General features: G+C 41.4%; 99 protein-coding genes, 3 tRNA genes, 2 pseudogenes and 2 riboswitches (1 of these 106 running past the window's edge). Of the genes and pseudogenes, 15 read left to right on the forward strand and 89 right to left on the reverse strand.

Going from position 1 to position 115,343, the window contains the following annotated elements:
• The 13 genes from ACQRD1_RS06430 to nifJ form a co-directional block, all read right to left on the reverse strand.
• Positions 1–1,296: sensor histidine kinase (locus ACQRD1_RS06430; protein WP_427787186.1), on the reverse strand; the 1,296-nt coding region annotated here is incomplete at its 3' end.
• Positions 1,297–1,317: 21 nt separating this feature from the next.
• Positions 1,318–2,067, reverse strand: coding sequence for a LytR/AlgR family response regulator transcription factor (locus ACQRD1_RS06435; RefSeq protein ID WP_235232584.1), 750 nt, complete (start codon positions 2,065–2,067; stop codon positions 1,318–1,320).
• 337 nt (positions 2,068–2,404) lie between these two features.
• Positions 2,405–3,796, reverse strand: coding sequence for a glycine--tRNA ligase (locus ACQRD1_RS06440; RefSeq protein WP_235232583.1), 1,392 nt, complete (start codon positions 3,794–3,796; stop codon positions 2,405–2,407).
• Positions 3,797–3,924: 128 nt separating this feature from the next.
• Entirely contained in the window at positions 3,925–5,727 is a 1,803-nt protein-coding gene (locus tag ACQRD1_RS06445; RefSeq protein WP_235232582.1) for an ASKHA domain-containing protein, read from the reverse strand.
• Complete coding sequence (locus ACQRD1_RS06450) at positions 5,720–6,748, reverse strand: methylcobamide:CoM methyltransferase MtbA (RefSeq protein ID WP_235232581.1); 1,029 nt, start codon at positions 6,746–6,748, stop codon at positions 5,720–5,722. The genes ACQRD1_RS06445 and ACQRD1_RS06450 overlap by 8 nt, the downstream gene beginning before the upstream one ends.
• A gap of 14 nt (positions 6,749–6,762) precedes the next feature.
• Positions 6,763–7,419, reverse strand: coding sequence for a corrinoid protein (locus tag ACQRD1_RS06455; protein ID WP_235232580.1), 657 nt, complete (start codon positions 7,417–7,419; stop codon positions 6,763–6,765).
• 62 nt (positions 7,420–7,481) lie between these two features.
• Positions 7,482–8,600 (reverse strand): uroporphyrinogen decarboxylase family protein, encoded by a 1,119-nt coding sequence (locus ACQRD1_RS06460; protein WP_235232579.1) that lies wholly within the window; start codon positions 8,598–8,600, stop codon positions 7,482–7,484.
• A 65-nt stretch (positions 8,601–8,665) separates the two neighbouring features.
• A riboswitch (cobalamin riboswitch) is annotated at positions 8,666–8,852 on the reverse strand.
• A 247-nt stretch (positions 8,853–9,099) separates the two neighbouring features.
• Positions 9,100–9,849: a DNA repair protein RecO gene (gene recO, locus ACQRD1_RS06465; RefSeq protein WP_427787187.1), complete on the reverse strand. Its 750-nt coding sequence runs from the start codon at positions 9,847–9,849 to the stop codon at positions 9,100–9,102.
• On the reverse strand, positions 9,791–9,967 hold the full coding sequence (locus ACQRD1_RS06470; RefSeq protein WP_427787188.1) for a hypothetical protein: 177 nt from the start codon (positions 9,965–9,967) through the stop codon (positions 9,791–9,793). Before ACQRD1_RS06470 ends, recO begins: the two co-directional genes overlap by 59 nt.
• A gap of 54 nt (positions 9,968–10,021) precedes the next feature.
• Entirely contained in the window at positions 10,022–10,918 is an 897-nt protein-coding gene (gene era / locus ACQRD1_RS06475; RefSeq protein WP_235232577.1) for a GTPase Era, read from the reverse strand.
• 52 nt (positions 10,919–10,970) lie between these two features.
• On the reverse strand, positions 10,971–13,892 hold the full coding sequence (locus ACQRD1_RS06480) for an insulinase family protein (RefSeq protein WP_235232576.1): 2,922 nt from the start codon (positions 13,890–13,892) through the stop codon (positions 10,971–10,973).
• Positions 13,893–14,105: 213 nt separating this feature from the next.
• Positions 14,106–15,716 (reverse strand): Na+/H+ antiporter NhaC family protein, encoded by a 1,611-nt coding sequence (locus tag ACQRD1_RS06485; RefSeq protein WP_235232575.1) that lies wholly within the window; start codon positions 15,714–15,716, stop codon positions 14,106–14,108.
• Between the two features lie 102 nt (positions 15,717–15,818).
• A riboswitch (Lysine riboswitch) is annotated at positions 15,819–15,987 on the reverse strand.
• A gap of 143 nt (positions 15,988–16,130) precedes the next feature.
• Positions 16,131–19,670, reverse strand: a complete 3,540-nt coding sequence (gene nifJ, locus ACQRD1_RS06490; protein ID WP_235232574.1) for a pyruvate:ferredoxin (flavodoxin) oxidoreductase — start codon at positions 19,668–19,670, stop codon at positions 16,131–16,133.
• 343 nt (positions 19,671–20,013) lie between these two features.
• Between nifJ and ACQRD1_RS06495 the strand changes: the two genes are divergently transcribed.
• Both ACQRD1_RS06495 and ACQRD1_RS06500 read left to right on the forward strand, forming a co-directional pair.
• Entirely contained in the window at positions 20,014–21,393 is a 1,380-nt protein-coding gene (locus ACQRD1_RS06495) for a sodium-dependent transporter (RefSeq protein WP_235232573.1), read from the forward strand.
• A 156-nt stretch (positions 21,394–21,549) separates the two neighbouring features.
• Entirely contained in the window at positions 21,550–22,932 is a 1,383-nt protein-coding gene (locus ACQRD1_RS06500; protein ID WP_235232572.1) for a sodium-dependent transporter, read from the forward strand.
• 40 nt (positions 22,933–22,972) lie between these two features.
• Here the strand turns inward: ACQRD1_RS06500 and ACQRD1_RS06505 are convergent, their stop codons facing one another.
• From ACQRD1_RS06505 to proC, 15 genes are all read right to left on the reverse strand, one after another.
• Positions 22,973–23,917: a GTP-binding protein gene (locus ACQRD1_RS06505; RefSeq protein WP_235232571.1), complete on the reverse strand. Its 945-nt coding sequence runs from the start codon at positions 23,915–23,917 to the stop codon at positions 22,973–22,975.
• 22 nt (positions 23,918–23,939) lie between these two features.
• Positions 23,940–24,944 carry a CobW family GTP-binding protein gene (locus tag ACQRD1_RS06510; protein WP_235232570.1) on the reverse strand — a complete coding sequence of 335 codons (1,005 nt, stop codon included), beginning with the start codon at positions 24,942–24,944 and terminating at the stop codon, positions 23,940–23,942.
• A gap of 203 nt (positions 24,945–25,147) precedes the next feature.
• Positions 25,148–27,130 (reverse strand): sodium-translocating pyrophosphatase, encoded by a 1,983-nt coding sequence (locus tag ACQRD1_RS06515; RefSeq protein WP_235232569.1) that lies wholly within the window; start codon positions 27,128–27,130, stop codon positions 25,148–25,150.
• Positions 27,131–27,275: 145 nt separating this feature from the next.
• A complete protein-coding gene (locus ACQRD1_RS06520) occupies positions 27,276–28,037 on the reverse strand; it encodes an acyl-CoA dehydratase activase (RefSeq protein ID WP_347375955.1) in 762 nt (253 codons plus the stop codon).
• Positions 28,038–28,051: 14 nt separating this feature from the next.
• The gene (locus tag ACQRD1_RS06525) at positions 28,052–28,312 is read right to left on the reverse strand and encodes a DUF3343 domain-containing protein (protein ID WP_235232567.1); all 261 of its coding nucleotides are present in this window, start codon (positions 28,310–28,312) and stop codon (positions 28,052–28,054) included.
• 22 nt (positions 28,313–28,334) lie between these two features.
• The gene (locus ACQRD1_RS06530) at positions 28,335–29,609 is read right to left on the reverse strand and encodes a double-cubane-cluster-containing anaerobic reductase (protein WP_235232566.1); all 1,275 of its coding nucleotides are present in this window, start codon (positions 29,607–29,609) and stop codon (positions 28,335–28,337) included.
• Positions 29,610–29,749: 140 nt separating this feature from the next.
• Entirely contained in the window at positions 29,750–30,901 is a 1,152-nt protein-coding gene (locus tag ACQRD1_RS06535; RefSeq protein ID WP_235232565.1) for an aminotransferase class V-fold PLP-dependent enzyme, read from the reverse strand.
• Positions 30,882–31,634: a tRNA pseudouridine(38-40) synthase TruA gene (gene truA, locus ACQRD1_RS06540; protein WP_235232564.1), complete on the reverse strand. Its 753-nt coding sequence runs from the start codon at positions 31,632–31,634 to the stop codon at positions 30,882–30,884. The genes ACQRD1_RS06535 and truA (ACQRD1_RS06540) overlap by 20 nt, the downstream gene beginning before the upstream one ends.
• Before the next feature lie 77 nt (positions 31,635–31,711).
• The gene (locus ACQRD1_RS06545) at positions 31,712–32,506 is read right to left on the reverse strand and encodes an energy-coupling factor transporter transmembrane component T family protein (protein ID WP_235232563.1); all 795 of its coding nucleotides are present in this window, start codon (positions 32,504–32,506) and stop codon (positions 31,712–31,714) included.
• Positions 32,503–33,357, reverse strand: a complete 855-nt coding sequence (locus tag ACQRD1_RS06550) for an energy-coupling factor transporter ATPase (RefSeq protein WP_427743112.1) — start codon at positions 33,355–33,357, stop codon at positions 32,503–32,505. Before ACQRD1_RS06550 ends, ACQRD1_RS06545 begins: the two co-directional genes overlap by 4 nt.
• Complete coding sequence (locus ACQRD1_RS06555; protein WP_427787189.1) at positions 33,348–34,193, reverse strand: energy-coupling factor transporter ATPase; 846 nt, start codon at positions 34,191–34,193, stop codon at positions 33,348–33,350. The genes ACQRD1_RS06550 and ACQRD1_RS06555 overlap by 10 nt, the downstream gene beginning before the upstream one ends.
• A gap of 21 nt (positions 34,194–34,214) precedes the next feature.
• Complete coding sequence (locus tag ACQRD1_RS06560; protein ID WP_235232560.1) at positions 34,215–34,733, reverse strand: peptidylprolyl isomerase; 519 nt, start codon at positions 34,731–34,733, stop codon at positions 34,215–34,217.
• 88 nt (positions 34,734–34,821) lie between these two features.
• Positions 34,822–36,423: an aryl-sulfate sulfotransferase gene (locus ACQRD1_RS06565; protein WP_427787190.1), complete on the reverse strand. Its 1,602-nt coding sequence runs from the start codon at positions 36,421–36,423 to the stop codon at positions 34,822–34,824.
• A gap of 59 nt (positions 36,424–36,482) precedes the next feature.
• On the reverse strand, positions 36,483–37,124 hold the full coding sequence (locus tag ACQRD1_RS06570) for a BtrH N-terminal domain-containing protein (RefSeq protein WP_235232558.1): 642 nt from the start codon (positions 37,122–37,124) through the stop codon (positions 36,483–36,485).
• Positions 37,125–37,266: 142 nt separating this feature from the next.
• Positions 37,267–38,061 carry a pyrroline-5-carboxylate reductase gene (gene proC, locus ACQRD1_RS06575; protein ID WP_235232557.1) on the reverse strand — a complete coding sequence of 265 codons (795 nt, stop codon included), beginning with the start codon at positions 38,059–38,061 and terminating at the stop codon, positions 37,267–37,269.
• 230 nt (positions 38,062–38,291) lie between these two features.
• Between proC and ACQRD1_RS06580 the strand changes: the two genes are divergently transcribed.
• Positions 38,292–38,933: a GntR family transcriptional regulator gene (locus ACQRD1_RS06580; protein ID WP_235232556.1), complete on the forward strand. Its 642-nt coding sequence runs from the start codon at positions 38,292–38,294 to the stop codon at positions 38,931–38,933.
• A 15-nt stretch (positions 38,934–38,948) separates the two neighbouring features.
• Here ACQRD1_RS06580 and ACQRD1_RS06585 read toward each other — a convergent pair whose 3' ends face one another.
• The 5 genes from ACQRD1_RS06585 to ACQRD1_RS06605 all read right to left on the reverse strand — a co-directional run bounded on the left by ACQRD1_RS06585 (position 38,949) and on the right by ACQRD1_RS06605 (position 45,249).
• On the reverse strand, positions 38,949–39,536 hold the full coding sequence (locus ACQRD1_RS06585) for a TetR/AcrR family transcriptional regulator (protein WP_235232555.1): 588 nt from the start codon (positions 39,534–39,536) through the stop codon (positions 38,949–38,951).
• Positions 39,537–39,640: 104 nt separating this feature from the next.
• Positions 39,641–39,910 carry an acylphosphatase gene (locus ACQRD1_RS06590; RefSeq protein ID WP_235232554.1) on the reverse strand — a complete coding sequence of 90 codons (270 nt, stop codon included), beginning with the start codon at positions 39,908–39,910 and terminating at the stop codon, positions 39,641–39,643.
• 16 nt (positions 39,911–39,926) lie between these two features.
• Positions 39,927–40,871, reverse strand: a complete 945-nt coding sequence (locus ACQRD1_RS06595) for a DUF1848 domain-containing protein (protein ID WP_235232553.1) — start codon at positions 40,869–40,871, stop codon at positions 39,927–39,929.
• A gap of 27 nt (positions 40,872–40,898) precedes the next feature.
• A complete protein-coding gene (locus ACQRD1_RS06600; RefSeq protein WP_235232552.1) occupies positions 40,899–41,435 on the reverse strand; it encodes an HD domain-containing protein in 537 nt (178 codons plus the stop codon).
• Between the two features lie 16 nt (positions 41,436–41,451).
• Positions 41,452–45,249, reverse strand: coding sequence for an efflux RND transporter permease subunit (locus tag ACQRD1_RS06605; RefSeq protein ID WP_427787191.1), 3,798 nt, complete (start codon positions 45,247–45,249; stop codon positions 41,452–41,454).
• Positions 45,250–45,422: 173 nt separating this feature from the next.
• On the opposite strand from ACQRD1_RS06605, the gene ymfI reads away from it, so the two are divergent.
• A complete protein-coding gene (gene ymfI / locus ACQRD1_RS06610; protein WP_235232550.1) occupies positions 45,423–46,157 on the forward strand; it encodes an elongation factor P 5-aminopentanone reductase in 735 nt (244 codons plus the stop codon).
• A 37-nt stretch (positions 46,158–46,194) separates the two neighbouring features.
• Here ymfI and ACQRD1_RS06615 read toward each other — a convergent pair whose 3' ends face one another.
• From ACQRD1_RS06615 to ACQRD1_RS06725, 23 genes are all read right to left on the reverse strand, one after another.
• Positions 46,195–46,947, reverse strand: a complete 753-nt coding sequence (locus ACQRD1_RS06615; protein ID WP_235232549.1) for an exodeoxyribonuclease III — start codon at positions 46,945–46,947, stop codon at positions 46,195–46,197.
• 35 nt (positions 46,948–46,982) lie between these two features.
• Complete coding sequence (gene truA / locus ACQRD1_RS06620; protein ID WP_235232548.1) at positions 46,983–47,717, reverse strand: tRNA pseudouridine(38-40) synthase TruA; 735 nt, start codon at positions 47,715–47,717, stop codon at positions 46,983–46,985.
• 144 nt (positions 47,718–47,861) lie between these two features.
• Entirely contained in the window at positions 47,862–48,311 is a 450-nt protein-coding gene (gene nrdR / locus ACQRD1_RS06625; RefSeq protein WP_235232547.1) for a transcriptional regulator NrdR, read from the reverse strand.
• A gap of 64 nt (positions 48,312–48,375) precedes the next feature.
• Positions 48,376–49,626, reverse strand: coding sequence for a glycoside hydrolase family 3 protein (locus ACQRD1_RS06630; protein WP_235232546.1), 1,251 nt, complete (start codon positions 49,624–49,626; stop codon positions 48,376–48,378).
• A gap of 1 nt (position 49,627) precedes the next feature.
• Entirely contained in the window at positions 49,628–50,920 is a 1,293-nt protein-coding gene (locus ACQRD1_RS06635; RefSeq protein ID WP_347375943.1) for a lectin-like protein, read from the reverse strand.
• 21 nt (positions 50,921–50,941) lie between these two features.
• Entirely contained in the window at positions 50,942–51,664 is a 723-nt protein-coding gene (locus tag ACQRD1_RS06640) for a M15 family metallopeptidase (RefSeq protein ID WP_427787212.1), read from the reverse strand.
• Positions 51,665–51,666: 2 nt separating this feature from the next.
• On the reverse strand, positions 51,667–52,488 hold the full coding sequence (locus ACQRD1_RS06645; RefSeq protein WP_235232543.1) for a discoidin domain-containing protein: 822 nt from the start codon (positions 52,486–52,488) through the stop codon (positions 51,667–51,669).
• Between the two features lie 12 nt (positions 52,489–52,500).
• Positions 52,501–53,574 (reverse strand): YARHG domain-containing protein, encoded by a 1,074-nt coding sequence (locus ACQRD1_RS06650; RefSeq protein ID WP_427787192.1) that lies wholly within the window; start codon positions 53,572–53,574, stop codon positions 52,501–52,503.
• Positions 53,575–53,610: 36 nt separating this feature from the next.
• Positions 53,611–54,288: a hypothetical protein gene (locus ACQRD1_RS06655; RefSeq protein WP_427787193.1), complete on the reverse strand. Its 678-nt coding sequence runs from the start codon at positions 54,286–54,288 to the stop codon at positions 53,611–53,613.
• Positions 54,289–54,313: 25 nt separating this feature from the next.
• Positions 54,314–55,522 carry an SPFH domain-containing protein gene (locus ACQRD1_RS06660; RefSeq protein ID WP_427787194.1) on the reverse strand — a complete coding sequence of 403 codons (1,209 nt, stop codon included), beginning with the start codon at positions 55,520–55,522 and terminating at the stop codon, positions 54,314–54,316.
• The gene (locus ACQRD1_RS06665; RefSeq protein ID WP_235232539.1) at positions 55,523–55,708 is read right to left on the reverse strand and encodes a hypothetical protein; all 186 of its coding nucleotides are present in this window, start codon (positions 55,706–55,708) and stop codon (positions 55,523–55,525) included.
• The gene (locus ACQRD1_RS06670; RefSeq protein WP_427787195.1) at positions 55,693–59,106 is read right to left on the reverse strand and encodes a hypothetical protein; all 3,414 of its coding nucleotides are present in this window, start codon (positions 59,104–59,106) and stop codon (positions 55,693–55,695) included. Before ACQRD1_RS06670 ends, ACQRD1_RS06665 begins: the two co-directional genes overlap by 16 nt.
• A gap of 12 nt (positions 59,107–59,118) precedes the next feature.
• A complete protein-coding gene (locus ACQRD1_RS06675) occupies positions 59,119–59,415 on the reverse strand; it encodes a hypothetical protein (protein WP_235232537.1) in 297 nt (98 codons plus the stop codon).
• Positions 59,416–59,435: 20 nt separating this feature from the next.
• Positions 59,436–60,407, reverse strand: coding sequence for a hypothetical protein (locus ACQRD1_RS06680; RefSeq protein WP_235232536.1), 972 nt, complete (start codon positions 60,405–60,407; stop codon positions 59,436–59,438).
• Positions 60,408–60,415: 8 nt separating this feature from the next.
• Entirely contained in the window at positions 60,416–63,097 is a 2,682-nt protein-coding gene (locus ACQRD1_RS06685; protein ID WP_235232535.1) for an ATP-binding protein, read from the reverse strand.
• 29 nt (positions 63,098–63,126) lie between these two features.
• Entirely contained in the window at positions 63,127–63,576 is a 450-nt protein-coding gene (yidD, locus tag ACQRD1_RS06690) for a membrane protein insertion efficiency factor YidD (RefSeq protein WP_235232534.1), read from the reverse strand.
• Positions 63,577–63,636: 60 nt separating this feature from the next.
• Positions 63,637–64,353: a hypothetical protein gene (locus ACQRD1_RS06695; RefSeq protein ID WP_235232533.1), complete on the reverse strand. Its 717-nt coding sequence runs from the start codon at positions 64,351–64,353 to the stop codon at positions 63,637–63,639.
• A gap of 53 nt (positions 64,354–64,406) precedes the next feature.
• A complete protein-coding gene (locus tag ACQRD1_RS06700; protein ID WP_235232532.1) occupies positions 64,407–65,000 on the reverse strand; it encodes a tetratricopeptide repeat protein in 594 nt (197 codons plus the stop codon).
• Positions 65,001–65,109: 109 nt separating this feature from the next.
• Positions 65,110–65,355 carry a PRC-barrel domain-containing protein gene (locus tag ACQRD1_RS06705; protein WP_235232597.1) on the reverse strand — a complete coding sequence of 82 codons (246 nt, stop codon included), beginning with the start codon at positions 65,353–65,355 and terminating at the stop codon, positions 65,110–65,112.
• Positions 65,356–65,484: 129 nt separating this feature from the next.
• A complete protein-coding gene (locus ACQRD1_RS06710; protein WP_235232531.1) occupies positions 65,485–65,670 on the reverse strand; it encodes a ferredoxin in 186 nt (61 codons plus the stop codon).
• A 61-nt stretch (positions 65,671–65,731) separates the two neighbouring features.
• Entirely contained in the window at positions 65,732–66,661 is a 930-nt protein-coding gene (gene arcC, locus ACQRD1_RS06715; RefSeq protein ID WP_235232530.1) for a carbamate kinase, read from the reverse strand.
• Positions 66,662–66,779: 118 nt separating this feature from the next.
• On the reverse strand, positions 66,780–67,703 hold the full coding sequence (locus ACQRD1_RS06720) for an alpha/beta fold hydrolase (RefSeq protein WP_235232529.1): 924 nt from the start codon (positions 67,701–67,703) through the stop codon (positions 66,780–66,782).
• Positions 67,704–67,770: 67 nt separating this feature from the next.
• Positions 67,771–67,845 (reverse strand) — tRNA-Pro (locus ACQRD1_RS06725).
• A 206-nt stretch (positions 67,846–68,051) separates the two neighbouring features.
• On the opposite strand from ACQRD1_RS06725, the gene ACQRD1_RS06730 reads away from it, so the two are divergent.
• Entirely contained in the window at positions 68,052–68,753 is a 702-nt protein-coding gene (locus ACQRD1_RS06730) for a GntR family transcriptional regulator (protein WP_235232528.1), read from the forward strand.
• A gap of 102 nt (positions 68,754–68,855) precedes the next feature.
• Here the strand turns inward: ACQRD1_RS06730 and ACQRD1_RS06735 are convergent, their stop codons facing one another.
• Positions 68,856–70,643 carry an aminopeptidase P family N-terminal domain-containing protein gene (locus ACQRD1_RS06735; protein WP_235232527.1) on the reverse strand — a complete coding sequence of 596 codons (1,788 nt, stop codon included), beginning with the start codon at positions 70,641–70,643 and terminating at the stop codon, positions 68,856–68,858.
• A gap of 131 nt (positions 70,644–70,774) precedes the next feature.
• Positions 70,775–72,148 carry a peptide MFS transporter gene (locus ACQRD1_RS06740; RefSeq protein ID WP_235232526.1) on the reverse strand — a complete coding sequence of 458 codons (1,374 nt, stop codon included), beginning with the start codon at positions 72,146–72,148 and terminating at the stop codon, positions 70,775–70,777.
• A 234-nt stretch (positions 72,149–72,382) separates the two neighbouring features.
• On the opposite strand from ACQRD1_RS06740, the gene dapB reads away from it, so the two are divergent.
• Both dapB and ACQRD1_RS06750 read left to right on the forward strand, forming a co-directional pair.
• Positions 72,383–73,180 carry a 4-hydroxy-tetrahydrodipicolinate reductase gene (gene dapB / locus ACQRD1_RS06745; protein WP_235232525.1) on the forward strand — a complete coding sequence of 266 codons (798 nt, stop codon included), beginning with the start codon at positions 72,383–72,385 and terminating at the stop codon, positions 73,178–73,180.
• Between the two features lie 91 nt (positions 73,181–73,271).
• Complete coding sequence (locus ACQRD1_RS06750) at positions 73,272–73,586, forward strand: YbjQ family protein (RefSeq protein WP_235232524.1); 315 nt, start codon at positions 73,272–73,274, stop codon at positions 73,584–73,586.
• Between the two features lie 110 nt (positions 73,587–73,696).
• Here ACQRD1_RS06750 and ACQRD1_RS06755 read toward each other — a convergent pair whose 3' ends face one another.
• The 5 genes and pseudogenes from ACQRD1_RS06755 to ACQRD1_RS06775 all read right to left on the reverse strand — a co-directional run bounded on the left by ACQRD1_RS06755 (position 73,697) and on the right by ACQRD1_RS06775 (position 77,443).
• Positions 73,697–74,284, reverse strand: a complete 588-nt coding sequence (locus ACQRD1_RS06755; RefSeq protein ID WP_235232523.1) for a nicotinate-nucleotide adenylyltransferase — start codon at positions 74,282–74,284, stop codon at positions 73,697–73,699.
• Between the two features lie 178 nt (positions 74,285–74,462).
• On the reverse strand, positions 74,463–74,771 hold the full coding sequence (trxA, locus tag ACQRD1_RS06760) for a thioredoxin (protein ID WP_235232522.1): 309 nt from the start codon (positions 74,769–74,771) through the stop codon (positions 74,463–74,465).
• A 113-nt stretch (positions 74,772–74,884) separates the two neighbouring features.
• Positions 74,885–75,049: pseudogene (locus tag ACQRD1_RS06765) on the reverse strand (EcsC family protein); the annotation flags it as partial.
• A gap of 443 nt (positions 75,050–75,492) precedes the next feature.
• The gene (locus ACQRD1_RS06770) at positions 75,493–76,389 is read right to left on the reverse strand and encodes an aldose 1-epimerase family protein (RefSeq protein WP_427787196.1); all 897 of its coding nucleotides are present in this window, start codon (positions 76,387–76,389) and stop codon (positions 75,493–75,495) included.
• Positions 76,390–76,417: 28 nt separating this feature from the next.
• A complete protein-coding gene (locus ACQRD1_RS06775) occupies positions 76,418–77,443 on the reverse strand; it encodes an NUDIX domain-containing protein (RefSeq protein WP_427787197.1) in 1,026 nt (341 codons plus the stop codon).
• 93 nt (positions 77,444–77,536) lie between these two features.
• On the opposite strand from ACQRD1_RS06775, the gene ACQRD1_RS06780 reads away from it, so the two are divergent.
• Entirely contained in the window at positions 77,537–78,424 is an 888-nt protein-coding gene (locus ACQRD1_RS06780; RefSeq protein WP_427787198.1) for an RluA family pseudouridine synthase, read from the forward strand.
• Here ACQRD1_RS06780 and ACQRD1_RS06785 read toward each other — a convergent pair.
• From ACQRD1_RS06785 to ACQRD1_RS06845, 13 genes and pseudogenes are all read right to left on the reverse strand, one after another.
• The gene (locus ACQRD1_RS06785; protein WP_427787199.1) at positions 78,417–79,670 is read right to left on the reverse strand and encodes a saccharopine dehydrogenase family protein; all 1,254 of its coding nucleotides are present in this window, start codon (positions 79,668–79,670) and stop codon (positions 78,417–78,419) included. The genes ACQRD1_RS06780 and ACQRD1_RS06785 overlap by 8 nt on opposite strands.
• Positions 79,671–79,916: 246 nt before the next feature.
• On the reverse strand, positions 79,917–82,001 hold the full coding sequence (locus ACQRD1_RS06790; RefSeq protein ID WP_427787200.1) for a HelD family protein: 2,085 nt from the start codon (positions 81,999–82,001) through the stop codon (positions 79,917–79,919).
• A 189-nt stretch (positions 82,002–82,190) separates the two neighbouring features.
• On the reverse strand, positions 82,191–83,498 hold the full coding sequence (gene grdF, locus ACQRD1_RS06795; protein WP_427787201.1) for a sarcosine reductase complex component B subunit beta: 1,308 nt from the start codon (positions 83,496–83,498) through the stop codon (positions 82,191–82,193).
• Positions 83,499–83,516: 18 nt separating this feature from the next.
• Positions 83,517–84,803 (reverse strand): sarcosine reductase complex component B subunit alpha, encoded by a 1,287-nt coding sequence (gene grdG, locus ACQRD1_RS06800; protein ID WP_427787202.1) that lies wholly within the window; start codon positions 84,801–84,803, stop codon positions 83,517–83,519.
• Between the two features lie 297 nt (positions 84,804–85,100).
• Complete coding sequence (locus tag ACQRD1_RS06805; protein ID WP_427787203.1) at positions 85,101–85,490, reverse strand: GrdX family protein; 390 nt, start codon at positions 85,488–85,490, stop codon at positions 85,101–85,103.
• A gap of 39 nt (positions 85,491–85,529) precedes the next feature.
• Positions 85,530–86,276 (reverse strand): DUF1638 domain-containing protein, encoded by a 747-nt coding sequence (locus ACQRD1_RS06810; RefSeq protein WP_427787204.1) that lies wholly within the window; start codon positions 86,274–86,276, stop codon positions 85,530–85,532.
• Complete coding sequence (locus tag ACQRD1_RS06815; protein ID WP_347375922.1) at positions 86,276–86,878, reverse strand: HDIG domain-containing metalloprotein; 603 nt, start codon at positions 86,876–86,878, stop codon at positions 86,276–86,278. Before ACQRD1_RS06815 ends, ACQRD1_RS06810 begins: the two co-directional genes overlap by 1 nt.
• Before the next feature lie 283 nt (positions 86,879–87,161).
• Positions 87,162–88,889 (reverse strand): hypothetical protein, encoded by a 1,728-nt coding sequence (locus tag ACQRD1_RS06820; RefSeq protein ID WP_427787205.1) that lies wholly within the window; start codon positions 88,887–88,889, stop codon positions 87,162–87,164.
• A gap of 14 nt (positions 88,890–88,903) precedes the next feature.
• Positions 88,904–88,984 (reverse strand): annotated as a pseudogene (locus tag ACQRD1_RS06825) (SEC-C metal-binding domain-containing protein); the annotation flags it as partial.
• 1,145 nt (positions 88,985–90,129) lie between these two features.
• Positions 90,130–91,875: a S8 family peptidase gene (locus ACQRD1_RS06830; RefSeq protein WP_427787206.1), complete on the reverse strand. Its 1,746-nt coding sequence runs from the start codon at positions 91,873–91,875 to the stop codon at positions 90,130–90,132.
• 45 nt (positions 91,876–91,920) lie between these two features.
• Entirely contained in the window at positions 91,921–92,532 is a 612-nt protein-coding gene (gene rbr / locus ACQRD1_RS06835; RefSeq protein ID WP_235233003.1) for a rubrerythrin, read from the reverse strand.
• Positions 92,533–92,591: 59 nt separating this feature from the next.
• Entirely contained in the window at positions 92,592–93,608 is a 1,017-nt protein-coding gene (locus ACQRD1_RS06840) for a glycosyltransferase family 2 protein (RefSeq protein ID WP_427787207.1), read from the reverse strand.
• A gap of 355 nt (positions 93,609–93,963) precedes the next feature.
• On the reverse strand, positions 93,964–94,584 hold the full coding sequence (locus ACQRD1_RS06845; RefSeq protein ID WP_347375918.1) for a peptidase C39: 621 nt from the start codon (positions 94,582–94,584) through the stop codon (positions 93,964–93,966).
• Between the two features lie 323 nt (positions 94,585–94,907).
• Between ACQRD1_RS06845 and ACQRD1_RS06850 the strand changes: the two genes are divergently transcribed.
• Entirely contained in the window at positions 94,908–95,672 is a 765-nt protein-coding gene (locus ACQRD1_RS06850) for a sulfite exporter TauE/SafE family protein (RefSeq protein WP_235233006.1), read from the forward strand.
• A gap of 16 nt (positions 95,673–95,688) precedes the next feature.
• On the opposite strand, the gene glpK is transcribed toward ACQRD1_RS06850, so the two are convergent.
• The 6 genes from glpK to ACQRD1_RS06880 form a co-directional block, all read right to left on the reverse strand.
• Complete coding sequence (gene glpK / locus ACQRD1_RS06855) at positions 95,689–97,194, reverse strand: glycerol kinase GlpK (protein ID WP_347375917.1); 1,506 nt, start codon at positions 97,192–97,194, stop codon at positions 95,689–95,691.
• Between the two features lie 146 nt (positions 97,195–97,340).
• Positions 97,341–99,074: a hypothetical protein gene (locus tag ACQRD1_RS06860; protein WP_427787208.1), complete on the reverse strand. Its 1,734-nt coding sequence runs from the start codon at positions 99,072–99,074 to the stop codon at positions 97,341–97,343.
• Positions 99,050–100,540, reverse strand: coding sequence for a hypothetical protein (locus ACQRD1_RS06865; protein ID WP_235233009.1), 1,491 nt, complete (start codon positions 100,538–100,540; stop codon positions 99,050–99,052). Before ACQRD1_RS06865 ends, ACQRD1_RS06860 begins: the two co-directional genes overlap by 25 nt.
• A gap of 291 nt (positions 100,541–100,831) precedes the next feature.
• Positions 100,832–102,085: a 6-phosphofructokinase gene (locus ACQRD1_RS06870; protein ID WP_235233010.1), complete on the reverse strand. Its 1,254-nt coding sequence runs from the start codon at positions 102,083–102,085 to the stop codon at positions 100,832–100,834.
• An 84-nt stretch (positions 102,086–102,169) separates the two neighbouring features.
• The gene (locus tag ACQRD1_RS06875; protein ID WP_235233011.1) at positions 102,170–102,325 is read right to left on the reverse strand and encodes a hypothetical protein; all 156 of its coding nucleotides are present in this window, start codon (positions 102,323–102,325) and stop codon (positions 102,170–102,172) included.
• Positions 102,326–102,431: 106 nt separating this feature from the next.
• Positions 102,432–102,505 (reverse strand) — tRNA-Arg (locus ACQRD1_RS06880).
• 172 nt (positions 102,506–102,677) lie between these two features.
• On the opposite strand from ACQRD1_RS06880, the gene ACQRD1_RS06885 reads away from it, so the two are divergent.
• From ACQRD1_RS06885 to ACQRD1_RS06910, 6 genes are all read left to right on the forward strand, one after another.
• The gene (locus ACQRD1_RS06885) at positions 102,678–103,532 is read left to right on the forward strand and encodes a pyridoxamine kinase (protein ID WP_235233012.1); all 855 of its coding nucleotides are present in this window, start codon (positions 102,678–102,680) and stop codon (positions 103,530–103,532) included.
• Between the two features lie 398 nt (positions 103,533–103,930).
• Positions 103,931–104,016 (forward strand) — tRNA-Ser (locus ACQRD1_RS06890).
• A 245-nt stretch (positions 104,017–104,261) separates the two neighbouring features.
• Positions 104,262–105,590 carry a TrkH family potassium uptake protein gene (locus ACQRD1_RS06895; RefSeq protein WP_235233013.1) on the forward strand — a complete coding sequence of 443 codons (1,329 nt, stop codon included), beginning with the start codon at positions 104,262–104,264 and terminating at the stop codon, positions 105,588–105,590.
• A gap of 10 nt (positions 105,591–105,600) precedes the next feature.
• Positions 105,601–106,248 (forward strand): potassium channel family protein, encoded by a 648-nt coding sequence (locus ACQRD1_RS06900; protein ID WP_235233014.1) that lies wholly within the window; start codon positions 105,601–105,603, stop codon positions 106,246–106,248.
• Positions 106,249–106,473: 225 nt separating this feature from the next.
• Positions 106,474–108,063 carry an ATP-binding protein gene (locus ACQRD1_RS06905; RefSeq protein WP_235233015.1) on the forward strand — a complete coding sequence of 530 codons (1,590 nt, stop codon included), beginning with the start codon at positions 106,474–106,476 and terminating at the stop codon, positions 108,061–108,063.
• Positions 108,056–108,766, forward strand: a complete 711-nt coding sequence (locus ACQRD1_RS06910; protein WP_235233016.1) for a response regulator — start codon at positions 108,056–108,058, stop codon at positions 108,764–108,766. The genes ACQRD1_RS06905 and ACQRD1_RS06910 overlap by 8 nt, the downstream gene beginning before the upstream one ends.
• On the opposite strand, the gene thiM is transcribed toward ACQRD1_RS06910, so the two are convergent.
• The 7 genes from thiM to ACQRD1_RS06945 all read right to left on the reverse strand — a co-directional run.
• Complete coding sequence (gene thiM, locus ACQRD1_RS06915; protein ID WP_235233017.1) at positions 108,730–109,575, reverse strand: hydroxyethylthiazole kinase; 846 nt, start codon at positions 109,573–109,575, stop codon at positions 108,730–108,732. The two genes, ACQRD1_RS06910 and thiM, sit on opposite strands and share 37 nt — an antisense overlap.
• Complete coding sequence (gene thiW / locus ACQRD1_RS06920; protein ID WP_235233018.1) at positions 109,538–110,092, reverse strand: energy coupling factor transporter S component ThiW; 555 nt, start codon at positions 110,090–110,092, stop codon at positions 109,538–109,540. The genes thiM and thiW overlap by 38 nt, the downstream gene beginning before the upstream one ends.
• 440 nt (positions 110,093–110,532) lie before the next feature.
• Complete coding sequence (larE, locus tag ACQRD1_RS06925; RefSeq protein WP_235233019.1) at positions 110,533–111,381, reverse strand: ATP-dependent sacrificial sulfur transferase LarE; 849 nt, start codon at positions 111,379–111,381, stop codon at positions 110,533–110,535.
• Positions 111,378–112,739 (reverse strand): nickel pincer cofactor biosynthesis protein LarC, encoded by a 1,362-nt coding sequence (larC, locus tag ACQRD1_RS06930; RefSeq protein ID WP_235233020.1) that lies wholly within the window; start codon positions 112,737–112,739, stop codon positions 111,378–111,380. The genes larE and larC overlap by 4 nt, the downstream gene beginning before the upstream one ends.
• On the reverse strand, positions 112,739–113,482 hold the full coding sequence (larB, locus tag ACQRD1_RS06935) for a nickel pincer cofactor biosynthesis protein LarB (protein WP_235233021.1): 744 nt from the start codon (positions 113,480–113,482) through the stop codon (positions 112,739–112,741). The genes larC and larB overlap by 1 nt, the downstream gene beginning before the upstream one ends.
• A 161-nt stretch (positions 113,483–113,643) precedes the next feature.
• Entirely contained in the window at positions 113,644–114,774 is a 1,131-nt protein-coding gene (locus tag ACQRD1_RS06940) for a nitrogenase component 1 (RefSeq protein WP_235233022.1), read from the reverse strand.
• On the reverse strand, positions 114,771–115,343 hold the end of the coding sequence (locus ACQRD1_RS06945) for a nitrogenase component 1 (protein WP_235233023.1). Its footprint extends 756 nt past the window's final position; only the last 573 of its 1,329 coding nucleotides appear in the window; its start codon lies off the right edge, out of view — the gene reads right to left on this strand; its stop codon occupies positions 114,771–114,773. The genes ACQRD1_RS06940 and ACQRD1_RS06945 overlap by 4 nt, the downstream gene beginning before the upstream one ends.

Here is a 115,343-nt window from a genome sequence, read left to right on the forward strand (position 1 = left end):
TATTACCTCAAGTACTTGAACTACTTTTTCTTCCTCTACTGTCAATTCATGAAACATATCCGAATGCTTCTCTAAAAGCTGTTCTACCCAGTGTAAACCATTTCCTCTTCCTTCACCTTTTGTGGAATATCCTTTCTGTGTCAAAACAGAGATTTCTGGTAGACAATTACAATTATTCTCTATACGAAAAATAACCCCTTTGACAGTCTTTTTTATAACAATTTGTATTTTTCCATCTTCTATCGACTCTGTTTCTTCAATCGCATTATCAAGAAATATCCCCAATATTCGGACCAAATCCTCCATGTCCTTGTATTTTACATTCAGATTTTCAGCTATATTTACCTGCACTTCTATATTCTTCGCAAAAACCAACAACAATTTTTCATACAAAAATCCTTTTAATTCCATTGGTTTGATATTCTTCAAACTTTTCCATGCTATAGATTGACTCTCTTCCCTTCCTTCTTGCAAATATATCTTTTGATAAAAAAATTCACGCAAACCTTCCATCTCATTTTCTCTGATAAATCCTGACATAGTAGACAATATATTTTTATAGTCGTGACGAAATGCCCTTGTTTCTTCTAACATCTTTTCAAGGTTCTCTACATAGCTTTCTAATATTTTCTGTTGATGAATCATAGCTTTTTGCTTTTCTTCTTCCTCTATACTCTTCGCAACATTCAAAAGAACCCAAGATATTATTACCAAACTTATAAAAAACAAGAAGCTATTAAACATTAACATGTTTTTTGAATATCCAACCTTCTCTCCTAATGTTATATTCATCAGAAAGATAGAAAGAAATATTATTATATTTATAACAAGTGCCAACTGTACTTTCGAAGATATTTCGGTAAATATTCTCTGGACCATTTTGCGAGAATAGATAACCTTACGTAAAACACACAACCCAGTGTATGATAACAAAGCATATATCATCGAAAAAATAAATGTATATTTTTCGCTTATCACATCCCGCGGTATTCTCAAAAACACATCAATAAAAACTAGCATTACATTATTTCCTATAATCGCAATAACGTACCCCAAACAAGCCATAAATAAATTCAATAATTTTTTTTCTTTTTCCATGGCAACAATCATTCCTAGCAATCCTGCCAACATCAAAAGTCCTGTGTCTTGTTTTATAAAAAGATGTGCCAGTATTCCTACAACTGCCACATATCCAATAAGTATCAGATACTCTGTCCTTCGTAACGGTTTACTCAGTAAGCCAGTTGCCCCTATGACTACACAAAGTCCCGATAATACTCCATTTATTAAGATCATACAACTCACACCATTTCATTACTAATCTCTTAACAGGTTCCTCATTTCTCTATATGAGACCTCTACCTTTAATCCTCCTGGCATTAACGCGTAATGATTCTTCTTATCTATTTCTCGAATCTTTTTTTTCTGCACAATGCAAGATTTATTCACATAAATAAAATCTCCACCCAATATTTCAAACATTTTTTTCAATGTTTCTTTTATTTTTATTTTTTGACTCGTTGTATAGATATCAATCATATGAGTACTTTTAATTGCCTGTACCATTACAATATCTTCAATAGGAATCTCTATCATCCGGCTTCCCGATTCCAGCTTCACCGATGGGCGCACATCTACCTCTCTGGATTTCTCTATTTTCTGAAATATCCTATTCATCCTTCTCTCAATTCTTGCGCTCATTTTATCTGCAAGGAAATCCTGTGGCTGTTTCACAATATAATCTACAATTTCAAGTTCATACTCAAAAGCTTTGTATGCCAGTTCCTCACAAGATGTCAAAAATACAATGTAACTGTCTTTCATATTCTTTTTTATCTCTTTTGACAGCTGAAATCCATCCATAGCATATCCTTCCAACTGTATATCTAAAAAAAACAATGCCGGAGATTCCCCATATTTTTTTACATCAAATAAAGTGTATTGTGGATTTTTTCGAGCCGACACAACCTTGGCATCCTTATGTGTGTTTGTAATATATTTTTCTATAATTCGCTTGAAATATAAAAGCTGTTTTTCCTGATCTTCACATATATATATTTGAATCATAAATTCCTCTCACGTATTTTTATAAATAGACGATATACTAATACTACTATATATAATTCCAAAAACAAACGTATTATCTTATAACTTTTTCTTCCGCTTTCACATTTTTCCATAATTTTTACTTTGTCCAATCACAGCGGATACCCGTTCTCTTATGTCAGCTATGCTTTTTTGAATTACTGTTGTAAGACCATATCAAACCATTGTTTCCCTACAAATGTCCGCAAATAAAGAAATCTATGATTTATGAAAAGGAACATCGAGAGAATCCATTTGTAAAGAAAAGTGGTGCTGGAGTTCAACTCCAGCACCAACTTTATCTACATCCCTTTATTTCTTACCATGCAAACTTTTTCTCAAAGTAAGCATCCAAATCTTCTATTTTAACTCTTTCCTGTTCCATGGTGTCTCTGTCACGTACGGTTACTGCTCCGTCTTCTTCGGAATCGAAATCGTAAGTTACACAGAATGGTGTTCCGATCTCGTCCTGGCGGCGGTAGCGTTTACCAATGTTGCCACGTTCATCGTATTCGCAGTTATACTTCTTGCATAACTGTGCATATACTTTTTCAGCGCCTTCATTTAACTTTTTAGAAAGTGGAAGGACTCCAATCTTTACTGGTGCAAGTGCCGGGTGGAAGTGAAGGACTGTTCTGGTATCTCCGCCTTCTAATTCTTCTTCGTCATATGCGCTGCAAAGGAATGCCAGCACCATACGGTCAGCACCCAGTGATGGTTCGATAACGTATGGAATATATTTTTCTTTCTTCTCATCATCAAAGTAAGACATATCCTGCTTAGATACATTCTGATGCTGAGTCAGGTCGTAATCTGTTCTGTCTGCGATTCCCCATAACTCGCCCCATCCGAATGGGAAGAGGAATTCTACGTCTGTTGTTGCACGGCTGTAGAAGCAGAGTTCTTCTGGTGAATGATCACGTGGACGTAACTCTTCGTCTTTAATGCCAAGAGCCTTCAGCCAGTCAAGGCAATACTTCTTCCAGTATGCATGCCATTCAAGGTCTGTTCCCGGTTCGCAGAAGAATTCCAGTTCCATCTGCTCAAATTCTCTGGTACGGAATGTAAAGTTACCAGGTGTAATCTCATTACGGAAAGATTTACCAATCTGGCAGATACCAAATGGAATCTTCTTTCTTGAAGTACGCTGTACATTCTTGAAGTTTACGAATATTCCCTGTGCAGTCTCAGGTCTCAGATATACCGTATTCTTTGCATCTTCTGTAACTCCCTGGAATGTCTTGAACATCAGGTTAAACTCACGAATCTCCGTAAAGTTATGCTTTCCACATGTTGGACATGGAATCTCATGCTCCTTGACAAATGTCTCCATCTGTTCATGGCTCCATCCATCAATACTGTCTCCAATATCGATACCGTTCTCATGTGCATAATCTTCAATCATCTTATCTGCACGAAAACGCTCATGACATTCTTTACAGTCCATCAATGGATCACTGAATCCGCCAAGGTGTCCGCTTGCCACCCATGTCTGTGGATTCATAAGGATTGCACAGTCAACACCAACATTATATGGATTCTCCTGTACAAACTTCTGCCACCATGCTTTTTTGACATTGTTCTTTAACTCTACTCCGAGGTTTCCATAGTCCCATGTATTTGCAAGCCCTCCGTAAATCTCAGATCCTGGATATACAAACCCCCTGGATTTCGCCAATGCCACGATTTTGTCCATTGTTTTTTCTACCATATCCTCATCCTCACCTTCTGTTTTTTATACTTGCAGAATCTGCTTCCGATAACTTTCACCGGATGCACGACAACTGAAATGTATAATTGTAAACTATTATACATTTAACTGTATATCTTTTCAAGGTGTTATTTACTGAAATCTGGGAAAATCAGGCAATCGGAGAAAAGTCTCTCATATCCTTGTGTTGCTCCTAATTCCATATAATCCATATTGTGAGCTAATTCTTCCATTTCTCGCTTTACCTGAGCTGACATCAGTGCCATATATGCGCCTGTCTTCGAGGAGTTTCCGACATAGACAAGCCTGTCTTCAACTTCCTGTGGCAAGATTCCTGTTCCTGTCAGACTATCCGCCGGAAGATGTGCTCCAAACTGACCGGCAATCATCACTTTATCCAGATCTTCCATCTGGATTCCAGCTTTATTCAGAAGAGCTATAAATCCGGACAGAATTGCCCCTTTTGCAAGCTGTACCTGGCGTACATCTCCTTGCGTGATGAGAAGCTTTTCAGGACTCTCTGTCATGATAAATTCTCGTTTTCTTCCATCTAACTGGAGCATCGGATAACGGTAATCTGTTTCTTCTAATTTATCTTTCTTAATAAACGCACCATCCTTGCGTACCAGACCAGACTTTAACAATTCCTTTACCACTGCAAGAATACCGCTTCCACACACACCGATTGGCGGTTCATCGCCAATGACTTTTAGCTTCACACCTTCTTCGGTGATCTCTACATCCTCAATGGCACCCTCTGCCGCACGCATGCCGGAACTGATATTCATTCCTTCCAGAGCCGGACCAGCTGCACAAGAACAGCACAAGAGCTTTCCATGACTGGACAATACGATTTCTCCATTGGTTCCAATATCAATGAATAATACATTGCCTTTTTCTTTCTCCAACTCACACACATAAGCGCCAGCCACAATATCTGCCCCTATATACGCGGAAACGGATGGAAGACAATAAAGCCTTGCTCCCTTCGCCGCATGTATTCCAATCGAATCAGCTGGAATATCCTTTGATTTTACGAACATTGGAGCATACGGTGCCCTTCCGATCGGAGTTGCATCTATTCCCAGAAGCATATGCATCATCGTACAGTTGGCACCTACCGTAATTTCATAGATCTGTTCTTTTAAGACTCCTGCCTGTCCGCAAATATCCTGAATCATATCATTAATGGATTCCACAATAGCACCGCGAAGTTTTTCTACTCCATCCAGAGGATGCTCTAATTCATAGGTAATTCTCGTAAGAACATCCAGTCCAAAATGCTTCTGTGCATTAATCATAGATGCATTAGCCAGCTCTTTCCCTGTATGCATATCAATCAATGCACATACGACAGTTGTCGTTCCAATATCAATTGCTACACCATACAAGGAATCTGAAGTGTCACCTTCTTCAACCTGTATCACTTCACCATTATGCAGAACAACTGTAACCTGTCCCGGGGCGAATGTCGCAGACTGAAGAGCCGGAAAACTGATATTATCCATTCTAAGCTGCTCTTTTATCTGGTCTTCCCAAGGGGTCTGGTCGCTTAATGTGGGTTTATGAATCTCTATTACTCGTTTTTCAATATCACAGTCAAATGTAAAATCCGGGATATAGCCCGTAGTCAGAACCTCATGTTTCCGTTCTTTTCCAAGAAGTTCAATCTCCAGATCATCTTCCGGTCTGACCAGACAGGACAGACGGATTCCTGCTTCCAGTTCTTCAGATTTCAAAAGCTTTCTCTCCGTCTCACAGGCCTCTGGGATATTTCCGCCAAGAATCTTCACACGGCATTTCCCACATACTCCTTTCCCATTACAGGGATTGTCCACAAATATCTTCTCAGCAAGAAGAATCTCCAACAATGTTTTTCCTACTGTATACTCATAACTCTTTCCTGCCGGCTGTACTGTTATCTTAGGCATCAGCTAGTACCTCTTCTTTTAATGTTTTTAAAATTGTCTGTATATTCGCAAGCGGTGACTTTGTTCCCAGACCACACGCCGGTGAAATGATATCCGAGCCGCCGGCAACACAGCTGCGAGTCAGCTTCGCCACACGCTCCGGATCTCCAAACTCCAATGCATAGGTACTGACATTTCCCATCAGAACACGATCTTCCAGATGCTTTCTTGCCTCAGACATTGGCACGACAGAGTCGAAACTTAATGCATCACTGTGTACCATATCAATCTGTTTATATACACTTTTCATCTGTCCACAGATATGCACGATAGTTCCCATCTTCTCATCCTGAAGTCCATCCAGAACCATATTCAGATATTTTACTGCATATTCTTCAAAATATTTTGGCCCCAGAATCTCTCCTGTACCACTCGGATCTGAGATTGCAATAACATCTGCTCCAGCCTCGATCTGTGCTCTGGCAAAATCAATAATCTGCTCCGTCACAAACGTCATATATTCATGGGCCTCTTTCTTGTGTTTTCTGAGATCCTTATAAAAATTCACAGGTTCCATTACAGAACTTGCTGTACTGATTGGTCCGGTAATATTTCCAACGATTGGTACATCCAGATTCTTAGCTTTTAAAATACGGATAGCATCTAAAACTACCTTTGCACGGCCCTCTTCATGATTTACCGGCTTTAGTTGCTTCCAATCCAGTACAGAATCGATGGCATACCCCGTCACATGAGGCTCGAATATCTTCGTTCCCATGGTCACTTCTGCCCCCATGGCCTCTGCCTCTACAGTCATACAGAACGGTACTCCCACATTTTCAAAGCATCCATTCTCATAATTCGCCAACGCAAGCTTTGCCATCATCTCAGCATCCGTATGTGCCTCCGGCCATGTCACCCCACAAGTATCCATCAACTCTGACGTAATCATATTCATCATTCCACCCGGGCAAATGCACGGAGGGCGATCTACCTCTTCATGATGGAACACTTTTTCCAAACGTTCTTTCTCTGTCAACATGTATTGCCTCCTTATTACGCAATTCCCATCAAACGCTTAGCAAGCTTCACCGCTTCTACTGCATTTACAGAATATCCATCTGCTCCGATCTCATCTGCATATTTCTGAGAAATCGGACTTCCACCAACCATAATCTTGAACTGATCACGGATCCCACGCTCTTTTAACTTATCTATAACGGTCTTCATACCAATCATGGTAGTTGTCATCAGTGTTGACATACAGATAATAGAAGCACCTACTTCCACTGCCTTATCTACAAAATTATCTAACGGGACATCTCTTCCTAAATCATACATTTCAAACCCTGCTGTGTCCAGCATAATCTTTACAAGATTCTTACCGATATCATGGGTATCTCCTTCTACTACACCGATAACAACTTTTGGTTTTTCTACACCGGTATCATCCGCAGGAAGATGCGGACGAAGCACGTCTAATCCTGCATACATTGCATCAGAACAGAGCAATACATCCGTAACGAAATATTCTTCTGCATCGTACAAATCACTCGCCTTATTCATTCCATCTACAAGTCCATCCATAATACCATCAAACGCTGGGTATCCTGCTTCCAGATATTCATTCGCAACATCTACGACCTCTTCGTCCTCCATTTCAACTACACATTCAGATAACGCTTCCAGTAATTCCTCTTTTGATCTTGCCATGATCATTTCCTCCTAAAACTTATTAATCAAGATTAACATCTATTGATTCTATAAACTACCTCTTAATCTTCTTGCAATCCTTTCGGCAGACATCCTATTTTCGCACCACGCCCATATTTTCTTGCTGCATAGATAAGAGCTTCCATATTCTCTTTAGATGTACCAAACGGCGTCTGACATCCGACGTTAAGCTGGAATCCTTTTGGACTGTCTCCTGCCTTTTCAATACATTCTTTACAGGACGCAATCACCTCATCAATCGTACCATTTAACATAACATCTACTGGCGGTACATTTCCCATTAACATCACTTTATCTCCAATCGCTTCTTTTGCCTCAGCAAGATCTTCGCAATTATCTATACTAAATGCACATACTCCACTATTTGCAATGTCGTTCCAGATTGGTTTCGTTTTTCCACAAATATGGATCATAGGCGGCTGTCCTGTTATTTCATAAAGTCCATCAATCATCTCTTTCAAATATGGATAAGAAAACTCATCGAACTGCTTTTTACTCAAAATATCCGAGCAGGTTACCGGATCAGATATAAATACAGAACATGGCCCAAATTCTTTGCAAAATGCTTCTACCCATTTTAATGAACATTCATTGGAAAGTTTCAAAAGCTTTTTCAGCATTTCCGGATTTTTTCTGGTATCTCTTAACATTAAATCCACCGGCCTGATCGCAGCTGCACATGACACTGGCCCTGTCACACCTGTGCTGATTGGATATTCGGGTAATCGTTTTTTTAATTCTTTTGCCATATCAAGCATTGGGGTAAGAACGGGATTGTCATATGGGTCCACTACTTTTAATTTATCAAAATCTGCATAATCCATAAGGACATGTTCTTCGATTCGAGGCACTCCGTATTCTGGTGTGAAAAGTTTCGATCCAAGTGCTACTCCAATGGTTCTTAAATCCGGCCCAACTCCAAATCCAAAATTGTTATATGTCACATCCTTCTCCCTGATGACCTTTGTCATAACTTCCGGATCTTCGCTCATTTGTTTCGTTGAATATCCCATCAGATCGGCAATCGCCATCTCTGGGGCAAGAATTCCATATGGAATGCAGTCCACTTCCTCCCCTTTCATGTATGCTGCCATACGTTCAGAAGGTGTCATCTCTTCTTTCTGTTCATTCATCAACTTTTTCAGCTCTTGATAATCCATTTTTTACCTCCTAAAATAAAATACGGTACGAAAAAACAGCGTAAACACTGCCTTTCCCCACCGAAATCTCCTGAAAATATATAGCAGGTCTCCTGACTCGACTTCATCCTCTGGATTTCCTTCCCCAAAAGTAAAACATCTTGAGTGGTCAATAAAACCATCGTCCGTCACACAGTAGAGCGGGCTGCTCCGGACTCTCACCGAATTCCCTTTTCAACAATTCTCATTGTCACTATATACGTTTACATTTCAAGTTTATCATGTGAATTAACATTTTCCAAATCGGTTATTTCTATAATAAAAGTCTTATATAGATAGTTTCTATTCTACGGGTTTTTCATCTCTAAATGATTCATTCACTTTATGTATTCGTTCTGACAAACTATAATACAGATAAATATATTACAGGAAACGCTGCTTGAAAAAGAATAACATCAGAGAGGAGCTTCGCACACCAACAGATCTGGTCGGATGCGAGGCTCCCCTTTTATGTATATTTTTATCCTAATTTTGTCAATTGTTCTAATATCTCTAATGACTTAAATCTTTTTCCTACGTAAGTTTCCAGATATCTTCCGGTCACTTTTCCCAGTTCCCAAAGCACTTCATCAGATACGGTAAAGGTATATAGTTTTTCCACCGGCGTTCCCACAATATATTGAAGCGTATAGATTGTAGAGGGATTCAGCACCATTCCATCCGAAACATCTCTTCTGCATCTGTCACAGAGCAGACCTCCACGTCTAACACTGAACACCATTGGTCTTTCTCTGTCCCCGCATCCTACACACTGGAATACCTGTGGTCCTTCTCCATTGATACTGACCGTTTTCAGCTCATAGATATACCGAATCAGCCGGTTTGGTATATGGGGATTTACAAGCGCCCGAAGAGTCTGATACAAAAGCTTTAATAGCTGAGTCTCATCGTTAGCTTCTCTTGCATAATAATTGGCCAGCTCCATAAAATAGAATCCGTAATATGCCCCTTCAACATCCATACGCAGCTCCTGAAAGTAATTGGAAATAGAGGCCGACACCAATGTATATGATGTCCGCCCCTCATAAACTGTAAATTCTCCGAAGGAAAATGGACTCGTTACTCCCATCAGTGCACTGTTAGGCCTTCTTGCGCCGCGGGCAAATGCTGCAATCTTCCCTCGTTCTTTTGTCAGAATTACCACTCGTCTGTCATATTCGCCGACAGGAGCTGCCTGCAGGACCAGGCCTGTCACTGTAATCTGATTCACCGTTTATTCCACCTTCATGGTCTTTTATTATCTGTTTACAAATCTGCATTCCCTTATAGCAAAGATAATCTGTCACTTTTCCCGTCTCCAGAAAACGCTCCCAGTACTCTTCTTCCATGAAATCACCTCATCCTCTGTTGATAGGATTAGGTTCTCCCAGAAAAGGCTGATTTTATTCTTCATCCCGATATCCAAAATTTTTCATTAGATATTCGCTGTCTCGCCAGTCCTTCTTTACCTTAACCCAGAGTTTCAGATTCACTTGACAATCCAGCATTTTCTCAATCTCATAGCGGGCTGTGCTGCCAATCTTTTTCAACATATTTCCTTGTTTTCCAATAATTATCCCCTTGTGGGAGTCTCTCTCACAGATGATGGTCGCATTAATATGCATTACCTTCTTCTGCATCTTCATCTGGTCAATTGCCACCGCAATTCCATGTGGAATCTCATCCTGCAGACAATGAAGTGCTTTTTCGCGAATCAGCTCTGCTACGATCTGACGCTCCGGCTGATCAGTAATGGTATCCTCATCATAAAACTGTGGTCCATAAGGAAGATACTTCATGATCACTCGTATCAACTCATCCGTATTATCCCCGTTTCTTGCAGACACCGGAACAATTTCCGCAAAATCGCAGACATCCTTATACGCTGCAATTGCCGGCAATACCTCTTCCTTCTTCACACTGTCAATCTTATTAATAACCAGAATAATTGGGGTATGAACTCTCTGAAGCTGCTTGGCAATGTGCTGCTCACCTGCACCGATGAACGTCGTTGGCTCCACAAGCCACAACACCACATCCACCTCATTCAACGTCCGCTCTGCCACATTCACCATATATTCTCCAAGTTTATTCTTCGCCTTGTGGATACCCGGCGTATCCACAAACACGATCTGCCCCTCCTCCGTTGTCAGCACCGTCTGGATACGATTTCTCGTCGTCTGCGGCTTATTAGAAGTAATGGCAATTTTTTGTCCTATCAGACAATTCATCAACGTAGATTTCCCCACATTTGGGCGTCCGATCAAAGTAACAAATCCCGATTTATAATCTTTTCTCATAAAAACTCCTTAAATGGGGACGTAGTATTCTTTCAATTTACTACGTCCCCTGTTAAAAACTTGTCACAGTTTTAAACAGTTCTTTATTTTCTTCTATTTTGTCTTCGCTTCCAACTACGCACAGTTGATCTGCCTTCAATACGGCCTCTACAACTCGGTAAAGGGCGCGGATATCATCTTGTGTTGCATCTAGAATCTGACTGCGTTCTTCGCGGATCATGTCTGCGCTTACTTTATTCATGTAGAGGTTCATGGATCGTTCGCCTTTGGTTGCGGGTGTCATAGGCTGATCAATATTGCTGATGGTTCCGATGATGTATTTGGTCATGTCTCTGTCGCTTACGGTGAAGTTCTTCAGGTAATCTACAATTCCTTCGTATACTTCTATGGTGCGCTTCAGATTTGGATCACGGTAGGAAACGAAATAACCTTCTCCTATGCGGTTGAAATTGCTCATGCATCCATATGCTCCGCCTTTTACACGGATATTCTGCCAGAGATAATCGTAGCTTAGGATTACCTTCAGAATCTGAAGTGCTCCGGTATATGCAGCTCCATTATCGATGAAGTTACCGGTTCGTGCCACATACTGTACTTTTGATGCTGTTTTGAATCCTTCGTTCTTCTTTTCGCAATGGATGATGCATGGTGTCTCTTCTGGAACTTCTTTGTAAAGTCTTTCGGAAAGATTGGCAATCATCTTCTCTAATCCGTCCATTCCTTCTTTTGAAGCAGTATAACTGATCATCATGTTATCCGGACGGAATAGTTTCTTGGTAAGATTGATAAGTGTTGCTGTTATTGATTCTTTTTCTTCCTCGAAATGCTCTGACAGATCCACTATCTTCTGGTAAAAATCTATGCCATTTGTCATATCCTTGAATTTTGCGGACGGAGAAGCATAGGACAATGCCCGAAGCGCCGCTGTTGTATGCCCGGATGACTGGAATTTCATAGAGAGCCTTGACTTGGTCATTGCCAGGATTTCTTTGATTCGTTTCGTATCATTTAACTTGGAAGCAGTCAGAATCTCCCCCATCATCTCAAATGTTTTTTCAAGCTTTGGATAAAGTGCTTTTCCCTTGATTTCAAATGTTGCTTTAAATACCTTCTCCCTTATATTGGTAACATCGTTATAAAGCTCCAGTGATGTTCCAATTCCTCCGGTATGCATATTAATCTCATTAAAAAGTTCCCCGTATCCGTAATTCTCTGTATCAATGATTCCTAACACAGACTGCAAGATTCCAACATAAGGAAGTTCTTCTGCACTGACTCCTGACAGGTCGAACATCACATCTACATAGCCAATTCCATTTGTCTCAATTTCATGAAATACGACCGGAACTCCTGCCAAATTCATCTCTTCATTAAAAATCGGATCAATTTCTCTGGAAATATCTTCTCGATTTAAAACCGGGATCCGTTCCAGCGCTTCTTCACTCTCTGGTTCTGACTGGTATTCTTCCAGCTTCTTTGTCCGAGAAACCATTTCTCTGATTTCCTCATCGCCAAGGCTGGCTTTATATTCTTGTAATTTTGCATCCAGCTCAGCATCCATGCGGGCAGTACGCCCCTTCTCAGGTTTCACAATAACAATCGCACCATGAGTATTATCCAGCAGATATTTCTGGATCAAGTCCTCATAATAGCGAGTTCCCACCTGTTTTTTCAGGAACGCAAATGTATCCAATGCCTCGATATGAATGAATGGTTTGTCATCATCATATAGCCAGCTATCCATTATCTGAAGTCCATACATCAATCCCTTCGGATAATTTCCAAAATCAGCTTCTCTGTAACGGAACTCATGATAATTAATTCCCGCCTCAAGTGCTTTCTGATCCATCCCATTTTTCACAATGTCCGTCAGCACATTCTCGATAACTTCAATAAACTTATCCTTCTGATCTGCATCTGCATTCTTAGCTATTACAGAGAAAATCGGCTGATAGATTCCATTATCATAAGATCCCATAATATCCTGTCCAATTCCAGCATCCGTAAGAGCTGTCTTCAATGGCGCACCTGGCGCAGATAACAATGCGTAATCCAGAATTTCAAACGCCAGATACAATTCTCGATCTAGACTTGTACCAATTACCTTATTATAAGAAAGGTACGTATTTTCGTCTTCTGATTCATCGCTTGCTATGGAATATGGCATCTCCAATTCCTTCATTTCTGAAAAAGCTTCTTGCAAATGAATCTCTGAATCTACTACTTTTTTCTCATAATGACAAAGATATTCCCGATCCAGCCAGCATAGCTTTTCTTCCATATCCATATCTCCATAAAGATATATATAGCTGTTGGACGGATGATAATAAGTCCTGTGAAAATCCAGGAACTGTTCATAGGTCAGCTCCGGGATGACCTCCGGATCTCCACCGGATTCATTTGCATAGGATGTATCTGGAAATAATGTGTTCAGAACCACTCGGTCAAGCACACCTTCCGGTGAAGAGAATGCCCCCTTCATCTCATTATAGACCACTCCATTATAACTTAATTTGTCATCTGCAGAATCCAGTTTGTAGCTCCAGCCTTCCTGACGGAATGTCTCTTCATGCTCATAGATATTCGGATACAGTACCGCATCCATATATACATGCATGAGATTCTGGAAATCCTTATCGTTACAGCTTGCCACTGGGTACACTGTTTTATCCGGATAAGTCATTGCATTTAAAAATGTATTGAGCGACCCTTTCACTAATTCTACAAATGGATCCTTGGCCGGGAAGTTCTTTGATCCGCACAGCACAGAATGTTCCATGATATGTGGCACTCCGGTACTGTCACTGGGCGGAGTACGAAAACCGATACTAAACACCTTGTTCTCATCGTCATTTTCTATCAGAAGAACTCTTGCGCCACTCTTCTTGTGCCTCATCAAATAACCTTTAGACTGAATTCCCTTCAATTCTTCTTCCTTGATCAAGTCATATGTCTTCAAATCTCTGATGCTCATAAGATTTTGTTATCTCCTTTCTTCCGGTGTCATCACGACTACACCTATAGCATTATAACATCTTTTTTTCAATGGTTGAACCCTGTTTTATACTTTTGCCTATACAGAGTATTTTATCCAATTTAATCCCAGGTTACAAGCAGATTAGGAAAGGATTTTCATTAACAAAAAAACAGAAGTCTCTTTCGAAACTTCTGTTTTTTATCGACATTTTTATTTATCTGCGGTAACTTTACGAATCACCATCAATGTTCCAACCATTAAAACAATTCCAATTGGCAGACAGATAAATGCATTCTGTACAAATCCGGCAATTACATAAGTAACAAATGATACTGCTGCTGCCGTAATCGCATATGGAAGCTGTGTAGATACATGGTTAACATGATTACACTGCGCTCCGGCCGAAGCCATGATCGTCGTATCAGAAATCGGCGAACAATGGTCACCACATACAGCACCTGCCATACATGCAGAGATAGAGATAATCATCATCGTCTCATTTGTTCCAGAAAATACTGCAACTACGATCGGAATCAGGATACCGAAGGTCCCCCATGAAGTACCAGTTGCAAATGCCAGGAAACATGCTACAAGGAAGATGATTGCAGGAAGGAGATTCATGAATCCTCCAGCTGCATTCTGAACTACATTAGCCACATATTCTTTCGCACCCAGACTGTCTGTCATTGCTTTCAAGGTCCATGCAAATGTAAGGATCAAGATTGCAGGTACCATAGCTTTAAATCCATCTGGAATACATGCCATAGAATCAGAGAACTTCAACACTTTGCGTACTGCATAGAACACAATCGTAATTACAAATGCAAAGAAGCTTCCAAGCATAAGGCCTACAGATGCATCACTTGCAGAAAACGCCTCAATAAATCCTACTCCACTAAAGAAGCCACCGGTATATATCATACCAATTACACAACACACAATCAGAACAGCCACTGGGAAGATCAGGTCTATGACGCCGCCCTTGCTGTCCACAACATCTTCTTCTGCATTAGCATACGGACGATCCGCTGTAGTATATAGATCCCCCTGAAGTGCATTCGTTTCGTGAAGCTTCATCGGGCCATAATCCATCTTTAATATTACAATTGTAACCATCATAACAATCGTAAGTAATGCATAATAGTTATATGGAATCGCACGAATAAAGATAGAAAATCCATCCTCACCCTCAACAAATCCGGTAACTGCAGCCGCCCAAGATGAAATTGGGGCAATAATACAAACTGGTGCAGCTGTCGCATCAATCAGATATGCCAGCTTTGCTCTCGATACATTATGCTTATCTGTCACCGGACGCATAACGCTTCCTACGGTCAAGCAATTAAAATAATCATCAATAAAGATCAATACACCAAGGAGAATGGTTGCAAGCTGTGCACCTGCGCGGCTTTTGATATGTACACTTGCCCAGCGACCAAATGCAGCTGAACCACCAGCCTTATTCATCATGCACACCATAATTCCCAGAATTACGAGGAACACAAGGATTCCCATATTGTAACTATCTGTCAGAACTCCGACAATACCATCCTGAAATACATGAAGAACAGTCTCCTCAAACGTAAAACCAGAATAAAATACGCCTCCAATTAAAATACCAATAAATAATGAACTGTATACTTCCTTTGTAATCAATGCAAGTACAATTGCGACGATTGGCGGAACCAGTGACCAGAAAGACGCATACATCTTTGGCACATACTCAGCCGCTTCATCTGCAGCAAATACGGTCATTGAACTACAAAGAAGAATACACAGAAGGGTCATCACACCCCACATTGCTTTTTTCTTTCCTCTCATTGCTAAAATTCCTCTCTTTTGCTTATATATTGAAAATAAAAATACCATGAACAACGCTTACCGGGCGCGCTCATGGCATAACAGATCAATACTGTGTCATACATCCATGATAGCGCTCCACTGTTGTGACAGTCTGCAGCATGTTCTGACTGCAGCCCAGAAATCCTATTGGGAGAATAGAATTTCTTCGGCAGATCCCCCTTTTCTAATCGGCAGTCCTCCCAGACTATTGCCACAAAGTACTTATGAAATCTGCGCCTCTATCAAGTCTCATTATTCATATAACAAAGTTGTATCATTTTTATAAGGAAAAGTCAACCAATGATATATAATTTAGCAATGATTTGCATAGATCTGTGATCATAAATAAGGCGGCCGCTTTCGCGACCGCCCGTATTACCTTACAACTGAATCTTATTCTTCTGTTCCGTACAGAGTAACCAGTTTCTTCAGATATGCATATCTTTCCATAGCCTCAGCTTCGTTTCTAGCGAATAACTTCTCAGCTTTTGCTGGATTTGCTCTCTTCAGTGCATTGTAACGAACTTCTCCGTCAAGGAATGCCTGGTAATCTTCCTGCTTAGGCTCTTTGCTGTCAAGTGTGAACTTGCCGCCTTCTGCTGCAGGATTGAATCTGAAGTTGTTCCAGTATCCACATTCTACTGCTAATGCTTCCTCAGTCTGAGCTTTGCTCATACCTTTCTTGATACCATGGTTGATACATGGAGCGTAAGCGATGATCAGTGATGGTCCTGGATAAGCCTCTGCCTCTGCAATTGCTTTTACAGTCTGGTTGAAGTCTGCGCCCATAGCGATCTGTGCTACGTATACATAACCATAACTCATAGCGATACCAGCGAGGTCTTTCTTCTTAGTCTCTTTTCCGCCTGCTGCGAACTGTGCTGTTGCACCTGTCTTAGTAGCCTTAGAAGACTGTCCACCTGTGTTAGAGTAAACCTCTGTATCAAATACCATGATGTTGATGTCTTCACCACTTGCTAATACGTGGTCAACACCACCGAATCCGATATCGTAAGCCCATCCGTCACCACCGAAGATCCACTGGGATTTCTTAGCAAGGAAGTCTTTATTCTTAACGATGTCTTTGCATGTCTCGCAATCACATCCGTCTAATGCTGCAACTAATTTATCTGTAGCATCTCCGTTAGATACACCACAGTTAAATGTATCCAGATATTCCTGGCAAGCTGCTTTTACTTCTGCAGAAGCTGCATCAGATGCTGCAACAGTCTCAACTTCTTCTTTCAGTCTCTTTCTGATTGCTTTCTGAGCAAGTAACATACCATAACCAAACTCAGCATTGTCTTCGAATAAGGAGTTAGCCCATGCAGGTCCCTGTCCTTTTCCGTTTACTGTATATGGTGTAGATGGTGAAGAGTTACCCCAGATAGAAGAACATCCTGTTGCATTAGCAATGTACATTCTGTCACCGAATAACTGTGTGATCAACTTAGCGTAAGGTGTCTCACCACAACCTGCACAAGCGCCTGAGAACTCTAAGAGTGGCTGTTTGAACTGGCTTCCCTTAACAGTCTCTGGTTTAAACTTAGCAACAACTTCTGGTTTAACTGGAATCTCTCTACCGAAATCAAATACATCCTGAGATGCTGCATTTGCTTCCAGATTCTCCATAACAAGAGCTTTCTCACCCTTCTTACCTGGACATACGTTAGCACATGAACCACATCCTGTACAGTCAAGAGCTGATACAGTCATAGTGAACTTCATACCTGGCATACCAATCATATCGATTGCCTGTGTTCCTTCTGGAGCTTTTGCAAGTTCATCCTCTGTAAGAGCAACCGGACGGATAACTGCGTGAGGACAAACATATGCACAACGGTTACACTGGATACAATTTTCAGATTTCCATACCGGAATATCTACTGCAATACCACGTTTCTCGTATGCTGCAGTACCAGATGGTGTAGAACCGTCTACATAATCATTGAATGCAGATACTGGAAGTGTGTTACCTTCCTGTGCGTTAACTTTTGCCTGAATATTCTTAACGAATGCAACAACATCATCTTTTCCGCCTTTAACTTCTGGTGCAAATAATCCTTCATCTGCACAAGACTTCCAAGACTCTGGAACTTCTACTTCAACTACCTGCTTAGCACCAGCATCAATAGCATCGTAGTTCATCTGTACGATCTTATCACCTTTTCTTCCGTAAGTAGCCTTAGCTGCTTTCTTCATCAGATCGATAGCTTCTTCTTCTGGAATGATAGCTGCCAGTTTGAAGAATGCAGACTGAAGAACGGTATTGATACGTCCGCCAAGTCCGATCTCTTTACCAATCTTAATACCATCGATGGTGTAGAACTTGATGTTGTGGTCAGCGATAAATGCTTTCACCTGTCCTGGCAGATGTTTCTCCAGACCTTCTATATCCCATGGGCAGTTCAGAAGGAATGTTCCACCGTCAACTAATTCCTGAACCATGTTGTATTTATTTACATAAGATGGATTGTGACATGCTACAAAGTTTGCTTTGTGAATCAGGTAAGTAGATTTGATTGGCTTCTTACCGAAACGCAGATGAGACATTGTAACACCGCCAGACTTCTTAGAGTCATAATCAAAATAAGCCTGTGCATACATATCTGTATTGTCACCGATAATCTTGATAGAGTTCTTGTTAGCACCAACAGTACCGTCTGCTCCAAGACCCCAGAACTTACAGTTGATTGTTCCTTCTGGTGTTGTAACAAGTGGTGCACCAACTTCCAATGAAAGATTCGTCACATCATCTTCGATACCAATTGTAAATCTAGCCTTGTCTGTATTATTAAATACTGCAACGATCTGTGCAGGTGTTGTATCTTTAGAACCTAATCCGTAACGTCCGCAGTTAATCGGAACAGCGTCGAACTTAGATCCCTTCAGTGCAGAAACAACATCCAGGTATAATGGCTCGCCCTGAGCTCCTGGCTCTTTTGTTCTGTCAAGTACATTAATATACTTCACTGTATCCGGAATCACATCGATCAATGCCTGTGCGCAGAATGGTCTGTAAAGACGAACCTTAACAACACCAACTTTTTCTCCTGCTGCTGTCAGGTAATCGATCGTCTCTTCGATTGTGTCACAAACAGAACCCATAGCAACGATAACTTTCTCAGCATCTGCTGCTCCATAGTAGTTGAACAGTTTGTAATCTGTACCAATCTTAGCATTAACTTTGTCCATATACTCCTGAACGATAGCTGGCATAGCATCGTAATATGGATTACATGCTTCTCTTGCCTGGAAGAAAATATCCGGGTTCTGAGCAGAACCTCTCTGGCATGGGTGATTTGGATTCAGGGCGTGATTTCTGAATTCATCAATAGCATCCATATCTACCAGATCTTTCAGATCTTCATAATCCCATGTCTCAATCTTCTGAATCTCGTGAGATGTACGGAATCCATCAAAGAAGTTGATAAATGGAAGTTTTCCCTTTAATGCTGCACAGTGTGCAACAGGTGTCAAATCCATAACTTCCTGTACACTTGACTCACAGAGCATTGCTGCACCAGTCTGACGACATGCATATACATCAGAGTGATCTCCGAAGATTGACAATGCGTGACTTGCAAGGGCACGAGCGGATACGTTAAATACTCCTGGAAGCTGTTCACCTGCTACTTTATATAAGTTAGGAATCATTAACAATAATCCCTGGGATGCTGTAAATGTTGTTGTTAAAGCTCCAGCTGCTAATGAACCGTGTACTGCTCCGGCTGCACCTGCTTCTGACTGCATCTCTGTTACCTGGACAGTCTGTCCAAATATGTTCTTTCTACCTTCGGTAGCCCACTCATCTACGTGTTCAGGCATAACAGATGATGGGGTAATTGGGTAAATAGCTGCAACCTCAGTATAAGCATATGACGCATGAGCTGCTGCCTGGTTACCATCCATGGTCTTCATTTTTCTTGCCATTTTTGCTGTTCCTCCTTAAAAAAGTGATACAAATTTTACAATTTGACGTGTATTATAATTATAGTCCCTAAGTATTTAAAAGTCTAGTGATTCTTATGGTTATTTTTGTTCCTTTTTTGATACAAACCGAGTATAATCTGTTTTTATATCAGCTTTATTATAGACAATTCGAATATGTTTTATAAGGCTTTCTTATAGATTGTCTGACAATTTCTTGACAAGACAGGAAGTTTCGAGTATACTAAAGAAGAGGATTGAATTAGGCGAGGATGCTCTCATAAACTTTGTGAGAGCATCCTTTTTTATTTCATATCTCAAATAATGAAGAGAATGGAGTGTTATTATGAGTAGCAACGAGAAAAAACCTTCAGCCAATTTTGGTTCCCGATTTGGCTACATCATGGTGGCGGCAGGTGCTGCTATCGGACTTGGAAACATTTGGAAATTCCCTTATCTTGCCTACGGCGGTGGCGGTGGCGCATTTATTGTTGTGTACATCATCCTTTGTATCGTACTCGGTCATCCTGTTGTTGAGATGGAGACGGCAATCGGACGTTACGCAAAGACAAACGCAATTGACGCTTACGGAGTTGTAAATCCAAAGTATAAATTTGTCGGATTTGTCAATGTACTTTGTACCTTTTTGATTGATATGTACTATATCATCGTCAGCGGTTATGTATTAAAATATGCTGTTACTTACCTTACAGGTGGACATTTTGGTACTGATAAGACTGCATATTACATGAACTTTATCTCTGACCCGATTGAGCCATTGATTTATGCAGGAATATTAATGATCATTATCGTACTTTTATTATCCAAAGGTATTACAGAACTGGTTGAAAAAGTTACAAAAGTAATCATGCCTTTGCTGTTTGTATTACTTCTTATCTGTGGATTCTGGGCTTTATTTGCATTTGACGGTGCAATTGATGGTCTGAAGTTTTACTTAATTCCTGATTTTTCCAAATTTACCTGGAAGACCTTTGCTGATGCCTGTATGCAGGTAATGTTCTCCGTTGGTATCGGATGGGCGATCTTCGTAACACTTGGTGCCAGTGTAAAAGACAGTGCTAATATCCGGAAAGACTCTATGATGGTAACCATCTGTGATACAGCAGTTGCATTGACTGCAGGTTTTGTAATCATTCCTTCCGTTGTAGGTGCAGGTTCTGAGATGGCTGCAGGTCCATCTCTTGTATTCCTTGCTATGACAGAGATCTTCTCCACTTTACCTGGCGGTAATATCCTTGGATTCTTCTTCTTTACCGCATTGATATTCGCCGTTCTTTCCACATACTTTACAATCCTGGAAATTCCGGTAAAATGTATCGAAGAGAAGTTCCATATCAATCACAGAAAAGCAACCTGGATTACTGCAATTTTAATTTTCATCGGTGGTATCTTCTGTTCTCTGAGTCAGGGTGCTGGTCTGCTCAGCGGTGTGAAGCTCCCATGGTGGGCATATGGTTCAGGTGTTGTATATTATAATATCTATGACTGGATTGATTGTTTCTCCGGTTATGTACTTCTTCCATTAGGATGTCTCCTGACCGCATTCTACTGTTGTAAAGTATGGGGATATAAGGAATACGAGAAAGAATTGACCAAAGATGGACGTGACGGAAAGTTAAGTATGTACGATAAAGTAGTTATGACAGTTGCGGTTCCGATTCTTACATTGATCGTTATTCTGAACTGTTTCGGATTCATCAAATAATGTTCGTTTGATGCTAAAATAGTGTTAAGCATCTTTCCAATTCTTTGACCAGCTAAAAGGCAGAGAATATAATAATATAGAAGAGTAATTTTATTATCTTTTAAGGCTGCTCTCCCCCAAACGCGGGAGCAGCCTTTTTATTTAGGAGGGATGTTCATGAGTAATCACCAAGCAAACAAAACTACTTCAAATTTTGGTTCCCGATTCGGCTATATTATGGTAGCTGCCGGTGCTGCCATTGGTCTGGGGAACATTTGGAAATTTCCTTATCTTGCTTACGGTGGCGGCGGAGGCGCATTCGTATTTGTATACATCATCCTCTGCATTGTTCTTGGGCACCCTGTTGTTGAGATGGAGACAGCAATTGGGCGATATGCAAGGACAAACGGTATTGATGCCTACGGCGTCATTAATAGGAAATGGAAATTCGCAGGGGTCATCAATATTGTCTGTACTGTTATGATTGATATGTACTATATCATCGTCAGCGGTTATGTATTAAAATATGCAGTAACCTACTTATTGGGCGGCAATTTCGGCGCAGACAAAGAGGCCTATTATATGAACTTTATTTCCAAACCAATTGAACCTTTGATCTACGCAGGGATTCTAATGGCAATTACTGTACTTCTTCTGGCTGGCGGCATTACAGAACTTGTGGAGAAAGTCACCAAAGTCATCATGCCTTTACTGTTCGTACTTCTAATCGTATGTGGTATTTGGGCACTCTTTTCTTTCGAGGGAGCAATTGATGGTCTGAAATTCTATCTGGTTCCTGATTTTTCTAAATTTACCTGGAAGACATTTTCAGATGCCTGCATGCAGGTTATGTTCTCTGTCGGTATCGGATGGTCTATTTTTGTAACTTTAGGCGCCAATGTCAATGACACTGCCAATATCCGTAAAGACTCTATGATGGTAACCATCTGCGATACTACCGTAGCTTTGACTGCCGGATTTGTAATTATTCCAACGGTTGTAGGTGCCGGTTCAGAGATGGCTGCAGGTCCTTCTCTAATATTCCTTGCCATGACAGAGATATTCAGTCAGTTTCCAGGCGGTAATATCATTGGATTCTTTTTCTTTACCGCAATTATATTTGCCGTTTTATCTACTTATTTCACGATCCTGGAGATTCCGGTAAAATGTATCGAAGAGAAATGTCATATCAATCACAGAAGATCTACCGTAATCTGTGCCGTAATCATTTTCATCGGTGGAATCTTATGTTCCCTGAGTCAAGGATACGGATTGCTAAGCAACATTCGACTTCCCTGGTGGGCATTCAATACCGGCGTGGTATACTACAACGTCTACGACTGGATTGACTGCTTCTCAGGCTACGTCCTTCTGCCTCTCGGCTGCCTGTTGACCGCTTTCTATTGTTGCAAAGTATGGGGATATAAGGAATACGAAAAAGAGCTGACCAAGAATGGACGAGACGGGAAATTATCTACTTATGACAAAGTAATTATGACCGTAGTAGTTCCGGTACTTACTCTAATCGTTATCCTGAACTGCTTCGGTTTCATTTCATAAATAAGTTTTGAGACAAGAAAGGGGATAGGGGCGAACTCCCCTATCCCATAGTTACGACTTCTTCCTTCGGTTTTTCTGCCGGTTTCATCTCAATCAAATGCAGTACAGGCTGCTTATTTCCAAAAGAAGTCACAGATTCATATTCAAATCTTGCTCTGACGCGAATCCATTCTCCTTTATGAATCTCAATCTTTTTGTCTGATCTGCAAGGATATCCGTAAAGTCTGGTGTCTGCCGCACAACAAGTCATTATCTTACGAACGGGAACAAACATATTGTCTTTCATACCTCTTGGTCGAAATGACTGCGCAACAAACTCTACTTCTTTGTGAAGATACAATTCCGGGTGGTCGTAAGCATCCACATACCATACTCCAAAATCTATATCATCTATCACAATCTTATCTTGTTTTACATCGTAAGGCAGATCTTCCTCCGTAGGTTCAATGATCTTCCCATCCATTCCTTCAAAAATGAGTTGGGCCATAGGATTCTGTATCTTCAGCGCTCTTCGAAATCCACCTCGATTCACTCCCTCTGCACAACGATTCACTACAATCAATTCTGATTCCATTAACTGTTCCATCAACATATTTCTCATGTTTTTCAGATACATATCCAACGTTGTACCATCTACCGTCGAATATACTCCCTGAAGTTCCCAGTTTCTTGGATATTTGATAGCTAACAGATCTTCTAGCTTCCACATTCCATTGTATTCAATGACTACCTGCGTCGGATGGTAATTCTTTTCACAATTTTTGAAAAATGTGGCATTCAGCTGCTCAAATTCTTCAATCTTAAGCAACACCATATTTTTCTGATCCAGATATTCCTGCGAATACTCTTCTTCCCCTTCTTCGCAGAGAAGAAGAAGTGTTAATCCCGGTTCAATCCACTCCTGCTCCATCAATGTCTCTTTTACAAGAGTCGTCTTTCCGCTGTCCAAAAAACCAGTACATACAAATACAGGGATTGTTACCATACTATCACCTTCATTTCTTTCATTAAATGTGGAACAGCTTCAAAAGTTCATCTTCTTTCAGATCTGTTCCGATGACACATACTCGTCCTGTGTAATCTGCCTGTCCATCTCGCACTTCATATTCCTCCGGCACAAGATCAAATTGTTTCCATGTTCCATCTGTCATCGGAACAATTCCTTTAGAACGGAGAATTGTTCCGTAGCTGTCCGTCTCGGACAATGCTTTTACTAAGAAATCCAATTCCTCTTCTGTATATTTATGTGCTGTTTCTTTTCCCCAGCTGGTGAACACCTCATCTGCATGATGGTGATGGTGGTGATGGTCATGCTCACAGCATTCTTCATGGTCATGATGGTGATGATCATGCTCACAGCATTCTTCGTGGTCATGATGATGGTCATGTTCTTCCTCCAGAAGTCCTTCTATCTCAGCGCCATGCTCCAATGCATGCCATATAGCATCTTTACTTAATTGTTCCCAAGGAGTTGATATAATCGCTGCATCTGCGTTCTCATCCCGCAGCATATGAATGCACTCTTCCACTTTCTCATCGGTCATCATCTGCGTACGGCTAACAACAATTGTAGATGCATGTTTCACCTGATCTTCAAAAAATTCACCAAAATTCTTCAAATAAAGTTTTGCTTTTTTGCCATCTACAACCGTAATTCTTCCGTCGATCTCTATCTCTGCATCTTTCTTCACATCTTCAATGGCTCTCACGATGTCAGATAATTTTCCCACACCAGAAGGCTCAATAATAACACGATCCGGCTGATACTCTGCCAATACTTTTTGAAGAGCTTTACTAAAATCTCCTACCAACGTACAACAAATACATCCCGAATTCATCTCCGTAATCTCAATTCCTGCGTCTTTCAAAAAGCCGCCATCAATGCCGATTTCACCAAATTCATTTTCAATCAATACTAGCTTCTCGCCTGTGAATACCTGATCAATTAATTTTTTAATAAATGTCGTTTTCCCAGCTCCCAAAAAGCCAGAAATAATGTCAACTTTTGTCATGTAAATGCCTCTTTTCTATCTGAATCTTCTTAATTGTAAAATACGTTACGACACATATATTACCACAATCTTTTCATAGTTGCCAGTTTTATCCTCAACTTCGACTTTAAATCTAAGCGTTCAGCCTGACAATATATAATGGCAGTATTTCCATTTTTCTGAAAATACTGCCATACATAACACAATAAATCTATATTTTTTAATTACAATAATCCACCTACTGCTAAGAACAGTGGCGCAAATACTAATGATACAATAGTCATCAATTTAATCAGAATATTGATAGACGGACCAGATGTATCTTTGAACGGATCTCCTACAGTATCTCCTACAACGGCTGCTTTGTGAGCTTCGCTGCCTTTTCCGCCATGGTTACCATCTTCAATATACTTCTTAGCATTATCCCATGCACCACCGGCATTGGACATAAAGATTGCCATCATAACACCCGTTACTAATGCACCGGCGAGAAGGCCGCCTAATGCTGCAGGTCCTAACAGGAGACCAACTGCCAACGGAGAAATAACTGCCATGATACCAGGTACCAGCATCTCTTTTAATGCTGCTGTTGTAGAGATTGCAACGCAAGACTTATAATCTGGTTTCGTCTTACCTTCCATAATTCCAGGCATCTCTCTAAATTGACGTCTTACCTCTTCGATCATCTTATATGCCGCCTTAGATACAGACTGCATTGTCATAGAAGAGAATAAGAATGGAAGCATACCACCGATCAGTAATCCGATAATAACACGGCTGTCAAGAATATCAATGCTTTCCAGTTTTACAGCTTCTGCATAAGATACAAACAATGCCAACGCTGTCAATGCAGCGGAACCGATTGCAAAACCTTTTCCCATTGCTGCAGTTGTGTTACCAACAGCATCCAGTTTATCTGTAATCTTACGTACTTCCGGATCAAGACCGGACATCTCAGCGATACCACCGGCATTATCAGCAATCGGTCCATACGCATCAACCGCTACAGTAATTGCAGTCGTAGACAACATACCTACAGCTGCCAGTGCGATTCCATAAAGTCCACAGAACTGATATGCAATAAAGATACCAATACAGATTAAAAGAATCGGGATTGCGGTAGATTTCATACCTACGGCAAGACCACTGATAATTGTAGTTGCGGAACCAGTCTCTGACTGTTCTGCAATCTCTTTTACAGATTTATAATCACCAGAAGTATAAACTTCTGTAATAATACCAATCAATAATCCTACTGCTAATCCGGCTACGATCGCAATCGCCGCTTTAAAATCACCAAAGAAATATTTGCTGAATACAAATGCTACAATCAACACAAGAAGACTGGATACATAAGATCCCATCTTTAACGCTTTATGCGGATTGGAATTCTCGTCTCCTCTTACGAAGAATGTTCCAAGAATAGAAGCAATCAATCCTAATCCTGCAATTACCAGCGGAAATACTGCACCAGCCACTTTATAATATACGATTCCAAGTGTGAGAGCAGAAATCAATGCTCCTACATATGACTCAAACAAGTCTGCTCCCATTCCGGCAACGTCACCTACGTTATCACCTACATTGTCAGCGATAACTGCCGGATTACGCGGATCATCCTCCGGAATTCCTGCTTCTACTTTACCTACAAGGTCTGCACCTACGTCAGCGGCCTTTGTATAGATACCACCACCAACACGGGCGAACAATGCGATAGAAGAAGCTCCAAGGCTGAATCCTGAAAGCACATCTACATTTCCTGTAATAAGGTAGATTGCACTTACTCCCAGGACACCAAGACCTGCTACACACATTCCCATAACTGCTCCACCGGAAAATGCAATAGAAAGCGCTTTGTTCATGCCACTTTCTTTCGCTGCATTAGCAGTTCTTACATTTGCCTTTGTAGCTACACTCATTCCAAAATATCCTGCCAGTGTAGAGAACACAGCTCCAACCACGAAGCAGACTGCAGTTACCCAGTTACCAATTCCAAAGCCAATCAAGAAAAACAGCACAGCAACAAAGATAATCAAAATCTTGTATTCAGCTGTCAGAAAGGCTTGAGCACCCTCACTGATGGAAGATGCAATTTCCTTCATTCGGTCTGTTCCTGCGTCCTGCTTGCTGACTCTTGCTGCTAAAACACCTGCAAACGCAAGAGCAATAACGCCCAACACGGGAACAATTTTCAAAAACATTTCCATAATAAAAATCCTCCCACAGATTTATTGTATTTTTATATTATCACAAAATCTGAACTTGTATATAGTTTTTTCTGATTTTTACTCATTCTTTTCTAATGTAAATGAAGAATTTTCTTCTTTTTCTATTTTAAAAAAGAAGTCAAAATTATTTTGACTTCTCCTTCGCAAGCAGCGCTGCACCCAGCGCTCCCGCATATCTTCCATGTTCTGTCGGTTCTACTTTCTGTCCAATCTTGGCAGACAGTATACTTGTAAAATATTGGCTGTGACTTAATCCACCTGTCAATATCACTTTTTCGGGCAGACTCTTTCTCTGACTGAGCTGCGACACTTTTGCTGCCACAGAATCTACCACTCCAGCCGCAATGTCTTCTCGTTTTCTTCCTTCTCCGATATAATTAATTACTTCTGATTCTGCAAATACTGTACACAGCGAACTAATCGGAAGGACCGTACCTGATTCCGCCATATCAAACAGCTCCTGCAAGGTAATTCCAAGGCGATTTGCCATAATTTCCAAAAATTTTCCAGTTCCTGCTGAACACTTATCATTCATGAGAAAATCTTGTACCATTCCATGTTCGACCAGAATCACTTTGGTATCCTGCCCCCCTACATCAATGATTGCACAGTCATTGCCCGCCATCTCTCTGCCACCCCGGGCATGACAGGTAATCTCTGTAATTACATAATCTGCGAAATCTACAGCTACACGTCCGTATCCTGTTGCTACCACTTTAGTGTCATTTGACAAAACATCGATGCCATTTTCTTTCAACTTTTCTTTAATTGTCAGAGTTGTTTCTTTGCTGCTCCATCCAGTCGGCAACACAAACTGCATCTCATGATCTCCTATTGCCACTACCTTTGATGCTGTCGACCCAATATCAATTCCTACATAATTCACTTTTTTTACCTCTTTTAGCAATATTTATCCCTTCTGGGATTGATGTCCCTCTCAACAGCTGCGATTTTCAGAATCTCTATCTCATGCTCTTTAATGCAAGTTCTGATTATATCCAGATCTTCTTCCCTTACCATCAGAGAGATTCCACAGCATTTGCTCGCAGTTCTGGGGGTAGGAGCAATGGTTGCCCGAACCCCCAGATTTTTTAATTCTTTATATAACCGCATGCCGTTATCATGATTGGGAAAAAGCACATAATGCTGTATGTTCTGCATATGTACACTTCCTTTTTGTATTTTAATTATTTAACATCTCAACAAAAGCGCTGATTCTTGTGCGAAGCTGCTGTGCATCACTGTCTGTATAATCTGTCTCAATTCCAAGAACCGGAATTCCGGCTTCTTTCATCGCACGTTCCACGAAATATCCTTCCGTATCATACAGATTACAGAACTTCAAGTTGACATCAATAATACCATCGACCTTATATTCTTTTGCAAAGCGTAAAATATCATCGATTCTTGCCTGGTTTGGAGTGAAGCATGCACAGTTAATTCCCATATATCTTTCAGCCAGCGCATCAATCTGTCCATCGATAGTTGTCTGAGTCTCGTCCACCAATCGCTCAAAATAACGTGTACCTGTACACATCTCTTCACAGACAACGACTGCGCCACTTGTCTCTACTATATTATGCAGCTTCCAGTTCGGAATTGCAAGAGGTGTACCTGTCAACATAATACGTTTTGTTCCGGCTGGAACTACACTTACTCCGTCCTGAATGCGCTGTTCCAACTCATCACACAGCTTGTTCGTCATCTGTGTAAATCTTGCCGGATCATCGTAGAATGCAATCTGTGATATCACAAGTGCATCAGTACCGCTGATTGGAAGATTCTCACTCTTACGCGTCTCATATAATCTTGCCAAAGCTTTTCTCTTCGCATTAATAAGCTTGATACTTTCTGCAAGTGATTCCTCTGTCACTTTATTGCCGGTAAATTCTTCTACTACATTTTTCAGCTCTTTAATCTCTTCGGCCCACGCTTTCACATCTTTCGCGCGTTTCATCTGCGGAAGATCCATTACATGAACCGGAACATCTTCTGACAGGATCTCCCATGCCTTCTTCTTACCATCGCAGGTTGTCTCCCCAATATACATATCTGCAATGCGGAAAAATGGGCAGGTACGGTCTAATCTTGCTCCGACAGATGCCTTGATCAACGGACAAGTATTCGTCGGAAGCACTTTCTCACCGCCTGGAACCCAGAACTGTGATCCGCCGCAAAGTCCCGTTGCAATTGCATCAGCTGCAAAAATGATCTCATCTGGTACATACACACAGAATGTACCGAATACTTTTCCACCTTTCTTCTGATGCTCGATTAATTCTGCCGGGCGAATGCCGTGAATGTCTGCTACAACCATATTGTAGTAATCCATGCACTCCGGGCGATTTTCCTGAGACAAGAAAACATCTCCAAACGCCTGCGGAAGCACCGCGCACAATTGATCATGCAGCTCAATATCCATTCCCAGATCTTCCCACATTTTACGATAATCAGCCATATTATTTTCCTCCTTGTGACTCTTTGTCGTACTTATAATTACTAGCTTAACCGTAACATGTTTGTTTTAATGGGGCAATAAATTCAGGTCAGAATATATATTGATTTTTCTTATATTATTACTAGGTTTATTTATATATTCTATACTGATAATATTTCTCGAAATCCCTCTATGCATTGATCAATCTCGCCTCTCGTATTGGAAGCACTAAAAGCAAAACGAACCGTTCCCTGTGGATAAGTATGCAATGTGCGATGTGCTATTGGTGCACAATGAAGGCCGACTCTTGTCATAATTCCATAATATTGTTCTAACTCAAAAGCAACAACCGCGTTATCCTCCTGCACGAAATCCAACGAAACAACCGCAACACGATCCTTCATTCCTTTTTTTCCCACAATACGGATGTTGGAGAATTCCTTTACATTTTCCAGAAAATACTGTGTCAACTCCATTTTCTTACGATGAATCGTCTCTATTCCAGTTTCTTCTATATACGACAGAGCCGCATGAAGGCCGATGATTCCCGGAAGATTCATAGTTCCGCTTTCATACTTGTCCGGAAGGCTTTCCGGCATCAGAAGTACATCTGACTGACTCCCTGTTCCGCCTGCGATATATGGCTTCATCTGATCATTCAGCTCTTCAGATATAAGAAAACCACCGATGCCCTGCGGCCCCAAAAATCCTTTATGCCCGGTAAATGCAAGGAAATCAACATTACATTCCTGCATATCTACTGGAATTGTACCCGCACTCTGAGCCGTATCAACAACAAAAAACAGATGATGCCTGCGGCAGATCTCTCCAATTGCCTTAATCGGGACAATGGTACCACACACATTTGAAGCGTGAAGCATAATCATTGCTTTTGTATTATTCTTAATGGCAAGCTCCACATCTTCGGGTTGAATCGTCCCATCCACTTCTGTTCTTACCACATCATAGGTAACGCCGATTGCCTCCATCTGTTTTAACGGACGCATAACTGCATTATGCTCCATCCCTGACACCAGGACATGATCTCCTGATTGCAGAAAACCTTTGATGAAGTAATTCAGAGAGTACGTAATTCCAGGTGTAAATATAACACTTCGAGAATCTTTTGCATGAAACAGACGTGCCAGCTGTTCCCGCGTATCCAGAACCGTTGCTTCCACCTCATAAGCACCTTCATAATTACCTCTGTTAATATTGAATGCCCCGTGAGTCAACAGATCAGCCATAGCTTCTGCCACTTTTGGCGCTTTTGGCCATGACGTACTGCCATTGTCAAAATAAATCTTCTCCATATTCAATCCCCACCAATACCAAACCATTCGGCGGCGCTGTCACGCCCGCTTCTGTCCGTTCTTTTGCATCTAATATTTCTTTCACCCGTTCAGGTGTATAGAAACCTCTTCCGACTCGAATTAACGTCCCCGCAATAATGCGCACCATATTATACAAAAAACCATTTCCGGTAATTCGTATGGTAATCTCAGGACCTTGCTGTTCAATCTGTATCTCCTTCACTGTACGAACAGTATCTTCCACATTCGTTCGTACATTACAGAAACTAACAAAATCATGTTCTCCGATTAGATACGATGCTCCTTGCCGCATCTTTTCTACGTCCATCGGGAAAGACACAAAGGTACTATATCTTCGTTTTAAAGGATTCGGCACAGGCGCATTATAAATGTGATATTCATACATCTTCGTCACCTCATCCTGATAACGGGGATGCCAATCCAACGGAACCTCCTCTGATCTTACAATCACAATATCCTCCGGAAGGCGTTGGTTCAATGCATACGCCATCCGTTCTGGCGGAATCGACGATTCCGTATCGAATACCGCCACATTTCCCAATGCATGCACTCCTGAATCCGTACGGCTGGCTCCTATAATACGAATCTTTTCACCTGTCAATTTTTGAAGCTTCGCATTCAACACCTCTTCAACCGTAATTCCATTCGGCTGAACCTGCCATCCACAATAATTTGTACCATCATAAGCAACAACAATTCTGACTCTTCTCATCTCATACCTCAAAAGGGACAGGGTAAATTGCAATTTGGGACGGAGTAAATTGAAAAAACCCCCGTCCCAAATTAATATCACCCTATCAAAACTACAGCAATTACATATACAATTACAACAATATAAGCCACATAATCTCTCTTTTGATAGTGGAGTGGTTTCATTTTTGTCCTTCCTTCTCCGCCGCGGTAACACCTTGCCTCCATGGCCATGGCAAGATCGTTGGCACGGCGAAAGGCGGATACGAACAGTGGAACCAGGATTGGAATCATGCTTTTTGCTTTTTGTATCATATTACCACTTTCCAGATCTGCCCCACGAGCTATCTGTGCTTTCATTATCTTGTCGGTCTCTTCCAGAAGGATCGGTATAAAACGCAATGCGATGGACATCATCATTGCCACTTCATGTACGGGAACATGGATTCTGTTCAATGGGTGCAGCAAGGCTTCAATTCCATCTGTCAATTCGTTTGGTGTCGTCGTAAATGTCATGAGCGAAGAACCGATAATTAAGTATATCAGGCGGATTGCCATATATACCGCCGTAATAAGCCCACCTTCTGTAATGGTAAAAATCCAGGCATGAAACAACACCTCACCGTCTCTTGTAAGGAACAGGTTAAAAAGAACGGTTATCATCAAGAGCATAACGATGGGTTTAAGGCCTCTTACAATATAGGAAAATGGAACCGTCGATATCTTGATTATAATTGCCAGGAAAATTGTTGCCACAATATACCCTGGAACGCTTCTGAATAAAAATAATGATACCAGATACAATAATGTGCATACTAGTTTTACTCTTGGATCCAATCTGTGTAATATACTTTTTGCCGGATAATATTGTCCTATTGTTATATCTCGAATCATCTTTTCTTCTCCAGTACCTTCATAATCTCATCTGCCGCTTCTTCCACCGTTGTAACATTCACCTTTACCGGCAGCCCTTTTTCTGCCAGATCATGCATGATATAAGTAACCTGCGGTGCTGCAAGCCCTATCTTCTCCAATTCCTGATAATGCTCGAACACTTTTTCCGGCTTATCATTATACATCACAGAGCCGTGATTCATTACAATAATGCGATCCGCATATCTCGCAATATCTTCCATGCTATGCGATACAAGAATGACTGTCATATCACTTTGCCGATGCAGATAGGCAATCTGATCCAAGATGTCATCTCGTCCTTTTGGGTCAAGGCCAGCCGTCGGTTCATCCAACACCAACACCTTCGGGCGCATTGCCAAAACACCGGCAATGGCTGCTCTTCTCTTCTGCCCACCAGATAATTCAAACGGAGAAGAGCGGTAGTATTTCTCCTTAAGACCTACAAGCTTCAATGCCTCCAACGCACGCTTCTCGCATTCCTCTGGTGTCAGTCCCTGATTCTTAGGACCAAAACATACATCTGTCATCACATCCACTTCAAACAGCTGATGCTCAGGATACTGAAATACAAGCCCTACCTGATTTCGCAATTCGCGCATGTTGTATCCTTCTGAATAAATATTTTCTCCATTAAAATACAATTCTCCACTGGTAGCTTTAAGCAATCCGTTCAGGTGCTGTATCAGTGTAGACTTTCCCGAGCCAGTGTGACCAATAATTCCTATGAACTCTCCATCTGGGATCTCCAGACAAATATCATTCAAGGCTTTTTTCTCATATGCCGTTCCTGGACTGTATACATAATTCAGATGTTCTAACTTCATTGACATAATGCTTCCACCAACTCTTCTTTTTTTAAAATACCGACTGGTATATCCAGACCTCGTTTTTTCAACTCATCTGCCAATATAGTAACCTGTGGCACATCCAGACGATATTTTTTCAATACATCTACTTGTGAAAATATCTCCCGCGGTGTTCCTTCCATCACAACATGTCCATGGTCCATAACATAAATCTTATCTGCATCAACCACTTCTTCCATATAATGTGTTATTAGGATTACCGTAACTTTCTTCTGTTTCCGAAGCTTCTGTACTGTCTTCAAAACTTCTTTTCTTCCCACCGGATCCAACATTGCCGTCGGTTCATCCAGGACAATGCATTTTGGTTCCATAGCCACCACTCCGGCGATCGCCACACGCTGCTTTTGTCCACCGGAAAGTTTATTCGGAGAATGATGTCTATATTCTATCATTCCTACTGCTTTTAAGCTTTCTTCTACACGCTGCCAGATCTCGTCCGTCGGTACACCAAGATTCTCCGGTCCAAACCCGACATCTTCTTCCACAACCGTTCCTATAATCTGATTATCCGGATTCTGAAACACCATGCCAGCCGACTGCCGCACATTCCAAAGTTCATTTGGATCACTGGTATCTTTCCCATTGACCCACATCGTTCCTTCTGTAGGGACAAGGATTGCATTGATATGCTTAGCCAATGTAGATTTACCAGAGCCATTGTGGCCTAAGATAGCAATGAATTGACCTTCTTTCACATCTATATCCACTTCATCAATCGCACGAGACATTCCTATGACATTTCCTTCTTCATCGCGCTTTTCATATTCAAATATCAGTTTTTCTGTCTGTACCATATCCATGGATTCTGCCTCCAGCTTTTCTTATGCTTTCTCTGGTTCTGGATAAGTTTCACCCTGTGTATCAACCGTCACTTTCTTCATCTTTTGTTCCTCTAACGGTCTGTCACTATAATCTGTATCCGTCTCTGCAATCTTATTTACCACATCCATACCTTCCACAATCTTTCCGAAAGCTGCATATGCACCATCCAGATGCGGAGAATTTTTATGCATGATGAAGAACTGTGAACCTGCTGAATCTGGATGCATTGCTCTGGCCATTGAAAGGACACCTTCTGTATGTGCCAGATCATTTTTGAAACCATTCTGTGAAAATTCTCCCTTAATGTTATACCCCGGGCCACCCATTCCAGTTCCATTCGGGCATCCGCCCTGAATCATAAACCCACGGATTACACGATGAAAAATCAATCCATCATAGAATCCTTTCTGTACCAGTGATATAAAATTATTCACGGTATTCGGAGCAATCTCCGGATACAATTCTGCTTTCATAATATCTCCATTTTCCATCTCAAATGTTACAATTGGATTTGCCATAACACTTTCCCCTTTTCTACTATATTTTTCTTTTTTTGACTATGTTTTCTATTGTAACGGATATTGAACCATTCGTAAAGTATACGACTTATTCTTTCTGACTTCCTGCAAAATAAAACCCTTCAAAATCATATTTATATACACGATATACGAATGTCTCTACATCCATCTGAAAACTTGCAATCAGTTCATGACTTTTATCATATTCTCCAAATACACCTTGCATACCAGAATCGATCACTGTATTCTCGTCCAGATTCTGAACACTGCTCCCACAATCAGAGTAAGGAACTTCAAATGAATCTATCAACTCGAATGTCGCCGCATTTTCATCAATCAGATACTTATAATAATATGAAGTTTCATTGATTTCTATATTATTTTGAAACAGATACACATAATATTGTCCATCTGAAAGGCTTTCATCCTTAACATAGGTAATGCTGTTCGGTCCTCCCTGAATGGTAAAGTCTCCGTTTTTCTGAAAAACCAGACTTTCGTATTCTGTATCAGCCCATACAGACTTTTCCCCTATAATATAGGAAACCGTCGGTGAATCGTAGACATTATCGATCTTAATAATAGAAGATGTTTCTCTGGAGCTTAATAAGATGGATCCATTTCCAATCCACTGAATGGTATTGATATGCATCCAGTCCAACTCATCGTCAGAATTCTTCTGACATTCTGCCTTGTAACTTCCAAATAAATCTCCAAGATCCAGAATCTCTGTCACTGTTCCTGAATTCACATCCAGTTTTATCACGATATCCTCAACACTATCCTGTGTCTTATCCGTTGCCAGAATCAGCATATTACCGTTGTCATCAAATACATAATCATGATGCAATTCATAGTTTCCAAGTTCATACACTTGTGTGACCTGTCCTAAACGGTTCACTTGCACCATCTTTGTCTCAGAAATACTGTAATACATATAATCCTGCTCAAAAATCAACCTACAGCTTCGATAACCCAGCAATGGGACTTCTCCGCGAAGTACCCCATTGTTATCATAATAGTACATGAAATTCAACTTCTCGCTGTCATTTCCCAGAACAACGTACAATCCTTCTTCCAGATCTTCCACATTTCCTTTTACTTCTTGTTCCAGCTTCACTTCTTCTGTTCCCAGAGCATCTCCCATCTCAAATACAATTTCTTTTGTGTCAGTGGATCCATCTTCCCTTGTCAAGAAAAAAGTAATCTGATTCTCCATATTTGGCACGAGACCGATAACTTGAAATTCATGCTCTGTCTGATATCTTTCTGTTTGATATACATTCTGGGCGAAATCGCTGACAGAAGAGTCTTTCACATGAATAGTATAGCTGACATTCATTGGTTCATCCGTATTAAAATAAACATACAATGACTGATTGTTAGTGCCAAAAGGGTTCTGCTCGATCAGCATATTATTGATCGTATAATCCTGAGACTTTTTCTTCTCTTCCAGACGGCTGGCAATCTCTTTTTGCTCTTCTACATCATAAGTCTTACTTATCTTTTCCAGCATCTCCTGCTGTTCCCGGGATAGTCCATCCTCTTCTTTTTCTGTCGACTCCGTCTGTTCCTCGACAGCTTCCGGTTCTTCCTTCATATCACTATTCGCACCAGACCTTCCCAGTACCACTGCAATGCAAAGAGCTGCTGCCACAATGCCTCCTTGTATAATCCGTCTTTTTTTCATCCTGTAAACCTGCCTTTTCTCTATGATGTCATAATCAAAAGCCCCACCTATGAGTAAGCTCATGTGAGTTTAGGCCTTTGGACCCTGGTATCATATAATACAATTCCACCTTTTTCATCCATTCCGGTATCCCATAATTCCTTCATTGATAATCTGGTCTCTTCTCCATAAGTCGCCACATAGATATCCATACCTTCTTTTGTCTCTTCATACCCAACGACCAGGAACCAGTGCCATATAAAGTCTTTATACTTTTCCGGCTTCTTGTGCTTCAGCATTAAATATGGCACGGGAATTCCAGCATCAATCTGGTATTTGACTGCACGGGAAGCTTCCTCATAAGAACATTCCCCGCTAAGTCCGCGCATTCCGATCTTAATCTGTGTATTTTCCCGGTGATTCACATCTTGAATATATTTGTTCAATCCTTCCATATACCATTCCAGCTTTTTTACACCACCAACTCTGGGACGGATATAGGGCTTCATTATCTGGCTGAACCTGCGGTACTCTTCCTTCGTAAGATGATTGATATCATAAGGATATAAGGCTGTCATTCCCATCTGTTTTGCAAAATAAATACAGCTGTCGCATGCAGTCGCCGCGCCACAACCTCCGATATTCATTACAACATTGGTGAACCATTCCTGATTGCCGCCATATGCATCTTCTATCGTAAAATAAGCTAAACTTTTCTTCAAATGCCCACCTTCTTTTTATATCTTTTCTCAAATCTTTATTATCTTACCACATTTTATTTTTTATGAACAGCAAAAAGTATCCTGACCAAACGGCCGGATACTTTTCGCTACTTGAGGGATTCTTATGTCAATTATTATTGGATTATAAGCTCTTGGAAATCTCTTCGCATACTTTCATTGCTTCGATGATCGCACTTCTAAATCCACGTTCTTCCAACGTACGAACAGCTTCAATTGTGGTTCCTGCAGGAGAACATACCATGTCTTTTAACTCACCCGGATGCTTTCCTGTGTCTAATACCATCTTCGCACTTCCCAAAACTGCCTGAGCAGCAAACTGATATGCCTGTGCTCTTGGCATTCCACCAGATACTGCTGCATCTGCCATTGCTTCAATCATAACAAATACATAAGCCGGAGAACTTCCGCTGACAGATACTACTACGTCCATCAAACGCTCTGGAACGATCTCTACACGACTAAAGCTTTCCAGAAGTGTACGCACATATGCGATCTCTTCCTCTGTCATATGCTCATTCGGGCAGGCAGCTGTCATACCTTCACCTACCATTGCCGGAGTATTTGGCATAGTGCGGACAAGTTTTACATCTTTACCAAACTTTTCAGAGAGCCAAGCCAGGGTCTTACCTGGAGCAATTGTTATAACAATCTGATCTTTCTTAATATCATCTTTAATCTCATTGATTACACTTTCATAAAACTGTGGCTTAACAGACAGGATGATGACTTCTGCTTTTTCAACGACCTCTTTGTTGCTGTCAGTCACATGAATGCCAAATTGCTTTTGTACACGTTCTCTTCCTGGCGCGAACAGATCGGCACCGATAATCTCCTCTGCCGGAATGATCGCTTTCTTAATAATACCACCCATAATTGCTGATGCCATGTTACCCGTACCGATAAATCCTAATTTCATCTTTCCTACCTTCCTTATCTCAAAAATCAGCTTTATTTTGTATACGTTTTTTAAATTTGTATACAATTTGTTTTCTGTATCGACTATACCATGTATAGAATCAAAAGTCAACATTTTTCTTGAGTTTTTCTTGAAAATACGTTATAATTTGTATACATTTTCAAAAAACGTATACGCTCATGATGTATATTTCCCCAAAAGCAAAGAATAATTTGAACGGAAGGTGTCCTATGGCTGAAAAAAACACATCCCTGGCAGATCAGGCTTATGAAACAATCAAAAACAACATTCTAAATCTGACATATCCACCTGGAATGCCACTTACAGAAGCTTTTCTTACGAAAGAACTGGGAATGAGCAGAAGCCCGGTACGAACCGCCATCCAGATGTTGCAGGCAGAAGGATTGATCGTATCTGACTATTACAAATCAATGACCGTCAAAGAGATTACCGACCAAGATATTAACGAGATCTATCAATTACGTGAATTATTAGAGGGGGCTGCATTCCGGTTAATCTTCACTTCCGGACGCAACGAAGAATATTCTTATCGAATTGAAGAGAAGATCGTCCGCATGTGTGCCGTCGCATCTGACGTGTATGAATGGGAGATTGCAGATACTGCTATGCATATGGAGATCATCAGTATTTTTGAAAATGAACGGATTAACAGAATCTATGAAAACAACTTATCAGAGCTGATCCGTATCGGACAATACTCTATCAAAAACGGTATGCGTATACCAAAGACAAACGAAAATTTAAAGGAAATGATAAAATACATGCGCAGCGGGAATTATGAAAAAGCATATGAAATTCTGAAAGCTGATCATTTTGGCATTGGGAAAAACAGCGCTTTAAAAGGGAGGTAGAACGCCTCCCTTTATCTATACTTTAAAATGTTCCATCATGTATGGCATGCACTCTTTACTGTACTCTCCCAAAGAGTATTTTCCTTTATTCAGACACCAGTCTGATACCAGTGCACGTTCACACAATGCATAATATCTTGTCACCTCACTGACAGAAATATCGGCACGGATCTGCCCACGCTTCTGTCCTTCATCCACAATCTTTGTAATCAATTTATAATAATTACGATTCTGATCCAGAAGATGACTTTGTCTCTCTGACACGAGCTGTGTAGAATAAAGAGATGCCAGCAATTCCCTGCTGATCTTCTCTTCCATCATTGTATGCACCTTATAATTCAGATATAATAATTTGTGAAAACTATTCATCTTCGGATCCATCTCAGTCTCCAACTCTTCATAGTAATCATCCAAAATTAATGACAATGTATCCAAAAGTTCATCCTTAGTACTAAAATAATAGTAAAAAGAGCCTTTTGAAGTGTCCGACAACGCAATAATGTCATCTACGGTTGTTCCATTATACCCCTTCTCATAAAATAACTGCCACGCCGCCGCAACAATTCTGCTCTTAACATCTTTCTTTTTCACACTTTTTTCCATAATCCTCACCTTTTTGTAAATCGGGGACGGGGGTTTTCTCATTTTCCTCCGTCCCTAATTCAATTTGCCGTGTCCCTTTTTATCCTTTTATATATCTTATCATACTAACGTACATAAAAACAACTTTCTGGTTCTACAGGAATTTCTTCCGTATCAATCCACTCAATGGTTATAAACATATTATGATTCAATCCTTCCATCAGCTTATATATCATCGGCTCACGACCTTGAATTTCCATTACTACAGTGCCATCATACTCATTTTTTACCCACCCTGTCAATCCCAATGACTGTGCCAGGCGCTTTGCTGTATAACGAAATCCTACACCTTGTACTCTTCCATAAAATACGATACGTTTTCTTACTTCTGCCATCTACTTAACCATCCCCTCAAAAACTGGAATACATTTCTGGCAAATCGAACAAAGAGATCTGGTTATCTCTACTCGACTTTACTTCCCGATCCGTAATAACTTCATCACCCTTCAGATGTCCTATCAACAATGGTGATTTTGCATCATGCTGCTGATTTTTTTTCTTTGCACTCTCCAATCCACTATTCGCATAACAATATTTACATCCATGAATGCAAGTATCATACATACCGATATCAATACTTTCTACGCATCTGCATTCTCTGCGCTGTCCGGTATCTTTCTTAAGATCCAGCTTATACCCAATGAGCTGGTGTATCTTCTCCTTATCAATACAAGATCCATGCATAATACCATATTTACTTAAATCAATCTTTTCTGCACATGTATACAACGGAAGCTGATACCTTCGGGCTATGTCCGAAAGGCCTTTCGCAAGTTCTTCCATCTCTTCTCTTTCCAATTCCAGATAAGGGCTTTCTCTTCCAGAATCGACAAAACTGATGATACATCTTGTCGTTGCATGATGCAGCCATTCACACATAAGTTCAAACTTTTCCAAATGATATGCAATGGTATATTTCTTTGTCAAGAGAATCGGATCAAACCGCCAGTCAATTCTTTCTTTTCCCAACCGTTCGCTCATTAAGAGAAATGTTGCCATGGACGCTGCCATATCCGGAAGATTTTCTTCAATATCGTCTTCATAATCTGTAATCGTCATCTGAAAATAATAATCATAATCCATGTCATCTATCTCTTTCAAGAACGGAAGCATCGGTTCTGGATTCTTTGTCCAGAACACAATGCAGTCTACCGTATCCGGTGACAGGAGGATACGGCTGACTTTTTTTCGATTGTATGGATTAGGAACCAATACTTCTCCCGCTTTGAGGCGATTCACAAACCACTCTGGATACAAAGCCGGAATATCCGTTCTTCTGCTTGCACTGATAATCATCTTTACACTCCTGACTACCTTTTATTTTTATCCAAAATTCTTCTCGATCAGCCGACAATATTCCTCATAAAATTCTACGCCGCTGAACGCTTCTTTCAATGCATCCCTGATTCCTTTATAATACCAGCCTATAATCTCTTTATCCTTCATCCGGAATCGATTCCACAATTCTTCCCCGTACACTGGATAATCCCGATCTATATCCCTCATATTCGACAGCTTATCCGCAAGACCGACCATCTGCACTTCTCTCGGTGCATTACGAATATGTTCAATGGTACTCCGTTTTCTCTCCATCCAGGTCTTTGATTTATCTTCACTTTCCTGAGCCACAATATAGGCAACTCTTTCCGAAAATTCCTGCGCAAGGATCCTCTGCGTTATCCCTTCGCAATCTTCAATTGTATCATGCAATACTGCCGCACTGATTACTTCCTCATCTTTTGTCATAGAAGATACAATATCACTTACTTCAATTGGATGGACAATGTAGGGACGTTTTGTTCCTTTTCTGAATTGTCCTTCATGTGCTTTGGTTGCGAATTCGATTGCCTTGTTAATCATAACTGTACCTCTCCTATCATTTCTGATCTATCAGGGGTTCATTCTCTTCAATCTCCTCACGAAGCCTTGCTTTCTCTCTTCTGTGAAACAAATCGAAAATACAGGGAACTACCACCAGGGTTAGTATTGTACCATATATTAAGCCTCCGATAGTCACGACTGCCATCGGCTGCACCATATCGGCTCCCATTCCGAATCCAAGTGCCATAGTGGACAAGCCCAGAATGGTTGTTAAAGCGGTCATGATAATCGGTCGCAGTCTGGTCTTTCCAGCTTCTACCAATGCATCCTTTTGAGTCATTCCGCCTTCCATCAGTTGATTTGTATAGTCAATGAACACAATTCCATTATTGACAATAATACCAGATAACATTACAAATCCAATCATTGCAATGACACTGACCGGCATTCCTGCCAGCCAAAGTGCCAGCAGACCTCCGGTAAATGCAAGGGGCACTGTAAACATAACAATAAATGGAGACCTGAGAGACTGGAACTGTGCCACCATGATCAGGTACATGAATACAAGTGCCAGCCCCATCATTTTAAACAACTCTATCATTGCTTCATTAATCGTCTCATCTTCCCCTGTCATTTCAATCTCATATCCCTCTGGCGCATCATAAGCAGCAAGTGCTTTTTTCACTCGATTGCTGACCAGCCCAATATTATCGTCATCTTTGATCTCTGCCGTTACATTCATATATCTGCTCTGGTCAATTCGACTGATTGCCTGAAGTCCAGATGCGTCCTCAAAAGTCGCGATATCTGCCAATTTCAGCTCTTCCGTTGTACCATCCTGCTTCTCAATCTGTAGTGTCATATTTCGAATATCATCACGACTCATGCTTTCATTAGCATCATCCAGAACATAGACATCATAATCATTCGTATCGGTCGTCAAAGTTGTTGCTTTCTGTGCCTCCGCAAGCTTTCCATACAATTCCTGATATACCTGTGCTACAGTAAGCCCGTGCTGTGTTGCTTTTGCCTTATCCACTACAACCCGAAGTTCTTCTTTGTTGTCCTCTGTTCCATCCGATACATTCTGTGTTCCTTTGACATCTTCCACAATCTTTTTCACATCTTTTGCAACGCTCTGTAGCTTATCCAGATCTTTTCCTTTAATCTGAATATTGATTCCAGAAGCGCCAAGGGAACTCATATCCATATTGGACATATTGACCGTCAGTTCACCATCTATTCCTTTGGTAACCTTCTCAATCTCTTTTTTAAGTTCCGCATTTGACATAGACGGATTTTCCTTTGTTATTGCATAGAAGGAAACGAGATTCGTATCCTGACTACCTCCCATCATGGATGAAGATGACACAAGACCACCAATATCTTCAATATCATCGATAGCACCTACTTTGTCCATGACTTCATCAGCAACCTTTGACGTATCTTCCAGACTGGTTCCCTTTTCTGTCTCTAAAGTCATACTCACCTGTGTGCTTTCCATACTAGGCATAAATTCTGTTCCTTTTGACAATTCCAATGCAATGCTTATTATAAATAATGCCAGTGCACCGATCAATACGAAGACTTTTTTATTCAATGCTTTCCGAAGAATGATTCCATACTTCTCCCGAACCACAGCAAATAAGCGAGATTCTTTTTCCTCCGTCTTTCTCAACAGACCAGCAGACATCATTGGAACCAGCGTCAATGCCACGAGCAGACTGGCAAGCAAAGAATAAGCAATGGTAAGCCCCATATCTACGAATAACTGTCTGGTAATTCCCGAAGTAAACACAATTGGTAAGAATACACACACCGTCGTCAGCGTAGATGCCGTAATCGCACCAGCCACCTGTCTTGCTCCCTGAATAGCCGCATCTTTCGCAGACGCCCTTTCTTCATTTCGCATACGATAAATATTCTCAATTACAACAATCGAATTATCTACCAGCATACCTACACCCAGAGCTAATCCTGACAGTGATATGATATTCAATGTAACTCCGGAGAAATACATAGCAACCAATGCCGTCACAATACTGATTGGAATAGAGCATGCAATGACAAACGTAGGTCTGACACTCTTTAGGAATACCAGTAGAATAATAATTGCCAGTACTGCACCATATACAAGATTCTTCAACACAGAGTTCACGATCAGATCAATATAGACTCCCTGATCCATGAGTGTAATCGTCTGGATTTCCTTATGTTCTTTTTCTACCTGCTCTAATCTTTCCAAGACTCTGTCACTCACATCTCCAGTAGAATAGCCTGTCTGTTTCTGAATCGTCAACATCACACCCGGATTGCCATTGATCTTCGCATAAGTCTCATCCGAATTATTTACAAGTTCCACACTGGCCACATCAGACAGTTTTACCGGATCAATTCCTTCCATATCAACCAGAACCAGATCTTTCAACTCATCAAGACTCTGGAATTTTTCTCCGATTCGCACCAGATAATCCAGTCCATCTTCTTCCGTCACGTATCCTGCCGGCATACTGAAATTCTGTGCCGTCAATATAGTTTTAATCGTATCAATCGATAAGATACTTTCTACATTCATTGACGCTCCAGATTCACTCAATGCGGAATTCATCTGAGATTCTTGCATCTGGATCGCTACCTGTCCTGCCGCCAGCTGGGCAGCGCCTTCTCCAAGACCTGCTGCCGCCTCCAGCTGTCCGGATGCCAGCTGCCCTCTGGCCTGTGCCAGAGTCATAGCTCCATCATTGACCTGTTGCTGAATCGTATTCAACTGCTGCCTTCCTGCATCAATCTGCTGTTGCGCCGACTGTAGCTGCTGAACCTGTCCCTGAACTTCCTGAATTTTATCATCCAAAGACTCAAAAGTAATTCCCTGCTGTTCCAGCTGAGCACGGAGCTGCTCTAATTGTTCCTGTGCCTGAGCTTTCTGCTCTTCATCGAGACTTCCATTGATAATATCTGATAATTTCTGATACTGTTCTTGCACTGCCTGCAATGTCTGGAGTTCTATCTGCACAATTGCAAGCTGCTGTTGTATCTGTATCTCTGCAAGATCTAGCTCAGACTTTTTTTCATTGATCTCAAGCTGAGCCTGATTAATCTCTTCACTCTTCATCGACAATTGTGCTTCTGCCTGTGAAAGTCCGGCTGCCGCCTGTGCTTTTCCAGCTGCAAGTGCGTTTTGTCCACTTTCCACCTGAGCTTTCGCTTCGTCCAATGCACTTTTCGCCTCATTAACTTTTGCTTCCATCTCTGCTTTAATATCGTCACTAAGCTCATTAATCTTCTGTTCATTCAGGACAATTTCAACCGTCTCTTCAATACTTCCGGTCGTTATTACAGAAGCAACACCTTCGACACTTTCCACCTCAGGAATAACCTGCTCTTCTATCAACTTGCTGGCTTTTACCGCATCTGCATCTTTGACACTGACAGCAGTGACCAGCACCGGCATCATATCAGGATTTAATTTCATAATAATGGGATTAGATACAGCATCCGGCCAAAAACCCTGAATCTGGTCAAGATTCTCTCTCATCTCAATCGTGACCGAATCCATATTGGCAGTCTGATCGAACTCTAGAATAACTGTGGATGCATTTTCATTAGATATAGACTGAACCGTCTTGATATTACTGACAGTAGCCATTGCCTGCTCAACCGGCTTTGTCACTACCTCTTCTACTTCTTCCGGGCTTGCGCCTACATAGGTTGTCATGACCATCGCATACGGAAGATTCATATTGGGCAGTAAGTCTACCGTCATTTTCGTAAACGATACCACTCCCAGTATAATAATTAAAACCACTCCTACCACAACGGTATATGGTTTCTTTACACTGAATTTTGATAACATATAGTGTCCTCTTCTTTCTTATCCGTCTCCGTTACTTCCTGCATGTAAAAATGAAATTAACTATGTAAATCATAACACTTGACACTTTAATTCGCAACAATTCCGAGATATAATAACGATGTATAAAACCTAGATTTAATAAATATTTTATAAATAACAGACAGGAGTTCTATATGAATAAGAAAAACATCTTGATTACCGGTGCCTCCCGGGGAATCGGAAAGGCCACCGCATTATTATTTGCCAAGAAAGGATATCATGTATTTTTGAACTGCCGTACATCAGTTGCTGAATTAGAAGACGTCAAAAAAATCATTGAGAATAAATATCAGAGTACTTGTACGATTGTTACCGGGGATGTTGGAAACCCCGACGATGTTACTCAGATATTCCAAACCATCTATCAATCCTGTGATTATCTGGATATTTTAGTCAATAATGCGGGCATCTCACACATTGGATTAATGATGGATATGAGCAATGATGAATGGGAGCGAATCATACAGACCAACCTCTCTTCCGTATTCTATTGCAGTCGTGCCGCCGTACCTGCAATGATCTCTCGAAAATCTGGAAAGATTATTAATATTTCCTCTATGTGGGGCACTTCTGGAGCCTCTTGCGAAGTAGCTTATTCTGCCTCCAAATCCGGCATGAATGGATTCACCAGAGCTCTTGCCAAAGAACTGGCGCCAAGCAATATTCAGGTAAATGCTATTGCCTGCGGCGTCATTGATACAATTATGAATCAACAGCTATCGGCTGAAGAGAGAAAAGCATTAGAAGAAGAGATTCCTGCCGGAAGATATGGTACGGTAGAAGAAATCGCTGATATGATCTGGAACGTAGCCAATGCTCCGGCCTACATGACCGGACAAGTCATCGGAATAGATGGGGGAATCTTGTAGTTTAACACCACAAGATTCCCCCTTGAAACTTATTATTTTATTGAAAATCCAGCTCTACCGGGCAATGATCAGATCCCATCACATCCGTCAGGATCTTAGCATCTACAAGACGTTCTTTTAAAGCTTCAGATACACAGAAGTAGTCAATACGCCACCCTGCATTCTTTGCTCTTGCACTGAATCGATAAGACCACCAGGAATAGATCCCTTCAGCATCCGGATAAAAATATCGGAAAGTATCAATAAACCCAGCATCCAAAAGCGAAGAGAATTTTTCTCTCTCTTCATCCGTAAAACCGGCATTCTTCCGGTTCGTCTTAGGATTCTTAAGGTCAATCTCCTTGTGTGCAACATTCAGATCCCCGCAGAAGACTACTGGTTTCTTCTCTTCCAGCTTCTTGAGATATGCCAGAAAATCATCTTCCCACTGCATTCTGTATGGAAGTCTTGCCAATTCATTTTGAGAATTCGGTGTATATACCGTAATAAAATAATAGTCTTCAAATTCCAGTGTAATCACGCGGCCTTCCTGGTCATGCTCTTCAATCCCAATACCATAGGACACAGAAATCGGCTCTTTTTTTGTAAATATTGCTGTCCCTGAATATCCTTTTCTTTTCGCATAGTTCCAATACTGGTAATATCCAGGAGTATTCAACTCCAGCTGACCTTCCTGCATCTTAGATTCCTGGATACAGAATATATCCGCATCCGCCTGCTGAAAGAATTCCTCAAATCCCTTCTGCACACAGGCACGGATTCCATTAACATTCCATGAAATAAACTTCATTGATTATCCTCCCACTCTTTCGAGAATCTTTATTTTTAATAATATACTTTCCGCAGGAACAATCCTCTTGCCGGTGCCAGAAAACCAGCCAGACTTCTGTCCTCCGCAGCAATAACGACCGGAAGCTTAGACGCATCCCTCTTGCCAGTACCAATCTCTAATAATGTTCCAGTCAATATTCTTACCATATGATATAAAAATCCGGTACCATAGTAGGTGATCCTGACTTTCTCACCATTACTTACGATCTTAATATTGGTAATCCGGCGGATAGGATCTTTGCATTCCTTATCGTCGGTAAAACTGGTAAAATTCTTCGGCCCGATCAAATACTTGGTCGCATCACGCATCGCTTCAATATCCAGTTTCTCAGGATAATGATAGCAGTATCTGCGTGAAAATACATCCGGCTTCTCTCTACAGTCAATATAATATTCATATTTTTTCCCTTTTGCACTCTTGCGGGCATGGAAACCATTCTTTACAAGTTCCACCTTCACAATACGAATATCTTCAGGAAGATACCGGTTCAATGAATCTTTTAACTCTTTGGTATCATATAACTTTGTTAATTTTACGCTCGCCACCTGGCCTCGGGCATGCACTCCGGCATCCGTTCTGCCAGACCCATCAACATGTACCCGATATCCGACCAGCTTCCCAATGCTCCATTCCAGAATAAACTGAATGGTGTTGTCAGTGGTAGCCTGACGCTGCCATCCCTGGTATCTGCTGCCATCATAAGAAATGGTTAACTTGTATGTTCTCATATATCTCACCCAATCTATAATCGTATCTCTATAGCACCATCTGTTTCTGTTAAAAATATATAATATAAAAAAGGAAGAAGCAATCCCTTTTTCTTGCTTCTTCCCTTATTCTATCACTTTATTACTATCTAAGCAAATATCTTCTTATTTTAATATTTTTTTCAGTTCATCCATAAAGGTGTTCACATCTTTGAATTCTCTGTATACAGACGCAAAACGCACATATGCAACTTCATCGAGTTCTTTTAATTCTTCCATTACAAGTTCTCCAATCATACTGCTTGGAATCTCCTTCGCCTCCTGGTTAAATATCTTCGTCTCGATCCTGTCGATTGCATGCTGTATAGCTTCAGCAGATACCGGTCTTTTGTAACAGGCCCTTAAAATTCCATTCTCAATCTTACCGCGGTTATACTGCTCACGGTTATTATCCTTCTTGATAATGATCAATGGAATCGTCTCTACCTTTTCATATGTCGTAAACCGCTTTCCACACACATCACAGGAACGGCGCCGGCGAATTGAATTGCCATCCTCGGCAGGTCTGGAATCAATAACTCTGGTATCTGGATGATTACAATATGGACACTTCATCTTGCGTTATTCCTTTCTCATCGTACTTGTATACAGTATATCGGTTAAATGAACAGAAGTCAAATTACTTTTGGCTGATATCTAATTTTAAATTCACAATCCGCCTTACAGATTCATTGATTCGTTCTTCTGTCAGCCTGCCATCTCCTACCGCAGATAACACACCCTGATACGCTTCCTGAAAATTCTCTGGCATTAACAGGATATCTACGCCAGCCTGCAATGCCTGTACAGCTGCCTGTCCTGATGAATATTCTTCAGCAATTGCACCCATATTCAATGCATCTGTCGTTACAACTCCCTGATAGCCTAACTGACCACGCAAGATATCGTTGATCATAACTCCAGACAGAGAAGACGGCGTATTATCTCCGACAATATTCGGGCAGGAAATATGCGCAGCCATTATAACTTTCACTCCGGCATTGATACCATTGATAAACGGAACCAGCTCATTTGCCATCATCTCATTCAAGGTTTTATTCGTATACGCATATCCGGCATGCGTATCAGCCTCTGTCGCTCCATGCCCGGGATAGTGCTTTATGACTGGGATAATATTCTGATCCTGTAGTCCCTTCATCTCTGCCAGCATCATCTCAGAAACCAGATTACAGTCTGTTCCAAATGATCTGGAACCAATCACAGTATTCGACGGATTCGTCAGCACATCTGCATCCGGTGCATTATCCATATTAAATCCCAGATCATACAGGAAGCTTCCAATCTTTGCTCCTACATTATAGGCATTCTGAGGGTCTCCAGTTGCACCGATCACACTCATACTGTCAATCTTCTCCAGATTAAAATTCGGATTATTGCTAAACCGGCTGACTGTACCGCCTTCTTCATCCACACTGATAAATAATGGCAGTCCTATTCTCTGATAAGAATACTCCTGGACATTCTTCACCATTTCCCGTACTTGTTCCGGATTCTCAAGATTCTGTGACATGTAGATAAAGCCGCCGACCGGATACTGGCTGATTGCATTCTGAGTCGTCTCGCCTGCGGCAATGACAACTCCTACTCCTGTCAATTCTTCTGGGGTTACAATGAATAACTGTGCTACTTTCTCATCTAAAGTCAGAGAATTTACGATTTCCTCTACTTCTTCCTTGCGCTGTTCCTCTTCGGATAACTCAGGTTCCACAGTCTGAACAGATTCCTGCTTTTTATCAGATTCTGATTTTACTTCTGACTGTGTCTCTTCAAACTTATCATTCTGTTTTACGATCTGATGATACCAAAGACCGGCCGCGACTGCCAGTAGAGCCGCAGCAGTAATTGCTATGATTCCAATATATTTCTTCATATTATTCAAACTCTATGATATATCCAACTTTTCCACTCAGAAGGCTCGGATAATTAGCCGCCAGATTATCTGAGGAGTCATTGAGATACCATGTTCCATTTACATAGAACAGATTCATTACATTTTCCTGAATATTTCCGTTCGCATCAGATCCCGTATCGACAAAGCTCGGTTCATTGATATACCAATATCCATTGCTCCAGGATTCAGAACGGTTTAGAGCATCTCCTATAAATTCGTTATTCTGGTTCACCCAGTAATAATCGCTTCCGCTTGCATCTCTGCGTCCACCAAGATAAAAATGCTGTTTTGTATACCCTCTTGATGTCAGCATATTCGTAATATAATTGTATTCTTCTACAGAGTTGATTCTGGCAAGATATCCTCCGGCACTTTCACATGCTTCTTTTGCCTGACTCCAGGAGACATCAGAAATCACTACATTATATTCATGGATTGCAGTATCATCCTCATCTACTTCATCCGTCCAGGCATCTGTTACACTCATCAGTATCCGATCATTGTCAATCGTAAGCGAACCTGTCACCGTCGTCATCTTTCCATCAAAATCTCTCATATCAATGCTGCTGGAAGAATCAATACACACCTCGCTTACATCTTCTAATAAGGCCTTCTTATTGTCCGTTGTGTAAGCATAGAAATTAAGTGGTGGATCTAATCTGACCACTGCCGGTGAAACCATATAATCGATTTTCCCCGTATACTCCCAATGGTTCACATTCACTGCATTGACATCTACCAGCGAAAGATCAATCTCTTCTTCTGTAGTTTCGGGTTCTTCCGCAGGCACATCCTGCTCATACTGATACATCTGCTCTGCTTCTTTCTTTGCTTTCATGCCGCGCACGATGAAGACTGCTGCAACAATCAATAACAATATAACTACCACTGCCACGACATAAGCCGGCTTGAAACTAATGGTTACCTTCCCATCATGGCTTACATTGTCCCCAGATGATCTTCCTCCAGATGAACTGCTCCCGGACGAAGAACCGCCAGTTGATGCAGGTTTAACTCCCAGACCATAGATATCTTCTTCCTGTGCTTCTCGGACAGAATCTTTTTTTACTGAAGATTTTTCTTCTGGTTCTTTCACAGCAGGTTCTTCCTCTATTGCAGGTTCTTCTTTTTTCTTTTTGGTACTGAACCGCTTTTTCTTTTCCGGTTCACTTGCCACTGCGCTGTTCGTCTCTGTATCAATCAGCGGTATCCCACATATCGGGCACACATTTTCATGTTCATACTCGTTCCCACATATTGGACATTTTTTCATCCTATGTTCCTCCCTCTTTTCCTAACTCTCTGGAATATAATCCATTTCTACCGGATATGCATCTGTATCTTCATAATGCCACCACTCGCCAAAATATGGTTCAAATCCATACTTCATCATTGTTTCTTCGAGCAATCCGGCATTCTGCGCCTCTTCTTCCAGGCAGTCACTGTAATCACGGTCTGCTTTCGCTGAAAAATCATCAAATCCTGTCGGCATCGGAATCTCTGTCCCATCTTTATTTACGATCGTCAAATCCACGGTATTTCCTTTACTATGTGAAGAATATCCCTTATTAGGATTGGCAACGTAGATGCTGTTTGGGCATATTTCCCACAGATCGAACTGAGCGTATACCGGTCGATAAGCATCCCATATTTTCAGCACATATCCGTTTTCCCGAATCTCTTGCTGCACTTGCAGCAGTTTTTCTATCGTTCCATAGCGCAGATATGCATCATTAAAATCGTAGATAACCTCTCCGGTAAAGTTGTTCTGTGTTGCATATCTTAGCTCAACTATAATATCCGGTATATAATCCTTAACGCAGACCAATTCCTCCTTCTCCGGAATTTTTTTAATTTTAATCTGACCTTTGATCTCTGTCACACTTGTCCTGACTGCTTCTGTCATCCACGTGACATCATGACATGAAAGTGCCGGAACACTCTCTGCACCTGAACATCCGGTGCTGCTCAAGACAAATGCGAGCAGGCTATACAAAGCTATTCTTTTTATCCTCATACTCAAAACAGTTTGATCTCTGATATACAGGTATCTTCGTACTTTGTTCCCGGATATACAGAGTTAATGATAATCCGGATATAACTCGTTTCTTTCGGTGTCGAAAATGTTACGACCTGTTCCTGATCATACACATCTGCTAATGAATAATTTTCAACACTGCCATCTGAGAATTCCACACTGATAGTCTCAGGCCTTGAATTATTGTAATATACATAATCATTTTTCTGATAACCTGCGCATATTCTCAGACCGCTAACCTGATAGGTTCCGTCAAATGTCAATACAAGCTTCTCACCGATACCTTGCCCTGCTGCACCTTCTACCCAGGCCGTATCAGGATCTCCATCCAGAACACGCCCTGCAAAATGTGTCATGTTAGATTCTGACAGTTCAGAAGAAGCCATCACATCTTCCACATGATCCATAGAAATCACCGGGATATTGGTATTTTCCCCTTCCTCCAGATCATTTTCAGCCTCTGAGATATCGGTATCCTCCACAATATCCTTATCATCTTGATTATCTTGTTGTTCCACTTCTGCAGCCGCCTGAGCCTGCATTCTCTGCTCCGCCTCTTTTTTTGCTCTAGTATTCGATACCATAAATACTGCCGCTGCGATAACAAGCACTATAACAACGACAAGCACAGCCGCCATAATATAACCTTTTGGTATTGGTTTCTTCTCTCTGTTCATACGGCTTTTTTTCTCAGGCTCTTTTGCCACAGCGGTGTTTGTCGCTGTATCGATTAACATAACCCTGCATTCAGGGCACATATCTTCCTGTTCATATTCCTTTCCACAAAGCGGACATCTCTTCATTCCTGTATCCTCCTAGCGATAACCCTTACTCTCTTCGTATTTTACAATGGTCTGCACATTCGCATATTCCACACTATTTAACATACTTTCCTGGAAAGCTTCTGGTTCAATCGTTCCGTTATACCAGCTCTTTGAGTTAAAATATGCCTGGATTCCTGAATCCTGGAATTTACGTCCGTGACGTGCATAGATTTCATTTCTTGCATACATCAGTTCTTCTTTCGTCAAAGACTCTAATTCTGAAGAAGAGATAACTCTTGTACTGCTGTCAGGGATAATATAGTCGCCAGTAAGCGCAGACTCTTCTTCTTTGAATCCTTCAAATGTATCAAATACATAATGTACATCCTCTTCCAGGCGCTGATATTCCTTGCTTACATACTCATCTTCAACATCATAACTTACATCCGATGGATATTCTACCACGTAGATCACATTACCGTCTTCTTTAATTGTCGTATAATTATTCAGGGAATCCCTATCCTCAGTTGACACTGCTGCCACACTGAACAGATACCCTCCATATTCACTGGACTTCTTCTGATAGAATGAAATATAGTCATCGTAGACATCTGCTACACACAAGTCTTTCCAGTATGCCGGAAGCTGGAAGGAGAAGCTGTCAGTCTCAAAATCAACCAATTCATTTCTCGCAAAATCTTCTTCGTTTAATTCAACTTCCTCTGCCATATCTTCTGTGACAGTTCCTGTACCAGATGACTGTACATATTGCGTCTCTTCCTTGCCGCCTAAGACAAATTTCAAAATTACAATAATTAGTATAAGGATAACAACCCCTGCTCCAATGAGCATTAAAAGCTTTGAATCCATGCTTTTTGCCTGGGAAACTACCTGAGACGCCGTTTCTTTTGCCTGTGTTGCTACCTGAGCCGCCGTCTCCTTTGCCTGTTCTTTCGCCTGTTCCTTAGCTTGATCACGCTGTTCTCTTTGCTCACGCCTTTTTCTCTCTTTTGCACTTTCATTGCTGACAGCACAATTGGAATCTGTATCAATCAATAAGATATTACAAATGGGACATACATTTTCTGTCTCGTATTCTTTTCCACACAAAGGGCACTTTTTCATATTGGTATTCCTCCTGATCTATCTTCCAATTATCCGTTAATTGCCAAGTTTTAGCTGACGGTTACGTTCTCCAGCCAGACGGTAGATCTTATCTGCACACATGCCGACAGCTTCTGCATCTCCACCGGATGCAATCATACGCAGCTGTTCTATCTCACTGATAATCTGGAACTCCAGATCTGCAACATTCCGATTGGATTTTGCAGGGCTAGACTGAATCAGATCATATACTTTCTCAACCTTTTTATTCGCTGTTTTATCATCTACCATGCCCATAACTTCTTTTAAGATCATAGCCGCTTCTTTCAGATATTTCACTTCCAACTCATGACGCTCTACACTGTCTGCCGTGGAATCATTTGCCTGTATATTGGCAATCAGAAGAACTACATAAACTGCTGCAATGACAGCCTGTACGATCAGCGGCGCTTTATAACTCTCAGATGCTACCTTGATAAAGATAATACCGACGATCAATTCAACCACAAAATATACCCCTGAGATAGAATTCAGCGTCATTCCAAATAATGCAGCATTACTTCCTTTCCGCACAAACAATGTCGTACACACCAGTAAAAGATATGCAATATGGATAAACACATATGATATCCATACGGAAGCCGGATGCTCTGTTCCACCCAGCATATAAAATATCAGATTAAATATAATCAGAAATACCAAATATACTATTGTTGATAATACGTTCTTTTTCATCTCTCACTCTCATCCTTTTCTATATCTATGCCCGCGGTGTTCCACACTGGCTGCAGAACTTTGCCCCCGGTGCTAGTTCTGCTCCACACGTTGTACAAAATGCCTTCTGACTGACAGGAGTTCCACAAGCAGCGCAGAATTTTGCTCCTGGTGCAAGACTGGCCCCACATGCCGTACAAGTCATGCCTGCTGCTTGTCCCATATTCTGCTGGCCGGCATCTGCCTGTCCCGGCGCCATCCCTCGTCTCTGTGAGAATCTTCCGCTCGGTCCCGGATTCGCATTCTGCTGGCCGCTATTCTGATTATTATTCATCGGTGCAAACATCTGCTGTGCCATACCTCCGAACACACCACCGGCAGCCATTCCCATTCCCATTCCTGCTCCAGCAGCGGCCATTCCTCCTGCTCCAGGGTTATTCGCAAGATCTCTTAAAATCTCGCTTGCCTGTACTCTGCCCCAGTCATCGCCAAGAATATTGACAACACCTTTTTTCGCAAATGCTTCTTCCAACGCTGCACGGTTCGGATCATTTTGCGGAATATCTAATCCCATAATAGAAAAACTGATCAGTTTCAATCCATAGTCATCTAAGATTTCCTGCAATTGCGGCTTAATACTTTCTGCCAGTACATCCTGCTCTGCACAGATTCCAAGAATCTCTTCCTGAGAGTTTTTCACATATTTTGCGATCGTCGTTTTAATATGCTCCTGGAATTCACTGATAAAGAAGTTATCAAGTTCATCCTGCATCAGGAACTGAATGTTATTTCCCAATAATTTGGTCAGGAATTTTGCTCCATCTTCTACCTGTACTTTGTATGCTCCACGAGCCTGCAGACTGGTCATAATCTGCATAACCGGGTCGCGGACCTGAATCGGAGATTCTGTCCCCCACTTGATCTCCAGTCCAGAAGCCTTACGCACAAAATACACAACGCAATTAAAGGTACTGATTCCCCCTGAAAATGCATTTCGTAATCTGCTGATGAATGGATAGTTTTCTGTAGAAAGCTTATATGTACCATTATCAAATACCTGCTCAATCACGCCGCCTTTAATAAAAACAGCTTCCTCTCCCGGCATTACGACCAATGTCGAATTCGTATTAAAATCCTCCTCCGGCTGCCTCCAGATCAGAAGATCGCCGGGTCCGGAATTCTTGATTACGTCAGTCCAGTGTTTTTTTCCTCCTGTATAATTTACTTCGTTTGGATTTTTACTAAAAAGTCCCATCTACGTTTCCTCCTTTTTAATTCTTGGAATCCATAATGTCTCTTCTTTTTCCGTCATCGTACCATCTTCCTGAATTACCGTTCTTCGAAGACTTGCCTTTCCCAGTTCGATCTCTGGCAATTCACAGCCTTCCGGTAATTCTATCCCCTCTGGCAGTTCCAATTTATATTTTATTTTTTCTTCCAAAAGAATCTCCCCTTTCTTCTCTGATTTAATTGCATCAGTCTCTCATAGATCTTCGTTGCATATTCCCTAGGCTGTGGATTATTCCGATATTCTGAATATCCTTCTGCAATAAATTCTTTGATATTGGTCTGTGAATATCCTGACAACACATCCTGTGCATTGCCATTACTCATCATCTCTTCATATAGCCCAATCATTTTCTCATCATGACATGCATCCAACATATTATCTATCTCGTGTCCCAACTCATGATCAATCGTTGCACGCGGTGTATCACAGCCAATTGGTTTATGCTTAATGCGTACTTCCTCCTGCTTTGCATCCGTAAAAGCCTCATAATCCGAAGCATAAGTATTGTTAATAGCAACTCCTGTATATTGATCCAGCTTTCCTCCTGTCGGATCAACATTCTCAGGAATATGCAGTGACCACGCAAATGTTCCATCTGTGTCATCCAGTCCCCAATTCGAGATAAGTTTATCCGCATTATGTTCTGCAATCGACCTTATCTCATCCTCATTCCATCCAGAATTCGGTATCTTCTTCAATTCCTTTGTATAATAATCAATATATTCATCCCGAATACCTGCCACCTGGGTATCGATACTTCCAAGAAACTTCACTTCCAGATCCGGGAAATCTTTCTTGGCGTCGTGTACAGCATCTGATACGGAACTTGCAACGTCTGGATTAAAATCATGAAAATCTGCCTTACCAACATCATAATTGTCCATCAAATCTTTTGCAATCTCTTCTTTGATATCTTTCATATCCTGATTGCCCACAGAATTCTCAATCGGCCCCTGTACAGATGGCTCCTGTTGATTGGCAGATGGAATTACTGGTTCTGTCGGAATCGTTCCGGTTGGATCTGCATTCATCGGCTCTGTATATCCATATGGGATATTATCATTATCATATGCCGGAACATCTGCCGGAATTCCCAGTTCATTCTTCAATGCAGCATTCAATCTCTGCCATTCTGGATCCTGAGAATATTCTGGATAATCTCCCTTTCCATAATTGTGTTCACACATGTAATCATACATCTGGGCCTGCGCCGGTCCCATGCCAAAATGACTGTTCTCAGACATTGTCTGGTCTGCGGTTTCTCCATGAACACCTGCGGATTCTTCCAAGTCAAGTTCCGGGGCTTCTTTGATGAATGGCTTTGGAGGTATCTCTGTGCCATCTGGCGTATCGCGATTTGAATCCCAGCGGTTATCATCGGTAAGGCTGTCCGGATTCTCTACAAAATGTCCACTTGCATCATAGTTCTTCGGATCTAACCATGCCTCCATCGCACTCTGCTTTGGCTTCTCCTCATTGACAGTATCTGCATTCATATCTTCTGTTGTAACTTCATCTGTATTCATATCTTCTGTTGTAACCGCATCTATGTTGATGTCTTCAACTGTCAAATCATCTGAAATTACATCGTCCTCAATATCCTGAATCACCTCATTACTGTCAACAGACAGATCATCTGCATCATCTGAAATATCCTCCAAAATATCTTCCGGAATCATATCATCTGATACATCTGTCACTTCTTCCAGTTCTTCTGGGGTTTTTCCGTAATTATCCAAAGCTTCTGCATATTCCGCATAAGCCTGTGCCTGATCTTCCATCGGCATATGCTGCTGCTTAATATGCTCTGCATAGGCATCTTTCGCATCCTGAGTTATCTGCTCACCGTATTCTGATGCTTCCATTCCTCCCGGTTTATATCCGAAGTCCTGTCCATCTCCTATGTAATGACCATTCTCATCATAATTATCCGGATTGATCCAATCTTCAAACGTATGCTTTCCTGATCCTGTTGTATCATCCGGAACAATCTCTGAAACTCCTGAGCCTCCGCCTGAATCGCCTCCGGCACCTGCCGTATCTGTATCTGCCGTATCAGTATCTGCCACATCCGAGTCCGCCATTGCATCTTCCTGCGCAAGATGTTCTGCATAAGAATCCTGCGCCTGCTGATCAATCTGTTCTCCGTATTCTGATGCTTCCATTCCTTCCGGTTTATATCCGAAGTCTTGTCCATCTCCTATGTAATGTCCGTCTTCATCATAGTTATCCGGATTGATCCAATCTTCAAACGTATGCTGTTCCTGCTGAGGTTTGTCAGCCATCTCTTCCGTGAGAACTTCAACGGAACCTATATCCTCCTGATCAATTAGATTCTCAGCTTGTTCTGGAACAGCTTCTTCCAGATCATCTGTATCCTCTATCGGCTCTTCAGTCTCTGTTCCTTCCAGATCCGTTGGATTTTCCTCTTCTTCTATGGATTCATCGGTCGTGATATCTTCATCCCCCTCGACCACTTCATCTTCTGCAGTTACTTCCCCAATCGTTTCGTCTTCTACAGCAGTATCATCTTCTGCAGTATCTTCTGCTTCGATTACTTCATCGCTCTCGACATCTCCTTCCAGATCATCTGCATCTTCGACTACTTCTTCATCTTCTTCAGTTGCATCCTCACTGACTTCGTCTTCCGCAATGGTGTCCTCTTCTTCAACTGTATCCTCTGCTTCGATTACTTCATCACTCTCGACATCTCCTTCCAGATCATCTGTATCCTCTATCGGCTCTTCAGTCTCTGTTCCTTCCAGATCCGTTGGATTTTCCTCTTCTTCTACAGATTCATCGGCTGTGATATCTGCTTCTTCCTCGACCATTTCATCGGCTTCAGTTGCTTCCTCACTGACTTCGTCTTCCGCAATGGTATCCTCTTCTTCAACTGTATCCTCTGCTTCGATTACTTCATCACTCTCGACATCTTCTTCCAGATTATCTGTTTCCTCTATCGGCTCTTCAGTCTCCGTTCCTTCCAGATCCGTTGGATTTTCCTCTTCTTCTATGGATTCATCGGCTGTGATATCTGTATCTTCCTCGACCATTTCATCGGCTTCAGTTGCTTCCTCACTGACTTCGTCTTCTACAGCAGTATCATCTTCCGCTTCGATTACTTCATCACTCTCAACATCTCCATCTTCTTCCAAATCATCTGTATCTTCGACTACTTCTTCATCTTCAACTACTTCTTCATCTTCAACTACTTCTTCATCTTCGACTACTTCTTCATCTTCGACTACTTCTTCATCTTCGACGATATCATCTTCTATTACCTCGTCATCCATCTCTATATCATCATCAATGATTTCATCGTCATAATCTATATCATCGTCGATAATTTCATCATCCATCTCTATATCTTCATCAATATCCATGTCTACATCTGTATCCACATCGATATCATCATCGATATCCATGTCTACATCTGTATCCATATCGACATCCATGTCCATATCGGCATCCATGTCCACATCGACATCCATATCTACATCGACATCCGTGTCCACATCAAAATCCATATCTTCTGAAAATTCATCCATGGTACATCCTCCTTATCGTAATGGCAGTCCCTGCTTCAACTTTGCCAATGCAGTTTCGGGTTTATTGCGAAGATAAATCAGATAATTATATGCTCCAACAGGCTTTAAATAGGTCGTCGATTCCAGCATCTTTGCTGTATAACCCTCTACTGTTACCGGATGCTCCTCCTCAAACTTGCCCGTCTGAATATATTGGTATAGTTCACCCATAATATCTGGATGTTTCTCCAATTTATCGCACATCTGAGAAGCCAGTTTTGGCGTCTGATTTTCCTTTTCAACAAGATATTCAAATATCTGTTCTCTCATAAACTTTCCTTTCCGGCACATTACGAAATCATATCTCTGTATGCCTGTGCATAATCACGTGCGTCTGCCTCTACGATCTGATCTTCATACCCTTCAAAATCCATATCTGGTGTGACATAATTATCGAAATTATCTCTGAATGCATAATCCTGTTCTGTCTTCGGATGATCGGCACACTCATGCTGGTAACAGTGCCTTGTTTCATGGGTAATCGTATCTGCTGTCTCCACCGCATTATCCATATTGAACTCATTAATATAAATGGTATTTTCGTCAGGAGAGTAACTTCCAAAATCTCCGCTGTCTTCATTATTATAAAATTCTATCTTCGGTTTATCCTTTATATTCAGATCCTGCGCCACATATTCGCTCAACTCATCAATCGCTTCCTTGCGGGCATCATCGGAGAGTCCTTCCCAATTTTCAGACTGGAATGCCTCCATAATCTCACTGATATCGCGACAATCATTCCCTTCCTGCTGCTCTTTCGTCTCATAGTGAGCACCAGGTGCATCCATATCTTCATCCGTATCCACCTGGCTTCCCGGCACATCCATGTCTTCCTCTTCCTGAAAATCTTCCCCTGGAACACCCATATCCTGTTCTTCATTGAACGTCTCTCCCGGTGCCCCGACTTCTACATCTTTCGCCACTTGCGAGCCAGGAATATTAACATCCGGTTCTGGTTCATGCATTTCACTGACTGGTGTAGGTGCTGCCATCTCCCAGTAATCCGGTTCATCACCGATGATATCTTCCGGAATATCCTGAATCTCATTTTCAGGCATCAGATATTCCTCTGCATAATATCCTTCCATATCATCAGGTATATCCTGCACTTCCTGCTGCACATCCTGATATTCTTCCGCATAATATCCTTCTATATCATCAGGTATATCCTGCACTTCCTGCTGTACATCAGAAAAAATATCACGGGATGATGGACGATAGCCGAACTCCTGCAGGTCGTTCATTTCTCTATAATCTAACATCTTCCCACCTATGCTTTCGAAAGATTCGCCTGAATGGTTGCATCATGAATTTCGATTCTGGTATTATATTTTATCTTTCTAAAAAGATGAACCTTTACACAAGCAACTAATTCATTATCCATTACCTCGTTATTGATTTCTGCCTGAATCAAAGGACGTAGTCTCGGAATGATCTGCCTTACTAGTTCAAAATCTTTTGATTCCGGCGTGAAATTACGGTTAAAGATACGCCGTGCCACTTCTCTTGCTAATACCCTGCGGTTATAATCACAAGTCTTATTACAATATTTGACATATGGACATTCTGGATAAGGGCGCAATTTCTCCTGCTTATCATTCCAATAAGTCGACAGCTCTTTAATGCCGTCGTCAGATAATGAGATGCTGATCTTATTCTGCAGACGATAATCCGGTGTCTTGATCTCCTCCGGTTCTTCCAACTTGTTAAAGAAGAAGAACGCTTCACCTGGTTTTAGTTTTGCAAGACGCTTTGTCTGCACTTCATCCATATTTGCAGAATCTGCCAGAATCTGCTTATCTGTTGCCTCCACCAGACGAAATGCCACTTTTATATCCGTCAGGGCTACCACATCTGTGGATACTTTTCTTGGAGACTGATCTGCGATCACCAGACCAACTCCATACGAACGGATCTCAGCTAACATGCGTTTTACCAGTCCCTGCGCAATTGCGCTTGGATTGGCATCCCCTTGTCCTGCATTCGTATCTGCATCCAGAAGCACATGGGCCTCCTCCAATAAGATGACGTTCTTCAGGCCTCCTTCGCCTACATAATTGCTGTTTACATAGGCCAGAATAGAAAGTAACAGCAACGAGATAATCAGTGCCTTCTGATCGCTGTTTTCAATCGCTGCCAACTCAATAATCGTCGGTTTTTTCAACATATCTTCAATCGGGATTGAATAATAATTATCGAACAAGTTGACCAGTGAATTCAGACGGACCACTCCGGCACGCCCGATATTCTTCGCATCCCCGGTGTATCCGATCGCATCAAACGTTTCCTGAAAACATTTAACAAAGTCTGTGATATTGAATACTTTTCCCATATCATCACTGGTATAGGTATCCAGCCATCGAAAATCCGAATAGCAATTATTAATAGATTCCTCAAATATCTTATCCAGCGGTGTAGACATGGAAACCGCTGCTGCAAATGCTGTCTTAAGTGTAGATTTGTACGTCTCCAACTTCACATTTTTCGGTGGAATAAATGGATTATATACAAACGGTGATATAAAATTCTTTCCAGGGGTGAATACCTGCAGTTCCGGAATACTCTGCACCAGTGCGCGATATTCATTCTTTGCAGGTTCAATTACAAGGAATGGAATTCCATGGTCTTTCCAGAGACGATCTAACAATCCTACAGAAAAGGTTGTTTTACCAGAGCCAGGAGTTCCTACCACCAACATATGTTTTGCCAGATCTTTTAGGGAGATTCCAATCTTATCTCCCCTCGAAGATGACTTCAGCACACCAATCTCAATATCCCCGGCATTGATAATATTATCGGCATACGTTTTACTTGATTTCCCTGCCTCATTTACCGGAAGTCCGGCAGACACGCGGTCGCTTCCCACCGGAAGGCGGAACAATTCGCAGGCTTCTTCTGCAGTAATAATATATGGCAGTCGGTAATAGTTTTGACTGAAGTTTCCACTATTCCATATATTCATATCGCGGTCTGCACCTGTCAGAATCTCGTTTACTGCCCATGGTAGTGGATACAGATTACTGTCCTTTTGCACTTCATCTGCATAGAGATCCAGAAGCTTCATATTGACCGGCGCTTCCGGATTCGTAATCTGACCATATACACGTGTTGCGATATTCGGCACTGCCTGAGCATCCCCATAGACGAGAATATTATACAAGAACAGAGGGCTGTTGTTCTGTTGTACATAGTAACGGTAATTATCTGCCTGCTTTTGCGCCATAGCAAATGTAACATTAGCCATTCCCATATCCATAACTCCATGTCCCAGAGAATCAACTATCTGAAGCACGTTATTCAACTCCGCCATCTCACCTGCATCAAATACCGTCGGGATCAATTGAACAGATAATGCACAATCCGGATAATGTATCAACGTATTAAGAATATAACTCAGATCTTTTCCGGTATCTGTAATACGATCATACGCATAGCAATAAGGAAGAATCTGGTTCTGAAGATTCTCTATCCGCTCTTCCTTTACCAATGCTTTAACTGCAGTATCTTTTATACGATACATCTCTTTCTGCAACTCTACAGCCGTAACATCCTGATATTCATATTTTTGCAGCTCAACCGTTGATTTAATAATAGAGAGCAGCCCATTTACAAGACGAATCGCGTTCGGTTCTGCCACATCAATCGCACGCACAACGAAATACATCTTCACCCGCGCTTTATACGGCTGATTCTTGACCTCTTCCGTTGTCCAGATCATTTCCAGCGCAATATCCTTATATTGACCCGCAACTGTACTCTCTTCTTTATAATGCTGGTAAATCTCACTTAAAAGCTGTCCCATATCTCGCTTATATTCTGCGACTACAGCATCAACATCCATTCTCTTTCCATCAATAACTGAAATATCCGGGATTGCCGTGATCTCCACTGCTCCCATCGCAACCGCTTCATTGCTCTGTAAATATTCCACTGAAATCTGATTCTCTGTCATACCGTCTTACGCCCTCTCTTCTTATCATTCTACGGATAGTCCACTCCGCAGTTTGGTCCATGGCATCTTCGAAGCCGATTAATACCTTTATGAACACCACGTATCACACCATATTTTTCAACTGCAAGAATCATATATTCCGAACAGCTGGGTTCAAATACACACTGCAGGCGCATCTCATCAGAAGCCTTATTCTGATAGAGATGTACCAGCCAGATAATCGCCCGCTTTGCGATTAACATCATATATATCACACCCATGCCAAAACACAGGCAGACTGTAAATATCACCGGTCTCTGGCTGTCACTGAACAGATACCTTCCTGCGAATCCCCCTGCAATCATTAATATTATGAAACCAATCAATGCAATCCAGAATCTGGTATAATGTATCTCTGGCCGCTTCAAAGGGTTATACGGTGCTTTTGGAATATTTGAATATGCAACTTTTACACCTTCAACATAATATTTTTCTTCCATATTTATATAAAACGGGAGAATTGTGCCAAAGGCACAGTTCTCCCCCTTCTCCCTATGTAATTAATATTTTGCAAATTTACGTTCACGAAGCATTGCTTTCGCAGCCTGAATACTCTGCTCCAATGATTCGTTGTTACGCATAGAAAAACTGAATGAATTACCAGGAACAATAATTTTAAGGCTGTCTACGATATAATTATTCTTCATGATATTTTCACCCTTCTTGATACATCCTGTGCTGGTGATATCGATTTTCTCAACAACCTTCTGCAATGTTGTAAATGAGGTAATATCCTGATAGAAGAAATCCTGCGTCTGCTCCCAGGTATTATCACTGATCGTCTCAAATGTATATGTATAAGCATATAGCTGTGTTGCACTAAAGAAGATCCATGAAACACTGAATCTTGATGATACCGCCACATCATCAATAACTCGCACAAGCACATCGTTAGAATCAAAATCATAGCCGCTCAGAACAATTGGCGGAATCTCATTGATCTCGCTTTCATCCAGACCGATCTTGTCCATCGCTCTTTGCTTCAGATTCAATGAATATAACTTATTCGATACAATCTGCTGATACTGATTCATGGTCATCTTTGCTCCTCTGGAGCCGACACCGCAGCCACATCCGGCATACAGATTCATAAAGAAGTCAATTACATTCTTCTGCTCTTCCGTCTTTCCTTTCTTCATATTCTCCAATCTTGCCTTCTGCTCTGCAACTGCTGCTGTTCCTCCTAACGCATAGCCAATCATTTCTGCACATCCCATAATTGTGCCCTCCTCTTTTTTTCTTTTAGTTTTTTATTCTCATTCGTAAATAACTATAAATCTGCCGGACGATCCACGCCTAATACACCATATAACTGATCTACATCATATGGTGATAATCCGTACGCCTCTGCCTGTGCCAGCATATCCTGCCAGTTTGGTGTTGTATTCAAATATTTTCTCTTATAGTAATCATATTTGATATACGCCCAAAAATAATAATAGATTCCCAACGGTTCAATCATCGTTGCTGCCTGAATATACTCCTCAATCTTATTGATTGTAGGACGCTGCTGTACAAATGCTTTCTTTCCTTTTAATAAACACACGGCAGCATAAAAAAATGTCTCTGAATTATCAAAATTATCCTCCATTGCTTTTTCAAATGCTTCCAGTGCCTTATCGTACAGCTTAAGCTTCAGATAACACATCGCAATTGATGTATTCAATTGCTGATCATCCGGATAATCGGCCAATGCTTTTCGGTATGCTCCTGCATATTTATTCACCTCCGGCATCGGCATAGAATATACACTGTTGAATGTTGAGATTGTAATCGGTTTGTGACAAAAATCACAGACCGTCTGACTTGTTGTGACGCGTGCCCCACATCCTGGGCAGGCCATTTCTATTACCTGACTCGCCATATCTTTTCCTTTCTTTTTCACGTTAATACACTAATGTTATTATTATAGCATATAATTGTCATATTTTGATATAAAACTATGAAATATGTCAAAAAAAGTTCTATAAATGTTATTTTTTTCTTTCTTCATGTATCTCAACCAGAATAATATCTGGCCCAATCTTTTTGATACATTTAAAAGGAATAATATATTCTGACCCATCACATAAAAAGCCACAGATCTTTCCTGCCTTTGGAATCACCAGTGCTTCGATACATCCATTACACTCATCTATAATCAGATCTACCACGTACCCTAGTTTTTTGCAATCACATGCATTAATCACTTCTTTATTCTCCAATTCACACAGACGCATATCCACACCACCCATATTCAAACCGCAGATTCTGCCATCGTCACCTTCTTTGTCACCATAACAAAACCCGCATCCACTACTTACTTGTAGTATATGCGGGTTTTCATATTCTGGACTATCCGAATCCAGCTATTCATCAATATCTATGACATTTACTGGACATCCATCTCTTGCTTCAATTGCTGTACTTTCGTATTCTGGTGCTACATCTGTGTATGCCTCTGCAACTCCGTCATCATTAAACCGGAATACTTCCGGGCAGGCAGCAACACAGGCACCACATGAGATACATCCATCATTTACTCTGGCTTTCATGGGTCATTCCTCCTTATATTTTTCAAGTAGTATGTCCCATTTTTATCCAAATATTCGCCTGTTATCTGATCAATGTTCCGGTCTTTCCTTTTAATGCATCTTTTAATTTATCAAAAGATGTGATCAACGCACTTCTTCCTTCTCTCTTTTCAATAAATTCTACGGATGCACTGAGTTTTGGAAGCATATTGTATTCTCCGAAATGGCCTTCTTCCATGTACTGCTTTGCCTGTTCCAGATTGATCTCTCCCAGCTCCTCTTCGTTTTCTCTGCCCATATTGATCTTAACCTTCTCGACACTGGTCAAAATAATCAATTCATCCGCATCAACTTCTTCTGCCATCTTACCTGCAGTTAAGTCTTTCTCAATGACAGCACTTGCACCTTTCAGATGATGATCCTGTTCCAGGACAGGAATTCCACCTCCGCCACAGGCAATTACAATCTGATCCGCATCTAAAAGAGCTTTAATCGCATCAATCTCTACTATGCTTACTGGATTCGGGGCAGATACGATACGACGATAACCTTTTCCCGGCTCTTCCACAACATAATTTCCTTTTTTGCGCTCTTCATTCGCTTCTTCCACGTTCATATAACGGCCTAATATCTTGGTTGGTGTATAGAAAGCCTCATCGTATGGATCTACGATTACCTGTGTAAGTATTGTACTGACAGTTCTGTAAATTCCTCGGTTCAACAATTCTTCACGAATTCCATTCTGAAGGTCATACCCGACATATCCTTGACTCATTGCAGAACATACAGACATTGGTGCTGCTGTATAATCTTGATGTACTTTTCCAAATTCATTCATCGCTGTATGGATCATTCCAACCTGTGGTGCATTACTGTGAGTAATAGCTACCTGATAACCAGCTTCGATCAGATCTGCGATTACTTTTGCTGTCTTCTTCACTGCTTCTTTCTGCTCTGGCAGCGTTGTACCAAGGGCACGGTGTCCTAATGCAACTACAACTCTTTTTTTCATAATCTATACCTCTGCTTTTCTTTATTTTTCTGATAAAAGATGAGATAAAAAAATTATAGTATTTTTCTATGTAAATTGCAACGTCTGAATTCTGTGAAAAACTGATTTTCTGTCTGTTTTACAGATTCTTATTCATAAATGCTACAATTCCGTCTTCTACTTCATCCTTTATATCTGAATAATTATGGATTTCGTGCCGATAGCCAGAGTATAACTTTGTCTCAACCTTATGACCTGTCTCATACAGCCAGTTGCTGACTTCACATACCCCTTTTCCATACATTCCAACCGGGTCTTCATTTCCGGCAATATTGTATATCGGAAGTTTCGCCGGAACTTTTTCTGCCCACTCTTTTCCAGTGATTACCAACATCATCTGGACAAAATATAACAAAGACTGGTTTGTTGTTGGTTTTGTAAATGCATCGAACGGATCCATTGCATGATCTTCTTGCACATATGGATCTGAGCAGATCCATTCATTCCCGAGCTTAATTTCGCCACATCTCTCACACATCCATCCCATTAATGCTCCTGCATAAGATGGGTCAGATTCTTTTCCTTTTCCCTCAGCTACGACCTGCTTCAACACTTTTTCTGACTCTTCTGCTCCCGGAAATACTCCTGCAGTTCCGCACAACGTTACGCCTGCCAACTCATCACCATACTTTGCAATAAAATCTCTTGCTATGAATGACCCCATACTATGACCGTATATAAAATATGGCAGTTCTGGATACATCTTACATACCATTTCCTTCAACGTATGCTCATCTTCCATCATGGTATGACATCCCTTGTCGCCCCAGTCGCCCCAGGTATCATTCTCCAATGCCGTCTTTCCATGTCCAACATGATCATCTGCAGCTACAATATATCCGGCATCCAGAAACTTCACAATCATGTGCAGGTATCTTCTTGAGTGCTCACCAAATCCATGGATGATCTGTACAATCCCTTTTGGCCTGGCAGCAGGAACATATACCCAGCCATAGACCTCATCCCGCTCATTAAAAGACTGAAATTTTACTTCATGTAACATATAACATACCTCCTTTAATATTGTTTTTTAATTTATCATTGACATCCCGTGGCATAAAAAAATAAAATCGGGGTAACAGGATTCGAACCTGCGACCTCACGGCCCCCAGCCGTGCGCTCTAACCAAACTGAGCCATACCCCGATATAATCATTCTACCCAATTAAAATCTATAATGCAAGCACTAATTTCCCATTTATCTGCCATCGGATTTTAAATCTCTGAAAATGAAAAATAATAAAAAAATATGTATATAAATTCTATTTATTCCCACTTTTTTATGATATTATATAAATATGAATTTATATACTTTTTCAAGTATACATTTTTACAAAAGGATTATTGTCACTATGAAAAACATTATTCATCATAAGACGCTGCGGGAACAGGTCGCAGACGCCGTACGAAAAAAAATATTACATCATGAACTTGAACCTGGTATGCGGATTACTGAATCTGAACTTGCTACTCAATTTGGAGTCAGTCATGGCCCTGTTCGCGAAGCACTTCGCCAATTGGAACAGGAAGGATTGATTGAATATACGCGAAATGTTGGCTGTTCTGTACGCAACGTTTCTCTTTCAGATGTCATCGAAGCTCTTCTGATTCGCGGAACCTATGAACTTTCTGCTGCTCGTGCATGTGCCGGCACCATCTCCGATGCAGCCTTCAAAGAGATGGAGGATGTATTAGAATCCATGAAGAATATGGATGATTCCGACTATACAGAATCAATTATTTACGATAATGAGTTTCACAAAATCTTGATTAACGAAGCGCATATGCCATATCTCGTCAGCGCTTGGAACGCATTAGATTTTGTATCATTCTTTTCTTTCTATTGTCAAGTAGATGATTGTTCAAAAGTAACCGGAAAGCAATACAAAGTACACAAAGAACTTTTTGACATCTATGCTACAAAAGATTGCCATGCAATCTGTGATATTATATATTCACATTATAAGCTTTCGATTGATAAGATGTTGCGGGATAATCACATGTGTGAAAAAGATTTCCCATTTTCTTTCGATATTATTAACCCGCATATATAATCATGTATCATTTTGCAGTCTTTATCATATGTATAAAAAGTACTGGAGTGCATTGTTCAACACAACGCACTCCAGTACTTTTTATATATAAGGCCATTTGGATTAGATTGCTCTGGTATACTTCGCAAGCCATTCCTTTTCTTCATCATTCAGATATGGAGAAATGGTATCATATACTTTCTTATGGTAATCATTTAAGAGCTTCTTATCTTCTGCTGTCATGATATCAGGATTGATTGCATCCAGATCCATTGGAATCAGTGTAATCGCATCAAAATACATAAACTGTCCATATTCGTTCTTCTCACCCTTACAGCAGAGAAGTTCGTTCTCCAGACGAATACCATGAGAGCCCTCGATATAGATTCCCGGCTCATCTGTAATAACCATACCTTCACGCAACACCTCTGTCTCTCCCTTACGATATCTCCAACGGAAACCAGCAGGTCCTTCATGGATGTTCAGAAGGTATCCTACACCATGTCCGGTTCCATGATTGAAGTTCATATTACGATCCCAGAATGGTTTTCTTGACAGGATATCAAGTACCATACCTGTACATCCTTCCAGGAACTTCGCACTGCCAAGCTGAAGGTTACTGATTGCAACTAAAGTAAAGTCGTCTTTCATCTGCTGTGTTACTTCACCAAGCGCATAAGTTCTTGTAACATCTGTAGAACCTTCCCAGAATCCTGCACCCGTATCAGTCAGGAAGAAGCTTCCTTCTTTCAGCTCAACATCAGTCTCTGGTGATGATGTGTAGTGAACGATCGCACCATGTTCACCATAAGAAGCAATCGGCTCAAAGCTTGGGCGGATAAAGTTGCCCATCTCAGCACGGAGTTCATCCAGTTTTTCTGTAGCACTCATCTCTGTGATCTTCATCTTGCCCACATTTTCTTTCAACCATTTCATGAATCTTACATGCGCAACACTGTCTTTGATCTGTGCTTTACGGATATTTTCAATCTCTACCGGATTCTTCATTGCTTTCATAAGAATCGCCGGATTTCTCTCTTCTACTCTCTTAACATTTTCCGGAATATTATTATACAGAGCATAATTTAACTTACTTGGGTCAACCATAACTACCGTATTCTCATCCAACGTACGGATATCTTCATAGATATCATTATATGGATGGAGGTTGACATTCAGTTCTGCCAGCGAAGCTTTGATATCATCATCCAGCTTACTCTCATCAACATAGAGTTCCATGCAGTCCATCTTAATAATGGCATAAGATAAAAGTAACGGGAAGAATTCAATATCATCACCACGGATATTCAGTGTCCAGCAGATGTCATCCAATGTCGTGAGCACATGTGCATTTGCTCCGGCTTTCTCCATCTCCTCGCGAGTCCTCTTAAGCTTATCTGCTGCGGATTCGCCTGCATACTCAATTCCAAGAGAAAATGCAGGTGCTTTGGAAAGTTCCGGACGATCTTCCCAGATCAGATCGATCAGATCCTCATGATACTCGACCTTTGCTCCTTTTTTAGCTGCAATGTCTGCATATTCCTGTCCTTCTCCGACAGAAACCACACGTCCATCAAACCCAAGAGTATCTCCTTCTTTCAGGATATCTTCCAGATATGCTGTGAGTTCCGGTACTCCTGGTTCTCCCATCTTCATTAATTCTACAGTTGTACCTTCCAACTGCTTTGCTGCCTGAATGAAGTAACGTCCATCCGTCCAAAGACGGGCTTCATCTTTTGTGATAACTGCTGTACCTGCAGAGCCAGAAAATCCAGTAATATACTTTCTTGCCTTAAAATATTCCCCAACATATTCGCTCTGGTGAAAGTCTGCAGTTGGAACGATATAAGCATCGATTCCTTTCTCTGCCATTTTTGCACGTAAATTTGTTAATCTCTCAGGAATACTCATTGTATTACGCCTCCTAAAATAATTGTTATTATGGGTTTTTTCTCCCCAATAATATTAGGATTGACAGGCATTCCATATGTAATCCCGCAATCCTAATATCATTGTACATAATTATATTCTAATAATCCACTCTATTTTTCGTCATCTTTCTTCTCAACCAGTGCTGTTAATGGTTTATCCAGGATAACCAAAAGTGCGACAGCAACAAATGCGATTACTGCAATGATAATACATGCGGTCGTGAACTTAATAGCTCCTCCGAATAATGCATTATAAACATATCCATAACTGATTGCTGCGAAGAATATTGCAAGTCCCCATACAGACTGCATTGTAGAGTAAATACGGCTTGGTGCATACTTAGCGATAAATGCATTTCCCAGTGGAGAGAAGAACATCTCACCCAATGTAATCAGAACTGCAAAAGCTAAAAGCCACAGACAGCTGATCTGTCCATCACCACGGATAATATCCATCAATGCAAAGAACAGATATCCAACACCAAGAGTACCAATACCTAATGCACATTTCTTGTAAATACTCATATCACCCTTCGGTCTGTTTGCCAGGTAACTCCAAAGCTTTGGTGTTACAAACATACCAACTAATACACAGAATAAAGCATTTGCAGCATCAAACCATGTAAGAGGTACATTGTAGCCTCCAACTACCCAGTTTGCATTTTCACCCCAGAAGTAATATACCGGCAGATAAGCCAGATACCAGAAGATCCAGAAGATAATAGCAAATACACAGATCAGAATGATTGCTGCAATTCTCTTCTTTTCAATTGTTGTATAAGGCATCTTCTTTTCTTCTTTATTCTTTGCCTTCAACTCTGCTTCACGGGCAATCTCTTCTTCTGTCAATTCTTTCTTGAAAGGTGTCTTTCCTGCTTCACCCATAAAACGTGTTCCAATGGTGAACCAGATTGCTCCTAAGAACATCAGGATAGCTGCAATCTTGAAGCATGGTCTGTATCCCATCATATCTCCACTTGCGAATACATCCTGATACAGAATACCTGCAAGGAATGGGCCTGCAAATGCACCGATGTTAACAAGTCCATAACGAACAGAATATGCATTGTTAAGCTGATCACTGGATACGATACGACCAATCAACGGACCAGTTTTATAGAATGCAAGACCGATACTGATACACCAGATCATCGCATATACCATTCCACTGCTTGTTGCCATAGATCCAATCCAGTAACCAACGCCACAGAGAACCATACCAATTGGGGTGGTATACCTTGCGCCAATCAGACGGTCACAGATAATGGAACACAGAATCGGAAGTCCATAAGAAAATGCTGTCAACTGTGACTGCATGGTCGCAGCGGTTCCTTCTGACAGACCAAGACCACCTGATGCTACACTTGCTGCTACGAAAACTAACAGGATAGAACGTCCGGTATAATAAGCAAAACGTTCAAAAATCTCTGTCGTAGAGCATGCCCAAAAACCCATAGGGAGCTTCTTTTTTGTTTGAGTACTCATTATTACTCATCCTCCTTTTTCCCCGCACCTTTTCTCAATAACCTCTTCGTTAGCATTTGATACAAGGCACTTCTCTAGAAATTTGTTTATTATAGATTATTAATTATTGATAATCTATAATTTATTATACATTATGCACATTTTCATGTCAAGAAAACTCCTTTGTGATTCTTATATTTTGTGATAAAATAGACATAATTAGTCATATCATGTATGCGAAAGGAGTTTACATTTATGAAAGTTATTGTAGTAGGTCCACGGGGAAAAATGGGAAAATTAATCACGCAGGTTGCAGCAGAAAGAGAGGATATGGAACTGGTTGCCGGCGTTGCTCCAAAGGGGCGTGATTACATAGGAAGTGATCTGGGAATGGTTGCTATGATCGGAAAAGAAATAGGTGTCCCGGTTGTGGATGATCTGGAAAGCGTCATCGATTCCTGTGATGTCATCATTGACTTTTCTACCAAAGAGAACGCTATGGAAGTCCTTGATCTGGCAATCGCACATAAAAAGGCATTGGTATGCGGCACTACAGGATTTAGCGAAGAAGAGATGCAGCGGTTTCAGGATGCTGCTTCCCAGATCCCGATGTTGTATGCAGCAAACACTTCAAAACTGGTCAATATCATGAATAAATTACTGGAAATGGTAACAACGATCGCCGGAAATGATCTGGATATTGAGATTTTAGAAATGCACGACCAGTGGAAGAAAGATGCTCCAAGTGGAACTTCGAAGGAAATGGGCGAGATTATGGCCCATGCCCTTGGCAAAGAACTGAATGACATCGCCGTATACGGTCGAGAAGGTGCCTCTCCGAGAGTTCCCGGAACTATCGGCTACCACTCTCTTCGCGCCGGCAATATTCCTAGCAGCCACACCGTATTCTTCGGCGGAATGGGAGAGCGTCTGGAAATCACTCATCACTCCTACAACTGGGAATGCTTTGCACGCGGTGCCTGTGACTGCGCTGCTTATCTTGCTGATAAAGAACCTGGCTTTTATACCATTAAGGATGTATTAAATTTATAAATCAGCTATATTGCATATTGTCTTTGCTTCATTTTTATAGTATAATTGTATTAATAAAATAATACAATTATATCTTGAGAGGAGAACAGGTATGATATTAGTAAATACGGATTATATTCCAGGAAAAAAATTTGAGATGATCGGACTAGTAAGAGGTACTATGATTCAATCCGTACATCTTGGTAAGGACATCATGAACAGCTTCAAGACACTGGTCGGTGGAGAACTTACCTCCTACACAGAGATGATGAACGAAGCCAGAGCTGTTGCTACCAAACGTATGGCAGATGATGCTGCTGCAATGGGCGCAGATGCTGTGGTAAATATCCACTACGCTTCCAGCTCCATCGTACAGGGCGCAGCAGAAGTTCTGGCATACGGAACTGCAGTAAAATTCGTAGATTAAAATTTATTATACCACAAAAGAAACGGTGCACATGAAACACCGTTTCTTTTTTATATCATGATCTCACATCAGTCTCTGCCATTATACTACAAAAGAAGCAAGCAGACATACTAAAAACACGCATTCATCTTCTCCTCTATCCGCATCAATTCCAGTCTTTTTATCTTTTTATCCATCTCATTTTCTGTCAGATATCGATATACACTTTTCGGCACGAACTTCGCCCACTCTTGTTCCATTGCAATACAATTTCGTACCATGGCACCAGTGATTCCTTTTTCCTCTAATGGTCTGTGCCACAGCACTTCTATATTAAGCCCGAGACTTCGCAGTATCTTATATTTTTCTTCATCCCACTCATCGTACATTCCCAGGTAATATACTGCATCTTTCGGAGTATACTGTAACAGATATTCCGGACAGTTAATCGGAAACGGAATAATATCGTATTCACTTTCCGGAACCTTAAATTCCTGCATCGCACCTCTGATCATCTGATACCGTTCAAAATAAGACAACGGGTTAGCAGAAGGTTCGCTTCGATTGACATCATTGACCGAATCTCTGGTGTGCATGTTGTCAGGATTGGAAATCCCGATGTATAATTTGTTGCAGCGCATTTTTGCTGCCAGTATATATTCCATATGTTTTAAATGTAACACTTGAAATCTTCCGTTAATTACTCCAGTCTCTATCATATGTTTCTCTCCCTCATTGATTATACTCTTTCGAACGTATATTTAGTATACTCTGAAGTACGGTAAGAATGCAAGGACTTCCCCATTTTCAGATTCAGCCAAGACAAGATAAAACCTCAAGATATCGTTACAACAGTAAGTCTATCTTGAGGTTTTTGTGATTTTCATTTTCTTTCTCTTACTTCAGCAATGCCAGAAGTTCTTCCTTTGGCTTTGCTCCCATATCTCTTTTTACCATCTGTCCGTCCTTGAACACCAAAAATGTCGGAATTGACATTACCCGATACTCTCTTGCCAGATCTGGATTCGCATCGACATCCACTTTACAGATCTTCGCATCTGTAACTTCTTCTCCCAATTCCTCTACGATTGGTCCTACCATCTGGCACGGTCCGCACCATGTTGCCCAGAAATCCACCAACACTGGCACCTTAGATTCTAATACTTCTTCTTTGAAATTATCACTGGTTAAATGAATCACTGACATAATGATTACCTCTCTTTTTATGATTTGTATTTTTCTGCCATCCAATATCTGACAGTTTGTTTTCTACACAAAATAGTATAACCCATTTTCGGCAATAATACCATCTATATTCATCATTTGCTCTCATCTGACAGCTTCTTTTTTAAAAAGCGGCGACGATATTTCAAATCCGCATAATCTGTTATTTTCTTCAGATATACACTGTCTGCCAGGCCACCTGCGACTCCGACAATCGGAATTCCCTGAAGAAACTTCATATAAAGAAGTCTCAATGATACCTGTCCCATATTCAAAGACCATTTCAAAAGCCTTCACGAAAGCAGCGTGCAGTGTATCTTCCAATTTGTCCGGGATCTTATCCGAAAGCTTTTGCTTAAGGACAGATTCCTTCTCCTGGATATTCTTCTTAAGGAAACTTTGTTCCTTTTTCTCCAGAGCTTCCCATTCCTTTTTCCATTTATCCTTTGTAAAAAACATGCCGGAATCCTCCTGATTATGCTTTAATCAGAAAAAACGAGAGGCATCCAGCCTCTCACTTAACAACTTCATCATTCGGTCAATTTTTATTTTACTGTCCTGTCAGAACCGTCACAGGACTCATCAAGATGACGGAGAACTTCTCTGTTCTCACATATATTATATGTAATTTATCACTAAAAAACAATATCCTCATTAAAATGTTATGATTTTTTGCAAATAATTTCAAGGAATTGTACTGGCATTACGCCAGTACAACTACTCGATACTCTGCTTCAAAGGTTTCTCCTGCTTCCAGGGTATTTCCCCATTCCCGGTCTTTTAATTCGCCATCGAACACCTCGCTGTCACATCTTCCATACCATGGTTCAATGCAGACGAATGGTGCATGTTTTTTCGGCGGTGACCAGATTCCGACTAACGGCGCATTGAATTCCACTGCCAGATATTCTTTTTTATCACTGTCCATTAAGGCAACTCGCTGTACCTGATGATTCTCGATGACAAGTGCATCTCCATCAAAGAGATTCTCCGCGATCGGAAGAGTTCCTTCCTGAAGGGTATACTCCTTTTTCTCTGTGGTCACCATACCACCCTGGCCGAAGATGGTATTGGTGAAACTCTCTGGCACAGTTCCATCTTCTTTACGGAAAGCTATGTAATCATCAGACTGCTTCTCTCCTTCTCTGACCGGACAGAAGAATGCCGGATGTGCCCCAATGGAAAAGTACATGGTCTTATCATTGGTATTCTTCACCTTCCACATGACCTTAACAGCATTTTCTTCCAGATGATAGCCAATCTCCAAATGAAAATCAAATGGATATACTTTTTTCGTCTCTTCTGTTGCATCCAATGCAAACCATACCTCATTCTCTGTCTGGCTAAGAAGGTCAAAATCCATATCCCTTGCAAATCCATGCTGATTCATCGGATATTCCACACCTTCGTGACGATATACCTTATCCTTGACCCCACCGACAAATGGGAAAAGAACCGGTGATGACCGATTCCAATACTTTGGATCTGCATTCCAGAGGTACTGCGTATCATTTTTCTTTTCCCGGATAGAACTTAATTCTGCACCGTGAATATTTACGGTAATCTCAAGTTTCTCATTTTCCAACTTTACTTTCTGCATATGATTATTTCCTTTCTGTTTTTCTCGATTAAAATTTTTGCTTTTTCAGATATTCTCCAACCATACGGAATTCGTCTTCATAGATACAATTGGGCAAGGTTCCATCTGCTACTTTCTGCCTGCATTCTTCATAATCCATCCAGATTACTTCTTCTACTTCTGATTCCTGAAGTTTCAGATTTTCAATTTCTACCGGTTCTGTATACACGTACACCGAACTTAATTCGTTATCTTTAAACAATCGATCATAAAATACCGCTTCAAAAGATCCCCGATGCTCTCCTACATAATGTAATTGCTCTTTCGCCGCATGAATGCCCAGTTCTTCCTGCATCTCACGGACTGCTGACTCCAGAATCTCATCTCCTGCAGCCACATGACCTGCCGAAGAGATGTCGTAGCATCCGGGATTCGAATCCTTGCATGCACTCCGCTTCTGTAACAATACATCATAACCACTCTTCTGATTCTTCCTTACAACCCACATGTGTACCGTTGCATGAAGACTTCCTTCCCTGTGTACAACTCCACGTTCACGTATTACTCCAGACTTCGTACCATCTTCATTTAACACATCGAATAATTCCATCGGTTTCCCATCCAGTGATGCATCCACCAGTTTATCCTGCCCGTCATAGACTAATTTCAAGGAAAAGAAGTCCTTCCTTTCATCCATCAACCGAAAGAAGATCTTATCACCTTCCCAGATATTCAACTTCCAGACATCTTCGATATCCACCCATTCCAGTTCTCCTTCGTCACAAGGTATGGGCTCCCCTTCAAAACCATCTGCCGTAAAAAGAGACATATATTCCGTCACTCCATTGCCGGATACAAAGGTAACAATTCCCCGATACCGGTAAGAAGTCAGCGTATATCCGGTCTCTTCCCGTACTTCCCTAAGCAGACACTCCTCAGGACTTTCATCAGCCTCAAAATGTCCTCCGACCCCAATCCATTTATCCTTATTTACGTCATGTTTCTTAACGGTTCTATGGAGCATCAGATATTGGCCATCCCGTTCCATATAACACAAAGTACTTAAACCTGTCATCTTATTTCTGCCTCTTAATTCTCTGATATTTTCTTTCAAATTATGTTATACTGTCTACTATGAATATCATACCGAAAATACAGGAGAATTGCAATGAATCGTGTCATTGATTATATCATAGATGAAGCCGGTGACGGCCTTCGCATCGAACAATACTTACGCCGCAAGGGTTATTCCGGACAGAATCTGGCAGAGATTAAGCGGATGCCCCAAAGCGTTCTGGTCAATGGAGAACATTATTATATGAAGCAGGAGCTTAATACCGGAGACCATCTGTCTATCCATATCTGCGAGACCAAATGTTCCGAGAAGATTCCTCCGGTACAGATACCGTTGGATATTGTGTATGAAGATGAGGACATTATCGTCATCAACAAACCAGCCGGCATGCCCATCCACCCTTCTTTGAATAACTATACGAATTCCATGGCAAATGCTCTGGCATGGTACTATCAGGAGCAGGGAAAACCGTTCATCTTCCGCTGCTGTAACCGTCTGGACCGGGACACCTCCGGCCTTACCGTTGTCGCCAAGCATCTGGTCAGTGGCAATATCTTATCCGATATGGTGCGCCGCCGAGATATCCATCGGGAATACCTTGCCATTGTCCGGGGACATGTCTCCCCAGAAGCCGGGACAATCAATGCTCCCCTTGCCCGAAAGCCCGGAACCATCATCGAGAGGACGGTTGACTGGGAACAGGGCGAAACTGCCATTACTCATTATCGTCTTGTGGAAGAAAGAAATGGGCACAGCCTTGTCTCCCTTCGTCTGGAAACAGGCCGCACCCATCAGATACGAATCCATATGAAATATCTCGGTTATCCCCTCATCGGAGACTACCTCTATAACCCGGACATGGAATATATCGGTCGACAGGCACTACACTCCCATCGTCTTTCCTTTACACATCCGATTACCGGCGAGCCGATGGAATTTACTGCACCTCTGCCGAAAGATATGGAAAAAGTACTTATTTAATCTCTGCAATATGATACTCATACCCGCTTTCATCCATCAGGTTTAGATATGGAAGCGGGTCAAAATATTCTGGTGAAAAGACTCCTCTGTCTTTCCAGATACCTCTTGCAATCAATTCGATGGCAAGTGCCGCACCGAATCCCGTCTGTGCCACAACCGCCTGAGAGCCCCATTTCTTCATAGATTCCTGATTGTCAAATGCCTGATATAAGAAATATGCCTTTTCTTTCCCATCTTTCTTTCCAATACATTCCACACCGACCAGCATCTCGCCGATCATCTCATCCCCAATATCCTTCGGCTGAGGAGCGCATGCAGCCACCACGTCTCTTGGGATGACTTCTGTCTCTCCAATCTGTATCGGATGAATACTGCGAAGCCCCAACTTATCAACAACTTTCAGTGCTGTGATCAGATTCTCATCCAGACTAATCTTAAATGTGGCCCGCTGCAATCCATATTGCTTCAGATAACGGGGCATGGTAACCACTTCTTCGTGCTCTACTTTTACCAACGTGTTCTGCCCAACACCATCCGGCATCTCCCAGACTTCTCTCCCGGCAAACGGCTTTTCCACCAGTAGGCCTCCTCTGGATGCATCGTATTCCACATTCGGATTCATCACTTCATCTAATACCGTCCACACATTAAATCCGAACATAATATCATCCGGATCTGCTCCCGGTACGGAGAGATTGCCGCCGTCCTTTACATGGACTTCCGTAATCTCGTCCAATAATTCCGTGGCAGCATATTTCGCAAAGACATTGACGACTCCGGGGTCAATTCCCATACAAATAACCGCCATGCTGCCTTTCTCTTTCCATGCCTCATGACGGTCAAAATTATATTTGGTCATGGGTTCCGTATAGCTGTTCTCGATTCCCAATCCATAAGCTGGATGATCCATCGGTACTGACCAGGTCCCCATATTACCATAATTAATTCCGGTCTCATAAGCTGCATCAAAGATATAGTTGCTGGCAAAGGGTGGTGCCGCATCCATCAGGAAATCAATCTGGTGCATCAAGGCAAGCCGCATCATCGATTCCTTATCGGTTGCATTCACCTCAGCAACTTCAAATCGACAGTCTTTTTCTAACTTTTCAACCACTTCCTGCGCCCTGTTCTGGTCAAAATCACATACCAGCACATACTCCAGCCATTCACCCTTCGGATCCCGCCACTTCATGATCTTTAAGATACTTTCACCTACTGCTCCCGCTCCAACTAACATCATTCTCATAGTTCCAGCCTCCATTGTTCATTCATGTCATCTGTCACACTCTGTCCTTTTGCCAGTTGGTTCTAGCCTCGTAGGCGATGCTGTCCGCATTCTCTCCAAAGTTCCGTGGTACTACCTTCCTTTTGCCTGTCAGTTTCCACCAGAGTAAGATGCATAACCCTGGGTTTGCTTCTTCGGCCCCTTATAATGGTGTCTAGGGCAGCCGTTAACCGGATCTATTCAATTGTCTGTTTCTAATAATTCATTTTATCGAATCCAGGCATCCCCAGTCAAGTATGAATCTTCTATTATCTCCATAATATACAGCTCATGGAGTGCCCGTGTCGCGCAGATATACCGGAATTGCCGGAAGAACGGATGGTCCTGTGTCCCTCCTGCGACAAAGACCTGATCAAACTCCAGACCCTTGGCCATATAGAATGTCGTAACCGTAATTCCTTTTCGAAAGTTTGAACTGTCCCTGTCAATATAGAAGACATCTTCTCGCTTCTTTTTCAGATACTCATAAATCTTCCGGGCTTCCTCTTCTGTCATTGTAAGTACCGCTGCCGTTTCATATGGTTCCACTTCTGAGCGGCCAATTACCCCAGTACTTACATTGACTCGCTTCAGAACAGCTTCAACAGCATCCTCCCAGGTTGACAGCTGCATCTCTTCTACTTCTTTTCCATGGCGCTTAATATACTCAATTCCTGACACACCATTCATTGATTCCGCATATTTCGCAATCTCTATGGTGTTACGGTAACTCTTGTTCATCTCAATCTTACATATATTCTTTCCGAATATTTTTGGAAGAAATCTTAATACATCCTGCATCTTCTCCCCGATTGTCTGGGCCCGGTCACCCAAGATCGTCATATTGCAGGCGAACATTCGCTCCAGAATCACATACTGCAGATAAGAATAATCCTGCATCTCATCAATGACCAGATGGCGGATATTCTTATGAGCTGTCACTGCACAGAGGCGATATCGAAGATAGAGAATCGGATAGACATCCTCATAATCCAGAATTCTCCGCTCTCTTGGAAGATCCGGCAGAAGCGGCCATCCATTCTCTTCCAGCAGCCAGTTGTAGATCTCATACAAGTCTGTCGTTACGTACATTTTCTGGAATTGTTCTCGAACCACTTCCAGTTCTTCTTCCGACAGATCTCTTTTATTCAGTGTCTCATATTCGTCAATAAAATAATCCATCAATGCTTCTACTCTGGATAAAAGCGGCACATTCTGGAATTTAAAATAGAACATCTCCAGCAATTCTTCTGCCGTCTTCTCATAACCTTTATACTTCACATCCCGAAAATCAATCAGCCGGTCTTCCAATTCTACCAGGAATCCCTCTACTGCACGCACATATTCCTTCGACTGCTTCCATTGATATCTCTCCTGATCCTGTATACTCTGCCCGTGTAACATCTTTTCAATCTGATGCCACCTGTCTTCACAGTCGGCCACAGTTCCCTGGAGTTCCCGGTAGGCAAACAGATCAAAACTCATCTCCTGGATATTCTCTTCCCCCAATTCCGGCAGAATATGGGAAATATAATCGGAGAACACACCATTTGGTGACAGAATCAATATATTCGATGAATTCAGGTTCTTCCTGTCATGGTACAACAGATAAGCGATCCGATGCAGCGCTACCGAAGTCTTTCCACTTCCTGCCGCTCCCTGGATCACCAGAATCTTATCCTTCGTATTGCGGATGATCGCATTCTGCTCCTTCTGAATGGTGCGTACAATATTCTTAAGCTGCACATCACTGTTCGCACCCAACTCCTGCTTCAGGATATCATCATCAATCTTCAGGTCACTTTCAAATTCATAGATCATCCTGCCACTGCGGATCTTATACTGCCATTTTGAAAGAATCTCTCCTTCCATGGTACCGGCAGGCGCTTCATAAGACGCAGATCCCTTATCGTAATCATAGAACAAACCACTGACTGGTGCACGCCAGTCATAGATCAACGGCACACTGCCTCTTTCTTCTGCAAAATTCTCGATTCCGATATAGAAAGTCTCTGCTTCCTCTTCCCCTTCATACTGAAAATCTACACTTCCAAAGAACGGCGAATCCAACATCTTCTTCATTCTATGACGCTTCTTTTGATTTTCCTGATTAGCATTCACCTGTGCCAGAAGAGCCTGCTGATTATCATAGTTCTCATAGCCATACTGGTCCATCTCCGTATAGTTCTCCCAGTAATACTCATTCATTCCTGCAATATCCTTCTGTACTTCCTGAATGGCATCTCCAAGTTCCAGGATTCGCTGCCTTAATTTTTCCGTTACCATATTCAGGAAATCTGTTCCTCTGCTCATACCATGTCTGCCTTTCTGCCATCTTATCTAATATCGTGTCGTGCAAAATCCCACAGGCATAAATATCAATGTGCCCTTGGTTTTTGCTGTTTACAATAATGTAGTATGTCTCAGTATACACTGTGAAAAGTCAGAAGTCAAAAAAGTGACAGGTAAATTATTCCCTGCCACTTCACGCTATCCTATATTCTATTCAAATACTGTCTGTTCTTCTACCGGAGTCTGAAGTGCTTTTAATGCACGTCTTACCATACTCTTACGAATCTTCTTTGAATCCACTTCGCCCTGTGTTGGATCACCTAATGGGTAAGGAATACCAACACCCGGAATGATTCTATTTGCGCCAATTGTCAATGAAATTGGAACTACTGTTGCCATATGAACAACCGGGAGACCATATCTTTCAATGCCTTTTACCATCGTTGCACCGCAACGTGTACAGGTACCTCATGTGCTGACGAGGATGACGCCATCTACATCATCCTCTACCAGTTTTTTACCGATTGCATCTCCGAACTTGGCCGCAGAACCTGTTGCCGTACCAGTTCCTGTCGTTGAACAGAAGTAATTTGCCAGTTCCCCAAATTCTCCGTCCTTCTCCATCTCACGCATAACATCCAGAGGGATGACCAAGTTCGGATTCTTCATAACGAACTGACGGTCATATCCACCATGAATCGTAGTAAAATCATCTGGTGACATCTCATCCATACCTTCAATGGAATATATGCCGAACTTCGTTGCATTGGAGGATTCAATATGATCCGGATTACCCTGTGGTACGATACCACCAGAAGTAACCAGTGCAATCTTTGCCTTAGTAATATCAGCAATTGGAGCTGCCGGATCGACACGGTCGAACTTCGGCATAGGAAGGTCTGTGTCATATTTCTCGCCTTTCATCTTCTTGACCAACATCTGAATGGCTCTCTCAGATCCCCTCTCCTCTGCAAAGTAATTCACACGGATTCCTCTTTCATGATATCCTTCTTCTTCCGGTCCAAGAACCTCTACTCCTGCCGCCAGCTTTTTCACCAATGCTGCCAGGTTCGGCATAGATTTTCTCAATGTGGCTGCCGAATCTCCTGTCTTGACAATGATCAGATCCTTACGGAACATATCAACACCTGGATTCTCTTCATATTCTGCTGTGATAACCGGAATGCCCAGTCTCTCTTCCACTGCTTTACAGATTGTGCCGCAGGCAACACCATAACGTCCTGCATTAAAAGCCGGTCCTGCCACGAACACATCCGGGGCATATCCTTTTATCATCTCTATAATCGCATCTGTCGCTTCATCCAGATTCTCACCGAAATAATTATCACCACAGATGACGGTTGCAACAATCTCATAGTCCTCACCAAGAGCTGCTGAAAGCGCAAGTCCTGGTCCTACTTTTCCTTCCTGGATCGCTGGCTTATAATCTGCCTTGTCTTCCCCACCGATTCCTCCGAAGAACTGATTAAGATAATGCACAATCTTATATTTTGCCATAACCATTGTTCTCCTTTCTTAATATCCTTTTGCAGCCAGTTTGTTAAATCCATTTGCGATAGTAGACGCAATGATAATCTGAAGCTCTGCCTCAAAAGAACCATCTGGATTCACACATCCTGCCCATCCGCCGATCTGACTCTCGATATATTCCATTGTACCAATGACTTTGTCCATTGCCGGAAACTGAAGTGTCGCATTTCCCTGACCACAAGATGCCAATGCAGTTGCTTCTTCACAGGTATCTGCAAGAGACTGTGACTTTCCATCTTTCCCCGGGAACTCATCGGTGATCAATACTACTTTGACACCCTTGCGCTCTACCTTCCGACAGTTCATCATCAAGTCTGTATCCGGATTGCCGTATCCTTCTTCAGTTATCAACACGCCATCAAGTCCCATCCACTCTGCAAGCTTTGCAACCATATCAGAATGTCTCTCTTTATCTGCGAGGAATACATTCTCATTTGTAAGGATAACACCCATAAAGTTAATATCTTTTCCATGATGCTTGAAGCAGTCTTCAATAACCGGATTGTGCAGATGATGATACGTTGTAACCTTGTCACATGGAGCCACACAGTTACCGGAAACAATCGCGCCATCCATGATCTCTGTCGGATACATAAATGTCGGAACCATCTGCTTTGCATCTACTCCGTAATAATAGGTATCATGCAGAAGTCCCTGTGACTGCAGCATATGTACATATCCTACCTTCGGAAGATCCGGGTACATCGCAGCCTGTTCAAAGATTGGCTTGGTCTCAAATACTTCCAGTGTATCCGGCTCTACATCTCTTCCTACCTCGCCAAGATAAGCTGCAACTTTCAATCCTGCCATTCTTCCTGCCTTCTCATATACATGAGTCTCCAGTCCTTCTTTCGGCTCAATTACCACGCACAAATTCACAGTCTTTGAAAATGGGCAGTAATCTGCTGCCGGTCCACTCATGTCAATGACGCCTTCCTGGAATCCAACGATTCTTCCAACTGTTACCACACAGCAGCCATCCAATGCATGAGTACGTCCGCCGCCTACCTGCGGGGTTACCTTCCCGATCACTCCCGGAAACATCTCGCCTCCACTTACCTTTACACGCGGTTCAATAACATCCTTAACCGGTGTAATTCTTGTGGAATCTCCAGGCCTTGCAATCTCCAAATGACATTCCAGTAATTTGTCATCTTCCAGTACCATGGCTTCCACTTCACCTTTGTTCACATAGAGCACATGGTTCTCGACATAAGTCCGGTCCGCAAACTGAATGTCATTGATAGCAATTTTTCCAAGTTCCAGTTTCATGCTTAATCCCTCCTTCTAGTTTTTTACGATTGAATATTTCTATAAATATTCACAATTTATTCATAATAATTATACTATTCTTTGTAGAAATCAGCAATATTATATCCTCATTTTTCTAATATTCTGTACTTTTTTCCATTTTTTCGAACAAAATCTCACTCCGTTAACATCAATTTTTTTACAAATCTGCCAATACAATAGCAATCTAAAAAAGATTGATACGCAGAACATACTTTATTTCTGACATATCAATCTTTATTTTGCCATTCTACAAATGAATCTTCTATGGTTTGTATTTTAAGAAATTCTTGGAATAATATTATCAACAACGGATAAATCAATCGTCTTAAAATCTTCTGAGACTCTTTCACTGTATTTTTCCGGTGTAGGTGCAATCTCCTGCCATTGCCGGTATGTCTCGATACATTTCTCAATCAGCAGGATATCCTCTGTATTATCTTCCTTTCCCTTCGGATATACGACCACAGAACGATAAGGCGTCTGGTTTGGCTTCAGACTGGAAGCCTGCGGATGCGTCAAAAGCTTATGCCGGTCATAGACAAGATCTCTTGTCTTGATTAAGACCTCTTCATAAGTATTCAGTAATATCACAGTTAAATCATTCTTATATTTTTCATAGACACGGTCGTTATTTGTAATCATGATTGCTTTTTCCAGATCCCACATATTTACATCCACCTTTTGTACTTCTTTTCTAACCTTCTACTACACTTCTTTCAGGATATTCTCATCATAGCTTGGTTCTGCATGATGTCCGGGTCGGACAACAAGAAATCGGTCTTCCGGCCAGTCTCCATCCACCATCTGCTTCAAGATGGAATGATTTCCCTGAATTAATTCGTAAGACCAATTCTTTTCTGCCGCTTTCTCTCTCGCCTGTTCTTCATATTCCGGGAAATCCAGTTCCGGCCATCTTATATAGGCTGCACCTTGATAATGCTGCGTAAATTCAGACTCGATCTCTACTGCACGTCTTGCACGCCTCTCATTGCCATGATAACGAACCAGATACATGTCATATCTACGCCTCAGATAATCCTCATCATCAACATTATCCAACTCCACAAATCCCGGGGAATAATAAAATGTACCCGGATTCTTCTTGTAATATTCCATGTACATCTCCTTATCTCCCATAAGAAGCGTAATACAATCATGGGCCTTCGGAATGACAAGAGGATATTTCTTACTGGACAGGCCGGTCACCACATTCGAACACAGACCATATCCCAACAAAATTGCATCAAATTCATATTCTTCCGTGTCATTGGAGTAAATATGACGATTCTCATCGATCATATTAATCTCTTCCTGAAGAATCTTCTTCAAATGCTCCGGTCTGCTATGTATCTTCTGTTGTATCAGTGTTACATCAATAATATTTTTACACGAAAAGATGACACTGGCAATCTCTCTTTCTAAGATCTTACAGCCAAGTAACTTGTATCTCATCAGTCTAATCTCTCCATTTCCTCATGAATGGTGTCTTCACTGGCAGCCATAGCCTGTAAAGTCATGGTAAGAAGTTTTTCAAGCTCCCAGCCAAGCTGACTGGCTCCGCGTTCTATCACTTCTCTTGAACATCCCATAGCAAAATTCTTACTTTTATACTTTTTCTTAAGAGATTTTAATTCCATATCTTTTGTGCTCTTTGAAGGGCGCATCAATGCTGCCGCCCAGATAAGACCTGTCAGTTCATCTACTGCAAAAAGTACCTTTTCCATCTCATGCTCCGGCTCGGTCTCAATGGTAATTCCACAACCCACTGTAATTCCGTAACCATGTGATACCACACTATGGATAATTCCCTCATCTACGCCAGCTTCCCGCAGCATCTCCGGGGCTCTCAGGCAATGCTCTTGCGGATACAATTCAAAATCAATATCGTGAAGCAATCCTATAATCCCCCAGTACTCTGCATCTTCACCATAACCCAGTTCATTTGCATACCACTTCATAACCGCCTCAACAGTTAGTGCATGTTGAATGTGAAAAGAATCCTTGTTGTATTTTTTTAATAAACTCAATGCCTCATCTCTTGTTATAACTGCCATTATTTCTACTCCTTAGATATTTATATTTCGAAACTATTTATTTCAATTTATATTATAGACTCTCTTCCTGCATTATTTCAACTCTACATTAATTATCACACTGGAAAGCTTCCACGAACACACAGTGCTCCCGGGGATGTCAAGTTATTGCTACAAAAAATATGCGGCTTTTTTGCCATGAAAATGGCTTAAAACCGCATGTTTCTGTATAGAGGATGTTATATTATTGTTACAAGATGGTTGGGAGGATGTAATGTCAGTGTCACAATGCTTATTACTATTTTCACATATTGAAATAATATTTCATTTCTTTTTGAAAAGACGAATGTCTCGGATACTTATTCTTATACTGTACAAAAATTTCCCTTCCTGCTCCATTCACTCCCATACTCTCTTTTATTTCTCCTACGATTGCCAGCAACCCGGCAACTTCTCCATAGTGATTTCTGTGCTGCCCGGACACAATCGCATCCGCTCTGCTGTATACGATCTTTTCTGCCCATGACAGATACTTTTTTCTCTCCTCTTCTCCCATAGGAAAATGTCTTTTCCATCTCTGAAAATAATTCCAGAATTCACTTACTTTGTGCTTATGGCATTCTTCCAAAATTTCATTTTCAAAATACATTCTGCTTTCTCCATCTTTTATATCAGGAAATCCTATATAAGCTGCAATACTTGCAGCTGCCTTTGAAGGAAGCGGTTTTTCATATAGATAAATCAGAAAAAGTCTGATTCCACTCCGAATAAAAGAGGAACTCCAGCCCAAGGAACCTTTTGGATTTTTTGATATATTTTTTACCTTTTCAAAATCCCCTGTATAAAAATTCAGACTGTTATACATATAATCATCAATCATATTTCTACGAAACTCCGAATTTCTCCAATTGTTCTCCTGATTGCCTTTTATTCTGTTTATCAGAACCTCTTTTCCCCGCAGACCATATCTTTTTGCCATTTCTTCTGTTCCAAACAGGCGAAGATAATTTTTCACGGTCGAATCAGAGCAAAAACATTCCCAACAAAACTGCATCATTTCCTCTTCATGCATTAAGTGCGATGAGACATATGCCGTTTTTAAGGCAATTTTACCCCGAATAGTAAGATTAGCATCAATTTTATCAAGAGCATCCTTTCCCACTTCTTCTATCTTTTCATAAAAGTGTTCTTTCTCATATTCATCCATTACAGCAAGATACAACGACGGATGGATTGAAACATTTTCTTCTGCCATTTCAAGCAAGCCTTCGATTCCTTTGCAATACAAAACCGCCTCTTTCAGAAGCCTTGCTTCTATATCTCCATTTTTACTTTTCAGCAGTTCAATCCAGTCCTTCCAAAATCTTTCCGTATCTTTCAGCTTCTCCTTCCCAACGTGAAATATCTCTTCCATATGTATCTTAGAGAATGTATCAAAAGAAAAATACAGATACATATCTTCCGCACGTTTTTCCAGCGGTAATCCCTGATAATCTGCATATAATGTCAGGAGTGCCAGCCGTTTCATATCTGTATGTATCAGATTATTATCTCCCAGCACCTCAATGTCTACCGGATCACCAAATTCATTATCTGTAAAAACCGACATCTCCCACAGCCATTCATAAATTTCATTTGCTTCCTGATACCGCATGTCATCCACACAATCTTCAGCAAATCGGATCATATACATAAGTTTATCCCCGACTCCCTGATTATCATAATACTCTGTAATCCAGTCAGCGTCCCAGTAGCCGCTGGAATAGTCTTCGTATTCCTCCGTATTAAGATAAATCTCACCTTCATCAATCTGTTCTTGCCATTTTTGGATTTGTCTCATTTTTTCTTCTACAAGCTCCTGCGACATTCTTGCCTGCTCAGGTTGTGTCGTCTCATCCACATCCGTTTTCTTACATTCTTTTATTATTTCCTGCAGGCTTTTCTTTTGCTCTTCTGATAACATTTCCTGCATTTTCAAAATAACAGTCTGCAGCTCTTCTCTGGAAAGTTCTTTTACTTCTGGCAAAGTCATTTTATCCTCCAATGCTATTTCCTTCCACAACACTTTTTATATTTTCTCCCGCTTCCACATGGGCAGGGATCATTTGGATATATTTTCTTTTCCTTTACTATTAGTTGCTGTACAGGCATTTTGAAATCATCATACAAATCATTATAAGGATCTGCTTTCTCCAGTGAATCATGAAATGATGTCAGCTGTGGTTCTATCCATTTCAAATCATCCGTCAATCCCAGATTCTTTGCCAGAAGTTTCGCCCGTTCAAACAACAAATCATTATGCAAAGTACATGTTATACCGATTACCTCTCTTCGAATGAGCCGATATGCTTCCTCGGTACCTTCCTGTTGTTGAATGCACCAACTAAATACATTAAGCGCATTTTGATTATGCGGCTCTTTTTTTAGCCAGCTTTCAAACCATTCCCGTCCCTCAACGGATTTCCCCATTGCATATAATTCTTCTCCTATTGCATTCTTGAAGCAGCTATCATCGTCAAAATTCCAATCCAGCATTTCCAAAATTCTTTGACAGAATTCCATGCGTTTTTCGTGTTCTCCGGTATTCCCCAGTTCCATCTCCAGATCCTGGAGCCATTCATCTACCGGATATTGGTAATCCTGTGATTCCATAATACCACTTACACTTATTTTGTATTCCGCTGTATCAATAATCTTCTGGAAAAGTTCCCATGCCTGCCACCAGAGTGAAATCATATCACTGTCATTTTGATTCTCCTGTGCCTCATACCCCTGTTGCACAAGTCGATCCCATTTGTCCCATTCCGTAAGAATTTCATGTGTATCTTCAAAATCAATACATTTCTGCACCATATCCTTTAATGCATCCGTATATCGTTTTTCATCATACGGCTGGTTCTCTTTCATAACGTCATAAATCTCCTCAAGCACGATCGCTCCGATTTTTTCCTTTGCATCACGGACAGAATATCCTTCTGCAATCAATCTGTCATAGACCTCTCTTACGATAGGCGGGTCTTTATCCCGCAGCTGATTATCCACTACTTCCAATATCAGTTTCTTTAATCTTAAATTTGCCATTTTATCCTCCGTTTCTTTCACTGAAAATCTCTCTGATTGTCGCATTACAAAAACATTTGTTTCTGAATTTACCTAATGAGGAATGCTTTCTATCTTTAGTACTATCATACTCATAAAAGGCAGTTTCATTCAATATATGTTTTCACGAAAAGGCAGATTTATTCTTCTTTTTATATACACAAAAAGGCACTTTATAGCGGCAGACTATCCTTCACGCAAAGCACTCCATATCCCACCTGTGGATTCGGATATACCGTGAATCCCGGCAGCGGCATTGCGCCTCTCCTCAGATATGCTTTCACCTTCTCTCCATATAAAAACAGATCATTTTCCCGGACAATTCCCCATTCCATCAGCAGCGCCGCACTGCCAGTGACAAAAGGCGTTGCAAATGAAGTGCCGGTAAACTGTGCATAACCTCCGCCGACAGCTACGGTTGTTATATCTACTCCCGGCGCCACAAGATCGGGCTTCACACTCCTCTCCTCTCTGGTATATCCTCTTCCCGAGAAGTCTGCATAGGCAAATGTCAACGCATTGTATCCACCCACTGTGATTACACGGCTTGCCGTCGATGGAATCGTAAGTGTTGTATTGTCTGTCGGGAACAAAAATCCAGTTCCTCTGTTCACTACATTTTCGCTCGGAAGCCATAATTCATAAGCACCGGATACAATCTTTCGGGGTGTCAGTACGATTTTCCATACTCCTCCTGTAATATATGTATCCTTCGGCAGCATATCAATATAGATTTCCTGCGCAGTACTGTAAGGGCTAGGTTCTCCATAATAGAGGAGAATCTCTGTCCGCCCAACGGTAAATCTCTGAGGTCCAAGGACTTCCTGAATAGGACCTACCATCACACCGGCAGGGCTAACCAGTGAAATGTCGATGACATCTGTATATTCTTTCCAGATCTGAATACCAAGTGTCGGCTGATTATTCTGCACAGCAAGCTGTATTACGGTATCTCTGTCCTCTTCCATAACCCCTGACGTATGCCCTGCACTTGCTGCTTCATTTCCAGAACCAATGCAGATAGAACTCTTCCATATGTTTGAGATATCATCAATAAATCGTTCTAACAGAGAAGTTCCATCATGTGAGCCATAGGTATTGCCAAAACTGATATTCACCGCCACAGGCATCCGAAGCTCCAGTGCCTTCCGAATTACATAATCCAACCCCTGCATTAGTTCTGTTGTTCTTGGAAATCCTTCCTTGCGCGGACTGCCAAGTTTCACTACAATCAGCTCACTCTGCGGCGCCACACCTGCATATTGTCCACCGCTATTTCTCCCATTCCCGGCTGCCACTCCTGTCACTGCAGTCCCATGTCCGGATGTATCCATACTTGGAACGATCCTTCTCCGTTCTTGTATCGAGGGCTGTCGCAAAGCCTCGTTAATCTGCGCGGCCGTATATTCTGCACCTATGGAATATCCTTCCGGTGGCACTCTGCCTTCTGCGGGTGCAAGTGACTGATCCCATAAATATCGAATTCTTGTGCTTCCATCCGCATTTCGAAAATCTGCATTCTCATAATCTATTCCCGAATCAATAACAGCAACCAGAATTCCCTGTCCAAATAGTGCAAAACGGGTATCCTGTACCGCATCGATACATGATACCCGTCTTCCATTCGTGACTTGAAAGAATAACCGTTTCGGTTTTTCAATATATTCTATTTCAGGAAATTGCGCCAGAATCATAATCAGCGACTCTCGAATTGTAATAATTGCATATTCATTCTGCAGCTCCACCACATCGCTTGCCACTTCGCGTATACGGTCCAGATTCCCGGAATACTTAATAATCAAGTCCCATTCTCTGTCGATGGGATTATAACCCACGTCCAGCTCCAGTGATTTTTCCCGCTCTTCTTCCGTGGCATCTAACGCAAGATTTAACAGATTCTCAACCTTTTGACTTGCCATATTATTCCTTCCTTACTGATTATTCTAATTCTTTTCATGAAGATTCTATTGTACAAAGTTGTACCCGAGATAAGGCGCCAGTTCCGCCGGGATAAAATACCCTCGATCCTGTCTGCACACTGGACACACTCCCGGTACCATCTTCCCGGTATGGATGTAACCACAATTCAGACACATCCATCGATTGTTCTGATCACTTTCAAAATATTTATTTTTCTCCAGAAGCTCTGCCATTTTACCAAAACGCCGACCATGTACAGCTTCGATCTCTGCAATCTGGAAAAATGTCGATGCCGCTTCAATAAATCCCTCTTCTTTGGCTTCCTTTCCAAATATCTGATAAACCTCTCCATATTCTTCTAACTCATTATATTCTGCAGACCGCAATAGTTCTATCACGCTGTCATAATGATCTACCGGATATCCTCCGGCGATCTCCACGGTATTACCAGAAATATTCTTAAGCAGATCATAGAATCGTCTGGCATGTGCCCGTTCCTGTTCAGCCGTAAATAAAAAAATCTGCTGTACTGCATAAAATCCCTGATCTTTAGCAGCTTCTGCCGCAATCGTGTATCGGTTTCTTGCCTGACTTTCCCCTGCAAATGCCCGCATTAGATTCACTTTTGTCTTACTTTCCAAAAAATCAATAGCCATGTCACACACTCCTTTTTATTCTTAATACTAGTATGTAACATGGCTATTAAATTATTCATCTAATTAAATCCAATAATTCTTCTCGCAACACTGTATGCAAGTGAAGATATCTTTCTTCCTGGTCTTCCGGGAATATTCATAGTCTGTCCAAGAATTCCGTAACGAATCTTCAGGAATGTCTTGAAGTCCTTTTTCTTAAGATAACGCCAGAGTTCTCTCTTTTTCTCCAGATTCTCCTGCGTCTTGGAACGAATCAAAAGAATTGATGACACAGTCATCATGATTGCAAGATAATTAACCATATATTGTCTCAGCTTCTTACTCATTATCTTATTCAACTGATACATGTCAATCATAGATTTTGTAACAAAAATCTGTTGATCTACTCTTGAAATCATAACTTTCTCATTGACAGACTGATCTTCTCTGCCAATAAAGTAACGATAAAAATCTACATCCAGATAATAAATCTTACGCACATGTGGCAACGGATAATATACATAGATATTATCTACATAAAATGTATGCTTCGGCAGTTCCAGCTGAATCAATTTCAGTAGATCGGTACGATAGATGACAGAATGCATCAATATGTATTGATCCATGTGGAAATGTCCGATATCATCCCAGCGAAAGACTTCATCCTGCGGCAGGACATTGCGGTAATGGATACATTTCTTATGTGTTGCTCCCACCTTCTCATATACATAGTTAGAAATCAGCATGTCAATCTGCTCTTTTTCTTCTTCCAGATTACGCAACAATGCTAATATCTTATGCAATGACTCTTCATCAACCCAGTCATCACTATCCACAACTTTAAAATATTTTCCCTGAGCATGGTTAAGTCCGGCATTAACCGCATCACCATGGCCCCCATTTTCCTTATCTACAACTCGAATGATCTCTGGATATTTTTCCATATATTCGTGAGCAATCTCCGATGTCCTGTCCTTGGAACCATCGTTGACGATAATAATCTCCACATCATCTCCGCCAGGCAGAATACTCTCGATTGCATGTGCCATATAATCCTGGGAATTATAACATGGAATTGCAAATGAAATATACTTCATCCTTTTTCTCCTTTTCTTGTAAGGTAATAACTATTTATTCAGTATAATGCATTTTGGGGATTTTTCCAACAAATTCTTTGTAAAATGTTGGCAAGACTTTCAACATATCCCTGTTCATAATTTGTTCATTTATCTTTTAAAATTCTTTCATTTCTTTAACATTGTTTCTTCACAGCTCTGTCTTATACTAAATATATCAAATGAAAGAACAAAACATTTGATTCAAAGATAAGACTATCGTCCAGTAGTAAAATACTATTTTTGAATAAACTTTTTCATAATACATGCCGGGAACTGGTAGAACAGTTACCCGGCATCCTCCCTTTTTATGGTATTTTTCGTTTTCAGACATCTTCTATATAAAGTATTCAATCGTTTTTTCTGCGGTCTTCTTCGTATCTTCATTAAATATAATAACTGCTTCTCTATCTTCCATCGGACCTAATGCATATAATTCTGTTGTCTCCCGATTAAAACACTGTTCATCTACGATTCGATTATATGTAAATGGATGATCATCTACCATCACAATCCCTGCCTCTGTAAATGGCTCTTTCACATAATAAGGATCAAACATCAGAATCTTTCCATTCAGTGTTCCAGTCAGTAATACATAATGTGCACACTCAAAATACAGACGAACAACAACCGCACCACCACGGCAAAGAGCATCGTTAATCAGGCTATCTCCTCCAATCCATACACTTTTTCCTGAAAGATATTGACTGGAAACTGGCAACTGACCAACTTTTCCGAACCCATTCAGCCAATTACTAAGAAACATCATCGCAGCACTTGAAGTGCCACTTTTCCCCATAATACCTTCACAATTATAGCAATCCAAACAGTATAACATAATATTTCTTATTACTACTGGCGAGATCTCTTCTCGCGGAAACAAAAAGCTAACCGCATCCAGCATTGCAGTTGGTCCGCAGTCATATTCAGACAATTGATAATGAAGTGGATTTTTCAAGATATCGCCTCTTTTCTTATAATTCATATCATTTTAATATGAATTATATTATTTGATTTTCTTTCCGTCAAGCCATTTTTCCACACCTATTGACATTTTCAATATCTTCATCTATTATAGTTCAAATTAGAACAATATTTCAAGGAGAGAGAATCTCATGATTGCTCAATTCTGGGAAAGTCAGTCTCTGATGGACGAAATGCGCAAAGAACTTTTGGTCAGCTGCTGCTTGAGGATATTTCTCTTGATGACCTTCAGACTTTGAACCGTCTTTTTGCACAGATAGATTATAACATTCATCATTATTTTGAGGAGGAACATTAATGCTTACGAAATTTATTGTCTGCTTTATCGCCGGAATCGGTGCAGGACTTGGTACTGGATTTGCCGGTATGAGTGCAGCGGCAGTCATAAGCCCTATGTTGATTGCATTTCTTCATATGCCAGCTTATGAGGCAGTTGGAATTGCACTTGCAAGTGACGTCCTGGCAAGTGCAATAAGTGCCTATACTTATGGAAAGAATAAGAACCTGGATATCAAAAACGGCATTGTCATGATGATATCTGTCTTATGTTTTACGCTGGTCGGAAGTTGGATTGCAAGTCTGATTCCTAACCAGACCATGGGAAACTTCTCCATGGTTATGACTTTCCTTCTGGGTGTCAAATTCATTGTAAAACCTGTCATGACTACAAAAGAAAGCATGGAAGCAGTAAGCCCTCGCAAGCGTTTCATTCAGTCAGTGTTCTGTGGAATTATGATTGGTTTTATCTGTGGATTTATCGGTGCCGGCGGCGGTATGATGATGCTTCTGATACTCACCAGTGTTCTTGGATATGAACTGAAGACCGCAGTAGGAACCAGTGTATTCATTATGACGTTTACCGCATTTACCGGTGCAGCCAGTCACATTGCAATTGGTGGATTTCCAGACCTCTGGTGTCTGGTTTTCTGTGTATTGTCCACCTTACTCTGGGCAAGAATTGCCGCACGGTTCGCCAACAAAGCAAGTGCCGCAACCCTCAATCGTGCAACTGGTATCGTATTAGTTATATTAGGTGCCGCAATTATGATCGTCAGCAGATAGAAGATGATGCAACTATCTATTCAATTGTATCTTCTTTGGCCCATCCATATGCGTATTTGACAGCTTTATTCCATCCTTTGATTCTCTTCTCTCGTTCCTCTTCTGCAATCACCGGATGGAATGTCTGATCAATTGCCCAGTTCTGAATGACTTCTTCCTTATTCTTCCAATATCCTACTGCCAGACCCGCCAGATACGCTGCTCCCATAGCAGTCGTCTCAACACATTGTGGTCTTAATACTGGTGCGTTGATAATATCCGCTTGTGTCTGCATCAGAAAATCATTCGCACTGGCTCCGCCATCTACTTTTAATGCTTCCAACGAGATACCGGAATCTGCTTCCATTGCTTTTAGAACATCATTTACCTGATAAGCCAGTGATTCCAAGGTTGCCCGGATAATATGGTATTTATTCACTCCTCGGGTAAGTCCCACGATTGTTCCTCTGGCATATTGATCCCAATGTGGTGCTCCCAGTCCAGTAAATGCCGGCACTACATAGCATCCGTTCGTATCCTTTACTTTCTTCGCCATATATTCCGAATCTGCCGCTGAATCAATCAAACGCATCTCATCTCTTAACCATTGAATTGCAGCCCCTGCCACAAAGATGGAACCTTCTAATGCATAATTGACCTTGCCATCCAATCCCCACGCAATCGTTGTCACCAGACCATTTTTAGAAAACACAGGTTGCTCTCCTGTATTCATCAGTAAGAAACAGCCTGTTCCATATGTATTCTTCGCTTCTCCCGGGCGGAAACAAGTCTGTCCGAACAACGCCGACTGCTGATCTCCTGCTGCACCGGCAATTGGGATCGGCCCCCCAAGGAACGAAGGGTCAGCCTCTCCATATACACAACTTGAAGGCTTAACTTCCGGAAGCATACACCTGGGAATATTCAATTCTTCCAGAATCTCATCGTCCCACTCCAATGTATTGATATTAAAAAGCATTGTCCTGGAAGCATTAGAATAATCCGTCACATGAACTGCCCCTTTCGTCAGTTTCCAGATCAGCCATGTCTCTACTGTACCAAAAAGCAGCTCTCCATTTTCAGCTTTCTCCCTAGCTCCCGGTACATGGTCAAGAATCCATTTTACCTTTGTTCCTGAAAAATATGCATCAATCACCAGTCCGGTCTTCTTCTGGAACCTCTCCGTCAACCCTTTTGCTTTTAGGGTGTCGCAATATTCAGAAGTTCTTCTGCACTGCCAGACGATTGCATGATATACAGGTTCTCCTGTATTTTTATCCCATACAATTGCAGTCTCACGTTGATTGGTAATTCCAATTGCCGCAATATCTTCTGCTGTCGCTCCAATCATATTCATCGCTTCTACTGCCACTCCCAGCTGACTCGCCCAGATTTCATCTGCGTCATGTTCTACCCATCCGGGCTGTGGGAAATATTGTTTGAATTCACGCTGTGCTACACTGCACATTTCACCCGCTTCATTAAAAAGAATACAACGGTTACTTGTTGTCCCTGCGTCCAAAGCCATTACATACTTTGCCATAACTTGCTTCCTCCTACTTTCATTCTCCATACCTCTTTTTGTAAAAAAAGAGCAAACTAAACAACAGTATCGCTGTTGTAATCATTCGCTCTCTCATCTCGGCACATTCATTTAACTATATAAACCATACCATAATGCGACTATTTTCACAACTCTTTTTTCAAATTACGCCTCTGCTTAACAGCCCACCCAATCATGACACTTCCAATCATAAGGATCAGAATACCGATGCCAATAAAGCACAATTTTTTAACGAAAGATGCCTGAACAGATGGCTTATTTTCTTTCTGTTCCTTCTTTTGCGATGGGACAATCTTCTCTCGCATTGGTCTGGTAATCTTCTGAAATGCTGTTTCTTTTGGTACAATATCAAATGAAATCCGTTCTGTTGTCTGATTACCAGCTCTGTCATATGCTTTCACAATAATCTCATAATTTCTATATTCCTGAACTGTATATTGATATATCTTACTTCGTGAATTTGTTTTCTGTACCTCTCCGTTGATTCGTATTTCTTTAATAAAATCTTCCTGATTAGAGAGTGTAATCTGGAAATCCTTCTCTTCTTCATATGTCTTTTCGTCTTCCAGATTGGAGAACACCACCTGAGGGGCTGTATGATCAATGACAAAATATGCCTTTGCCGTACCAATATTTCCAGCAGAATCAATTGCTTTTACATCCAAGATATGTCCACCCTCTGCCAATATTTCTTCTCCTAGATGATACAGCTTCCCATCGAGAGAAACAGAATATGTATAACTGGTAAAGTCCAGAATCCACTCCTCTATTGGATAATTCCAGCAGAAGCTTTTCAAATACTGTTGATGAAGCCGATCCACATAACGAATCACGGGATTCTCTTTATCAATAATTACCTGCGCTTCATTATTATCTTCATAACCCGCATAATCAGCAGCCTTCACTCCTAATTGATAGATTCCATCTTCTGTCAAAAACTGTTTTGCAGAATACTCATTACCACTTTCGACCCAGTCAGTAACTTCCAGCACAGTCATATTTCCGGCTGGATCTTTTCGTTTTGCACATGCACTTGCCTTCCTGATCAGATTGTCTTCTGTTACCCGATAAGTCACCTCTACCGGCTGACTGGTAATCATGTAATTTTGAATTCCTTCGATCATAGTTTGAGGCGAATGATGATCAATATACAATTTGCAGCTCTTTTCCGTATAATTTCCGGCACGGTCAGTGACTCCTACAGTCACGTACACCGCTTCTCCTGCAGTAGATTCCAGATGAATACGAAAATCTGCCATAGATTCGCTGGTTCCTCCAAGGACCCGATCACCAGATGTACAAGATAACCAGTTAATTTGACTTCCTTGTTCTCCATCTTCAGCCGAAGCTTTCAATACAACTTCTTTCTGATACCATGAATCTTCTCCACGGGGCGTTTGCAAGTATAATGTTGGAGCCTTCGTATCAATCAGAAAATCCTTTTCCACTGAGCTTTCTTCCAGTCTGTTTCCTTCTGCATCCTCCATCCATACGGACAAATGATTCTTCCCTTCCTGAAATCTCTCTTTTTCAATACTGGCTTTTTCATTTTCCTGACTCAATACTCCTTCCATACTCTGTCCATTACTGTCCGTAAAACAATACTTGGTCACCCCGACTTTACTTACATGACACAATTCTACTTCTGGTCTGGTAACATAATACCCATTCTTTCCATCTTCTGGCGGAATCGCAAGTTGAAACTTTTCAATCTTCTCTTCATTTTCATCTGCAGATTCTTCATCATCAACAAATTCTTCCTCTTTAGCCGATACTACATTGCCCCAAAATGACAGCTGACAGTATGACAATCCAAGAATCATCAATCCTATTATTATCCATTTGAATTTCCTACCCATACTTCCTCACCTTCTATTCGAATCTCGTATTCCTGTTGCAATTTTTGAAACTCTTCATTCTCTAGAATCTCTGGAACTTTTCGCATATATTCCTGCACTGTCTGAGCGCAGAAGCTACGGTCAACGGATGAATCTTTGCATATGAGTCGGATATGCAATAGTCTAAGTTCAACAGAATCCTCCAATTCTTCAATTCCCTGAACACAAGTATCTAACGCCATATCTTTTTCTTCACAAGATTCATATAACATTGCTATCTTTTTGTATAACTCTTCTCTCTTATAGACATCTGTTTCTAATTCCATAACTCCTTCATATAGTTCTGCCGCCTCCTTTACTTTATCCAACGTTTCACAGGAAGAAGCCATATATTCTTTTACCTCTTTTTCCCCCTCTTTTCCAATATGTTCTTGCTCCAGATATTGGTTTCCAAGACGCAGAATATTCTCTGCCGCCTGCTCACCAGTTAACATTCCATATCCACGGATCAGGCACTGGCAGTATTGGTCTGCTTTCTCCTGAATCATACTTTCTTCCAGACTTTTCAGATGATTCTTAAGTGCGGTTCGGTTTATTTCTGATTTTTCGTTTTCCACAGCCTTTATGATTACTTCCAGATCTTTTGCTTGTTCATCTTCTTTTTTTATTTTTTCAAGATATTCCAGGCTTTTTTTACAATCATTTAGTTCTAAAAAATACTCAAATGCCAGATCACGATATGCATTTTGAATCTCCTTTTTTTCAGATACATTTTCCTCCTTTGGTTCTTCAACTGTAGTAATAGCTGCCTTCTTGCCTTGATCTTTTTCTTTGGAAAATGCAATCATACATACAGACGCAATTATAATTATTACCCCTGCAGCAAAAAAGAACTTTGTTCTTCTGCTGTATGTCCGCTTTGTTTTTTCCTTCATGATTGGGATATGTTTTCGAATTTCTGATACATTTTGATATGATTTCTTGGACTGCCTCTTTAGGCATCTCGATATGATTTTCTGAAATTTCTTTTCTTCTTTTTTCGTCAAAGGTGGATCTGGCTCTGAGACGGCGAGCAGATACTGTATTGTCCTTCCAAATCCATAAATATCCAGACTTATGCTTGCTTTTTGATAATACGGTTCTTCCGCCGGAAGAAAATATTCTCGCACCACCCTTCTTCGCATAAACCGAAGCATCTCTTCATTGGATTGCGCCTCAAAATCTAAAAAATATAGGTCTCCTTCCTCTGTGATAACAACACTATATGGATTCACATACTGATAAAACGGCTTTTTTCGACACTTATGAATCATTCCCAGCTGTTTTGCAATCATTTGAACCCACCCCAGCAACCGTTCTTTTGAGACATGTGGATGATATCTCAACCAATTCGCCAGTATTCTGCCATCCACATACTCCGAGCTGATATAACAGGTCTGTCCATGCTCAACCAGACGCAGCACATCATAGCCCTCTTTTGGTACCACTTACATCACCTCATCTTCCTATAAAATTACCTGTTCTCTTGGATAAACATCTGAATAAGATTAAGAGAATAAAACTAAGAGAATAAAACTAAGAGAATAAAATAGATTCTTTCGAATTATAGAGTGATTCATATATTACTGGATTCTTTTCCAAAAAGCAAGTACTTTTGCCATATTTTAAGAAACATTTCGAAGCCTACAGGACTTTCTATCGGAAGCTTTCTCCAAATGGATAGTTGCAAAAAGGATGCCTGTCACCTTATTTTGTAGCAGGCATCCTCATTCCTTCTTTTATTTTGTTCTGTGGCTTAATTCCTTCGGTGTATACAGATGTCTTGGAATACCATCTACCATAACCGGTGATACATCTCCCTGAATCAGCGGTCTTACATAAGAAATAAATTCATTGGTTACATAAGTACCTTCTTCATTTACCCACTCTCTTGGAACAAGCTTCTCATCGTTAGCGATCTTGTGAACGTCTTTCACTTCTGTTCCACACTGATATGGATCATCAGATAATCTCTGAAGAACAACCATCTTACCGGAATCTCCTTCATCTGCTGCCTTAACAGCTGCACCGCCTACCTGGTATGCTTCCAGAATATCTACACGGGATGCTGCATGAGAAGCAGAACGCTGTAATGTACTCAGCTCGATCGCACGAGTCTTACATCCCATCTCACCTGCGATGAAGCTTGCAAGATATGATGCTGTTCCTGATAACTGCTTGTGTCCAAATGCATCAACGAAGTCAATGCTGTTACCCAATTCACATACATATCTTCCATCAGCAATACGGATACCTTCTGATACTGCGACTACGATGGATGTCTTCTTCTTCAGAAGAGCCTTTACTTTTGCGCTGAATTTCTGAAGATCAAATGTAATCTCCGGCAGATATACCAGATCAGGACCTTCGCAGTCTTCACCCATTGACAAAGCTGTAGCACCAGTCAGCCAACCGGCATTACGTCCCATAATCTCTACGATCGTAACAATACCTTTTTCATATTCCAGACAGAAGCTGTCACGGATAATCTCTTTCATTGAAGTACCAATATACTTCGCTGCACTTCCATATCCAGGTGTATGATCTGTAAGTGCAAGGTCATTATCGATTGTCTTCGGGCATCCGATGAATCTTGTCGGGAAACCTGTAATAATTGCATAATCAGACAACTTCTTGATGGTGTCCATAGAATCATTTCCACCAATATAAATAAATGCTTCAATATCTAATTTTTCAAGAATTGCAAAGATCTTATCATATACTTCACGGTTCTCATGAATCTCTGGCAGTTTATAGCGGCATGACCCCAAAAATGCCGCCGGTGTTCTTTTCAATAATTCTGCATCCAATTCGGTCTTGATATGATCAGAAAGATCGATATACTTCTCTTGTAATAATCCTTCTACTCCATGAAGCATACCATACACTTTCTTAGCTCCACGATCTTTCGCAGTACGATAAACTCCTGCAAGACTTGAGTTAATCGCTGCTGTAGGGCCTCCTGACTGTCCTACGATAACATTTCTTTCCATAAACTAGTTCCCTTCCTTCCTTAAAATTGCTGTCGATATTATTATTTTAGTATATTTCAACATAAATGTCTACAAAAAATCTGGTTATTTATGCAGATTTACAACTGCTTCATTCTGAGCATAGATATATCCCTTCATACATCCGTTTCCTGTCACATCTACAACCTCATCATCTTCAATCTCAACCTCCATTTGACACTGATTGTTACAGACTGCACAGTTTATCTTTATTTTTTCCATTTCATTTCCTCCTGATAACATTATTATAAAATTTGAAAACCGTGTCACATACATTTTCAGTATATAACAAAAAAACCTCTTACAAAACTCTGCAAGAGGTTGAAAACGTGGGCGAGAGGATTCGAACCCCCGACCTTTTGGTCCGTAGCCAAACGCTCTATCCAGCTGAGCTACGCCCACACAACTATGAATCATTTTCACAGCAAAATTAATTATATCCTAGTCTCTCTACATTGTCAACATTTATTTTGATTTTTTTGTTTTTTTCTTTTTATTTTTTTCTCATTCCTTTTCAAAACTAACTTATTAGTGTTACTATAAACCCATGAATATTAAGGAAGGTTTACATATTATGACAAAAAAAATAGCTGTTATTAATGACTTATCAGGATTTGGCCGTTGCTCTTTGACGGCTGCAATATCTGTTCTATCTGCTATGGGCGTGCAGGCCTGCCCGCTTCCCACGGCAATATTGACCGCACAGACAGAATATCCCAGTTATTACTGCGATGATTATACAGATAAGATGGAATATTTTCGTTCAGAATGGGAAAAGATGGGGCAACATTTTGATGGAATCTACACTGGATATGTTGCCAGTGTAGCGCAGATCAACCAGATTTTTCGCTTTATTGATACCTTTGATACCCCTGATACCTTTCTTCTAGTGGATCCAGTCATGGGGGATGACGGACAGACCTATTCCATGTATACCCCTTCTTTATTAAAACAAATGCAGCTACTGGTACAAAGAGCCGATATCATCACTCCGAATCTCACAGAATTATGTCTGTTGACCGACGCCAATTATCAAAACATAACCCATATGAAAGATTCTGATGAACTGTTTTCCACGATTCAAGAGCTTGGGCAGCAGCTCTGTAAAACCGGACCACAGAACATTATCGTTACCGGAATACATTTCCAGAAAGATGATAATACAAAAGCAATAGGGAACCTCTATATCACCGCAAAAGATTCCTTTCTTGTTTCTTTTCCCTACATTGGTGGAAGCTACTCTGGGACTGGCGACCTCTTTGCTTCTTGCATTGCCGGCGGAGTTGCAAGAGGCGATTCCATTGCTGACGCAATTCAGCTGGCCGGAGAATTTCTAGAACTTGCACTTGCCGATTCCGTAAAAGAGCAGGTTCCATGCAACGATGGGGTAAATTATGAACAATTTCTTTGTCATTTGGGTACAGGGTAAAATTCATTTGGGTACACCACATTTTTTAATTGGGGACGTAGTACTTTTGCAAAGTACTACGTCCCCAATTTATGTTTTTCTTAAGAAACTTTATAAACTTTTCCAGTTCTTGACATATTCCCGTCACATTTCACTTATATAATAAAGATATCAATTAAAGAAGACGGTGGTTGTGCTTTTATTATCATAGGGTATGGTTACCGGACTTCGCCTAACAATTAGTAAAATTTATATAGATTTTTTTCATCCCCCTCCAATGGCTAGTGCACATGTGCTGGCCTCTTTCCTTTTTCTAAACGTTTTTCAGATTAGGTATTCCATCTTTCTGTCATTTTATGCTATAATAGAAAAAGCGCACCGATATATGCGTACTTTCTATTCATAGAAAGAATTATTATGCAGCAGTGGTCGAGTTGGCTGATGGCATCTGCCTCGAAAGCAGAAGAGCCGCAAGGCTCCGGGGGTTCAAATCCCTCCTGCTGCGTTTTCACTATTGTTTATATGGAATATTTGGACTTCATATCTCAGGATTCTGTAAGATATGAAGTCCATTTTTTGTCCATATATTCCTTCTTTTTTCTTTATACAATCTTAATGCCAGACTTCATGCCCTAATGCATATTTTATGGAACTGGTGCGAAAATATACTGAAAGAAAGTGTCGGTAAAACTGACGCGCACACCATTGTTTTATTTTATTTTGGTGTATTTAAGGAGCTGGCATAGATACATGAGCAAGTTAAAAAAGCAACTTACTTCCGCACAGATTATTATTCTTGGCTTTGCTGCCGTTATTTTGATAGGAACTTTATTGTTAATGCTGCCTTTTTCCACACAGGATGGGCATAGTCCACTTTTTTCAGATGCTTTATTCACCGCAACTTCTGCTGCCTGTGTGACTGGGCTGGTCGTTCATGATACAGCTACTTACTGGTCCACTTTCGGACAGGCGGTTATCATTCTTTTGATACAGATTGGCGGTATGGGTGTCGTAACATTTGCCGTAGCTATTGAAATATTTTCCGGTAAGAAGATTAGTCTGAAGCAGAGAAGTACCATGCAGGAAGCAATCTCCGCACCCAAAGTTGGCGGAATTGTTCGGCTGACTGGTTTTATTTTGAAAACGACATTTTTAATCGAACTGATTGCTTCTATTATCATGGCACCTACATTCTGTAAAGAATTTGGGCCTTTGAAAGGAATCTGGTACAGCGTTTTTCATTCTATCTCTGCATTTTGTAATGCAGGATTTGATTTGATGGGATGTGAAACTCCTTATTCATCCCTGACTCATTTTTCCAATACACCTGTGATCAATCTGACTATTATGGCTTTGATCATCATTGGTGGTATTGGTTTTCTGACATGGGACGATATCACAATCAACAAACTGAATATTAAAAGATACCGGATGCAGAGTAAGATTATCATAATGATGACTTCATTTTTAATTCTGCTTCCCACTCTATATTTTTTCTTTTTTGAATTCTCGGATACGCCTGTGGGAGAACGCATCTGGATCTCTCTATTCCAGGCAGTTACTCCAAGGACAGCCGGATTTAATACAACTGATCTGACGATGATCAGCGAAGCAGGGCTTGCACTCATGATTTTTCTAATGTTAATCGGTGGTTCTCCTGGATCCACAGCCGGTGGAATGAAGACCACAACACTTGCCGTCATGCTGTCTACATCCATCTCTGTCTTCCGTCACAATGAAGATACACAATTTTTTGGACGAAGGATCACTCCAGATGGCGTACGTAATACGATAACGATTGCGACCATGTATTGTACTTTATTTTTCAGTGGAGGGCTTATTATCAGTCGTGTAGAAGATCTTCCTCTACTGACCTGTTTATTTGAAACAGCATCGGCTGTAGGTACCGTCGGACTGACGCTTGGTATCACTCCACAGCTTGGTTTATTATCACATAGTATCTTGATTCTCTTGATGTATTTGGGCAGAGTCGGTGGACTGACATTAATTTTTGCGGCTTTATCTAACCGCCGTGTGTCTCCGGTAAAATTACCTCAGGAAAAATTGACTGTCGGATAAGGAGGAACTTATGAAATCTATATTATTGATCGGTCTTGGCAGATTTGGACGGCATATTGCATTTAAACTGAATGATTTTAACCACGAAGTAATGGCAATTGATGATAATGAAGAGCGAATCAACGCTATCCTTCCCTACGTTACGAATGCTTTGATCGGTGACAGTACGAATGAAGAATTTCTTTCTACATTGGGGATTCGTAATTTTGATGTATGTATCGTGGCCATCGGGGATAATTTTCAGAATTCATTGGAAACAACTTCTCTATTAAAAGAATTAGGAGCAAAAAAGGTCATTGCCAGGGCCTCTACCGGTGTACACGAAAAGTTTTTACTGCGAAATGGGGCAGATAAAGTTGTATATCCCGAGAAACAATTAGCTGCATGGACGGCAATCCGTTGTACCTCGGATTATATTCTTGATTATATTGATCTAGATGGTGACTACTCCATCTTCGAGCTGGCAATTCCAAAAGAATGGTGCAACAAGACGGTATTACAAATAGATATCCGTAAAAAATACGGGCTGAATATTCTTGGAATCAGAGTAAACGGAAAAATGGATATGAACATCACACCGGATACATTTCTGACGGAAGAAAACTCGATTCTTGTGCTTGGACATTTAAAGACGATTCAGAAATATTTTCATATCTGATTCTTCGCTGCCCTTTTGAGGAGGTGGTAATCCTATGAAAGAACTGTTTCTTATCATCCTGATAATCGCTCTTTTTTCATTCGGATACTTTATTATGAAACAAATCGATGAATTTCTTACAGAAAATCAATCGCAGATTACGGACAAGCATGATTCAGAAACTCTAGGTAGATAATTGCATCTGCCTGTGCTACAATGGATACTACATATCGGAGGACATGAATCATGAATCAGACTATGGATAAAGATATAACAATTAACACCTCATATTCTGCCAGAACAAACAAGAAAAAACAGTTTATCAGCATTCTGGAAAATGCTGCCAAAAGTGTTGTTATTTTGTTGGGTGCTACTCTTTTGTGCCTTTTATTCCATCGTCTGGGATTCACAGATTCGAACATCATTATGGTATATATTCTGGGAGTTCTTCTGACTTCTATTGCTACTTTCCACTGGGTATACAGTCTAGTCTCATCGATTGCCAGTGTATTTATCTTCAACTATCTGTTTATCGTTCCCCGCTTTTCTTTCGCGGCTTATGATACCGGCTATCCGATTACGTTTGTGGTCATGTTTCTGACAGCATTTCTCACCGGAATTCTGGCTATCCGATATAAGGAACAGGCAGAACAGTCTTCGAAAAGTGCGCAGCGTACAAGAATCCTTCTGGATACAGATCAGCTCCTGGCAAAAGCCAATGATAAAGTGCAGATTCTGACGGTTACAGCAACACAGATTATCAAGCTTACCAACCGTAATATCATTATTTTTGAGGCTTCAGGCGGAAAATTGTCCACGCTTCATACATTTCCGGCAAATGGGAAGGACTTTCCATCTTATAATAAAGAGATCGAGACAAGCGCAGCAGAATGGGTATTAAAGCACAATCATTCTGCAGGGGCGACTACAAAGCTTTTTTCTGATTCCAGATTCTTCTATCTTGCGCTTCGTGTCAATGACCGTATCTATGGAGTTATTGGGATTGACATAGGAAATAATCTGCAAGATACTTCTGAACACAGTATCCTTCTTTCTATCTTAAGTGAATGTGCACTGGCATTGGAAAACGAAAAAAATATCCGTGAAAAAGAAGCTGCTGCGATCCTGGCAAAAAGTGAGCAGCTTCGGGCAAATCTGCTTCGTACGATTTCTCACGATCTTAGGACCCCTCTGACTTCCATCTCCGGAAATGCCAGTAATCTGATAAGCAACGGAAGTCATTTTGATGAAGAAACGAAGCAAAAGCTTTACGAGGATATTTATACAGATTCTATGTGGCTGATCAATCTGGTCGAAAATCTTTTATCTGCCACAAGAATAGAGGAGGGACGCATGACCCTTCGTGTCACTACGGAACTTTTGAGTGATATCATAGAAGAAGTTGTACAGTACAGTAGCCGTAAACTTCAGCAGCACCATCTGACCGTCGATTGTAAGGATGATCTGATCCTGGTAAAGGCTGACACTAAACTGATCGTACAGGTCATTGCAAACCTTGTAGATAATGCTATAAAATATACTCCGCAGAATTCTTCTATCACAATCTCCGCTCGCACGACCGGCAGCATGGCTGAAATCTCTGTTGCCGATAATGGGCCCGGAATCTCTGAGGAAGACAAAGATAAGATCTTTGATAAATTCTACTGCGGATCGAATAAAATTGCTGACAGCCGGCGCAGTGTGGGGCTGGGCCTGTTTCTGTGCAAAGCCATTGTGGAAGCCCATGGCGGAACCATTCATGTGGAAGATAATCTGCCGCATGGTGCAATCTTCCGCTTTACCCTTCCAAGAGAGGAGATTGTATTACATGAATAAAATTCAGATACTTGTAGTGGAAGATGATGCTCCTGTACGCAATCTGATCACTACCACATTAAAAGCACATGATTATCGTTTTATCACCGCAGAGAACGGAGAAGATGCTGTGATGGAGGCTGCTTCCCACAATCCGGATATCATCCTTCTGGATCTGGGACTGCCGGACATTGACGGTGTCGAGGTCATCACCCGTATCCGTAGCTGGTCTAACACTCCAATTATTGTTGTCAGTGCGAGAAGTGAAGATACTGACAAAATCGATGCTTTGGATGCCGGTGCCGATGATTATCTGACCAAACCATTTTCCGTCGATGAACTGTTGGCCAGACTGCGTGTGACTCAGAGACGCCTTGCCCTCATGCAAAACAATAATTCACAGCAGGCCATCTTCGTAAATGGACAGCTTCGAATCGACTATGCGGCAAACTGTGCATATCTTGGCGATGAAGAACTTCATCTGACACCCATTGAATACAAACTTCTCTGTCTTTTGGCACAAAACACTGGTAAAGTCCTGACCCACAAGTTCATTACCCAAAGCGTATGGGGAAGCTGTTGGGAAAATGACGTGGCATCCTTACGTGTATTCATGGCAACCCTTAGAAAAAAACTGGAGAGTGCCCCCGGCTCTCCCCAGTATATTCAGACGCATATTGGTATTGGTTATCGGATGCTCAAAGTAGAATCCGACAAATCATAGATTCTTGCCTTGTCTGTCATCAGCTCTTCATCGAGCTGATACAGGCAGTCCAGCAGTCTTACCTGAAACGTTCCAGTTCCAGGGCATTCCTTTGCCGCAAGTTCTCCGACAATTCCCATAGACGCAGCTGCCAGCACAGCTGCATGAATTCCTTCTTCCCTGTCAGATGCCAGGAAAGCCGTACACAAAGCTCCCAACATACAGCCCGTTCCTGTAATCTCGGATAACATCGGATCACCATTTGCAATCAGATATGCACGATGTCCACCCACGATCAGATCTTCTTTTCCACTTGCCAGAATAACCGTACCTGTTTTTATAGAAAACTCATGCAAGGTCTGAAGGACTTGTTCTCTGTTAGCCTCTGTCAGTGCATCCTCTTTTCCGGCATCAATCCCAATGCTGTGCGACGGTCTTCCGGCCATCGCCAGAATCTCCGACATATTTCCCTTCAAGATAGCCGGATAACCTATTGTGAACAATTCTTTTACATATGCCATTCGAAGATCACTGCAGGCTACACCCACCAGATCTAATAACACTGGTATAGATCGCTCTTTCGCTGTTTTTAACGCTATCTTCATTGACTCCATTCTGGCATCCGTTATATTTCCCAGATTCAGCATCAATGCATCAGCACTCGCCGTAATCTGAGCTACTTCACGAGGATGTTCTGCCATGATCGGCCGTCCTCCTGCTGCCAGTATCACATTTGCGCAGTCATGAATAGAGATGGGATTCGTGATACAATGAATTAAAGGCCTGCACCTCTTAGTTTGGTTCTGCAGCCATTTTATGCTTTCTGTCATATACCGGACCTCCTAAACTCTGCTGGAATTTGACAAGCAGTCCGGCACGGCTCAATGCTTTTAAGAAAAAGTATGCTACGGTACCACCCATCAAAGTTGCCCCCAGAAACATCGGTGTATAATAAAAGGCTGTCAATCCATCTCTTCCCATCAGAAAAGCCATTACCGGATAAGAGACGATAGAACCGATAATTCCAGTCCCAAACACCTCTCCTATAACTGCACAGATTATCTTTCCTTTAGATAATCGATAAAACACACCAGATAAAAAGGCACCAAATACTGCTCCTGTAAGTGCAAGTGGCGGAATCCCCATAAACATCATACGGATGATTCCGATTAAAGTTGCACATAACAAAGAATACCACGGTCCCATCAATACAGAACATACAATATTGATCAGATGTGCTGTCGGACACATTCCTTCTACTCTAAGAATTGGTGAAATAACGACTCCAATCGCTACCATCATTGCTAACATTACCATACGAAACACATCTACTCTTGTCTTTGTCATGAACTCATTCCCTTTCTACTGATTCAATAATCATTTGCATCCTAGCACGTTTTCCCCGCTATGTCAAACAGAACGCCATATCTGCCATTTCTATTATACTTATAAGGTATCACAAGACGTCTATTATATGTATTTCCATTTTTTTCAAAAGAATGTTAAATTATAATCAGAAAGAGGAACAAGATATCAACAAGAAAAAGAAAAGGAGATGTTAATTATGTTGAAGAAATTAGAAGCGTTCTTGGCAGAATATTATGAGAGCTTTCACTTGGGGTAATCGCATTGATCAGAATCGAAATTTTTGATGTGAACAGATAAGGAGAAAAAAATTGAATAAGCCAACGTCGTGCAACAGTCCAGACATTGCATAACATACAATCAAGTGTATAGTATCTATGCAATGTCTGGACTGTTGAATTCTGTAAATTCTCCAGATGAATCTATTCCTGATTATCCTTCTGTTCTATCCACACATCCATGCTTCCCGAGCGAAATCCTTCCATATCTAATGTAATATATGTATATCCCAGTTTTTTCAGATATTCTGTAATGGCATCTCCCTGTTCTATCACACGTTTCATATTCTCTTTATCTACTTCGATTCGGGCGATCTCTCCATGTACCCGAAGTCTTACATTATAAAATCCCTGTGATCTTAGATACGCTTCTCCTTGCTCCACCTTACGCATCGCTTCATATGACAGTCTCGTTCCATAAGGAAATCTGGTAGCAAGACATGGGCTGGATGGCTTCTTCGCAACAGAGATTCCATACTCTTTTGCCATTCTGCGCACCTCTTCTTTGGTAAGTCCTGCATCTGCCAGCGGACTTATCATCCCCAGTTCATGGATTGCCCGGATCCCCGGCCGATATACATGCAGATCATCTTCATTTGTCCCTTCAAGGATCTTGCGAACGCCAAGTCTTTCTGCTTCTTTTTTCAGTTCCTGAAAGAGATATTTCTTACAACGATAACAACGGTCTACCGGATTATCCTGGATATCTGCTCCGTTCAATTCATCCATTTCCAATACATGAAAGACAGCCCCCACCTCTTCGGCCACCGTCCTGGCACCGTCAATCTCGCCGGACGGATGCATCATTGCGTGAAACAGAATCCCATAAACCTTTCGCCCGGTCTTCCTGGCAGCTTCACAGGCGATTTTTAAGATCAGGCTGCTGTCCACACCTCCGGAAAAGGCTACGACCAGATCTTCTTTGGCATATTCCTCCAACTGATGCTTTAGCTTCTCTTTTTTCTCTTCATAGCATAAAACGGATGGACTCATGACAACACCTCATCTTCTGCCTCATGGCGGACTCTGCTCCAAACTTCCTGATAAGAGAGTCCCTTTTCCCTGCAGATTGCAGTGACACTTTCATATTCTGGATACACCCGGACATATCCTTCTAATCTGCAGACCTTGACCTTTGCCTCTCCAAGAGAAGTCCGTACTGTGCAGATTTCTCTTTGCATGACCGTCCGCTCCATCTTCACCCTGCGAATCCCAATCGTCGTTGTCTCATGGAAGATGATCTCTTCCATCTTTGGTACATCTTCTTCACTGCAGATTACATTCATCTGATATGCCGGACGGTTCTTCTTCATAAATACCGGAATATAATGCACGTCTCTGGCTCCGGCTTTGAACAGACGCTCCATTACATGCCCCAGCGCCTCTGGCGTACAGTCATCCAGATTCGTCTCTAATTTGTAGATATAATCTGCTTCTTCGGATTCCGGCTCAATCAACATTCCCCGCAGAATACTGGTCCTTCCGTAATCACGTTTGCCGGCTCCCATTCCGATTCTTCGAATCTTATACTTTCCCGGAAGATGATCCGAAGTCCGTACTGCCGCCACAATCGCTGCTCCGGTCGGAGTCACCAGTTCTGCTTCCGTCTCTGTGATATGCAGCGTAAGTCCATGCTGCTGCGCAATATTCAGCACTGCCGGAACCGGCACCGGAATCACGCCATGCTGGCAGCGGATGGTTCCACGCCCTTCATACAACTCAGGTACAATAACTTCTGTAACATCAAGATTGTCCAGGCATACGGCAGCCGCTACAATATCCACAATGGAATCGACTGCTCCCACTTCATGAAAATGCACTTCTTCCAGTGTGGTGCCGTGAGCTTTTGCTTCTGCCTCTGCCAGTACTTCAAAAATATCAACCGCAATCTTTTTGGCATGTTCCGTAATTCCAGAATGCCAGATGATATCCAGAATCTCTGGAAGCCCACGATGCTCATGTGTATGATGATGTTCGTGACCTTCATGGCCGTGATCATGGGTATGTCCTTCATGACTGTGCTCATGTGTTCCATGAACATGTTCATGTTCTTCATGGCTGTGTATATGTTCACCATGCTCATGTGTATGTATCTGCATGTCATCATGACCATAAAGATATCCATTATCATGATCATGGTTTTCATGCTCTTTATCTAAGATAACTCGAAAATCGCAGGCATCCAGGCCCGACTTTTTCACGCGGCTGATCTGTACATCAAATCCTTCCACCGGAAGGCTTCTAAGCTGCTCTTTCAAAATCTCTGGATCCGCACCAAGGTCCAATAAAGCACCGACCGTCATATCGCCGCTGATTCCACTGTAGCATTCTAAATATAGTGTCTTACCCATTACCGTTCCCCCAATCTGTTAATCTGTGATGCAATATATCCTGCTCCATAGCCATTATCAATATTTACGACCGCAATTCCATTGGCACAGGAATTAATCATGGTCAGTAATGCTGACAGCCCCTTTAAATTCGCTCCATACCCGACAGAAGTCGGAACGGCAATGACCGGCTTATCCACCAGACCTCCAATGACACTTGCCAGGGCTCCTTCCATTCCAGCCACCGCAATGATACAATTGGCCTTCTGAATCGTATCCAGATTCGCAAGCAGCCGGTGCAGGCCGCTGACGCCCACATCATATACACGCTCTACATAAGAGCCAAAGTATTCCGCTGTCTGGGCAGCTTCTTCCGCCACTGCAATGTCTGAAGTTCCTGCGGTACATACGGTAATACATCCCTGTTTTTCTTTCCCCGGATTCTCAATTTTGATGATTCCGGACACGGTATCATACTGAACATCCGGATATCTTTCTTTTAATAGCTCATACTGTCTCTGAGACGCTCTGGTCCCGAACACTTCTCCCTCCATTTCATATATTTTCCCAAAGATTTCAAGAAGATGCTCGTCTGCCTTTCCACTGCAGAATACGACCTCTGGGAAACCAGAGCGCAGTTTCCGATGGGTATCAATCTTGGCATATCCCAGTTCTTCGAACGGCTGCCTTCTAAGATGTCCTTCTGCTTCTTCCACAGACAACTCTCCATTTTTCAATTTCATCAATATCTCATGCGTATCCATTCTTGCCTCCATTGCTGTAACATATTCGGATCATCGCTATCTATCCTTCCAGACTACATTCGATTATATCACAGGAGGTCAATTTTAGGAAGTACCATTCCAACTTTTGAAAAACTAAAAAAAACAGGATGGGCTGCATAAAACAATCCCATCCTATTTATTTATTCTTTGCAAAGATCTACCAGAGCAGTCAGTCTCTTCAGGTAGATCCGCCCGGAAAATGCAATGTGAGGCAATTCGTAAAATCGGCTCTTTGCCGGACAAATCGGCCGATAGAGTGGGTCTGCAACAATGACTTTTGCATCTTTCAACCGTTCTTCTGCCTCTTCTTCTCCACGAATCACTAGATCTTTAGGTGCCAGTAAACCATCGGTCTCTTCCAATGGACATAATACACGAACTGGCTGCCTTGTCTTACGTTCGATTGCCGCAGCCAGAGATCCCATCGTAACAGGTTCTCCGATCAGTGTAATCTCAGCATCACCTGACAGTCTTCTGTCAAGGTAAGCTACCGACATTTTTCCACTCTCTACGGCCTGTTCCAGTGCCTTTGACAAGTCTTCTGTAAAATCTCCCACCGGGGTCCCGACCACATAAGGTGTCCCAAACTTTTGCTCTAAGACCTTCGCCACGCGAAGACCAACGGAAGAAACCACCAGATTCACAGCCGCTTCTGATGCTCGCGCCAGAGCATCCAGATCATCCCCCATGGCCCAGGTAGACAACACCTCCCACCCAGACTGTTCCAGGCTTTCTATGAATCGTTTTACATGTGAAATTGGCCCAAAATCCAACGGTGTCACCCCCAGAACATTTAGACTCCGTGGACTGGTACATCGCTTTTCAGAATCTGTAAAGCGCTCTGCAATCTCAGCCAAAGCAATTCCTGCGCCATATACATAATCATGCATCCCGTTTGTCGGAACGGAAAAGGAAGGAATGCCTGTTTCTTCTTCCAGAATCTGCGCTAACGCCGGGAAATCCGTTCCATTCATGAAGGGAATCGGAGAACCTGCCAGAGCGAGAAACTTAGGGTGCAGCTCTTCGGCCGCCGTTCTAATATCATGAAGAAATTTCTCATCATTTCCAAGAATGGCGTCAATCTCCGTTAATCCTGAGATATAGATCAGACTGTCCTGATCATACCAGCGGATCTCATCATGTGTATTATAAGTAGAATTGCAACCGGACGGGTCATGCATGACTGTCATACCGCCCAGTTCATATAATGCCGAGCATACGCCTGATACATCGGCTGTATAAACCGGTATAATACGATAGGATTGTCTCATAAGCAGCAATCACACCCCCATCCCTTTTGAATTACCAGTGATTCCGTATCCTTTTCCTCCCGAAAAGCTTCTGTCATCAACTGCGCAAGTTGTCGGATTCCGTCAAATCCATACAGGCCGCCGCCTTGAACCATATTGACAAAATGCCGGCTTTTGGTAAACCATGCGGCTTTCTGACCGATTGCCAGCACTTCTCGCTCTCCGCCTCTTGGCAACACGCGCATCTTCACCTGAATCGTTGCCGCAAGTTTTAACCCAGGTGCATGTTCACGAAGCCATTCAAAGTCTTCTTTTTCCTCTGGGCTGATGCTGTCCAGGTAGACGGTTTCCACCACAAATCCGTGTGAGATCAACAATCTTGCCAGCCCAAGCGGTCTTGGATGGAACAGATAATCAATCGCTATCGGCGTATCGCCAATCTCCCGATGTGCCTGTTCCAATGCTCTTTCACATGCTGCAATCTCATCTTTCGCATCAATTGGTGGTAAATGTAATGCATCTGCAAGTTCATTCATGTGCTGCGTAATCTCATCATACCCAAAACATGCCGGCAGATACAAGTGCTTTCT

It is taken from the genome of Bariatricus sp. SGI.019 (assembly GCF_050315235.1).
Classification (GTDB): domain Bacteria; phylum Bacillota; class Clostridia; order Lachnospirales; family Lachnospiraceae; genus JAFBIX01.

Excerpts from the sequence above, each read along its gene's own strand:
- ACQRD1_RS06435 (WP_235232584.1), bottom strand. The coding sequence starts at position 2,067 with ATGATTCAAATATATATATGTGAAGATCAGGAAAAACAGCTTTTATAT.
- ACQRD1_RS06440 (WP_235232583.1), bottom strand. The coding sequence starts at position 3,796 with ATGGTAGAAAAAACAATGGACAAAATCGTGGCATTGGCGAAATCCAGG.
- ACQRD1_RS06445 (WP_235232582.1), bottom strand. The coding sequence starts at position 5,727 with ATGCCTAAGATAACAGTACAGCCGGCAGGAAAGAGTTATGAGTATACA.
- ACQRD1_RS06450 (WP_235232581.1), bottom strand. The coding sequence starts at position 6,748 with ATGTTGACAGAGAAAGAACGTTTGGAAAAAGTGTTCCATCATGAAGAG.
- ACQRD1_RS06455 (WP_235232580.1), bottom strand. The coding sequence starts at position 7,419 with ATGGCAAGATCAAAAGAGGAATTACTGGAAGCGTTATCTGAATGTGTA.
- ACQRD1_RS06460 (WP_235232579.1), bottom strand. The coding sequence starts at position 8,600 with ATGGATTATCAAGAGCTGAAAAAGTTGATGAATGAACAGAAAGAAGAG.
- ACQRD1_RS06470 (WP_427787188.1), bottom strand. The coding sequence starts at position 9,967 with ATGGAAGAAGAGTACTGGGAGCGTTTTCTGGAGACGGGAAAAGTGACA.
- era (WP_235232577.1), bottom strand. The coding sequence starts at position 10,918 with ATGAGAAAAGATTATAAATCGGGATTTGTTACTTTGATCGGACGCCCA.
- ACQRD1_RS06480 (WP_235232576.1), bottom strand. The coding sequence starts at position 13,892 with ATGAGCATCAGAGATTTGAAGACATATGACTTGATCAAGGAAGAAGAA.
- ACQRD1_RS06485 (WP_235232575.1), bottom strand. The coding sequence starts at position 15,716 with ATGAGAGGAAAGAAAAAAGCAATGTGGGGTGTGATGACCCTTCTGTGT.
- nifJ (WP_235232574.1), bottom strand. The coding sequence starts at position 19,670 with ATGGCAAGAAAAATGAAGACCATGGATGGTAACCAGGCAGCAGCTCAT.
- ACQRD1_RS06495 (WP_235232573.1), top strand. The coding sequence starts at position 20,014 with ATGAGTAGCAACGAGAAAAAACCTTCAGCCAATTTTGGTTCCCGATTT.
- ACQRD1_RS06500 (WP_235232572.1), top strand. The coding sequence starts at position 21,550 with ATGAGTAATCACCAAGCAAACAAAACTACTTCAAATTTTGGTTCCCGA.
- ACQRD1_RS06505 (WP_235232571.1), bottom strand. The coding sequence starts at position 23,917 with ATGGTAACAATCCCTGTATTTGTATGTACTGGTTTTTTGGACAGCGGA.
- ACQRD1_RS06510 (WP_235232570.1), bottom strand. The coding sequence starts at position 24,944 with ATGACAAAAGTTGACATTATTTCTGGCTTTTTGGGAGCTGGGAAAACG.
- ACQRD1_RS06515 (WP_235232569.1), bottom strand. The coding sequence starts at position 27,130 with ATGGAAATGTTTTTGAAAATTGTTCCCGTGTTGGGCGTTATTGCTCTT.
- ACQRD1_RS06525 (WP_235232567.1), bottom strand. The coding sequence starts at position 28,312 with ATGCAGAACATACAGCATTATGTGCTTTTTCCCAATCATGATAACGGC.
- ACQRD1_RS06530 (WP_235232566.1), bottom strand. The coding sequence starts at position 29,609 with ATGGCTGATTATCGTAAAATGTGGGAAGATCTGGGAATGGATATTGAG.
- ACQRD1_RS06535 (WP_235232565.1), bottom strand. The coding sequence starts at position 30,901 with ATGGAGAAGATTTATTTTGACAATGGCAGTACGTCATGGCCAAAAGCG.
- truA (WP_235232564.1), bottom strand. The coding sequence starts at position 31,634 with ATGAGAAGAGTCAGAATTGTTGTTGCTTATGATGGTACAAATTATTGT.
- ACQRD1_RS06545 (WP_235232563.1), bottom strand. The coding sequence starts at position 32,506 with ATGATTCGAGATATAACAATAGGACAATATTATCCGGCAAAAAGTATA.
- ACQRD1_RS06550 (WP_427743112.1), bottom strand. The coding sequence starts at position 33,357 with ATGTCAATGAAGTTAGAACATCTGAATTATGTATACAGTCCAGGAACG.
- ACQRD1_RS06555 (WP_427787189.1), bottom strand. The coding sequence starts at position 34,193 with ATGGATATGGTACAGACAGAAAAACTGATATTTGAATATGAAAAGCGC.
- ACQRD1_RS06560 (WP_235232560.1), bottom strand. The coding sequence starts at position 34,733 with ATGGCAAATCCAATTGTAACATTTGAGATGGAAAATGGAGATATTATG.
- ACQRD1_RS06565 (WP_427787190.1), bottom strand. The coding sequence starts at position 36,423 with ATGAAAAAAAGACGGATTATACAAGGAGGCATTGTGGCAGCAGCTCTT.
- proC (WP_235232557.1), bottom strand. The coding sequence starts at position 38,061 with ATGAAATTAGGATTTATCGGTACGGGTAACATGGCATCAGCAATTATG.
- ACQRD1_RS06580 (WP_235232556.1), top strand. The coding sequence starts at position 38,292 with ATGGCTGAAAAAAACACATCCCTGGCAGATCAGGCTTATGAAACAATC.
- ACQRD1_RS06585 (WP_235232555.1), bottom strand. The coding sequence starts at position 39,536 with ATGGAAAAAAGTGTGAAAAAGAAAGATGTTAAGAGCAGAATTGTTGCG.
- ACQRD1_RS06590 (WP_235232554.1), bottom strand. The coding sequence starts at position 39,910 with ATGGCAGAAGTAAGAAAACGTATCGTATTTTATGGAAGAGTACAAGGT.
- ACQRD1_RS06595 (WP_235232553.1), bottom strand. The coding sequence starts at position 40,871 with ATGATTATCAGTGCAAGCAGAAGAACGGATATTCCGGCTTTGTATCCA.
- ACQRD1_RS06600 (WP_235232552.1), bottom strand. The coding sequence starts at position 41,435 with ATGATTAACAAGGCAATCGAATTCGCAACCAAAGCACATGAAGGACAA.
- ACQRD1_RS06605 (WP_427787191.1), bottom strand. The coding sequence starts at position 45,249 with ATGTTATCAAAATTCAGTGTAAAGAAACCATATACCGTTGTGGTAGGA.
- ymfI (WP_235232550.1), top strand. The coding sequence starts at position 45,423 with ATGAATAAGAAAAACATCTTGATTACCGGTGCCTCCCGGGGAATCGGA.
- ACQRD1_RS06615 (WP_235232549.1), bottom strand. The coding sequence starts at position 46,947 with ATGAAGTTTATTTCATGGAATGTTAATGGAATCCGTGCCTGTGTGCAG.
- truA (WP_235232548.1), bottom strand. The coding sequence starts at position 47,717 with ATGAGAACATACAAGTTAACCATTTCTTATGATGGCAGCAGATACCAG.
- nrdR (WP_235232547.1), bottom strand. The coding sequence starts at position 48,311 with ATGAAGTGTCCATATTGTAATCATCCAGATACCAGAGTTATTGATTCC.
- ACQRD1_RS06630 (WP_235232546.1), bottom strand. The coding sequence starts at position 49,626 with ATGAAGAAATATATTGGAATCATAGCAATTACTGCTGCGGCTCTACTG.
- ACQRD1_RS06635 (WP_347375943.1), bottom strand. The coding sequence starts at position 50,920 with ATGAAAAAATGTCCAATATGTGGGAACGAGTATGAACATGAAAATGTG.
- ACQRD1_RS06640 (WP_427787212.1), bottom strand. The coding sequence starts at position 51,664 with ATGAGGATAAAAAGAATAGCTTTGTATAGCCTGCTCGCATTTGTCTTG.
- ACQRD1_RS06645 (WP_235232543.1), bottom strand. The coding sequence starts at position 52,488 with ATGAAGAGATGTCCGCTTTGTGGAAAGGAATATGAACAGGAAGATATG.
- ACQRD1_RS06650 (WP_427787192.1), bottom strand. The coding sequence starts at position 53,574 with ATGAAAAAGTGCCCTTTGTGTGGAAAAGAATACGAGACAGAAAATGTA.
- ACQRD1_RS06655 (WP_427787193.1), bottom strand. The coding sequence starts at position 54,288 with ATGAAAAAGAACGTATTATCAACAATAGTATATTTGGTATTTCTGATT.
- ACQRD1_RS06660 (WP_427787194.1), bottom strand. The coding sequence starts at position 55,522 with ATGGGACTTTTTAGTAAAAATCCAAACGAAGTAAATTATACAGGAGGA.
- ACQRD1_RS06670 (WP_427787195.1), bottom strand. The coding sequence starts at position 59,106 with ATGGATGAATTTTCAGAAGATATGGATTTTGATGTGGACACGGATGTC.
- ACQRD1_RS06675 (WP_235232537.1), bottom strand. The coding sequence starts at position 59,415 with ATGAGAGAACAGATATTTGAATATCTTGTTGAAAAGGAAAATCAGACG.
- ACQRD1_RS06680 (WP_235232536.1), bottom strand. The coding sequence starts at position 60,407 with ATGTTAGATTATAGAGAAATGAACGACCTGCAGGAGTTCGGCTATCGT.
- ACQRD1_RS06685 (WP_235232535.1), bottom strand. The coding sequence starts at position 63,097 with ATGACAGAGAATCAGATTTCAGTGGAATATTTACAGAGCAATGAAGCG.
- yidD (WP_235232534.1), bottom strand. The coding sequence starts at position 63,576 with ATGGAAGAAAAATATTATGTTGAAGGTGTAAAAGTTGCATATTCAAAT.
- ACQRD1_RS06695 (WP_235232533.1), bottom strand. The coding sequence starts at position 64,353 with ATGGGATGTGCAGAAATGATTGGCTATGCGTTAGGAGGAACAGCAGCA.
- ACQRD1_RS06700 (WP_235232532.1), bottom strand. The coding sequence starts at position 65,000 with ATGGCGAGTCAGGTAATAGAAATGGCCTGCCCAGGATGTGGGGCACGC.
- ACQRD1_RS06705 (WP_235232597.1), bottom strand. The coding sequence starts at position 65,355 with ATGCGTCTGTGTGAATTGGAGAATAAAGAAGTGATTAATGCATGTGAT.
- ACQRD1_RS06710 (WP_235232531.1), bottom strand. The coding sequence starts at position 65,670 with ATGAAAGCCAGAGTAAATGATGGATGTATCTCATGTGGTGCCTGTGTT.
- arcC (WP_235232530.1), bottom strand. The coding sequence starts at position 66,661 with ATGAAAAAAAGAGTTGTAGTTGCATTAGGACACCGTGCCCTTGGTACA.
- ACQRD1_RS06720 (WP_235232529.1), bottom strand. The coding sequence starts at position 67,703 with ATGTTACATGAAGTAAAATTTCAGTCTTTTAATGAGCGGGATGAGGTC.
- ACQRD1_RS06730 (WP_235232528.1), top strand. The coding sequence starts at position 68,052 with ATGAAAAACATTATTCATCATAAGACGCTGCGGGAACAGGTCGCAGAC.
- ACQRD1_RS06735 (WP_235232527.1), bottom strand. The coding sequence starts at position 70,643 with ATGAGTATTCCTGAGAGATTAACAAATTTACGTGCAAAAATGGCAGAG.
- ACQRD1_RS06740 (WP_235232526.1), bottom strand. The coding sequence starts at position 72,148 with ATGAGTACTCAAACAAAAAAGAAGCTCCCTATGGGTTTTTGGGCATGC.
- dapB (WP_235232525.1), top strand. The coding sequence starts at position 72,383 with ATGAAAGTTATTGTAGTAGGTCCACGGGGAAAAATGGGAAAATTAATC.
- ACQRD1_RS06750 (WP_235232524.1), top strand. The coding sequence starts at position 73,272 with ATGATATTAGTAAATACGGATTATATTCCAGGAAAAAAATTTGAGATG.
- ACQRD1_RS06755 (WP_235232523.1), bottom strand. The coding sequence starts at position 74,284 with ATGATAGAGACTGGAGTAATTAACGGAAGATTTCAAGTGTTACATTTA.
- trxA (WP_235232522.1), bottom strand. The coding sequence starts at position 74,771 with ATGTCAGTGATTCATTTAACCAGTGATAATTTCAAAGAAGAAGTATTA.
- ACQRD1_RS06770 (WP_427787196.1), bottom strand. The coding sequence starts at position 76,389 with ATGCAGAAAGTAAAGTTGGAAAATGAGAAACTTGAGATTACCGTAAAT.
- ACQRD1_RS06775 (WP_427787197.1), bottom strand. The coding sequence starts at position 77,443 with ATGACAGGTTTAAGTACTTTGTGTTATATGGAACGGGATGGCCAATAT.
- ACQRD1_RS06780 (WP_427787198.1), top strand. The coding sequence starts at position 77,537 with ATGAATCGTGTCATTGATTATATCATAGATGAAGCCGGTGACGGCCTT.
- ACQRD1_RS06785 (WP_427787199.1), bottom strand. The coding sequence starts at position 79,670 with ATGAGAATGATGTTAGTTGGAGCGGGAGCAGTAGGTGAAAGTATCTTA.
- ACQRD1_RS06790 (WP_427787200.1), bottom strand. The coding sequence starts at position 82,001 with ATGAGCAGAGGAACAGATTTCCTGAATATGGTAACGGAAAAATTAAGG.
- grdG (WP_427787202.1), bottom strand. The coding sequence starts at position 84,803 with ATGAAACTGGAACTTGGAAAAATTGCTATCAATGACATTCAGTTTGCG.
- ACQRD1_RS06805 (WP_427787203.1), bottom strand. The coding sequence starts at position 85,490 with ATGTGGGATCTGGAAAAAGCAATCATGATTACAAATAACGACCGTGTC.
- ACQRD1_RS06810 (WP_427787204.1), bottom strand. The coding sequence starts at position 86,276 with ATGAGATACAAGTTACTTGGCTGTAAGATCTTAGAAAGAGAGATTGCC.
- ACQRD1_RS06815 (WP_347375922.1), bottom strand. The coding sequence starts at position 86,878 with ATGGCAGTTATAACAAGAGATGAGGCATTGAGTTTATTAAAAAAATAC.
- ACQRD1_RS06820 (WP_427787205.1), bottom strand. The coding sequence starts at position 88,889 with ATGACTTTGCCAGAAGTAAAAGAACTTTCCAGAGAAGAGCTGCAGACT.
- ACQRD1_RS06830 (WP_427787206.1), bottom strand. The coding sequence starts at position 91,875 with ATGGCAAGTCAAAAGGTTGAGAATCTGTTAAATCTTGCGTTAGATGCC.
- rbr (WP_235233003.1), bottom strand. The coding sequence starts at position 92,532 with ATGGCTATTGATTTTTTGGAAAGTAAGACAAAAGTGAATCTAATGCGG.
- ACQRD1_RS06840 (WP_427787207.1), bottom strand. The coding sequence starts at position 93,608 with ATGAAGTATATTTCATTTGCAATTCCATGTTATAATTCCCAGGATTAT.
- ACQRD1_RS06850 (WP_235233006.1), top strand. The coding sequence starts at position 94,908 with ATGCTTACGAAATTTATTGTCTGCTTTATCGCCGGAATCGGTGCAGGA.
- glpK (WP_347375917.1), bottom strand. The coding sequence starts at position 97,194 with ATGGCAAAGTATGTAATGGCTTTGGACGCAGGGACAACAAGTAACCGT.
- ACQRD1_RS06860 (WP_427787208.1), bottom strand. The coding sequence starts at position 99,074 with ATGGGTAGGAAATTCAAATGGATAATAATAGGATTGATGATTCTTGGA.
- ACQRD1_RS06870 (WP_235233010.1), bottom strand. The coding sequence starts at position 102,085 with ATGGAAAGAAATGTTATCGTAGGACAGTCAGGAGGCCCTACAGCAGCG.
- ACQRD1_RS06875 (WP_235233011.1), bottom strand. The coding sequence starts at position 102,325 with ATGGAAAAAATAAAGATAAACTGTGCAGTCTGTAACAATCAGTGTCAA.
- ACQRD1_RS06885 (WP_235233012.1), top strand. The coding sequence starts at position 102,678 with ATGACAAAAAAAATAGCTGTTATTAATGACTTATCAGGATTTGGCCGT.
- ACQRD1_RS06895 (WP_235233013.1), top strand. The coding sequence starts at position 104,262 with ATGAGCAAGTTAAAAAAGCAACTTACTTCCGCACAGATTATTATTCTT.
- ACQRD1_RS06900 (WP_235233014.1), top strand. The coding sequence starts at position 105,601 with ATGAAATCTATATTATTGATCGGTCTTGGCAGATTTGGACGGCATATT.
- ACQRD1_RS06905 (WP_235233015.1), top strand. The coding sequence starts at position 106,474 with ATGAATCAGACTATGGATAAAGATATAACAATTAACACCTCATATTCT.
- ACQRD1_RS06910 (WP_235233016.1), top strand. The coding sequence starts at position 108,056 with ATGAATAAAATTCAGATACTTGTAGTGGAAGATGATGCTCCTGTACGC.
- thiM (WP_235233017.1), bottom strand. The coding sequence starts at position 109,575 with ATGACAGAAAGCATAAAATGGCTGCAGAACCAAACTAAGAGGTGCAGG.
- thiW (WP_235233018.1), bottom strand. The coding sequence starts at position 110,092 with ATGACAAAGACAAGAGTAGATGTGTTTCGTATGGTAATGTTAGCAATG.
- larE (WP_235233019.1), bottom strand. The coding sequence starts at position 111,381 with ATGAGTCCATCCGTTTTATGCTATGAAGAGAAAAAAGAGAAGCTAAAG.
- larC (WP_235233020.1), bottom strand. The coding sequence starts at position 112,739 with ATGGGTAAGACACTATATTTAGAATGCTACAGTGGAATCAGCGGCGAT.
- larB (WP_235233021.1), bottom strand. The coding sequence starts at position 113,482 with ATGGATACGCATGAGATATTGATGAAATTGAAAAATGGAGAGTTGTCT.
- ACQRD1_RS06940 (WP_235233022.1), bottom strand. The coding sequence starts at position 114,774 with ATGAGACAATCCTATCGTATTATACCGGTTTATACAGCCGATGTATCA.